Source organism: Pseudoalteromonas sp. MMG013 (genome assembly GCF_018100885.1).
GTDB classification, from domain to species: domain Bacteria; phylum Pseudomonadota; class Gammaproteobacteria; order Enterobacterales; family Alteromonadaceae; genus Pseudoalteromonas; species Pseudoalteromonas aurantia.
The window spans coordinates 1-115343 of sequence record NZ_JAGJEE010000005.1 but is presented as its reverse complement, the minus strand read 5'-3'; the positions used below and the strand labels follow the sequence as shown (position 1 = coordinate 115343).

Here is a 115343-nt window from a genome sequence, read left to right as displayed (position 1 = left end):
ATAATCAGAGGTGCCGACGGGTTACCAACAGGAATATTTATCGATAAAGCAGAGAACTTGGTTAATCAGCACATTCCCGCGACTTTGCCTACGCAAAGAAAGCGCGCCTTAGAAGTGGCTGGTAAACATTTGCTCAGCTTAGGGATCACTTCAGCTCATGACGCCGGTATCGACTACAATACATGGTTGTTATACCAAGACTATGCGAAACAAAAAAAACTGCCTCTGCGTATTTATGCAATGCTTGGCGCAAATGATGACAAGTTAGAAAGCATGTTAAAACAAGGCGTTATAAAAGACACGCAAGACTTTTTGTCTATTCGTAGTGTTAAAATATATGCGGATGGCGCTTTGGGTAGTCGAGGTGCAGCACTTATCAAGGATTACCATGACCGTAAAAACTATCAAGGTTTAATGCTCGAAACTCAACCAAAATTAGAAGCTTTACTTACACAGAGCTTCAAACATGGGTTCAGTGCTCACACCCATGCAATTGGTGATAGAGCAAACCGTATTGTACTAGATGCGTATGAAAACACCTTCAAATCAGTCGGGGGAAAGCTGCTTAGAAACCGCATTGAGCACGCCCAAGTTGTTCACCCGCAAGATATACCACGCTTTAAATCGTTGGCCATTATTCCATCTATGCAGCCCGTTCATGCCACATCGGATATGAATATGGCGCAATTGCGTTTAAGCGATGCACAGCTGCAAGGGGCGTATGCGTGGCAAACATTTATCAAACAAGGCAGTAAAGTAGCATTTGGATCAGACTTCCCCGTTGAGCTAGCCAACCCCTTCCATGGCTTATATGCGGCTATAACAAGAATGTCTCGGGCGCAAAAACCTAAAGGTGGCTGGCGAGTCAATGAGGCAGTAACCAGAGCACAGGCCTTGCGCGCTTTTACACTTGATGCGGCTTATAGTGAATTTAGAGAATATAAAACCGGTAGTTTAGAACAAGGAAAATGGGCAGACTTCATTTTAATTGATAAAGACTTTATGAATATTGACCAGCATGAAATAGATGATATTCAAGTTGAACAAACTTGGATCGCTGGGAAGTTAAAATACCAAGGTTAGTTGCTATATTATTAACTGCACGGTACTAATCAGTACGGTGCAGTTTTATTAAATGATAGCTGTTTACAAGCGCTAATAGTGCATTAGTAAACGCCACAGGCCAGGCTTCTATCATGACTCCATAGATAGCAAAACATATACACCCTGTTAAATTAAACCACCGTAATTTAACGACATTGCTCATCATCAGTGAAATTACCAAAAAAACTGAGGCAATATAGCCTAAATATTCCCAAGTCATTTGTTCTCTCCCATTAGTTGAGTTAGCATAGTCAGCTGTACAAAATTATTGCTGGTGTGATTAAGCCTAGAATAAAAAAACTAACTCACAAACCCCTTATAGAATTAGGACTAAGTAAGCTCTAACACGGGAACGGGGGCATTTGCATTTTAGCAAACCGCTGGTGTGAGTTAGCAAGAAATCAAGGACTTCATGCTATCGTTATTTATCACCAATAAATAGGACAATTGTCCGAAGAGCCATCTAGATGTTTCAATATCATTTTTCCACCGATCTTGTAGAACAATTATTAAAGTTCGCGGGTAACGGATTTGTACATAGTAAAAAAGACGTATTAATTCATCAAGATGAGCCACTAAGCAAGTTAATCTTAGTACGCAGTGGTACTGTATCATTCAGCTATGATGTGGGTAACGGTCGTCGTCTCCTACTCGGACAATTAGATTGTAATAACACCCTCATTGGTGAAATTGAAGCACTCAATCAACACCCTTGTATTTATACAGTCACTTGCCTTAGCGAGGTGAAGTACAACCTGATTGAGTTAAAGCATTGGCGCCAGCTATTGTTAGATCAACCCCAGTTGAGCTTATACACAGCACAGTCTATTGCCGCCAAATTCACCGAAAACCAAAAAATCAACCTAGATAAATTGCTGCTCCCACTCAGCTATAACATTGCTAATGACTGTTTATTGCGTGCCGAAAACAACCATCCAACCATGCTGCGAGCTTACCCAACGGTCAATGCTGAAGCCGAACGTTTTGCGACAACGGAGCGAGCTTATCGACGCGTGGTGTCTGAACTGGTTGAAAAAGGATTAATAGTACGTACCAGTGATGGCTTAAAGCCTGTAGATATCACTTTACTTGAAGAGTTCGTTGACAGCTTCTCCCAAATTTAAGTTCAGTGTACAAAACGGCATGTTTTGTACACCTTTGTCATACTTTATTTAAAAAGGTCCTGAATTTTAGCTAAATCAGATTTGCCCGCAATAATCTCATCTGGGGTTAATCCAGATAATTCATGCGGGAACACCAGCCATTCATCTGACTCATGAATGTAATAGTCTGGCTTCATGGGCACTTTGGTATTTTTCGGCTTATAGTACGGGCACGCAACTCGGATATCTCTTGGTAAGTTTAAGCGCATCAGCTCGCTGAGCTTCTCTTTTAACGCAAATATACTGCGACCTGAGTCAAATACATCGTCAACAATCAGCAATGAATCTCCGGCATCCGCATTTTCTATTATATAGTGTAAGCCGTGCACTTTGATTTCTTTTGACTGCTTACCTATTCCATAATATGACGATGTACGCACAGCGATATGATCTGTTTCAATGCCTTTATAATCATAATACTCTTGCACAGCAATACCAATTGGAGCGCCGCCACGCCAAATACCAATGATGAAATCTGGGCGAAACCCATCTTCATACACTTGTGCTGCAACACGAAAAGAATCTTCTAACAATTGTTGTGCGGTAATATAGCACTTATCTGACATACCAAACCCCGTGGAACTATGCGAATTAATCGCCAATTTAGATAAGCTAGTTTTACAACATTGAAGTTAACACATCACTTCGCTGAGAAAACTGGCATAAGTTATAACCGGTAATTTTAGCGCAGATAAATAAAAAATGCTTTAGCTTCTGATAATCGGTTGAACTATATCAAGAATATAGAAAAATAATGGGAGAAATATCAAGACTTCATTGAACACCGAAGTCTTGATTAATCAAAAGATATTCGTTAGATGCCTTCTACCATTAAACGTGTATCTGGCAAATATGATAGATGAGGAATAGCCAAATCAGGGCGTTCCATACGACTCACAGCATTCAATGCAGCCGCAATTGCCCCCTCTTGCCAACCAGGCAGTGATGACAGCTGATCACCAATAACGAAGAAGTTTGGTGCACTTTTACCTGCAGCTGAATTAATTCCACTCCCTTGCGTCAATGCATTGAAGTGTGTAACAGCCTGTTCACCCACCACATGCCATTGTGCCCAGCCCCCTTTAATATATGGCATATTTTGCCACGCAATGGCTACACCGTGCTCCAAGCCATGCCCAAAGGCATCTCCGAATAGTGTCGCACCAGCCTTTGCTTTGTCCAAGCGCTCTTGAACCGACAAACAACCCCAATCAAATGCAACCTTTGAAAAGTTGTAAGCACCAGTCAACACCCCTTTTTGATCATGATAGGCAGTTGATGGATACCAAATTTGTGTTATTTCATCATTTGTCCATGAAATCCCGCCAAAAATAGGGACCACACCGACTTCAGAGTCGGGTACCGTCAATATATCTTCATTACTAATATTATCGTGACGAACTTCAACACTCGAACCTTGCCATAGCGACCTATCTGCTTGCCACCCTACTTTGGTTGTGCAGGCCAAAAACTTCGCAGTGTACCCTTGGGTTGGCACATTAAATTGTGATTGATAAACCGCATGCAATGCCTGTTTGAAACTTTTATCTAATCCAGTCTCAGTATCTAAACTTTGTAAGTCGTCATCCAATATCTTGCTCAAAAATGGCATGGCCATGTTGCTAAAACAATAATCAGCATAAATGTGCTCAACCGCTTCAGTGCCCATCTTACTTACTGATATATCAAACTGTTGTCGGCTCTCATCCCATTGAATACATTTTACAGGACTATTTAACTGAATATTGCCCCCTAAACGGCTCACTTCTCGTGCAAAAGCATGTTGCACTTGATCCATACCTCCAACAGGCTGAAATAGCGTGTTTTGCCATAAAAAGTCAGCCGGTTGATAAAATTTAGTTTCTGCCCAAAAATTTGATTCAAGCAGCGAGTCAAAACTTAACGGCTCTGCGGTTCGACCGGCCTCGACGCCCGGCAATACTGTATAACCGGCTCGAGAACGCCCATTTTCCATGCCATTCTCTCCTGCCGTTACTTGATACTTGCCTTTATACTCACCAGATGGCACCAACTCCCCAAACGAAATCATCAGATCTTGTAGCTGCCCAGCACGTTCATCCACTTTTTCGGCGGCAACACCACATTCTGTCGCTTTAATTAAACTATGAGCATTTTCATAAACCATCTGGGCCAACCAGCCGCGTGTATTATGATCTAAGCGCCTATATACCAATGGCAAACCTGCAAAACTATCTTTCATCTGTACTAAATTTGATTCACTATTCATTACATACACTTCAACATCGACGCCAAACTCTTTCAAATACGAAAGTAGACGTTTATGGCCTGATGGAATACGGCCTGGACCTGCATTTAAATACGGGCGGCTGTCGCCTTTTGGTTGTTCAAAATGGACCATTTGTGTTTGACCTGGGGTGGAATTAAACAAGTCGCTATTTACATCTTCTGTCAACGTATCGCCAGTACGTAAACTTAAACAGCGTCCACCGGTGCGATTTTGTGCTTCGAGCACCACCACATTCATCCCTGTTTTTTGCGCTAATAACTCATATGCCGTCGTTAGCCCCGATACCCCAGCGCCTATTATCACAGCCGTTTTGCCTTGATACTTATGTGCCGAGAGTTTTACAGGGCCAGGCGTTAATTTTAATTGTAGGTTAGTAGCGTCATCTAACGCAGCATGCGCTTTAGCTTGGGGGTTGTTTTGATGAAATTGTGCTCTAGATTGATGTTCTGCCATTGGTTTGCTCCTTTAAAAACAATGTGGCGAGATGCACCAATGCTGCGGTTGTAACATTGTGCATCCTAGCTATAAAAACGAATCAAATCGTCTTACAAGATAGTTCACAATGCCGACAATGCGTATTACAGAGAATTACAGTCTACTTGCCCTGAATAAAATGTTTCAGTGCGGTTTTTTCTGGATGTTGCCGCGTTGAACTCACAAACAATTATTTTTGCGTATCCATTGCCCAAAGTTTAGGTTATTTAACTAAAAACGGCCCATCACAATAGGCCGTTTTTATAGTCAAATAAATTAAGTGCTATGAGGCTGTCCCGTCATTTTCTGCCTCTAAGCCTCCCTTACTTTCTGATCTAGGGATTTCTATTTCAAATTCATCCACTCGCTGCAAACCTCGAGGCAACTTATTTCCACGTCTTCCGCGTTCACCGTAATAATGCTCTAAATCACTTGGCTTCAATGTCAATTTGCGCTTTCCTGCATGTAAAGTAACTGCACAACCTTCAGGTACACATGCTAAAACCTTCACAAACTCTTCTCGGGCCTGTACTTTTGCACTTGGTATTGAAATGATCTTATTTCCTTTACCTTTGGCCAACTTAGGTAAATCACGTAGCGGGAACAACAACATTCGACCTTCATTTGAAATGGCCATACACATATCAGAAGCAACATCATGCACTTCAATTGGGGCAATTAACTCAGCACCTTTTGGCACACTCACAAGGGCTTTGCCATTTTTATTTTTACTGATCAAATCACTAAACTCAGTAATAAAGCCATAACCACCATCCGTTGCCATCAAGAGCAAGGTGTTTTCTTCGCCCATGAGAACATGTTCAAAATTACATCCTGATGCTAGATTAAAACGGCCTGTCATCGGCTCACCTTGGCTACGCGCAGAGGGTAAACTGTGAGCATCTGTCGCAAATGCGCGACCTGATGTATCTAAAAAAACGGCTGGTTGATTGCTTTTTCCTTTCGCAGCGCCTTTATACGCATCACCAGAACGGTAATTTAGCCCTTGCGCATCAATATCATGACCTTTGGCAACTCGCGCCCACCCTTTTTCAGATAAAACCACTGTCACGGCTTCTGATGGAATTAAATCCTTTTCACTGAGCGCTTTAGATTCTCCACGTTCAATGACTGGAGAACGACGCTCATCTCCATACAATTCAGCAGCCTCTTGAATTTCCTTTTTCATTAAAGTCGACATACGGCGTTCAGAGCCTAACGTCAATTCAAGTTTATCTCGCTCTATAGATAACTCATCTTGCTCACCACGAATCTTTACTTCTTCTAGCTTGGCCAAATGACGTAATTTAAGGTCGAGTATAGCCTCAGCTTGACGATCCGATAACGCAAATCGCGACATCAGTTCTACTTTTGGTTTTTCCTCGGTACGAATGATTTCAATTACTTCATCGATATTCAAAAAGGCGGTCATTAAGCCTTCTAAAATATGTAGTCGAGCTAAAACCTTATCTAATCGGTGCTGTAAACGACGCCTTACCGTATCACGACGGAAAATCAACCACTCAGATAAAATCTGACGTAAGTCCTTTACCTGTGGGCGACCATCAAGCCCAATCATATTCAAGTTAACACGGTAACTTTTCTCAAGATCCGTAGTCGCAAACAAGTGTGCCATTAAGGGTTCAAATTTGATCCTGTTTGAACGGGGTACAATGACGATGCGTGTTGGATTTTCATGATCAGATTCATCACGTAAATCAGCCACCATAGGCAGTTTTTTCGCCGTCATTTGCGCTGCAATTTGCTCTAAAACTTTACCACCCGAACATTGGTGAGGTAATGCAGTAATGACGATTTCACCTTGCTCTTCAGTGTACACTGCACGCATTTTTATCGAGCCACGGCCCGTTGTATAAATCTTTTTGATATCGGCTTTCGGTGTAATAATTTCTGCATCTGTTGGATAATCGGGCGCGTGTACCACATCCAATAATTCATCTAACGTCGTTTTAGGTTTATCTAACAATAAACAACTTGCAGCTGCGAGTTCTTTTACATTATGTGGTGGAATATCTGTTGCCATACCAACCGCGATACCCGTCACCCCATTTAACAAAATATGCGGTAACCGTGCTGGTAGTACCTTAGGCTCATCCATTGTACCGTCAAAGTTTGGTGTCCAATCAACAGTCCCCTGCCCCAGCTCTTTTAATAAAACTTCTGCAAATTTAGAGAGTTTAGCTTCAGTGTAACGCATTGCCGCAAATGATTTAGGATCGTCAGCAGCCCCCCAGTTACCTTGCCCATCTACGAGCGGGTAACGATAAGAAAAAGGTTGCGCCATTAAAACCATGGCTTCATAACATGCACTATCCCCATGAGGGTGATACTTACCCAATACGTCACCAACCGTACGCGCAGACTTTTTATATTTCGCCGACGCCGAAAGGCCAAGCTCGCTCATTGCATAAATAATACGTCGCTGTACAGGTTTCAATCCATCGCCAATATGTGGCAATGCGCGGTCCATGATCACGTACATGGAGTAGTTAAGGTAAGCGTCTTCAGTAAAACGCCCCATAGTCTGTTGTTCAATGCCTTGTAACGACAAGGCTTGAGGATCAGTCATGTAACACCCTATTTATTGTTATAGCGAATACGGTAAATCGCATTCGCATAATCATCCGATACCAACAAAGTACCATCTGCCAATTCAGCAAATGCAACCGGACGACCTAAGGTTTGCTCTTTAGATAAAAAACCACTTACCAGCGGCTCATAAGCGGTGACTTCACCGCCTTTAATTGTCGCCATCATCACACGATAGCCAACTTTTTTGCTACGATTCCACGAACCATGTTCTGCAACAAGCAAAGTGTTATGCCGCTCTTCTGGAAAGTGTGTACCGCGATAAAAGTGCAACCCTAACGGCGCTACATGTGCTTGCAATGCAAGTTTTGGCGCGCTAAAGTGCTGAAAATCCATTAAAGTTTTGTTTTTTGCATACTCAGGATCAAGTACACTGCCACCATGAACAAATGGAAAACCAAAATGCTCTTGTGGCTTACTCACTCGATTGATTTCATCGGGGGGTATATCATCTCCCATCATGTCTCGGCCATTGTCGCTAAACCACAAATTGCCCGTTTTTGGATTTGTATCAAAACCCACTGAATTTCGAACACCTTGAGCAACCGTGGTCAGTTTCTTGGTGGTTAAATTCAGAGAAAAAATTCGACCAAATTTGGGGTTTTCCTCACAAATATTACACGCCACCCCAACCGGAATAAGCAATTCACCATTATTGGCAAAACGAATAAACTTCCAGCCATGGTGCCGTTTGTCTGGCAAATCGTCAAACACCACATCATAATCAAACGACTTCGCTTGACGCTTTAATTGCAGATCAATATCAGAGAAGCGAATAACTCGACTAACCTCAGCCACAAATAAATTGCCATTTTTCATTGCCAATCCAGATGGCATATTTAGCTTTTCAGCTAGAACAATTTTACGATCTGCTATGCCATCTTTGTTATCATCAATTAATGCGTGCACTTTGCCTGCTTTTCTCGAGCCGACATACACGATACCATTGGCCGACACAGCCATTTGCCTAGCGTTATCAACATCTTGTGCAAAGTAACTAATTTCATAACCACTCGGCAGTGACAAATTATCTAATATTTGTGCAGAACTTAAAGGTGCTAAAAGACAGCTTAGCAGTATCAATATGTGTTTCATATAACCACCTTAAGCGTCAAACTCGGCTTTATCGCCATGATTTTCTAACCAAACTTTACGATCCCCTGAGCGTTTTTTAGCCAACAACATATCCATCATTTCCATCGTGTGCTCTGGTTCATCCAGTGTCAATTGCACCAAACGACGGGTATTAGGATCCATGGTTGTTTCTCGTAGTTGAAGCGGGTTCATTTCCCCCAACCCTTTAAATCGCTGAACATTCACTTTGCCGCGTTTTTTCTCTGCCTCAATCCGCGCTAATACGCCTTTTTTCTCATCTTCATCTAATGCATAAAATACATCTTTACCGACATCAATTCGAAATAATGGCGGCATAGCAACGTATACATGCCCTTTATTAACTAGGTTTTGAAAATGACGTACAAACAATGCACATAACAAAGTCGCGATGTGCAATCCATCAGAGTCAGCATCCGCGAGAATACATATTTTGCCATATCGCAGACCAGATAAATCATCTGAGTCAGGGTCTATGCCCAAGGCAACCGAAATATCGTGTACTTCTTGAGATGCCAATATTTGGCCTGACTCTACTTCCCATGTATTTAAAATTTTACCTCGAAGTGGCATTATCGCTTGAAACTCACGATCTCTGGCTTGCTTTGCTGAACCACCAGCAGAGTCACCTTCCACTAAAAATAATTCTGAACGCTCTGTTTCTGTCCCTGAACAATCCGTCAACTTGCCTGGTAGGGCAGGCCCTGACGTAACTTTTTTACGAACCACCTTTTTAGCGGCACGCATACGCTTTTGCGCGTTACTAATACACAATTCAGCAAGTAATTCGGCCGTATCAGTATGCTCATTTAGCCATAAGCTAAACGCGTCTTTCACAATACCCGAAATAAATGTGGCGCAAGAACGTGACGACAGTTTTTCTTTTGTTTGCCCCGCAAATTGTGGATCTTGCATTTTTGCAGACAACACATAGCTACACCTATCCCAAATATCATCAGGTGTTAATTTAACCCCTCTTGGCAACAAGTTTCGAAACTCACAAAACTCGCGCATTGCTTCAAGTAACCCTTGACGCAAACCATTGACATGTGTGCCACCTTGAGCTGTAGGGATCAAGTTCACATAACTCTCTGTGATCGACTCCCCCCCCTCAGGTAACCAATGCAATGCCCATTCGACCCCTTCTGTTGAACCACTAAAATTCCCTATAAAAGGGCTTTTCGGTAAAACTTCAAAGCCTGCGGCACTGTCTTTTAAGTAATCTTCTAGGCCTGCTTCATAGTGCCACTCTTGTGTCTCTTTGGTTTGTTTATTAATAAAACGGATTTTTAAACCTGGACACAATACCGCTTTTGCTTTGAGGATATGATTAAGCTTGGATAACGAGAAATTTGCTGAATCGAAGTAACTGGCGTCGGGCCAAAAGTGCACCGAGGTACCAGTATTACGTTTCCCGACAGTACCTGTCACTTCTAAATCTTGTACTTTGTCACCACTTTCGAATGCCATTTCATGTACTTGACCTTCTCTTTTTACGGTAATTTGTACACGCGTCGATAAAGCATTCACAACGGAAATACCCACGCCATGCAGACCGCCTGAAAACTGGTAGTTTTTATTTGAAAATTTACCACCAGCATGCAATTTGGTTAAAATTAACTCAACCCCAGGTAAGCCTTCTTCTGGATGAATATCAACCGGCATACCACGACCATCATCACACACTTCTAAAGAGTTATCTTCATGTAAAATAACATCTATTTTTGTCGCATGACCAGCAAGAGCTTCATCAACACTGTTATCGATAACCTCCTGTCCCAAATGGTTTGGTCGAGTGGTATCCGTATACATCCCAGGTCGGCGTTTAACTGGCTCTAAACCATTTAAAACCTCAATCGCTTCTGCGTTATAGTTTTGCTCGCTCATAAATGGATTCTTTTTATTAAATTCGTTCAGTTTTATGTGATTTCTAAAAAATTGACTATGGTGTCAAAATAGCGCTGAAAAGCCATAAAACTATGATCTCCAGCAAACTCGATACGTTGTTCACATGCCATAAAATACCGCACAGCTTGCTGATAAGGTAATACTTCATCTCCCATTTGCTGCAACAACATCACCAACTGAGGGTGCACTAACGTTGCGCAATGTAGTTGCTTTAAAGCCTCTACATGGTCTAACGTTAATTCATAATGTATCTTTTGGTAGGGATTATACTGTGCTCCTAAATAATCCGCTAATAAATCAAAAGGTTTAACCGCTGGATTAATCACAACTGCTTTTAAACCATACAATTGTGATAAATATGTCGCATAATATCCGCCTAAAGAACTGCCTATTAGTACCGTATCTGGTTCAATTAATGCAACTAGCTGTGATATGGCTATACGTGGGTCAAAGCTCAACCTAGGTGTTAAATACTCACACGAATACCCTTGCGACGCAAACCACTCACCAAATTGCAGGGCTTTAAATGATAATTCTGAACTATTAAAGCCATGAATGTAGATTACTCGTCGAGCCATATCACCTCAGAATCAAACCCATTGATACCAAAATTAATAATACGTAACGCAGGGCCTCGGTCTTGCTGCTGCCACTGAGATGTGCCTTTGTTAAACTGTATTGACGTCGCAGGGGTTGCCAAAACATGCATTGTTCGATAGGTGCTCTGGTAATCATTATGAACATGTCCATGCACAAGTCTTACCGCTTTATTACTATTGACGAGACAATTAAGTAACGCCGGACCATTTTCCAAAATATGCTTATCTAAATAGCCATTAATAGGCACAGGGTGATGATGACTAAATGCTAAAACTTGTTCTGAACTGCACAATAACATCTGATGCAACTCAAATAGATGCTGCTGTTCACACCATCCAGCCGGTGTCTCACCTTTTGAGTTAATTAAAAAAATATCCGCACCATTTAGCCTGAGGTGTTTATTTGAATGAATTTGACCAAGGCTAATTTGCTCTAACTCAGTTAATTCATCATGGTTGCCTGGCAGCCAGAATACGGGGCAATCTAATTCAGAAACTCGCACTAGCTCAGCAAACAATTGGTAAGATTCAACACTATGATCTTGGGTCAAATCACCACCAAAAATTACGGCATCAAGGTGGCATGTGGCCATATATGACAACGTACGCTTAAAATTATCGGCAGTATTAACCGTAAAATACGTCCCCATTTCATCACAGAACAAATGACTATCTGTGATATGTGCCAACTTTATACTCGATTTATCAAAGTGATACGGGTGCCTAAACCATGCCATTGTTTACATCCCAGTTTAATGGCACTCTGCCACTTTCCAAACAAGCCATCAACCAATCAGCCAAAAAAGCATTCAGTTGATACTTCTCATCTTTTTGATGCATGCTCGGGTTAGGGTAACCATAAGATGGTTTAATACGTTGATGAAAATCATGATGAATAACTTCAGCAACCTTCGCATCATGATACAAACGCACTGATAACTGAAACTCAGGCAAGAAGTCACTGATACTAACCGTTTGTCGAATAGTAATGTCTGTGGTGTATTTGGCGCACCCGTCCACAACTATGTCATAGTGCGCATTTGCAAGTTCAATCGTACGTTGAGCACCGGGTTCCTCCGGTGGTAGTACTTTCAAAACACGCAAGTAATTACGCTCACATAATGTAATATATTTAGGTAAGGATTGAATATATCCTTGCCTAGTTGCTACTTCACTCAAAGTCAAACCTCAACTTTTTACCGCTACTTCACTTAAGACTTTCGCCCTATTTAATGCTAACCATTGTAGACTAATCACTGTTGCAGCGTTATCAATTTCGCCAGTATTTAATCTGGCAAGTGCATCGTCATAAGGAAGTACATGAGTTTTAATGTCTTCCCCTTCACTTTCTAATCCATAGATACCACCAGCTTGTGATAAATCCGTTTCAGCTAGATATAAATAAATCCGTTCTGTCGTGCCCCCAGGGCTTGATAAATAAGAAGTCATAAAGTGCAACTTGTCTAAAGTTAACCCCGCTTCCTCTTGAGCTTCCTTACGCGCAACATGTTTGTAATCTGTTAACCCCTCAGCCATACCAGCAATGCATTCCAATAACCAAGGTGAAGACTTCGTGGCCATTGCGCCAATACGTATTTGCTCAATTAAAAGCACAGTGTCAGTTTTTGGATCATAAGGCAGAACCGCAACCGCATGTCCTCGCTCTAAAATCTCGCGCCGAACGGTCTTTGAAACCCCACCAACAAATAAGGCATGTTTAAAATAATACGCCTGAATTTTAAAAAAACCTTCATAAACACTATGGATTGACTCCACTTCTACATGCTGGTTATCAAATTCATTAATAGAATTCATTTTATTTCCTGTTTAATTCAAATTTGGGGTTTAAAAATTAACCATAAGGCCCAATATGCTAAAACTATCGTGCGAGGCTTAGTAAACCAATTTGAGCCTTATATATTCTGTTACACTTGTTGGCTTTGATTTACGTATTAAGTTTATCGTTTCTAAAAAAAACAGGGTAACATGCTTCCAGTATAAAAAATTGTCTAAGGACTGAGCGAAAATGAAAAAAAGCTTACTATCTCTTTTTGTTGGTTTATCTTGTGCATTAACCAGCAACCTAACGTACGCAGAAGATTTATTGCAAGTATACGACATTGCGACTGCAAATGATCCAATCGTACTTAAAGCTAAAGCACAAGCTGATGCACAAAAGTTTGCACAAGACAGTGCATTAGGTGCTTTGTTACCACAACTAGGTTTTGAAGCTGGATATCAGCAAGTCGACTCTGATGGGTACGGTCAGCAAAATGATCTGAGCGGATATACTCTAGGTAGTGGCTTTACTGATACTTTTAGCAGAACTCTATCACTACAACAAACAATTTTTGATATGTCCATCTGGGAATCTCTGAGCATCGCTGAAAAACAAGCTATGCAAGCGAGTACCCAATACGAACTAGCTCAACAAGATTTGGTTGTCCGCATAGCACAAGGTTATTTTGATGTTTTAAGTGCACTCGATAATTTGGAGTTTGTACAAGCCGAAAAGCGGGCTATTGAGCGTCAATTAGAGCAAACAAAGCAACGCTATGAAGTTGGTTTAACAGCAATTACCGACGTGCACGAGGCACAAGCACAGTTTGACAGAGCAGTCGCAAATGAAATTGTCGCAAAAAATGATGTTGAAACTGCCCGAGAATCACTGCGTACCATTACGGGTAAATACCACAGTAAACTTGATTCCCTCAATACCGACACATTTTCAACTGTATCTCCGAGTAGAAAAGCAACTGACTTTGTTAATATAGCAAAAGATAAAAACCTATCTCTTGCAATATCTAAAGCAAGTTTGGAAATAGCTGAAGATCAGATTAAACAAGCTCAAGCAGGACACTACCCGACACTCTCACTCAATGCGAGTTACGGTGATTCTCTGGCTGACAGCAATGGCGCATTACATAAACCTCGTGAAGATCAAACCACGGTTGGTGTAACATTTAATGTACCTATTTACTCTGGTGGTCGTACTCAAGCTGCAACTGATCAAGCTCGAGCGCTGTATGTTGGCGCAAGTGAAGATCTAGAAGCCAGCATGAGAGAAGTTACCCGTTCTGTGATCACATCATACAACCAAGTGATGTCTAACGTGGCAACATATCGCGCGCTAGAGCAAGCCGTCGTTTCAGCCGAAAGCGCATTACAGGCAACAGAAGCTGGCTTTGAAGTGGGAACTCGTACTATTGTTGATGTTTTAGTGAGCACGCAGAATTTATATAACGCGAAAAAGAACCTGGCTAATTTACGTTATCAATATGTACTTTCATCACTGAAACTAAAGCAAGCTGCCGGAACGCTTTCTCGTACAGATTTAGAAGCAATTAACAAAGGTTTGAAGCAAGGTTAATTTGCAATAGTTTCTAATACATAAATCGTATATTTATTAAGCCGGCCTAGCCGGCTTTTGTATTTTCCGGCACATATAGATAAACTACCCTCATCATATCAGCAAGAGAACATATTTGTGGTCAAAAACCCCGCTTTAAAATTGGCATTCTTTGCGCCTAGATACTGGTTAACATGGTTAGGCGTATGTTTTATGTATGTCATTTCTTGGTTGCCACAATCAACGCAATTTTTACTTGGTAAAGGGTTAGGCCGACTAGTACATCGATTTCTTAAAAAGCGTCGTCATATCGCTGAAGTGAATGTAAAGTTATGCTTTCCTAATTTGTCTGCTGCTCAGCGAGCAACCATGGTCCGTACCAATATGGAAAATACCGGGTTGGCTACTTTGGAAACAGGTATGGCTTGGTGGTGGCCACAGTGGCGTATAAATCGCGTCATTGGCTCTATATCTGGTATAGAACACATTGAAGCAGTACAACGCAGCGGAAAAGGGGTGTTATTACTTGTACCTCATATGCTTCACCTTGAAATGCTTGGGCGCATCTTAGGTGTAAAACAACAAGGTATTGGATTTTATCGCCCTCATAATAATGCGCTCATGGAGTTCTTTATGACCAAAGGGCGATTACGGTCAAATGAGTTTTTAATTGGCAAGCGAGATGTAAAGGGCCTGCTACAAGCTTTGAAAAACAAAAAGCTCTGTTATTACTTACCTGATCAAGATTATGGGCGCAACCGCTGTGAATTTGCCCCTTTTTTTAAGGTTGCTGATGCAGCAAACACCACAGGAACCTTGCTTTTTGCTAGCAGTAAACATTGTGAAACGCTCAGCTTAAGTGGCACTAGGGATGCTAAAGGAAAATATCATTTAACTATTCTCCCAGCGCTTGAGCACTTTCCAAGTGATAACGCTAATGACGATATCATCAGGGTTAACACTCGAATGGAAGAAGCAATTATGCATGCCCCAGAACAATACATGTGGTTACACCGACGTTTTAAAACGCGTGCTGACAAAGACGCACCATCATATTACTAAATGTTGAGCATTTGAAATCATGGCAAAAAAAAATAAAACACTTTCATCCGTTCTTTTTTGGGTAAAGCACCTATCGCTTGCCATTATCTTGATTTGGGCTGCATATTATTTTTTATACGGTGCATTACCAAAAATGGACATGAGGCAATCCACCAATGCCGCTGCTCAAGGGTTATCACAGTTTTATGAAAGCTTTAAGAATCGGGTTAATGAGCGAGATACTGAACGAGAGCAGTTTGTGATCGAAATTGGTAAACCTACTTTTCCACTTGATGACGCACTGGCTCAGCGTGGTTTAGTCGTAAAGCCTTCAAACCAACGTTGGACTGGCGAAGTTGCACCACGTCGATTTGAGATGGGAAACACACTCAAAGGTGCACTTGCTGCCTATGCAAAAAAAGAAGACATTGAATTATTTTGGTATCTCGAACGTGACTATGTAGTAAAGCAGAACTTTAGAGTCGATACCAACTTTGTATCAACACTCTACCAAGTTGGACGAGCCATTAATGATGACTTTGAATACGAGGTGTATACTTTTTTTTGCCACCGTCAACGAGCTGCAGTGATCACTAAAAAACCCTCTCAATTTGTGAGAGAGAACTGCCGCAAACTCACCAATTAATCTTAATAAGCCCATAAACTAACTTATGGGCTGAGTACCATTTCAACCATCAATTAAGGGATCTGACAGTTGGAACAGAGTGGGATCCACACGCGCTCTTCACGACAAGAACCCGGTACTTTTTGACGCACTGCATCTTGACGAGTCTGATGTGATTGAGATTCTAAATTAAGCCACACTGATGTAAATGTTGGGGTCATTTTACATACTCTCACATACTTTTGGTTTGGATAAACACCTTGATATTCCCAATTACATGTCTCTTTATCGACCCACTGAGAGCTATTTATACTACTACTACAAGAAACATGACCATTGAGAATGCTAGAACTTCTAAAGTACTTCTGACTCTCCCAGCCCCCGTAACTACAAGATGTAAAGTCTACATCTTTGTACACTGTTTCGTAATCACAAACAGTTTTATATTCCCAGTACCCTCGGGCCTCTGCCGCTGTACTCATAATACCCAACGCAACCCCTAATACTAACGCTGCTTTTTTTATCATTGTATTTCCCTTAATTATTTTATTTTTATGGAATTAATTTGAACCATTTACCACATAAAATGAAGTGGTTTGCATCTATGCCCGTTCTCTACAAACAAAAGTTTGAGTGATATGTACCTTTTTCAACTCGTCATTATTTACATGAACTCACCACGGTCACTGTATGTTGTAAAGTATCAGTATGTTTACTGACACCGTTACTGTTTCGCCACATGCTTTATTTATATTCCTTTAAAATTCGTTAATTCATCCATGACCATATCAGTCTGGGCTTAAGTGAACTTTAAGGGATTAAGGGGGAATCAAACAACTTATGAATACTTATAAATTATTCATAACAAAAAAGGGTAAATCACTGTTTTAAAATAATTTATTATGAAAACAACAAAAAACAATCACTCTCTACAAGCTGATTTATACGAAATATCTCAATTTTCAGCCAAACTCGTTTAACTTTTTATTGTTATAAAAACAATAGACATTCAAGAATATCATTCACCAATATGTGAAGAGTAACAGGCTGGATTTAGTATGGGCGGTATACTGTGGTAAAGGTACAATGCGACAGGACATCTAGGGACTGTTGTTTTTTATCATTGGGCAACTCAGCTTAAGAGGTATCCATAGTGAATACCCTACAGCGCTTCAGCCAAGTGTGTTTGAACTTCAGTCACTGCAAGAAAGGTAGCATAAGTGCTGTAAAAACTCCTATGCTATGACGATATAAGAACCCAGATAAGCTTTTAGTACAGTTTCAACGATCAATAACAATACCTTACATCTTATTTTATAAACACTTTTCAAATATGCCGCGTACACCATTTGCAAGCAGCTTGAAGGTATTATTCATTTCAATACATCGTCCTTGCTGGTCTAAACTTTGCTGATGATAACTGTCTCGATATAAACAATACGCATCTATTAATAACTGCTTTTCCTCTTGGCAGAGAATACCGTCTCGTTCTGCACATTCAAAAATACGAATATTATCAGTGTAACGTGTTAGTTCAGGTGACTGATGAGCATAATTTAGCACTAAGTATTGCGCAACAAACTCAATATCAGTCATACCTCCATGACCTTGCTTTAAGTCAAATTGAGACTCTGAATCTTGAGACAAATGCCGACGCATTTTCTCTCGCATTTGCGACACATCTTGTTGTAATTTTTCCTTATCACGACGTTGCCTCAAAATACTATTTCTTATTTCATTAAAGCGCTGTAGCATGCTTGCCTCTGCGAGTACCATTCTTGCACGTACAAGCGCCTGATGCTCCCACGTCCACGCCTGCGTTTGTTGATAATTAAAATAACTCTCTAAATTGATAGCCAGTAACCCTGAATTCCCTTCTGGGCGAAGACGTGTGTCTAACTCATACAAAATACCTGATGCTGTTTTAGTATTAAATAAATGCATTAATCGCTGTGCCAATTTTAAGTAAAATTGCCGTGCTGAAATGGACTTTATACCATCCGTATGACTGTCTCCATCTCGATTATGTACAAATACTAAATCTAAATCTGAATCATATCCCAGCTCGTACCCGCCCGCTTTTCCGTAGGCGATTACTGCGAATCCTTTTTCTCCCTCCGATGCACCACAGGGTATACCATAGCGTACTTTCATTTGCTGCCATGCCAACTCAACGGCTTGTGTTATTATCGACTCAGCCAGCGCAGTAAGATGATCACTCACTTTCGTTACACTAATCACGCCGGTCGCATCTGCCGCAGCAATTCGTAGTTGCTGGGTCTGCTTAAATTGACGCAGCGCTTCCATTTGTAACTCTAAATCTTCAGGCTCGATACGTAAAAACTGGTGTCTAATCTCATCTTTATAAGCTGATAATGGTAACGGCTTATAAAGCGCCGCAGGGTCAAGTAACTCATCCAATAAGATAGGATATTTTGCAATATGCTCAGCAATCCAGCGGCTATGGGCACACAACTTTACTAATTGCTTTAAAGCCCCTTGGTTTTCGTAAAGCAGCTCTAAATAAGTTGTTCGCGAGACAACGGTGATCACCACCTTCAGTACATCACTAAATACCTCAAAAGAAACGTGTTGTGTGATTAATTGCTCCAGCAAGTGAGGCATCAATTTATCGAGTATATCCCGGCCTCGCGCGCCCATTTGACGCTTAAGCAAGCTCACTTTAAAATCATCCAGTCTCAACTTCCATTTTTGCGCTTGGGTGTCTATTAGCTGTTGCGAAAAGCCTGAAAAATCGCTTTCCAGCCAAGCAAAACCATACACTTCCTCACAGGGGTTTTGTTCTTGTGGTTCCTCGCCAATAACTTGCGCAAACTCTTCTCTTACGGAAGTCATTCTATGACTAATAGCAGCCAAGCTTGCATCAAAGTCTGCCGTTTTTAATAAGGTATTTAAGCGTGCAATATCAACGTTATTCTCAGGTAATGTTTGCGTTTGCTGATCATCAAATGCTTGTAAATATTGCTCAACTCTTCTTAAAAACAAATAACTATCAATCAATAATTGCGCGGTATCAGGAGGTAGCACATCCAACTTTTTTAATTCTTCAAGCGCAATGAGTAGTGAGGGGGTTTGCAATGTAACATCACGCCCACCTCTTACCATCTGCAAGGCTTGAATAATAAACTCCACCTCACGAATCCCCCCAGCACCCAGTTTAATATTATTGATAAGGCCTTTACGTCTCACCTCTTGTGCAATCATATACTTCATTTTTCTTAATGATTCGATCACTGAAAAGTCGATATAACGGCGATACACAAACGGTCTTAATAGTTGCTTAAACTCTTCATTATATTTGCTGTGATGGCCTAGCAGTCGCGCTTTAAGCATTGCATATCGCTCCCACTCACGCCCTTGATCTTGGTAATAGTCTTCCATGGCAGCAAAACTCATTACCAAAGGTCCACTTTCCCCAAAAGGACGCAATCGCATATCCACTCGAAAAACTTGTCCATCAACAGTCACTTGGTTTAATGCCGCAATCAGCTTTTGCGCCACCTTGGTATAAAACACTTGAGCTTCAAAAGGTTTTCGCCCACCAGTTGTAGAGACATTTTTTGGATAAGTGAAAATCAAATCAATATCAGAAGAAAAATTAAGCTCCGCCCCCCCGAGCTTTCCCATACCGAGCACTAACATAGGAAGCGCCTGCCCCGCCTCATCGAGTGGAGTACCACACTGTTTTACCGTATGTGCAAATGCCCAACGATTCGCAGCATCAATCAAACATTCAGATAAATTTGAAATGTACGCAATGCTGTCTGATATATCGTTCTCTTTGACCAAATCTAGCCACATAACTTTTAACCAATACCTCTGTCGATATTGTCTTAGCAGTTGAAAACACTCCAGCTCAGTGACGCTGAGTAAATCCGCAGGTAAAGGCTCAAGAACTTCGCGTGTGTTCATTTGCGCGGTATCTAATAACCACCAAGCTAATTCAGGCTGCTTTTGCAGCACTCGAAATGCAAAATCGCTCAATGCCAACAAATTGGCCAAAGGCTTTACCACTGTATGCTCTGGATATAAACCATGCCAACGCGCTAAAGCCAATGACTGTAAAATAGGTGGCAATTCAATATCCGACATGAAAAAACTCCATTGCTTGGTGGCTCAATAAGTTGGGAGTCGTTATAGTAATAATATTCGTAACCAAAAGTACACTGCCCATGAGTTATTTGTCTCTCGCCAATATCAATTTTTTTGCGATTATTAGTAGTTTTTTAATTATTTGCTTGGTGGTTACTGCACTGCGTTTAATCATTCAATATAAAGCAAAGCAAATACTGCATGAAGAAGTGGCAAAAAGAGACAATTTTGCGTTAGGTATTAATTACGCCTGCCAAATTGCAGTTATCTGCATTAGTATTGCCTATCTATTTGATGATATCAGTATGGCCGCTGCGCAAAAGCAACCACTGCGGGCTGCGGTATTGTTGATACTTATTTTGGCGTACATTTCTGCGGGTCAATATATCCACCGGAAATGGATTTTATATAAGTTCAACGAAGAACAAGCCATTTTAAAGCAAAATATTTGTGCCGCTTTAGTAGACTCAGGCATGCTGATCGCTAATTGTATTTTGGTTTTGGCGTTATATCACTGGGTGCACCCACGTGGCATCAGTGATTTACTGGTGGTCACACTTGGTTTTATTTTACTGCAAGGTATTTTTGCTTTAGACAGTAAGTTACGCGAAAGTCGATTTGCGAAAGTTAACCAAGGGGCGTCTTTACAACAAAACTTTAATTTAGCAAATACTTCCATTGGAATACGCTACGCTGGCAAAACTATTGGACTCGCATTAGCCATATATGCAGGCCTACACAGTGCGCCTTACCATGGCGCTACTGTGGTTGAAAACCTCTTTTCCGTCGTTTTACACTGTGGTGCAATGTGGGTGCTACTTTATGTAGCAAGCACTATTTTGCTCCAACTTTCGTTACCAAAAGTTGACATTGGACTTGAAGTTGACCACCAAGATAATATCGGTGTTGCTTGTTTAGAGTTTGCTGTTTTCGCCGCAATAGGCTATTTACTTATAAATATGTTTTCTGTGTAGTCTGCAATTGGATAAGACTTCACAAGGTGGATTTATGCCCATTAACCTCGACAATTTTTTGTTGGTAGATAGTAATTCAGAATTTAGCCGAGAGCTTGCAGAGCATCTCAAAGCAAACGATCAAGCTGAGAACCTCATTGTTGCGGGCGATAATACTCGCCACTTAGTTAAAATGATGTTTGATAACTTGATAAGCGATTATTGCTATTGCGACTTTGCCAACGAAATTAGCGTCTCTGAACTGGCGACCTATTTACATGACCACCATAAAATCCAAGGTGTGCTCATTTCATCTTTAGATTATAAGCTTGCCAATGAAGCACAGCTTTTTATCCTAGATTCGTTGCATCCTAAACGATATTTAGTTGAACAGCTTACTGATGGATATCAATACCAGTTAATATCATCAAATAGCCACAATAATCACTTATCTTGTCAATTTAGCGAGAGTGAAGACATTACTTAACCAATGCCGCTTATTCCTAACAGAGAATAACTAGACGATCGCGTCACTAACGCTTAGTATTGCTCTATTCCCCCGTTATTACAGGACTACTATGCGCGTTCCACACATCTTTCAACCCTCTAATTTTGAATTAAACACCCCTATTTCACTTGATGATGACGCAGCAGGTCATATCGCGAGAGTGTTGCGTATGCAAGTTGGTGAGCATGTGTCTTTGTTTAATAACCTTGGTGGTGAATATTTATCTGAAATAACAGAAATTAGTAAAAAGAAAGTGATTGTGACGCCAATTGAGTTCAATGATCGTGACTGTGAGTCGCCAGTAAAAATTCACTTGGGCCAAGGGATCTCCCGCGGTGATAAAATGGATTTTACCATTCAAAAAGCGGTGGAACTGGGTATAACAGAAATTACCCCTTTGTTTACTTCCCGTTGTGGGGTCAAGTTATCTGGTGAACGATTACAAAAAAAACACCTTCAATGGCAAAAAATAGCCATTGCCGCTGCGGAACAATCAGGTCGAAACACCATTACCACCATCCATCCTCCTGTTGATATCAATGACTGGTTATCTCAACCATGCGATGCTCTTAAATTAACCTTACACCCAAGAGCACAACACAGTATAAAAACATTGCCAGAACCCCGCTCTGGGATCCGCTTTATTGTCGGTCCAGAAGGCGGGTTCACTGATCAAGAAATGACAACAACGTCTGAACAAGGGTTTATTGATGTTCGTTTAGGACCAAGAGTACTGCGCACTGAAACGGCGGCACTTACTGTGCTTAGTGCACTGCAATTACAATTTGGTGATTTAGCTCTTTAATTCTGACTAACGACCCCCATATCAGAATAAAATAATTCTAAGCTAATATAGGTATCAACATGGCAAAAAAATTAGGGATCATCTCGGATCCAATTAGTGGTTTCAACATTAAAAAAGACACTGGTTTTGCCATGATGATGGCGGCGCAATCTCGTGGTTACGAGCTCTTTTATATGGAAATGGATGATCTTTATTTATATCAAGGTAATGCTATGGCTACCGCAGCTAAAGCCACTGTATTTGATGACGCAAAAAACTGGTACCAACTAGAAGAGAAACAAGATATTTCGCTCAGTGATTTAGACGTTATTCTGATGCGTAAAGATCCGCCATTTGATACTGAATATATATACGCTACTTACATGCTCGAACGTGCTGAAGAAGCGGGCACATTAGTTGTCAATAAACCACAAAGCCTGCGCGATGCTAATGAAAAGCTATTCACAGCTTGGTTTAGCGAGCACACGCCGGATACGCTTGTGACGCGCTCACAAGCGCAAATTAGAACGTTTTTAGACAAACATCAAGATATCATTCTAAAACCACTTGACGGTATGGGTGGGGCGTCTATTTTTAGAGTTAAGCATGACGACCCTAACATTGGTGTTATTTGTGAAACATTAACGGAGCATGGTAGCCGCTTTGCCATGGCTCAACAATATATTCCAGCCATCAAACAAGGTGATAAACGCGTCCTCGTGGTTGATGGCGAAGTCATGCCATATTGCCTAGCTCGTATCCCACAAGGCGGTGAGACTCGTGGTAATTTAGCCGCAGGAGGCCGTGGAGAAGCTCGCCCAATTAACGATGATGATAAAAAAATTGCCGAGGCTGTTGCACCAACCCTTAAAGAAAAAGGGCTTATTTTTGTAGGGTTAGATATTATCGGCGACAAATTGACAGAAATTAACGTCACAGCACCTACCTGTGTTAAAGAAATTGAAGCTGCATACGATATATCAATTATGGACAAGCTTTTTGATGCGATTGAACGAAAACTAAACCATACTCATTAAAATACTTAGAGGGTCAGCTTATGCAATCATTAGAAAATCATTTTTTAATCGCAATGCCAAACTTACAAGACCCTTTTTTCAAACAAACCGTCACTTATATTTGTGAACACAATGAAGAGGGGGCGATGGGCTTAGTCGTCAATCACCCTATTGATGTTACCGTTGGCGAGTTGCTTGATAAAATTGAAATTGATAATGACAAATCTAATTCAGCAGCAGATCAACAAGTGTTTGCTGGCGGACCCGTCCATACTGACAGAGGTTTTGTATTGCATACACCCACCCCTGGATACGCGTCTAGCCAAGAGCTTAGTTCAGATATCATGATCACCACATCGAAAGATGTACTTGCCTCTCTCACATCACATAATTGTCCTGATTCTTTTTTAATTACTTTAGGCTATGCAGGTTGGGAAAGGGGGCAGCTGGAGCTTGAATTACTCGAAAACTCTTGGTTAGTGATTGAAGCAGAATCAGGTATTATTTTTAACACACCACCAGAAAAAAGATGGGAAAAAGCAGTTCAAATGCTTGGTATTGATATTGCGCAACTCAGTTCGCAAGCCGGGCATGCTTAATAAACATGACAAAAAAAGAATCAACACCGCAAGGTCAGCGTACAATTATGGGTTTTGACTTTGGCACGACCAGTATTGGCATTGCTATTGGACAAGAAGTAACGGGGACTGCTAGCAGTATTGGCGCTGTAAAAGCACGTGATGGGATCCCTAATTGGGATGACATTGCCAAACATATAGAACAATGGAGACCTGATTTATTAGTCGTAGGTCTACCTCTCAATATGGATGGTACCAACCAACATGTGACGTTTGCAGCGAAAAAATTTGGGAATCGCTTAAACAATCATTTCAAAATTGCCGTCGAAACTCAAGATGAGCGATTAACCACCGCAGATGCCAAAGCCCGGTTATTTGAACAAGGTGGTTATAAAAACCTTGGTAAAGGTAATGTCGATGGTATGTCTGCTGTTATTATTTTAGAGAGTTACTTTGAAAGTGTATGGCAGTAAATAAAGCGGTAACCATAAACGCGTCTCACTCATTGAACTTCTGAGGCGTTTAAAATTTTAAATTTCGTCAGATCTGGAGTAAAGCCTGCTTGTAAGTAGGCTTTTTTTATTGCTCCTTGCTGCCTTAAAAGTGCGAGTCCTATTTGTAATGCCTTAAATGCCCGCTCTCCGTCAACATGATGGCGAGAGACCACAAAGTGACGGCTTCCTAGCAACAGGACAATCCATTTTTTATGTGCAATTAAATGGATACCCTCTAACTTATATTCATTGCCCTTACTCGGCATCAGCGGCATCAACATGAAGTCTACCCATTTTCTGCTGACCATATGCGCCTGTGCTACCCACTCATGCTCGACGGCTAAGCGCTGAAGTGGTAATAAGCTCAATGTTTGCCAATCCGTGCGCCAACGTGGTGTACTGACCGCCGAAAGGTCTTTTAGATCGTTGATTTGTTCTATTTTCTCTACTGATGCATTATTGGGCGCATAATAAATCCCTGCAAAATACTCGCCTTCTTCAATGACCGCATCGCTTATAAACACATCTTTTTTTTCGGCCTGTGCATCCGCCAACCAATAACTATCAAAACTCAGTAATAATTTACCTTGACGTAGCAAAGAAGTATTTCTGAAATTTACATTGCCGGTCTGGTATATAAATGATTTATTGAAACCACCGAGTAGTAGTGCCTGTTGAACCAAAATCATGTCAACCACATCTCGGCGAATATACCCCCCTCGAAAATCGGTAATTTCTAAAGGGGATCGACCATCTAAAAAACGCACATAGTCATTATATACATCGTCTCGAATATACATTTGCACATGCTTGTCACTATTACCATATGCATTAGGAAATAGTGACAATAGGACGAGTATAAACGTATAGCTAGCTTTTTGTATCCAAGCCATCTACTGTCACACCTTGCAAAAATCCTGCGCCTTGCTGTTCATTATTTTGTAACTTAATCATCAAACGTAAATCATTCGGTGAATCCGCATGATGAAGCGCATCAGCGTAATTAACGCGTTGCTGCTTGTACAGCTCAAACAAAGCCTGATCAAAGGTTTGCATACCAATATCACGCGATTTGCTCATTGCTTCTTTAATACCCCCAATATCCCCCTTTTTGATCAATTCAGCCACCAAAGGCGAATTAAGTAACACTTCAATAGCTGCTTCTCGCCCATCCCCTTTTGACGAAGGTACCAGTTGCTGCGCCACAATCGCACGTAAATTCAGGGCTAAATCATACTTTAATTTGTCGTGTTTCTCTTTTGGAACCAAGTGCATGATTCGATCTATTGCTTGGTTTGCATTATTCGCATGCAAGGTAGCGACACATAAATGCCCAGTTTCAGCAAAGCTTAACGCATACTCCATGGTTTCCTGTGAGCGAATTTCCCCTATCAAAATAACGTCTGGAGCTTGGCGCAAAGAGCTTTTTAGCGCCGCCTCAAAGCTTTCAGTATCTAGACCAACTTCTCTTTGCGTTATAATGCTTTTAGCGTGTTCATGAACAAACTCAATTGGATCTTCAATGGTTAGAATATGTCCACGCTGATTACGATTTCGATACCCAATTAATGCCGCTAATGACGTTGATTTACCTGTGCCAGTTCCACCAACAAACAGTAATAATCCTCGCTTTGCCATGATCACATCGGTCAGTGTTGAAGGTAAGCCTAAGTCATTTACATCTGGAATTTGTGTGACAATACGCCGTAATACCATGCCCGCACAATCTCGTTGCCAAAATGCAGAAACACGAAAGCGCCCCTGTTCAGTTGCAATTGCAAAGTTGCATTCTTTTTCAGTATGAAATTGTACTTTTTGTTTCTCGCTCATTGCTGATTCAACTAGCGAAAGTGATGTTTCTGCATCTAGTACTTGATCATCAAATGCCCTGAGTTCTCCATCTACTTTAGCACTCACAGCCAAACCGCTGGAAACAAATAAATCAGAGGCTTGTTGCTCTACCATCATTTGCAAATAGTTACTTAACATTATGGATTAACCTCTTAATATCCTGTTCCAAATTGTTTTTTATCTTGTGCTTTTTGCTGCGCATCTTGTTGCGTGATCAGGCCCCGATTAATCAAATTCGTTAAGCATTGATCCATTGTTTGCATACCATGAACTGCGCCGGTTTGAATCGCCGAATACATCTGCGCAATTTTGTCCTCACGGATCAAGTTACGAATTGCAGGAATACCTAACATGATCTCATGAGCGGCTACACGCCCTCCCCCCACTTTTTTAACCAAAGTTTGTGATATCACCGCTTGTAATGATTCAGACAGCATAGATCGCACCATATCTTTTTCTTCACCAGGAAATACATCGACGATACGGTCAATGGTTTTTGGCGCTGAAGTGGTGTGGAGTGTACCAAAAACCAAGTGGCCAGTTTCAGCAGCAGTCATGGCTAAACGAATTGTTTCTAAATCCCTCAACTCACCCACTAAGATCACATCTGGATCCTCGCGTAAAGCGCTGCGCAGTGCCGCATTGAAACTGTGCGTATCTCTATGAACTTCTCGTTGATTGATCAAACTCAATTGATTTTGGTGAACAAATTCGATTGGATCTTCAATCGTTAAAATATGATGGTGTTTAATCGCATTTATGTAATCAACCATGGCGGCCAACGTCGTAGATTTACCTGACCCTGTAGGTCCTGTAACCAATACTAACCCCCTTGGATTTTCAGCTATATCTCTAAAAATATCAGGCGCGCCTAACTCATCAAGTGTTAGCACTTTTGCTGGGATGGTACGAAATACCGCTGCAGGACCACGACTGGTGTTAAACGCATTCACACGAAAACGTGCTAAATTAGGAACCTCAAAAGAAAAGTCAACTTCAAGATTTTGCTCATAGTCTTTGCGTTGATTATCATTCATAATATCATAAACTAGCGAGTTAACATCTTTGGCCTCTAAGGTAGGAATGTTGACTCGGCGAACATCGCCATCAACTCTTATCATTGGCGAAACGCCTGATGATAAATGTAAATCCGAGGCTTTATGTTGAACACTAAAGGCCAATAATTCAGTAATATCCATGTATGACTCCACAACGAGCTGATAATTAATATGGTTACAATAGCAGAACGACTCACGTCCGCCTATTCTCGGGTCGAAATAGCCCAGCAAAACTGTCAACTTGATCACCCTGTGACAATATTAGCAGTATCTAAGACCAAACCCTTAGAAATGATCGAAAATGCGTATTTTGCAGGTCATCGTCAGTTTGGCGAATCATACGTGCAAGAAGCCGTAGAAAAAGTTCATGCATTGAAGCATCATCGTGACATTGAGTGGCACTTTATCGGTCCGATTCAATCAAATAAATCTCGCTTAGTGGCAGAGAATTTTAGTTGGGTGCAAAGTGTTGACCGGGAGAAACTTGCAAGGCGACTCAATGAGCAACGCCCCAATAACCTAATGCCACTTAACATTCTGATCCAAGTGAATATCAGTCATGATGACAATAAATCCGGCTGTACTATCAACGAAATAGAGCCCTTAGCAGCGCTTATCAATAACAGCAGACAGTTAAACTTACGCGGATTAATGACGATTACCAAAAATACCCCAGATAAAGCCAAACAATTAGAATATTTCCAGCAAATGCGTGCTTGCTTTGATAGACTAAAGGACCAATATCCTCAAGTAGATACTTTATCAATGGGTATGAGTGGCGACTTGGAATCGGCAATCACTGCTGGCACCACCATGGTACGCATTGGCACTGACATATTTGGAAAAAGACAATAAGGTAAGCAAGGCAATGTCCAACAAAAAAATTGCATTTATCGGTACTGGTAACATGAGCTACGCGATAATTGGCGGCATGATTCAAAGCGGCTTTGCACCGCAAAGTATTATCGCGACCAACCGTAATGAAGAGAAGCTAGCCAAAGTCGCTGCAGATTTTAAGGTAAAAACAACCACAGACAATATAGCAGCACTACAAGATGCTGATGTCATTGTATTGTCAGTCAAACCTCAGATGATGGCGCAGCTTTGCGAAACGCTGCAAACTGCAGACATCGATTTAAGCACTAAACTATTTGTATCCGTTGCTGCTGGTATCACCGTTGCTAGATTGCAAGAGATGCTCGGCCAGCCGGTTAAAATGGTTCGCTGTATGCCAAATACACCAAGTTTACTCGGCTTAGGCGTATCTGGGTTATTCGCCCAAGGACTCACCAGTGATGAGCACACATTTATAGAGCAAGTATTTTCAAGCACCGGTATTGCAACCTGGGTAGAAACAGAATCACAAATAAATGATATTATTGCGGTGACGGGATCTTCTCCCGCTTATTTTTTCCTGTTTATGGAAGCGATAGAAGAAAAAGCGCGAGCATTGGGGTTCAGTGCTGAGCAAGCGCGTGCTCTTGTGCAACAAACAGCTCTTGGGGCTGCACAAATGGCTGTGTCTCAGCCAGAGATAAGTATTTCCCAGTTGCGTGCGAATGTCACATCAAAAGGGGGAACCACTCATGCTGCAGTTGAACACTTAAAATCATGTAACTTACATACAACTGTTGCTGATGCTATGGACTCGTGCATCACACGTGCTCAACAAATGGAACAAGAATTATAAGGGTTTACTATGAACGCAATGCAATTTTTAATCGGGATCATTTTTGATCTTTTTCTCATGGTGGTTTTGTTGAGATTTTGGCTACAACTAGCGAAGGCTGATTTTTATAATCCATTAAGTCAAACCGTTGTAAAAGCAACCTCGTTTGCGGTTAACCCCCTGCGTAAGATAATTCCTGGCGCTGGCGGGTTAGATTTAGCATCTTTAGTCTTAGCTTTTTTAATTGGTTTTGCCAAAGTATCCCTATTAATGGTGCTATTTTATGGCGGTTGGAATGGCATAGGCGCGGCCATATCGGGCGTTATGACAGTGTTTAAAGAAGCTTTCAGCTTAGTATTTTGGATCCTGATAATTCGTGCTGTTTTGAGTTGGGTTTCACAAGGTTATAATCCAACTGCCGCTGTTTTTGAACAACTTACAGAACCTATGTTGCGCCCTATCCGTAAAGTCATTCCCCCGCTAGGTGGCTTAGACTTATCGATTCTAGTTCTTATTATTGGTATGCAGTTTTTACAAATTTTAGTAACCGATTTGTTGCGCTAATTTAATTTGGGCACTGATTAGTGCCCTTCAGGAAGACCAGTGAAAAAATTATTTCTATTACTCGTTACCTTAGCTTTTAGCTTATCTTGTTATGCAAATTCAACACAAGGGGGGCAATTTAAAAACTTAGGCCCATGGCAAGTGCATTACATCGCATTTCCATCAACGTTTATTCAGCCCAATATTGCCAAAGCCTATGGCCTTGAACGCAGTAATTACAAAGGCATAATTAATATTTCAGTATTAGCAAAGAAACAGGGCAACCCCGCGTTAAAAGCAAATTTAACAGGCGAAGCTCGCAACTTGCTTGGCAGTAAACAAATCTTGGAATTTAAGGAGGTAGTAGACGGCGATGCTATATACTACCTTGCCCAAGTCGATTTTCGAAATGAAGAGGTTTATCGCTTTAAAGTCAATATTTCGCAAGGGAATAACCATCAAGTATTAAGCTTCCAACAAAAATTTTATGTGGATTAATTAAATATGAGTCAACAAGTTGTTCTCGCAACGGGTAATCAAGGCAAAGTAAAAGAACTCGCTGCAATGCTCGCCTCACTCCATATTGACGTGTTACCCCAAAGTCAATTTAACGTCGGTGAAATTGCCGAAACAGGGACCACTTTCGTAGAGAATGCCATAATTAAAGCGCGTCATGCTGCAAAAATAACTGGTCTACCGGCAATAGCCGATGACTCAGGCATTGAAGTCGATGCGCTAAAAGGCGCGCCTGGCGTTTACTCAGCACGCTTTGCAGGACCCGATGCAAGCGATCAAGACAATATCAATAAATTACTGCTAGAATTAACCAATATAGAGCAAAGAACCGCACGTTTTTGGTGTGTACTGGTTTACATGCGCCACGAACACGACCCAACGCCAATCATCTGCCAAGCCAGTTGGGAAGGGGAAATTACCCTAACACAACAAGGCCGTGAAGGGTTTGGATACGATCCCGTATTTTATGTACCAAGTGAAGGATGTACATCAGCGCAATTAACGAAGGAGCAAAAAAATGCAATTAGCCATCGTGGTCAAGCATTGCAGATGCTACTTGCGCAGTTTAAGGCGATTATGTGAAGTTACCTCCGTTAAGTTTATATGTGCACGTACCTTGGTGCGTGCAAAAGTGTCCTTATTGCGACTTCAACAGCCATAGTAAAAAAGGCACCATTCCCGAAAAAGAGTATGTCCAACACCTTATTGACGACCTAAAAGCGGATTTGTCACTCGTGCAAGGTAGAAAGCTCCACAGTATATTTATTGGTGGCGGCACACCAAGTTTATTATCAGCAGACGCCTATGTCCGACTACTTTCTGAAGTGGAGCGCTTAATTGGATTTGAGGATGGTATTGAAATTACTTTAGAGGCTAACCCAGGAACGGTAGAAACCGACCGCTTTAAGCGGTATGCCGACGCAGGCATTAATCGTATCTCTATTGGCGTACAAAGCTTACAAACAGATAAACTAAAAGCGCTTGGTAGGATCCATGGGGAACAAGAAGCCATTAACGCAGCTTATGAAGCTCAATCTGCCGGCCTCCGATCATTTAATATGGACTTGATGCATGGCCTACCAGGGCAAAACATTGATGACGCACTCAGCGATTTAAAGCGTGTAATAGAGCTTGAGCCACCTCATATATCTTGGTATCAATTAACGATTGAGCCCAACACGCAATTTGCCTCAAAGCCCCCAACCCTTCCTGAAGATGAAACGCTTTGGGATATACAAGAGCAAGGCCAAGCTATGTTAGCTGAGGCTGGGTATCAACACTACGAAATATCGGGATATGCTAAACCCCAGTTTCAGTGTCGCCATAACCTCAATTATTGGCAGTTCGGCGATTATCTTGGTATTGGTTGTGGTGCTCATGGCAAAATTACACAGCCTGAAAAAAACCATATTTTACGAACTGAAAAAGTAAAACACCCTCGCGGGTATATGGACTTATCTAAACCCTACGTATATAAAAGTTGGCAAGTCGATAAATCCGATCGAGCATTTGAATTTTTTATGAATTGCTTTCGATTACAAGCCCCTTGTGATAAACAAGCATTTATTGATTTTACTGGGCTTTCATTAGCTGATGTACATGCTCCGATAGAGCAAGCATTGGCCCAAGGACTACTTTCAGATAACGATTTGTCATGGTTGGTTACAAATAAGGGCCACAGATATTTAAATGACCTGCTAGAATTATTTGTCTAGGTTGGCGACTTACCCGCCAATGAACCAATACTAAATGACAAATTACCGCCATATGGCACATAAATAAAAAAGGGTATAATGATGCGTAAACTGACCTTTATTGCTGCTGCAATTAGCGTAGCTTTATTAGGTGGTTGTCAGCAAACAGCTGATAAACCTGCTCCTGCACCACAAGTTCAAGTTGAACAGAGTGAAATCACCAAAGCCAATGAGTTTTTCGAAGAAGTATTCACAAGCAGTGTAATGCGCAGCCCCATATACCAAACATATATGGGGATCAAACAAGACTACGATAAGTGGGATGATGATACTGAAGAAAATACGCTTAAAGAACTTGCGATCACGAAAAAGAATCTTGTCACACTTAACAGTATTGACCGTAACAAACTCGATGAAGCGACTCAGGTTAGTTACGACTTAATGCAACAAAGTTTAGAAAATGACATTGCCGACTTTAAATGGCGTCATCATAACTACCCAGTAAACCAGATGTTTGGTACACATTCGATGATACCGGCATTTTTAATCAATCAGCACCAAATTGGTAATGTAAAAGAAGCAAAAGATTACATTGCTCGATTAAATGGTGTACCAGTGGTTTTTGACCAATTGATTGATGGTTTAGAAATTCGTATGAATAAAGGCATTATTGCGCCAAAGTTTGTGTTCCCACACGTCATTGAATCAAGTAAAAACATCATTGTTGGTGCACCTTTTGAAAAAGGTGATGACTCAACTCTGCTAGCTGACTTTAAACGTAAAGTTGCCAAGCTAGAAATTAAAGAGAGTGAAAAATCTGCACTTATCGATGACGCCACTCAAGCATTAAAAGTGGCGGTTAAGCCTGCTTACAGCAAGCTAATTAACTACTTAGCCAAGCTAGAGAAAAAAGCAGATAGCCGTGATGGTGCATGGAAATTTCCAAACGGTGAGCAATTCTTTAACAATGCACTAGCGCGTACCACAACAACTGATTTAACAGCCAAAGAAATTCATAATATCGGCCTTTCTGAAGTTGCACGTATTCATGACGAAATGCGTGAAATAAAAGAAAAAGTAGGCTTTAAAGGCGACTTAGCAGCATTTATGGAGTTCATGAAAACTGACAAACAGTTTTACCTACCGAACACCGAAGAAGGTAAAGAGAAGTACCTTAAAGATGCAACTGCGATGATAGATAACATGAAGTCTCGTCTTGATGAACTGTTTATTATCAAACCAAAAGCAGACATGACTGTTAAACGTGTTGAAGCATTTAGAGAAAAAGCAGCGGGTAAAGCCTTCTATCAGCAACCTGCGCCAGATGGCTCTCGTCCAGGTGTTTATTACGCAAACCTGTATGACATGGAAGCAATGCCCACTTACCAAATGGAAGCATTGGCTTACCATGAAGGTATTCCTGGCCACCACATGCAAATTGCCATCGCACAAGAACTTGAGGGTGTCCCTAAGTTCCGTAAGTTCGGTCGCTATACAGCGTACACTGAAGGTTGGGGACTATATTCAGAGTTAGTTCCAAAAGAAATGGGATTATATGAAGACCCTTATTCTGATTTTGGTCGTCTAGCAATGGAATTATGGCGTGCATGTCGTCTCGTTGTTGATACTGGTATTCATGCGATGAAGTGGACTCGCCAAGAAGGTATTGATTATTATGTAAACAACACACCGAATGCAAAATCTGATGCGGTTAAAATGGTAGAGCGTCATATTGTTATGCCTTCGCAAGCAACGGCATATAAAATTGGTATGTTAAAGATAGTAGAGCTTCGCGAAGCGGCTAAGAAAGAACTAGGTGAAAAGTTTGATATCCGCCAATTTCATGATGTTGTTCTTAAGAGTGGTCCATTACCACTAAACGTATTAGAAAAGTTCGTTGATGAATGGGTTGCGAGTAAAAAAGCGTAAGCACACTCATCCATATTGAACAAACAGTTTAAATAAAGGCTCATTATTAGAATGAGCCTTTTTATTTTTTCAAGTGCAAATTATTTGGTCCGGCTTAAAAATGACATAAAAAAAAAGCTCACACTAATGTGTGAGCTTTTTTCTTAATGAGTGAGTCAGCCTATAAGCCGGGTTCTGTAATAGATAATCATTCGTCTAGGCCTAGGATCGCTCCTCGGCTCAAGCAACCTACCCGGTTCCAACGTGGGCCACGCCATAAGGAACCCTATTTGGTCTTGCTCCGGGTGGAGTTTACCTTGCAACCAACTGTTACCAGTGGTCCGGTGCGCTCTTACCGCACCCTTTCACCCTTACCAACTCGAAAGTTGGCGGTCTTCTCTCTGCTGCACTTGTCGTAGGCTTTCGCCTCCCAGCCGTTAGCTGGCACCCTGCCCTGTGGAGCCCGGACTTTCCTCCCCCTGATCATTTTCGTCACAGGCAGCGATTATCCGGCTGACTCGCGGCGGATTATACGGTAAACCGAGGAAAAGCTCACGCTTTTACTGTTCTTTTTCTGCAATTGCCGCTTTATATAGTGCATTCTTTTTTAAACCAAAGTACTCAGCCACCACACCACATGCTTTTTTCAATGGCATTTCAGGTTCTAGTAACGATAGCATCCGCTTTGCATCGGCTGGAATTTCATCTTGCTGCTTTGGCTTACCAGGTAACATCAAGACTAATTCACCCCGTTGCTTTTCCGGTTCTTCGGTTAAAAACTCAATCAGGTCTGTAACCGTGCCACTGAAAAATGTTTCATAGGTTTTCGTCAGCTCTTTGGCAAAAACCACCTGTTGCTGCGAACCCAATGCCGCTTTCAAGTCATCTAAACTGGCCATGATCCGGTGCGTACTTTCGTACATGATGCTGGTAATGTGGCTCTCGTAAGCATCGATAAAAAACTGCTGCCGTGCTTGGCTTTTCGCAGGTGTGAATCCCACGAACTGAAACCTGTCTGTCGGTAGCCCTGAACAACTGACTGCCGTTATCGCCGCACATGCTCCCGGCACAGGTGTGACATTCGCACCTTGTGCTCGACATAAGTTTACAACCGAATAACCAGGGTCACTAATCAGAGGCGTGCCTGCATCTGATACTAACGCAATATCCAAGCCTTCATTTAGCCAATCAAGCACCTGCTGTGCTTTTTGCTTTTCATTGTGGTCATGTAGCGCAAATGTTTTTGCTTTAATATTAAAATGACTAAGTAATTTACCTGTATGGCGTGTATCTTCAGCCGCGATTAAGTCAACGTCAGATAATGTTGCTAAAGCGCGTTCGCTGATGTCGCCTAAATTACCAATTGGCGTTGCAACCACGTAGAGGGTGCCTATTTTATCTGTGTTGTGTGCTTTAATCATTGAGCTCTCCAGTTTCAATCAGTAAGATAGGCCTTAATAGAGAACTTCATCAAGGGTCCATAGTGCGACTGAAAGTAATTAGTCTTGTAATTGGTATATTGTCAGGCTTATCCGCCTGTAGCACAACCGAAAAAGCAACAAACGTGACAGTTACGGAAGATAATCAACAACAACGTATACCTGATGTACTAAATGCATCTGGCCTTTTCAATAAAGCGATTTCCAAACAAGGCATTCATAAAATTCAGTTACTCTATAGTGCGCGAGAAGCCGCTATCATCGAACAAGATTGGCAGACACTAGAACAAGCCTGTTTAGCGCTGGAAAGTAAAAACAGTGTCGACCATGTACAAAATAAGCTGTACATCGCACTCGCTCGTAAAGAAATGGCGAATTACACGGATGCATTATCCATTTTAAGAACCCTTTCAGAGCAACTCAAACTTCCCGAGCATCAAGGCTGGCATCAGTATTTAATGGGCAGCATATATGCCTCTCAGCAATTGCCCAAAAAAGCACTGGTTCATTACTTCAAAGCTTCGGATATTGCATTTCAAAACAACTTAACCTTTGCGAGCTTAAACGACGAAACTTGGCGGGCATTGCAACAGCTTTCTTCCTACGCGTTGGAGCGCTTTGATACTGGCTCGGTTGTGCAACAAGGCTGGACAAAACTAGCCAAGTACCAACAGATTTACCTCGGTACTGGTGTTGAACTTCACCAAGCGATGAACAATTGGCAACGCCGCTTTATCAACCACCCTGCTAGCTATATTCTGCCCAAAGAGGTCACACAAGCGGTATTATTGTCACCATATGAAACTAAAAAGCTGGCGATACTTTTACCTCAGTCAGGGCCAAGCGAGCGACTAGGTGCCGCATTAAAAAATGGCTTTTTAGCCGCCAGTGATAATTGGCCCGATAGCGAAATTTTTTTTATTGATGAAATGCAAACGAATACAGAAATAGAAGCACAGTTAGCGCAAAACCAGGCTGACTTTGTGATTGGTCCACTATTAAAAAGCAATATTGAAAAACTCAGTGATAGCAGCACACTGCATGTATTACCCACAATCCACCTCAATACAAAAAGTTCACAGAGCCAGAAAAACCCAAATCATTACTACTTTGCACTAAACCCTGAGCATGAAGTAGAGCAGGCTTTAGTTCACTTTTTGGCAAAGAAATACCAAAAACCCATGTTACTCGCGCCTGACTCTAGCTCTGGAAAAAGACTCGTGGAACACTTTAGCGAACAATGGCGGTTGTACAGTGAAGCAGCGCCTGAAGTTGGCTTATATACCGACAGTAAGAACATGGCCAAAGTTATCGCCAACTTATTAGAAGTAGAGAACTCTAAACAGCGCATAAAAACGATTGAAAGTTTATATCGTAAAACGGATATAGAAAGTGAAACACGTTCTCGTAGAGACATTGATGTGATTTATATACTTGGGAACGCTTCAGAGACACGTCTGTTGAAACCCTATTTAGACGTCAATGTCAGTACATTCGCTCCTAAGATCCCTTTATATGCAAGCTCTCGTAGCTATAGCCGACGTATCGATACCACCGATAAAAGCGATCTAGAAGGCTTATACTTTACGGAACAGCCGTGGATGTTGCCCAATACAACAGATAACCGAGCGCTGAGACATCAATATATGCAACTGTGGCCGGAACAAGCTGATATAGAACAACGTTTATTTGCAATGGCATTTGATGCCGTTGCACTTATAGGTGAAATAAAGCAACTGGCAAAAATACCAGGTAAAGAGTTTATTGGTTTAACTGGGCAATTGAGTATTAAATCCAATAATACTATTCACAGAAGGTTGAAATGGGCTCAGTATTACAAACAACAGATCCGCACAATCAATTTAAACGAGCAAGCACCGTTACCTTTATTTATGCAAAGTGCCGCAGCTGAAAATAGGATCTTGAAGAAATAATTATACCGTTAAGGAAGACATATGCTAAAAGGACTATTTAGCAACTCACGAGATAAAGGTTCGTATTACGAACGTCTCGCCGAATCATACTTACAGCAACATGGGTTGATTCCAGAAACAAACAATTATTATTGCCGGTATGGTGAAATTGATTTAATTATGCGAGATAACAATACTTTGGTTTTTATTGAAGTAAAATATCGCAAAAATACACAATTTGGTGGAGCTTTATCGGCTTTATCATATAAAAAACAACAAAGATTAAAGCGCAGTATTTATCAGTATTTGACAGAGCAACAGTTGCATAATACTCAAGTACGCGTAGACTTTGTAGCAATCGAGGGTGAGAATCCTCCAAATATACAATGGATTAAGAGCGTTTTTTGATATGCAAGAATCTATTAAAACGATTTTTACAGAAAGTATTCAAGCACAAATTGCAGCTGGTGAAGTACTCCCCAGTTCCCTAGAAGCTGCAGCACTGACAATTGTGCAAAGTTTAATTAATGGTAATAAAGTGGTGTGTTGTGGCGTGCCCAGTTGCCATATGTTGGCCACTCATATGGCTGGGTTATTAGTCAACTTCTACGAAACCGAAAGACCTTGCTTACCTGCGATTGCCTTAACGCAGAACAGCATACACCTTGGCAGTACGGGCTCCGACGATGATATGGAGCATTATGCCCGTCAAGTAAGAGCCTTTGGCCAACAAGGTGATTTACTGCTCGTCATCGGTGTAAATGGGAATGAGAAGAGTGTGGTGAGCGCAGCGGAAGCTGCATTAACTAAAGATATGAAAGTCATTGCATTAATTGGTGATGATGGTGGCGAACTGACCGGGCTACTTGGCCCAACCGATGTTGAAATCAGAGTACCGAGTAAGCGTCCAAGTCGTATTGTTGAGTCCCATTTATTTTCCATACACTGCTTAAGTCAGCTCATTGATGACACCTTATTCCCACAGGAAGAACACTAAATGCGTATAAAACCGATTGCGTTATTACTCAGCCTTACTCTCTTACAAGGCTGTGCCGCAGCCGTTGTAGCAGGTACAGCCAGCGCAATGTCGGCTGCGAATGATCGTCGTACCATTGGTACACAAATTGATGACAATAATATCGAAATAAAAGGAACGCTTGCCATAAAAAGCATTGACCGCCTATCTAAACATGCCAATATTAGTCTGGTCAGTGTTAATGGTATTGTACTTATGGTTGGGCAAGTGAGTAATATTGAAATGCAGGCTGAAGCTGAGAATGCATTAAAAACGATACCAGCAATACGTAGCGTTCATAATCAACTACGAATTGGAACAAACATCGGGCTAACAACACAAACACACGATACATGGCTTACCTCTAAAGTAAAAACCAGACTCTTAGCCGACGAAAATGTCAGTGGTAACAATATAAAAGTTGTGACCGAGAACTCAGAGGTTTTCTTAATGGGCTTAGTTGCGCCAGCTGAAGCAGAACAAGCTGTTGAGATTGCCAGAAATATCAGTGGTGTGGAGCGCGTTATTAAGGCATTCGAATACCTCTAATAGTGAACCTAATTTTCCCAATTCAATAACGACCAAAGTACGCATAAAAAAACCCGCTGAATGCGGGTTTTTTACTGACTAAATAGTCGCTATTTGACCACTCTTAGATGAGAACCTTTCTTTTTCTCAGGTTTTTCAACAGGATCAGGCGATACTGTTTCTTCACTTTCTACGGGCTCTAGCGTCTCTTCAAGCTCAGCATCATCAAATGCATCTTGAGTAAAGACAGTACCTTCACCATTTTCTCGAGCGTAGATAGCCAATACTGCACCTAAAGGTACATAGACCTGCATAGGTTGACCACCAAATCGCGCATTAAAACTAAGTTGCTCATTATCCAAAGAAAATGCAGTAACTGCTGAAGGACTGATATTCAAAACTATTTGCCCATCCTGAACAAATTGCGTTGGTACTTGTACCTCAGGATAATCAGCATTTACCACTAAATGAGGGGTGCATTCATTATCAACAATCCAGTCGAAAAATGCTCTCAATAAGTATGGGCGATTTGGCGTCATTATGATCTGATCTCGCGTTCTGCTTCAGTTAATGATGCCTGGAACGAATCACGCTCGAATAAACGTAGCATGTAATCTTTCATCTCTTTTGCACCTGCGCCATTAAGCTCAATACCCAGTTCTGGTAAGCGCCACAGTAACGGTGCTAAATAACAATCAACTAAGCTAAACTCTTCACTCATAAAATACGGTGCTTCAGTAAAGATTGCCGCAACCGCTAATAGCGCTTCAGTTAAATCTCTACGTGCAATCGCAGCATCAGAACCACCTTCTGAGATTTTTGCTGCTAGGCTATACCAGTCATTTTCAATACGGTGCATCATTAAACGACTGCGACCACGCATAACTGGATATACAGGCATTAGTGGAGGGTGTGGAAAACGCTCATCAAGATATTCCATGATGATGTCTGCACGGTAAAGACCAAGCTCACGATCAATTAAAGTTGGTACAGTGCCATAAGGGTTTATCTCATGAAGAGCTTCTGGCAGATTGTCCTTTTCTGCTAGGTGGATATCAACACTTACGCCTTTCTCTGCAAGTACAATACGTACTTGGTGACTGTACATACAGTTCGCACCAGAGAAAAGTGTCATTACAGGGCGCTTATTGGCAGCAACGGCCATGCCTACCTCCATTAATAATTACAAAAGTAATAAATCACTTTAAACAGCAATAGGGGCTACTGCCCCTATTACAAAATCACCTTAGATTTGTTCGCTTTAGTGAACATCTCTCCAGTATTCTTTCTTCAAGAAGAATGCAAGGATAAATAGAATTAATAAAAACCCTAATACCTTAATACCAATTGACTCAGACTCTAGGCGAGATGGCTCACCAACATAAGCTAAGAAATTAGTAATGTCACGTGCAGCATGGTCATATTCATCAGTGCTCATTTCACCTGAGCCATCTGTTTTTAAACCAACTACTTTAGTAACCGTTTTACCATGCTCTTCTACTTCTTCAGTAATAGGCAATGGTAAACCTTGCAATTCTTGTAGTACATGTGGCATACCCACTAATGGGAATACAATATTATTCACACCAAATGGACGCGACTCATCTTTGTAAAACGATTTTAAATACGTATAGATGTAGTCTGGTGATTTAACACGTGAAATCAAAGTTAAATCTGGTGGCGCTGCACCAAACCATTTAGCGGCATCATCTTGATCCATTGCATTCAAAATGTGGCTACCCACTTTTGAACCATCAAAAATTAGCTGCTCCTGGCCAATGTCTGTTGGAATACCAATGTCACGGAACGTACGTTCATAACGTTGGTACTGCATTTGGTGACAACCAAGGCAGTAATTCATGAATAACTGAGCACCACGTTGTAGTGACGCCTTGTCAGTTAAATCATTATTAGCTTCCATCAAAGGTACTGATGGTCCTGCTGCCATAACAAATGTTGGCAACAATGCGAACAAACCGATAACTAGTTTTTTCATCATTTGGTTACCCTCGTAGGCAATGGCTTAGTCGTCTCGTTCTTTGAATACACAAATAGTAACACGAAGAACATAAAGTAAGTCACAGTCGTAATTTGCGATAAGATTGTCTTAAAGTCTGTTTGTGGTGTAGCACCAACCCAACCAAGAATAACAAACGTTACAACAAATTGAGCTATATTCCACTTGTGTAGTGCACAACGATAACGAATAGAGCGCACTGAACCACGGTCAAGCCAAGGTAACAATGCCAATACCACGATTGAGGCACCCATTGCCGCAACACCCATTAACTTATCAGGGATGGCACGTAATATCGCATAAAATGGTGTGAAATACCAAACAGGGAAAATATGCTCTGGTGTTTTTAGTGGATTTGCAGCTTCAAAGTTTGGCGCTTCTAAGAAGAAACCACCCATCTCTGGAGAGAAAAAGACAACCCAACAAAATAAAATTAAGAAACCTGCTACACCTAAAATGTCTTTCACTGTGTAGTAAGGGTGGAAAGGAATTGCGTCAACAATATCTTTCTTATCAGTATAATACTCGTGAAACTTAAACTTAGGCTTTTCATCTTCTGAAATAGTGCCTTTTTTATGTTTAATTTCAATACCATCTGGGTTATTTGAACCAACTTCATGTAATGCTACGATGTGAAGGAATACTAAAATAACCAAGACTAAAGGTAATGCAATAACATGTAATGCAAAGAAGCGGTTAAGCGTTGCACCAGAAATAACATAATCACCACGGATCCACTGAGTTAAGTCTTCACCAATCACTGGAATTGCACCAAATAGCGAGATAATTACCTGAGCTCCCCAAAAAGACATTTGTCCCCAAGGTAGTAAGTAACCCATGAATGCTTCAGCCATTAGCGCTAAGAAAATAAACATACCAAATAACCACAACAACTCTCGTGGCTTTTGATAAGAACCGTAAATCATGCCACGGAACATGTGTAAGTACACAACAACAAAAAACGCAGATGCGCCTGTTGAGTGCAGATATCGCAGTAACCAACCATACTCTACATCACGCATGATGTACTCCACTGAAGCAAATGCGCCCTCAGCAGATGGAACATAGTTCATGGTTAACCAAATACCCGTTAGGATTTGGTTTACTAGCACAAGAATCGCTAATGAACCGAATAAGTACCAAAAGTTAAAATTCTTTGGTGCAGGATATTGAGCAATGTGCATATTCCAGACGCGAGTCATTGGAATACGGTCATCGATCCAGTTAATGACGTTACCTACAACGCCTGAAGCTGCTTTAGAGTTTTCAGCCATTACGCTACCCCTTCTTCTTCACCAACGATAATCGTGGTGTCATCAATAAAGGTGTATGGAGGGATCTCAAGGTTTAACGGTGCAGGAACCGCTTGGAATACTCGACCAGCCATATCAAATTTAGAACCATGACATGGGCAGAAGAAACCATCCTCTGTACCTTCAACTTTTTCACCAAAGCCACCTTGTAGGAAGCTAGGTGAACAGCCTAGGTGTGTACAAATACCGACCGCAACAAAAATCTCCGGACGCTTAGAGCGATATGGATTTTTAGCTGAATCGAGTTGTTGAGGTTCTTCAGAAGCAGGATCACGAAGTTGCCCTTCATGAGCTTTCATCTCTTCTAACATTTTTGGGGTACGAGAAATAACCCAAACAGGCTTACCTCGCCACTCAACACGAATTAATTGTCCAGGCTCAAGTTTGCTGATATCCACTTCTACAGGCGCACCTGCAGATTTAGCTCGCTCACTTGGATTCCAAGACGCAATAAAGGGAACAGCAGCCCCAGCCGCACCAACACCACCTACAACAGAGGTAGCTATGGTTAAAAAGCGACGTCGGCCATTGTCTACAGGCGCATTGCTCATCCACTTATCTCCACTATGAATCTCAACACTTGCTATATTGAGAACATCGTTACAGCAGGTTAATTTTAAGAAACTACAAAATAGACGCGATCATAAATAAATCCCTTGATTAAAACAAGGTTATTCAAACCTAATGATCCGATAAACCAAACAACACAGTCTAAGTTAACCAGAGCAAAAAGCTAATCTCTTATGATATCGCTTCAATAACAACAATTTACTGACCAAGATCAACCTCTGTATGAAAAAATGCCCTCTACAGAATTCCCGTTGAAACTCACTCACTTTACTTGCCCTGCAATTGTAGCAAAAAAAAGCGCTGAGTTATCGACAGATTTGCACTAAATGTAATAAATATTGAACTTTTTTTGTCAATAAAAACGGGATATTAGTATATTGAGGATAATTTAAACGACAGACCGTCGTATAAAAAGGCAACTTTAGGTGAGCAGGGTTAATCAGTAAAAACAAAAAACCCAGCACAAGCTGGGTTTTTGAATTCTTGAAACGTAAAAAATTAACGCTTTGAGAACTGAGGACGCTTACGCGCTTTGTGTAGACCCACTTTCTTACGCTCAACTTTACGAGCATCGCGAGTAACAAAGCCAGCTTTACGAAGTGTAGGACGTAGTGACTCGTCAAACTCCATAAGTGCACGAGTAATACCGTGACGGATTGCGCCAGCTTGACCTGTTGTACCACCACCTTCAACAGTGATGTAAAGGTCAAACTTTTCAGTCATGTCTACAAGCTCAAGAGCTTGACGAACAACCATACGAGCTGTTTCACGACCAAAGTACTCATCTAGTGAGCGCTTATTGATTACGATGTTGCCAGTGCCTGGGCGTAAGAATACGCGAGCACTTGAACTTTTACGACGACCTGTACCGTAGTATTGATTTGCCATGATGTGCTCCTTAAATGTCTAGAACCTGCGGCTGTTGTGCCGCGTGGTTGTGCTCATTACCAACGTAAACTTTAAGCTTACGGTACATTTCACGACCTAGAGGGCCGCGAGGTAACATGCCTTTAACCGCTTTCTCAATAATCATTTCAGGCTTAGCAGCTTGAAGCTTATCGAAAGTTACAGACTTAAGTCCACCTGGGAAACCAGAGTGTGCGTAGTACACTTTGTTTTTGAATTTGTTACCAGTTACAGTAACTTTTTCAGCGTTGATAACGATGATATAATCACCAGTATCTACGTGTGGAGTGTATTCAGCTTTATGCTTTCCGCGTAGGCGACTAGCGATTTCAGTAGCGATACGACCTAAAGTTTTACCTTCAGCGTCAACTACGTACCAGTCACGTTTTACTGTATCTGGTTTAGCAACAAACGTTTTCATCTAAAAAATCCAATGTTTTCAATTAAAACCACAGATAACCAAAATGGTTATCGCTTTACTATATAGTGCTTTAACCCCTTCGAGTTGAAGACTTTTTGCCGCTCAAGTCAGTGGCTAAGCCGACGAGGGCAATAGAACGCAACGTGGCAGGCCGCGGATTATAGCAACTCATAAGGAGATTGACTAGCGCGCGATTGTTTTTTCCACAAAAAAATTGCTTTTCGTTGGTTTCACCCATTACGATGGCTTGATCATTTAACTAGGCGAGATGTTCACGCGCCAAATAATCAAGCGATTGCATTTCTTGTAAACGGCTGATACACCGTTTGAACTCAAACTCCAGTGTGCCCGTAGAATACAACTCTGTGATAGGTGCTTGTGCCGATATGATAAGCGTTACATTTCGCTCATAAAACTCATCCACTAACGCAATAAAACGCCGAGCGGCATCGTCATTCTGTTGGCTCAATTGCTTTACATTGGATAAAATCACGGTGTTATATAGACGACTAATTTCCATATAATCCACTTGTGAGCGCGCAGTTTCACACAACTGTGTAAAATCAAACATGACAATACAGTCTGACACTTTGCGTGTGTTGATTAAGCGTCCTTCAATTTCAATAGCCTCATCCACTCGCCCAGGCTCTGGAGATAACTTATCAAAATAAGCAAATAAATTATCATCCGCTTTTTTGTCTAAGGGACTATGAAATATTTCAGCTTGTTCAAGTGTACGTAATCGGTAATCAATACCAGAGTCTACATTCACGACTTCAGTATTGGCGTTAACAAGCTCTATTGCGGGTAAAAATCGCGCGCGTTGCAGGCCATTTCGATATAAATCATCGGGTACAATGTTTGAGGTGGCCACCAAAACTATATCACGAGCAAAAAGCGCCTGCATCAAGCCTCCTAGTAACATCGCATCGGTGATATCTTGCACAAAAAACTCATCAAAACATATAATATCGGTTTCTTTTTTAAAAATATCAGCAACGACTTCAAGTGGATTTTTAACATCTTGAAGTTTTTTTAATTCATCGTGAACACGATGCATAAAACGGTGAAAATGCACACGCATTTTCCTCTCGCTGGGCAATGCTTCAAAAAACGTATCAACTAAATATGTTTTCCCTCGGCCAACACCTCCCCAAAAATACAATCCTTTAATTTTTTTTGGCTCTGGTTTCTTAGCAAAAATACGAGATAGAAAACTGCCCGAAGGGGCGACTGGTTGGGCGCATAAATCATCATACAAACGTTGCAAATGCTTAACCGCATTTTCTTGTGCACTGTCATACTGGAAATCTTCCGTTTGTAGGTCTTGTTGATATTTTTGCCAAGGAGTCATCATTTTTTACACTGTTAACCGTTTTTATTTGTTCTCTATATTAACACGCAACCAATCTACGCGTATATTGAACAACTAGGTAGATTTTATTCTTATCGCAAATATACGGTTCTAATTTTTTAACTGAGACTGCGATAATTCATAGGAGAGAAATATGACAACCATCGTTTGGTTAGGACTTTTGATTATTACAGGTGTTGTTAGTTTTTTTATTGGTGCTCAAGTCACTAGAAAACAATTGAAACAAACGGAATTAGAACAGCAAGCTATTCAAGCAAAAAGTGAATTAGAACAATATCGTCAAGATGTCTCTGATCACTTAGCCAGTACAAAAAAACTGATGAGCAAGATGCAAGAAAGCTACACGCAACTATTTAGCCATGTAGAACAAACAGATCAAGTGCTATTAACTGAAAAGCCAACTCACCCAAGTGAGCCATTCTTTTCCAAAGAAACAACAGAGCAGCTTCATGCTTCTCTAAAAAGCCGGCCTGAACGCAGAAGAGCAAGTAATCGCTCTGATGACTCAGCACAACCCGTTGACTATGTAGAAGGCGAATCGGGTATTTTTTCTGGTGAAAGTTTAGAAAATGAGCAAACAAAAGTATCTTGATGAACTTTTTTTTGACCCCATAGTCAGTAAGTACAGATAACCAAATAGCGAATTGACGTTGGTCCGATAATTATGTTCCAATGTCTTTTCAATAACTAACTGCTTTTTTCGGAGTACTTATTGACTATGAAATTGAAATTCTCGTTATTATCAGCGGCACTTTTATCTTCAACTTTCTTATTAAATCCCAGTGTCTCTTTCGCTAAATTGCCTGTTGCTGTTAATGGCCAAACCTTACCGACCCTAGCTCCTATGCTAGAGCGTGTTACCCCAGGGGTCGTTAGCATCCAAGTTTCTGGCGCAAAAGAAGTGCGTCGCCGCGTTGACCCATTTGACTATTTTTTTGGCCAACCTCAACCTCGCAGCCAAAAGCGTCAATTCAGTGGATTAGGTTCAGGTGTCATCATTGATGCAAGTGAAGGTTATGTCGTCACCAATAACCATGTGATTGCTGATGCTGAAAAAATCATTGTTACTTTAGAAGATGGTAGAGAATTTGATGCTAAATTAGTTGGCACTGACAAAGAATCTGACATTGCATTATTAGAGATTGAATCAGAAGAACTTACAGAAGTAAAACTCGCGAACTCCGATGTGCTACGAGTTGGGGATTTTGCGGTAGCAATAGGTAACCCTTTCGGACTGAGCCATACGGTTACATCAGGGATTGTAAGTGCGCTTGGTCGAAGTGGTTTAAACATTGAAGGGTATGAAGACTTTATACAAACCGATGCAGCAATTAACCAAGGAAACTCTGGTGGTGCTTTAGTTAACTTAAAAGGCGAACTAATTGGTATTAATACTGCGATTTTAGGAGCATCTGGTGGTAATGTGGGCATTGGTTTTGCTATCCCTTCCAATATGATGAAGAACTTAGTTGACCAAATAGTGGAGTTTGGTCAGGTTAGGCGTGGCTCTCTCGGTATTCAAGGTAGGACATTAGATGCAGGTATTGCTAAAGCACAAGGCTTTGATGTAAAACAAGGGGCTTATGTTGCACAAGTTGTCAATGATTCTGCAGCCAGTGAAGCTGGGATATTAGCAAATGACGTTATTGTGTCAGTCAATGGTGACGATATTCAAAGTTTCGCCGAATTGGCAAGTAAAATTGCAACCATCGGAGAGGGACGTACCGTCAAAGTGGGAGTCTACCGCGATGGGAAAACCCGTTCGATTAACGTCACGCTCAAAGGACAAGGTGAACTACAAGCCCAAGCCGATAAAGTCCATCCTATGTTGCGCGGCGCAGTGCTTGAAAGCGGAGAACGTGAGGGGAATAAAGGCGTGATAGTTTCATCAGTGGAAGCTCGCTCTCCCGCTGCACGCGTTGGATTAGAAGAAGGCGATGTAATTATGCAAGTGAATCGACAACGGATTGACAGCATCCGAGAAATGGGCAGCTTAATTGAGGACATCCAAGGAAATATCGTCCTCGGCATTAAAAGAGGTCGCGACTCGGTATTTCTTTTAATTCAATAATCACTTTTTCAATAAAAAAACACAGTGGTTCTTGCCGCTGTGTTTTTATTTGTGCCATCATAAACAATAAATAAATATAAATAGATTACGACTGTGCTTAAACTACTTCGCTTTATTATGCCGCCATTGCTAGCAGGCCTCGGCATTGCTTTTTTAATCATTTGGTTCACGCCAAACTTACGCAGCGCAGTGCTGCCTAAAATTGATGTATCAAGCCGATATAGTAATACTCATATGAGCTTTGCAGATGCGGTTGAAAAAGCCTCCCCCGCTGTAGTCACTATTTTTTCTGAAGGGATCACCTCTGTCCCTAGGTTTAAGCGTGCAAATACCACACAAGAGCTCGGATCTGGCGTCATCATGTCAAACGACGGTTACATATTAACAAACTACCACGTGGTCAATAATGCAGATCAAATCATGGTCATTTTAACTGACGGACGTATTTTCAATGAAGTTCAAGTGATTGGTTTTGATACAGTAACTGACTTAGCCTTATTAAAAATTGATGAGCAACACCTTCCCGTTATTCCAATGGATGACACTTTCAATCCTCGAGTTGGTGATGTTGTCTTAGCGATTGGTAATCCACTAAATTTGGGTCAAACTATTACTCAAGGTGTGATCAGCGCAACGGGGAAGAAACTGACGCCGGACAATTCTTATAGCAGCCTATTACAAATGGATGCGGCCGTGAATGTCGGCAACTCAGGCGGCGCATTAATAAATTCAAATGGCACATTGGTCGGGCTCACTTCAGCCCAATTTAGAACTCGCTATAATATCGACATTCAAGGGATTTCCTTTGCGATTCCCTACTCACTTGCTAAAGAAGTCATGGAGAAATTAAAACGTGATGGCAGAGTGGTTCGCGGATACCTTGGATTCACCGGAAATGCGGTCGATAGCACGGGTAAAGTCGTTACTGACTTATACACCAAAGTGGTTGGGCTCAGAGTTAATAACATAGACCCCTTAGGGCCTGCATGGCAATCAGGTATGCAAGATAATGACATCATTGTCAAAGTTGCAGGTAATGCTGTCACCAACCCGCAGCAAACACTTAAATTTATTGGTAACACTCGCCCTGGCACCATATTAGAGTTCGAAGCATACCGAAATACCGAGCTATTAACTTTTCAAGTCACAGTTGCAAAACTTGAAAGCAGAACCCAGTAGCGGTTTATATATAATAACCCAAGAAAAAAGCGAGCTTAAGCTCGCTTTTTTCTTAATCACTCAGAAAGTGTTAATTGTGCTTTCTTTTAATATTAGCACCAAGCTTACTTAGCTTATCTTCGATTCTTTGATAGCCGCGGTCAACATGATAGATGCGATCAACCACTGTTTCACCGCTAGCTACTATCCCTGTCAATATCAAGCTTGCAGAAGCTCGCAGGTCTGTTGCCATGACTTGCGCACCACTTAGTTTATCGGTTTCACCACAGATCGCTGTATTGCCCTCTAAACGAATATTTGCGCCCATTCTTTGCAGCTCAGGCACATGCATAAAACGGTTCTCAAAAATAGTTTCAGTGATAGTTGCACTACCCTGCGCAACAACATTCAATGCGGTAAATTGTGCTTGCATATCCGTCGGGAACCCTGGGTGTGGCATTGTCTTAATGTTTACAGCCTGCAACGCACGCTGTCGCATATCAACATAAATACTGTCTGCAGTCACTTCCACCAATGCATTCGCAGCTCTAAGCTTTTCTAACACAGGCTCTAAACTCGTGTGATCCGTGCTCTTACACAAGACTTCGCCCTTCGCCATCGCCGCGGCAACTAAGAAGGTCCCCGTTTCAATTCGATCTGGTAGGATTCTATGTTCGCACCCTAAGAGCTGCTCGACACCCTGCACCTCAATGCGACTAGTACCAGCCCCTTTGATATTCGCCCCCATAGCAATCAAGCACTCAGCTAAATTGACTATTTCAGGCTCTTGAGCTGCATTTTCTAAAACCGTTACGCCGTCAGCCAATGTTGCCGCCATCAACAGGTTTTCTGTCGCCCCAACACTCACCATTTCCATATATATTTCAGCGCCCTGTAAGCGCCCGCTCGACTTAGCATTGATATAACCATTTTCAACAGTTATTTCGGCCCCCATACGCTCTAAGCCTTTAATATGAATATCAACAGGCCTAGCACCGATTGCACAGCCTCCAGGTAAAGACACCTGAGCTTCACCGAAACGAGCCAGTAAAGGTCCCAAAGCAAGTACTGATGCACGCATTTGCTTTACAAGCTCATAGGGAGCAAGCACTTTATCAACACGACTACCATCTACTTCAAGTACACTTCCTTGCCAAGCAACACCAGCACCTAGTGTCTTCAGAAGCGCTTCCGTTGTGCCTATATCACGTAATTGAGGGACATTGCTAAAACGGCTTTTACCATTTGCTAGTAATGCAGCAAATAAAATGGGCAATGCAGCGTTTTTTGCACCTGATATTGTGACTTCACCTGCTAAAGTAGTGCCACCTTGGATAATAAACTGATCCATCGAGGCCTCTTATTGTGGAAGGATAAACTTACGTTCTCTTTGCCACTCCGTTGGCGTAAATGCTTTAATACTTACAGCATGAATCGTCCCATCTGAAATCGTATCCATCAGTGGTCCATATACTAACTGCTGTTTTTTAACGCGGCTAAGCCCATCAAAACATGCTCCAACGGCAATCACTTCATAATGACTTCCATTCGCTTTAACTACCACTTCATCAAGCGACAGCGCCTCTTTTAATAATGTTTCGACTTCGTTTATTTCCATTATATTCACTCAAATAAGGTTGAAACCTGACCCAATGCCATCAAATTGCGCAATTGTTCAGGTATATTCTTAAGCTCAAGACGTTTATCTTGTTGCTGCAATTTACCTAAAGAGTGAATTAACCAAGCTAAGCCCGCTGTGTCAACCCTTGATACGTTAGAAAGGTCAAAATAGAGGGTTGATTGGGCACTTTCTAACTGTCGGTTAAGAAGTCGTTCATCTGTTAAGCTATTTCTTGTCAATTCACCATTGACATAAATGATGCCATCACTTTGTGATTTAAAGTGAACGTTAGTTGCTGCCATCATCCCCCCTAAATTGTACCGGAAGTCGACTTTTCTTATCGAGCAACTGAATCACATGCTCAATACCCTGCTGACGTAAAATACCGTGCAGTTCTGTTTGCTTAGCATCCAACAAACTAATACCTTCCGCCATCATGTCATAAGCTCGCCATTCATTATTTTTCCCTTTACGCACTTTAAAGTCGATACGAATATCAGGTTTACCTGCTTCAATTATCTTCGTTTTAACGATTGCGACATCATCTTTTGAAAAGTCTTTTACGGCCCCAAATTCTACTTTCTGATCTGTGTATTGAGTAAATACGCCAGCATACGTTGCGACTAAGTAACGTTGAAAAACATCAATAAAAGTACGCACATGTTTAATTGCTTGTGCTTTATCTTCTTTATTTTCCATTGTACGAATTTTTTGTATGTAGCTTCCCAACACTCGATAAGCGGCATATTTATAATCAATATACGGCATCAGCTCCTCTTGCACGATCACCCGTAGGTGCTCTTTATTTTTTTGCACCTTTTCTTGATCTCGCGCCACGCGCTTAAATGTGTTATCAGCAACTTGTTGCACCATGCTATAAGGGTCACTTAAATCAACTTTAGCAAGGCTTTGCATACTAACCATTGCCAATAACCCTGCAAATACGCAAATCCACTTACGAAGCATCATCATTATTCACTACCTTGGTTAAATAAGAATTGACCGATTAACTCTTCCAATACCAGTGCTGATTTTGTATCTGTGATTAAATCTCCGTTTCTCAGAGCTTTACTTTCAACTCCAAATAAGTCTTCTAGCTCATCAGAAGCATCATCATGCGCAACCTCATACCCAAAACAAGACTGACGAGCCGACTCTGAAGCAATCACCGGAGAAATGCCTAAATACTGCTCACCTAAAATCCCCGATGTTAAAATTGACACTGAGGTTGTATCTGAAAACTGACACTCATAATTTGCATCTATCGTCATATTGACCACAGGCACAAACTCTTGAGGGTGAATGCTAATACCTTCAACTCGACCAATAACAACCCCACCGACTTTAATTGGTGCTCTGGCTTTTAAGGAGCCGATATTTTCAAATTTAGCGTTTAATGTGTATGTTTCACCACTACCGCTAATACCTGAATTCGCCACTTTCAGTGCAAGTACCGCAAATGCCAGCACGCCTAAAGCAACAAACAATCCAACTAAAATTTCTATTTTCCGTGTATTCATGACGATTTAAAACCTTTTAACCTGAAAACATGACAGCAGTGAGTAAGAAATCAAACCCAAGCACTGCCAATGAAGAATGTACAACCGTTTCTGTTGTTGCTTTACTGATCCCTTCTGATGTGGGGATACAGTCATAGCCTTTATAAAGTGCGATCCAAGTCACTACCAATGCAAAAACAAAACTCTTAATAATACCATTGAGAATATCTTTTTCGAACGACACTTGTGCTTGCATGATCGACCAGAAACTACCAGAATCAACGCCTAACCAATCAACACCAACCAAATGCGCACCTAAAATGGCCACTGCGGAAAATATCAAAGCAAGCAATGGCATACTAATAAATCCAGCCCAAAACCGAGGAGCGATAACACGCTTTAATGGGTCAATAGCCATCATCTCTAAACTAGAAAGTTGCTCTGTTGCTTTCATCAAACCGATTTCAGCCGTTAAAGCACTGCCCGCTCTTCCGGCAAAAAGCAATGCCGTTACTACCGGACCCAGTTCTCGTAATAAACTCAATGCGACCAAAGGTCCTAAGCTATCCTCCGCACCATAGCCAACCAACACAGTATAGCCTTGTAACGCCAAAACCATGCCAATGAAGAGCCCTGAAACCATGATAATTAAAAGTGACTGGTGACCAATCATATAAAGCTGGCGGATAAGCAGCGGGGTGCCCTTTCTTATATTTGGCATGTTAACCAATGCGCCAAATAACATGCTAGTCGAGCGTCCTAACGATGCAAATCGACTCAGTGTTTTATGACCTAACTTCTGAAAAAAGTTAATCACACAGCACCTCCGTTCAATAGCTCTTGATCATAAGGGTTTGCAGGTTGGTGAAATGGCACCGGTCCGTCAGATAAACCTTGTAAGAATTGCTGAACTAGCGGAGAACGATGAGCAAGCATTTCTTGCGCTGTACCACTTCCAATAACCCCTTGTTCCGCAATAATAATTACGTGTTCGGCAATACTTAATACCTCAGTTACATCATGAGTCACGATAAGTGACGACAATCCGAGCACTTCGTTTAAGGATTTAATTAACTTGACCAAGACCCCCATTGAAATAGGATCTTGTCCAGCAAAAGGTTCATCATACATAATTAATTCAGGGTCCAATGCAATCGCTCTCGCAAGTGCAACACGACGTGCCATCCCTCCGGACAACTCTGATGGCATTAAGTCACGAGCCCCACGTAATCCGACGGCTTGCAATTTCATTAATACAACTAAGCGGATCAATTCTTCATTTAATGTAGTATGTTCACGCAACGGAAAAGCGATATTGTCAAAAACAGACATATCTGTAAAAAGTGCGCCACTTTGAAAAAGCATACTCATATTCTTGCGTGCATCATACAATGCAGCACGTGTCATACTGGGAATGCTCTTGCCTTCAAATAAAATATCCCCACTATCAGGCTTGAGTTGACCACCAATCAAACGTAGCATCGTTGTCTTACCAATACCACTGGGGCCCATAATCGCCGTAATTTTCCCTTTTGGTACCGAGAAGCTCATATTCTTATAGATGGTCTTTTCACCACGTGAAAATGTCACATCCTTGATCTCAACTATTGCTTGCGACAAGTCGCTCTCCACATCTAGTTTGACTAATTATGTCATAATACGATTTTTTGCCGCCCGAGGGAAAATACATTTCGTAAAATTTTGTAATATAACATGCCTCTTTCAATGTTACAGAGCCCCCTTGCTATCAATATGAACAACCTCCTTTTATTTATACTTTTTTTGTCGCATTTGTTACTATTTGCATCAATGACACTTTATCACTTGGCATAATTTTAATGGTTCTATCTTTTATTGTCCTCATTCTTGGTTTTGCAGCTCTAGTCTGGAGTGCTGATCGTTTTGTTTTTGGCGCGGCTGCACTCGCTCGTAACTTTGGAGTACCAACATTGATAGTCGGCCTAACAGTCGTCGCAATGGGCTCATCAGCACCTGAAATGATGGTAGCAGGTCAAGCGGCTTTGGCTAATAAAACGGATACAGCTGTTGGCAACGCGATAGGCTCAAATATCGCAAACATTTTACTCGTATTAGGGATCACTGCGTTATTACGTCCTTTATCTGTTAGTTCAGGGATCCTCAAGCGTGAAATGCCGTTACTTGTCATTGTCTCATTAGCAGCATGGTTCATCATAAGCGATAATTACTTCAGTTTGATTGAAGGTTCTCTACTATTAGTCGGCTTTGTACTATTTTTACTGACGTTAATCATCATCACAAAACAAACAGGCAATCAAAACGACCCCCTAGTTAATGAAGCTTGTGACGAAGTACCTGAAAATATCCCTACGAAGAAAGCAGTGTTTTGGTTAGTCGTTGGTATGGTATTGTTACCCGTCAGTTCACACTACCTTGTCGGTTCAGCTGTAGATATCGCAAAATTTTTTGGCATGAGCGACTTATTAATTGGGCTAACAATCATAGCGATCGGAACCAGTTTGCCTGAACTTGCTGCATGTATTGCTGGCGTATTAAAAAAAGAAGACGACCTCGCTCTTGGTAACATTATCGGCTCTAATATCTTTAACATACTCGCGGTTTTATCCATTGCTGGCATTTTAAACCCAGCTTCTCTAGATTTGAATATTGCACAGCGAGACATCTATATCATGTTAGCAGCCACTGTCGCGCTTATTCTTATGAGCCTAAGTTTCACAGGATCTCGACAAATAAATCGTATAGAAGGAGGGCTATTATTAGCCGCTTTCATTAGCTATATGTATTACATTATTTCATTCTAGGAAGTCACTGATGAGCCAAATAAATTTTTCTAAGACTGCACGACAAGTGATCAAAATTGAGCGCCAAGCTATAGATGAAATCACGCAGTATATCGATGAGAGCTTTGAAGCTGGCTGTGAAACTATCTTTAATTGTATCGGTAGAACGATAGTCATTGGCATGGGAAAATCAGGTCACATTGGGAATAAGATTGCAGCCACATTTGCCAGTACTGGTACCCCCGCTTTTTTTGTTCACCCTGGAGAAGCCAGTCATGGTGATTTAGGCATGATCACCAAAGAAGATGTTGTCCTGCTGATCTCTAATTCAGGTGAAACGAGCGAAATATTGAGTATCATACCTGTGATTAAGCGCATTGGCGCAAAAACGATCGCGATGACCGGTAATTCGCACTCAACCATTGCTAAGTTAGCCGATGTACATTTATGTATTGCCGTATCGAAAGAAGCCTGCCCATTAGGACTTGCTCCAACAGCTAGTACAACAGCAACATTGGTAATGGGTGATGCACTCGCCGTCGCTTTGCTAGAGGCTAGAGGCTTTACAGCCGATGATTTTGCACTTTCTCACCCTGGTGGTGCATTAGGGAAAAGACTATTACTGACCATCGATGACATCATGCACAAAGGCGCCGAAGTACCCGTAGTGACTGTTCAAGACACGGTAAAAGCTGCGCTTTTCGAGATGTCAGCCAAAGGATTAGGAATGACAGCCGTAATTAACTCTGAATCTCGCTTATGTGGTATTTTTACAGATGGGGATTTAAGGCGAATCATTGAACAAAGAATTGATTTACATAACGCACTCATTAGCGAGGTAATGACTAAAAGCTGTGCAACCGTACCTGCAAATATTCTTGCAGCTGAAGCATTGAATATAATGGAAACGAAACGAATTAATGGTTTAATTGTCATAGATGATAACCACTACCCGGTCGGTGCTTTAAATACGCAAGATTTACTACGAGCAGGAGTTTTATAATGCAATTCTCAGACTTATATCAACCTATCAGTGATGTTGCGTACAGCAAGGCTGCTAATATTAAGCTACTGATATGTGATATTGATGGCGTTTTTTCTGACGGTCGGATTTACCTTGGCAACAACGGTGAAGAATTAAAAGCATTTAATACAAAAGATGGGTTTGGCATCAAAGCTCTAATCAATAGTGGCGTGCAAGTTGCCGTTATTACTGGCCGGCATTCACAGATTGTTCAGCAAAGAATGACTAGCTTAAACGTACAGCATATTTATCAAGGCCAAGAAAATAAACTGCAGGCATATGACACACTAAAGCAAGCATTAGATTTACAAGATGAAGACATCGCTTATATCGGAGATGATGGCCCTGATTTGCCCGTCATGCAATTAGTGGGCTTTTCAGTTGCAGTTAACGATGCCCACCCTCTTATAAAGCGCGTTGCGCATTATACAACCATGTTACCTGGAGGGTTTGGTGCTGTACGTGAATTAACCGATTTGATTATGCTAGCACAAGGTCACTCGTTAGGTACCACTGGAACAAGCACATGACCATAAATCGAATTGCATTATTGATTATCTTTTCAATGATTATGGGATGGTTGTGGTACCCTTACTTCACCCACCCCCCCTCATCAGAAAACGGTACCAGTGATGTCATTGCTAAGCCAGATTATATAGCAACACAATTACAACAAACAATTTATGATGAAACGGGTATTCGTAGCCATACAGTAACTGCGGATAAAATGGAATTATATCAAGAGCTTGGCTTTAGCCATTTTGAAGCACCTATTTTTACTTTATATAACGGGCCTAAAAACTGGAAAATCACAGCAACTGAAGCCACATTATACGAAAATAACATACTCATTTTGGAAGGTAATGTTGTGGCGCAAAATCTAACAGATAAAGCCATGATTACACATATCAACGCGGACCATATTCGAGTTGAAATTATCAATAAACTAATGCAATCGGAGCAACCGGTAGAAATCACAGGTCCAGACTTACTCATCACAGGTAAAGGTCTGCACGCCGATTTAAATACCGATGTTATAGAGCTAATTAACCATACTAGAACCATATATTATGACCAATAGATTAATAGTCACCGTAGCCTTTATTGGGCTTACATTCAGCAGCGCGCTTGCGGCCAACAATAATGACTTTGCATCACAAGTATCAATTAAAGCAGGCAAGCAAACCGCACAATTAAAAACCAACATTGGTATTTTTGAACAAAATGTTGAAATTATACATGGTAATAGACAAATTAACGCTGATCGCCTAGAAGTGCATAGACGGGCTGAATTAGGAGAAAATAAACAACTGCTTGTCGCTACAGGTAATCCAGCGCGTTTTACCGAGACACAAGCTGATGGCACCGTATTAAGTGCCACGGCGAGTGAGGTTCGATATGATGTAGCGAATAAAAAGCTGACAATCAAAGGTGATGCAGAAATTAACCAAGCAGGCCAAATCATAAAAGCACAATCCATAATTTACGATATGGATAAACAATTAATAAATGCTGAAAAAGGTAATGAAAATACTGGCCGAGTACACACTATTCTTGTCCCAGAAAAAAAATCGAATAAAGAACAAGGCAAATAATAAATGAGTACTTTGACTGCAACCGCTTTGGCTAAAAGCTACAAAGGACGACAAGTCGTAAAAAATGTCAGCCTTGCCGTCGAGGCAGGCAGTATTGTTGGCTTGCTAGGCCCCAACGGGGCAGGTAAAACGACCAGTTTTTATATGATTGTTGGATTAGTGCCAAGCGATAACGGTACCGTAACAATTGATGACCACGATATCACCCTGTTACCGATGCACAGTCGAGCAAGGCTAGGCATCGGTTATTTACCGCAAGAATCTTCCATCTTTCGAAAGTTAACCGTTTACCAGAACTTAATGGCTATTTTAGAAACTCGTAATGAACTGAGTAAACCTGATCGAGAGCAAATTCTTAATGAATTATTAGATGAATTCAACATCCAACATATACGTACAAGTCAAGGTATGGCATTGTCAGGAGGTGAACGTCGAAGAGTCGAAATTGCTCGCGCTTTAGCCGCAAACCCAAAATTTATCCTGTTAGATGAGCCTTTTGCTGGTGTTGACCCAATTTCGGTGTTAGATATAAAGAAAATTATCGAACATTTAAAAAAACGCGGTATAGGTGTTCTGATCACAGATCATAATGTACGAGAAACACTTGATGTGTGCGAAAAAGCATACATAGTTTCACATGGTGAATTAATTGCATCAGGTACTCCAGAACACGTGCTTGCCGATCAAACTGTTCGAGATGTCTACCTAGGTGAACAATTCAGGCTATAGTTATAGTATCTAGGTAATTTTAATAATTGATTAATAGAAAGGATTGTTAGAGATACATGAGGCAATCGTTACAGCTGCGCATGGGTCAGCAATTAACCATGACACCCCAATTACAACAGGCTATCCGCTTGTTGCAATTGAGCACGCTAGATCTCCAACAAGAAATCCAAGAAGCCTTGGACAGCAACCCATTACTGGAAGTTGAAGAATCAGAGCATGAAAACGACAACGAAAATATAGAAAAAGAACATAAAGAGCTCTCGAAAGAAGAATCTAATTCAGACAGTATTGAAGAAGCTCCAGTCAGTGACTATGAGCTTGATGCAGACGCGGCTATGAGTAAAGACACTGTTAGCGAAGAACTTGCGATGGATGTCACATGGGATGAATACATGAGTGCTGCACCAGCAACAAGCAGCGGCCCTATGCCTGAAGACGAAAACATGTACCAAGGCGCAACCACCGAATCGCTCCATGAATACTTAATGTGGCAACTAGAACTGACCCCGTTTAGTGATACTGATAGAGGGATCGCTGTCGCCATTGTGGAAGCCGTGGATGATGGTGGTTTATTAACCTTATCGACCGATGAAATCTTAGAAAGCCTTAATGACGAGAGTTCAGAAGATGCCATTGAACTTGATGAAATTGAGGCTGTCCTGAAACGCATTCAATTATTTGACCCCGTCGGCATTGCTGCTCGTAGCTTGCAAGAATGTTTATGTATCCAGCTTAATCAGTTTGATAAAAGTACACCTTGGCTGGAACATACTAAACATGTGCTCACCGAACATATCGACTTACTTGCAAGTCGAGACTATCGAACGCTAATGAAAAAGACTAAGCTGAAAGAGTCCGATTTAAAAGAAGTCATGACTCTAATACACAGCTTAAATCCAAAACCTGCGGCCAGTATCATCCGTGAAGAGTCTGAATATGTCATACCAGATGTCTCTGTGAAAAAAGTGAAAGGCCGATGGTTAGTTGAATTAAACCCTGATTCAATGCCGAAAATTAGAGTCAATGATCACTATGCGGCGATGTCTCGCTCAATGAAATCAAGCACTGATAGTCAATTTATTCGCTCGCATTTACAAGAAGCTAAATGGTTTATTAAAAGCTTAGAAAGCCGCAATGATACGTTAATGAAAGTAACTAATTGCATTGTGCAGCAACAACAGGCATTCTTTGAACATGGCCCTGAAGCAATGAAACCTATGGTGCTAAATGATGTGGCTGAAATGGTAGAGATGCATGAATCCACTATTTCACGTGTCACAACACAAAAATATATGCACACACCTAGGGGCATTTTTGAGTTGAAATATTTCTTCTCGAGCCATGTGAGTACCGAAAACGGAGGTGAATGCTCTTCCACAGCGATTAGAGCATTGATCAAAAAGCTCATTGCCGCCGAAAATACTGCTAAGCCATTAAGTGATAGCAAAATTGCGGATATATTGGCAGAGCAAGGAATCAAAGTGGCCCGACGTACGATAGCAAAATATCGGGAGTCGTTAGCCATTCCACCGTCGAATCAGCGTAAAAGCTTGATATAAGACGTAATACCAAAGAAGGAAAATGCTTATGCAACTAAATTTAACTGGTCGTCACGTAGAAGTAACTGAATCACTAAGAGACTATGTCAACACCAAGTTTGCGAAGCTAGAAAGGCACTTTGATCATATCAATAATGTGCATGTGATTTTAGATGTTGAAAAACTCGTACAAAAAGCCGAAGCGACCTTACACTTAAGCGGAGCAGAAGTATTTGCCTCTACCGAGCATCAAGATATGTATGCTGCTATTGATGGTTTGGTTGACAAGCTAGACAGACAAGTAATCAAACACAAAGAAAAGCTTACTCGACATTAACCATGAAACTTAGCTCAATAATCAACAAGGACTGCAGTAAAGCTGCGGTCCTTTTTAATAGCAAAAAACGTATTCTCGAATACGTTAGCGAACTTACACATGAACAGTTACCCCACCTAGAACAGCATGATGTTTTATCTGCGCTCATGTCACGAGAGAAGCTAGGCAGTACTGGAATTGGTAAAGGCATCGCTATTCCACATGGCAGAATGCAAGGTATCGAACAAGTTTTTGCGATGATATTAGTTAGTAAAAAATCAGTTCCATTCGATGCCATAGACAATCGTCCAGTCGATATTTTTGTTGCACTCATTGTACCTGAAGGTGATAATCAACAGCATCTGAAAACACTCGCTGCAATTGCTGAAAGCTTAAAAGATAAAGAGTTCTGTAAGCAATTGAGACATGCCAGCAATGATACCGAGCTCTATAGTATTATTAAGGCTCAAGATTAGTAAATAGGGGATAATTGTGGAATTAATCATTATTAGTGGTCGCTCTGGTTCTGGGAAGTCCGTTGCATTAAGAGTGTTAGAAGATTTAGGCTACTATTGTGTTGACAATATTCCTGTCAATTTACTTCCGTCTTTGGTTAGAAGCGTGTCTGAGAGCTATGACAAAATTGCAGTCAGTATTGATGTGCGTAACTTGCCAAAACAACAGCAAGAGTTCAACGATATTCTTGAGTATTTACCAGGGTTTGCTAATCCGATATTATTTTACTTGGACAGTGATGATCAAACATTGATCAAACGCTTTTCTGAAACTCGCAGGCTACACCCACTCTCTATAAATAACTTACCGTTAGATCTAGCCATTAAAGAAGAAAAGCAGCTATTGGATGTACTGATCACCAGTGCCGATGTATTTATTGATACAACCGACCTCAGTGTCCACCAGTTAGCTGAATCTATCCGTGAGCGGATTTTAGGTAAAAAAGATAAACAACTAATTATTACCTTTTTATCTTTTGGCTTTAAACACGGCATGCCAAAAGATGCTGATTATGTGTTTGATGCACGCTTCCTGCCTAACCCTCATTGGGAACCAGAACTAAAACCACTAACGGGCTTAGATCAACCCGTTCAAGAGTATTTAGCTGGGCATAGCATCGTACAAAAATTCACTTGGCAAATTCAAACCTTTGTACAAACGTGGTTACCCCATCTTGAACGTAATAACCGCAGCTATCTTACCATCGCTATCGGCTGTACAGGCGGGCAACATCGCTCTGTGTATTTAGCGCAAACAATTGGGGAGAGTTTTCAACGATCTCATCCAAATGTTCAGATCCGTCATCGTGAGCAAAACAATTAATACAATGTATTATGAGGGTACTTTCTTAATTCAGAATAAGTGTGGTCTGCATGCCAGAGCCGCAACAGTACTGGCACAACTGGCCATCAAGTTCGACGCAAAAATTACCTTATACCAAGATGACAAAGAAGCTGCTGGCGACAGTGTTTTGGCATTACTTTTGTTAGAAAGTAGCCAAGGAAAATACGTAAGGATCAAGTGCGAAGGGCCTGATGCTCAATCTGCCTTAAACGCGATTGGCACCTTGATAGAACAAAAATTTCACGAGCAAGAATAACTTTCCAAGCACAAGAAGTTAATATTATTACCTCTTTCTCACATGGCAACACACTCTAAAGTACGTTAAACTCTCAAGCCAAAGGCTGCGTACCTCTGCATCACTCAATTTCTTATTATATAGTATAAAATCACCTGGGTACGCGTAAAGATACTAACAAAACAACATCATTAGGACGCCTATGCCTGAAGCGCTTGAACAAGATTATACGCTACAACAACTCCAGCAAGTCACGCTTGCGCTTAATAGTGGACAATTTGTTCAAGTCAGGCGAATTTTAGCAGAAACAGCTCCATGTGATACGGCCCTATTACTTGAATCTTCACCGCACAAAGTCCGTACCCAGCTTTGGAAGCTGGTCGACCCTGATATACAAGGTGACGTACTGGAAGAACTGTCTGAAGATGTGCGTCTTGGCATTATCGCAAAAATGGACCCTGAGCTTATTGCCGCCGCTACGGAAGATATGGGTGATGATGACTTAGGAGAAGTACTACGGGGCTTACCTGATACCATCTACCTCGACGTTGTCGGTAGTATGGACACACAGGATCGTGAACGTGCCACTCAAGCGCTATCGTATCAAGAGCGCTCTGCTGGCGCACTGATGAACAGCGATACAGTCACAATCCGAGCTGATGTGTCATTAGATGTTGTATTACGCTACTTGCGGTTGAAAGGCGAGCTACCAGACGGCACTGATGATTTATATGTAGTAGATAAAGACAACTGCTTTATCGGTGCTATGCCATTGAGTACACTGTTAACCAACCCGCCGGATAAACTGGTTCATGACCTCATGGACGAAGATAAAGAATCGATCCCTATTTCAATGGATGAAACCGAAGTCGCACAACTATTTGAGCGCCATAATTGGATTTCTGCAGCTGTTGTCGATGATAATAACCACCTACTAGGGCGAATTACAATTGATGACATCGTCGATGTTATTCGAGAGGATGCAGAACATAGTCTCCTCAGTATGGCGGGTTTAGATGACGAAGAAGACACCTTTGCGCCTGTTTTACAAAGTAGTCGCCGCCGTTCGATTTGGTTAGGGATCAACCTATTAACCGCGCTTCTAGCTGCTTTTGTTGCAAGCTTTTTCGAGAATACACTCGATATTTTACCCGTTCTTGCAGTCCTAAACGGGATAGTTCCTAGCATGGGTGGAGTGGCTGGTAGCCAAACTCTAACACTTGTTATTCGAGGGATTGCACTTGGCCATATTAATCAAACTAATCAACGATTTATTCTCGGAAAAGAGTTAGCCATTGGCGCTTTAAATGGTTTACTTTGGTCATTATTGATAGCTGGTGTTGTTGCGCTGTGGAAATGGGATTTCACACTCGGTGCTGTTATCGCCTTTGCGATGTTTATGAACTTACTTGCCGCTGGTATCGCTGGTGCGAGTATCCCAATAATTCTTAAAAGAATGAAAATAGACCCTGCTTTAGCGGGGAGCGTAGTACTTACAACCGTAACTGATATTGTCGGTATATTTGCTTTTCTAGGCACGGCGACTTGGTTTTTAACTTAAAGCTCAAGGTTTAAAGGCACTCAACCGGCCTTTAAACCTTGCCCAACTGGCTTACTCCCCTGCCACTTGCATCGATTCAATAAGCACTGAGCCTGTTTGCACACTCCCTCGCACTTCAACATCGCCTCCTATAGCTTGAACACCTTTAAACATATCTTTTAGATTACCAGCGATGGTGATTTCACTTACGGGGTATTGAATTTGACCATTTTCAACCCAAAAACCAGCTGCTCCACGAGAATAATCACCAGTCACCGTGTTAACTCCTTGACCCATTAATTCAGTTACCAATAAACCTGTACCCATTGTTTTTAAGACAGCACATAAGTCATCATGTGTCCGTTGTACTAACCAATTATGGATCCCCCCCGCATGTCCTGTCGCCGTCATGCCTAACTTACGAGCCGCGTAGCTAGCCATTAAATAGGTCTGCAATTCACCACCATGAATAATATCGCGATCTTGAGTTATCACCCCTTCGCTATCAAAAGGGCTTGATGCTAACCCTTTTAATAAATGGGGGCGTTCCTTAATTGAAACACACGAATTAAAGATCTGAGTATGCAAACTGTCGAGCAAGAAGGTTGATTTTCGGTATAAAGCGCCACCGCCAATGGCTGACACTAAGTGCCCAAATAAGCTATTAGCAATGTCAGCGCGAAATACGACAGGCGTTTTCATCGTTTTTATTTTTCGGCTATTTAATTTAGCAAGCGTAGATTCAGCAGCTTCAATACCCACTGATTCTGCCACTTTTAATCCACTTTTCTCTCGAGAAATTGTATATGCAGAATCCCGCTGCATCTGCTCACCATCTTGTCCGATAACCATCGTACTTAATGTGTGACGAGTACGAGGAAAACCTGCCACCAACCCATGACTGTTACCATAAACTCGTAAACCTTGATGGCTAGCAAAACTTGCACCATCAGAATTGACTATGCGCTTATCAAATTCTAACGCTGCTTTTTCAGCGTCTAAGCAAAACTCAATACCTTCTTCTGGCGATACATCCCACGGGTGATACAAATCTAGATCTGGTGGTGACATTTCTAATAACGCTTTGTCTGCCACACCATTGCAAGGGTCGTCTGAGGTGAACTTGGCAATATCAACCGCTTTTTCTACCACTGAACGCAATGCTTTGGGGCTCAAATCGGCAGTTGATGCACTCCCTTTATGATTACCAACATAAACACTTATCCCCAAGCCTCCATCTTGATTAAACTCAATCGTATCAACTTCGCCCATGCGAGTACTTACTGATAAACCGGAGGTACTTGACATTGCAGCTTCAGCAGCCGTCGCACCTAACTTTTTCGCATGTGTAAGGGCTTCTGACACAGCCTGCTTTACGTCATCAATTTGTTGATAAATGGGATCTTGTTGGGTTTTGCTCATGGGCATTTTCTCTGATAAGTTATTGCTTTATATTAATGCTAACACACATCACGATTATCGCCCCATTCAAGCAAAGCTTTTCCAACTTATAATTGGTATACTTAGCACAAATAGATTCCGACTAGTTTGAACCATGGCTAAGAAAAAGAAACCCGAAATTGAAGAAGAAATTATTTACGTTTCCAAAAGTGAACTGAAACGTGATGCCCAACAGTATCAGCAACTTGCTCTCGACTTAGCCAGCATGGCAAAAAAGCAACGTGATAAACTTCCCCTAACAGAAGACTTGCTGCAGGCAATGGTTGTCGCTGATAAGATTAGAGCGAAAAGTGAAGCTTATCGTAGGCATATGAACTACATCACTAAAACGCTAAGAACGACTGAAAACATCGCAGAAATAGAAGCTGCGATTGATTTAATGCTGAATAAAAATAATCAAGCAGATGTGCTTCTCAATAAGATTGAACTTGTTAGAGATGAGTTAATCCAACAAGGTGACTCAAAAATTAACGAGCTACTCGTCGAATTCCCCAGTTTAGAACGCCAAAAAATGCGCCAACTCGTTCGTCAGGCCAAAAAAGAGTCCGATGCTGAAAAGCCAGCAAAAGGATTTAAAGAACTATTCCAATACTTAAAAGAAACCATGATGCCTTAGTTCGTATCTTTAAGCATAAAAAAACCAGCCGATGCTGGTTTTTTATGCTCAATATCAAACTAAATTACGCCGTTCCACCCACCGTAATTTCATCAATTTTTAAACTTGGCTGGCCAACCCCCACGGGTACACTTTGACCATCTTTACCACACACCCCAACACCTCTATCGAGTTGTAAATCATTACCAACCATTGAAACTTTGTGCATCACATCAGGTCCATTACCTATCAAGGTTGCACCTTTAATCGGTCGCGTTATTTTTCCATTCTCAATCAAATACGCTTCAGAGGCAGAAAATACAAATTTACCAGATGTAATATCAACTTGCCCGCCGCCAAAATTAGACGCAAAGATTCCCTTTTTAACACTACTAATTATATCTGCTGGCGTATCCTCACCAGGTAACATATACGTGTTGGTCATTCTTGGCATTGGCAAATGTGCATAAGACTCCCTGCGTCCGTTGCCCGTTGGCGCAACGCCCATTAAACGTGCATTCAGCTTATCTTGCATGTATCCCTTTAAGATACCTTTTTCAATTAAAACATTATATGCAGCAGGCGTTCCCTCATCGTCCACATTTAAAGATCCTCGACGGTCTGCGAGGGTACCATCATCTACAACAGTACACAGTTCTGAAGCCACCTGTTGACCTACTTTGCCACTAAATGCAGATGCCTCTTTTCGGTTAAAGTCGCCCTCTAAGCCATGCCCAACGGCTTCATGTAATAATACTCCTGGCCAGCCAGCACCCAATACCACTGGCATAGCTCCTGCTGGGGCATCTACAGCCTCCAAGTTAACACGCGCCATACGCACCGCTTCTTCTGCATACTCTAGCCAACGTGGCTTCCCGTCCACTAACTCTTTAAAATAACCGTAGTCTAATCGAGCTCCACCACCGGCACCACCACGTTCTCGACGACCATTTTTTTCCAGTAATACAGAACAATTAAGTCGAATTAATGGACGAATGTCGGTTGCAAAAGTTCCATCACTCGCTGCTATAAGTACTTCTTCATATACCGCTGAAATTGAACTAACAACTTGCTGGGCATCAGGGGCTATGTCTCTAATATGTGCTTCAATTTCACGTAACAGTGCAACTTTATCAGCATCCGCCATCTTAGTGATTGGCTGTACAGCTGCAAATTGCTGCTTTACCGCTATATCGCTAAATACCTGAATTTTTTTAGATTCACCCGATTGTGCAATGCTGCGCGCGGCCATCGCAGCTTTACTTAAAGCATCAAAGTTAATCGCATCTGAATATGAGAAACCCGTTTTCTCTCCTGATAATGCCCTAACTCCTACGCCCCTCTCAATGTTATAGCTACCGTCTTTAACGATGCCATCTTCTAAGACCCAAGTTTCGTTATAACTCGATTGAAAATATAAGTCTGCATAATCCACTTGATGTTGGTGAATGTAATTTAGCGTTTGTTCAAGCTGCTCTCTGGTCAATTGACTATCAGCTAACAAATGTTGTTCAACATTATTCATAAAATTCACTCTTAAATCGATTATGTGCCAATACTGGCATTTTAGTTCTGATTTGCATGAGTTCTACCAAATCAATATCAGATTGGATCACTTTAGGTGCTTTTCCTGCATCGGCAAGTACCGTACCCCATGGTGATAATATTAGGCTATGTCCGAAGGTTTTGCGGCCATTTTCGTGTACCCCTGTTTGCGCAGCAGCAATAACATAACACTGAGTTTCAATTGCACGAGCTTGTAATAATGGTTGCCAATGCGCAACTCCTGTTACCACGGTGAATGCACTTGGGACCAATAAAAGCTGCGCTCCTTGCTCCACCATCGTATGGTAAAGACCAGCAAAGCGCACATCATAACATACACTTAAACCTATTTTTCCAAACGGGCTATCAACCACAACAACATCTCGACCTGCCACTGTGTGTGTTGATTCTCTATACCCTGTCGAACCATCATCAACGTCTACATCAAATAAATGTATTTTATTGTACTGGGCTACAATATTTCCCTTGTCGTTCAGCAATATACTTGCAGCATAATACTGTCCATCTTTATAAGGTAACGCGATTGTGCCAGCTGCAAGCCAAATTCCGTGATGTTGGCAAAGCAATTTAAGTTTTTCAATCCATTGCCAATTAGACTGACTCAATGCCAAAGTATCACTGCTTGTATGACTAAATGCCAGCCAACTTTCAGGCAAACACACCAATGTTGGAGAAGATATTTCGAGTAATTCTAATTGCTTTGATAGATAAGCAAAATTCACTTCGGGATCGACACCCGAGCACATTTGTATTGCCACAACTTGCGGAACCGTTCGCATTTTATACGCCTTTCTCTGAACGATTGATATAAAGCACTTTATCAACCTCTTTGCGTTGCAATACTGCTGCGTCGCTTTGCGATGATTGAGGAGGCGTATTTTGGGCTGCCTGGGGCAATTCCACTTCTCGGCTTTTTCGATTAATCTCAGTAACCACGGGCTCATCCATTGTCCCTGTTACCTTAAATTTAATTTCAGAAATGACCCGTGCCGAATGAATCACTTTATCTAGTGCCAGCGCAGCCAACCCTGTAACAGGGTTCACCATCCAAGCAACTATGACGGGCAAACTTGATGTAACTTGTGGCGCTACGGCGAGATCATAATTAATTTCTTGCGTATTTAAGTTTGCATATCCTTGAATACTCAAATCTGCAGGCACACCATCCATTCTGGTATCTTTGGTATATGCAATCCCTTGTTCTAATTGTACTGTTCCCTGCATTTTATTGTAGAAAAAGCCTTTAGAAAATACATCTCTAAAATCTAATTTTAACTTACGTACCAATGAGTCTAAGCTCAATAAAGAAAAAACCCGAGCACCTTGATCACTTACTTCAGTCAAGTGCCCATCACCGAGCTCCCAGTTTATTTCTCCGCCTAAACTAGCAGTATGTAAATCAAACGGTGCTCCCGACCAATGCAGTTGATACCCGATATTCGCTTTTGAATCCTTTATGGTTGACGTTAAGTCAAATTCATCAAATAGCTCACCAATATCTTTACTATTCATGATCCCATCAACACGGGTAATGCCATCGAACCATTGCCCTTGACCTCGTAATACATGATCTCCTTTATCAATAACCAACTCTGGTACAACTAGTTTATTGCCGTCACCAAATAACGAGATTGAAACAGCATCCAGTTGATAATTATCAATTCGGCAATCTGAACAGTTAAAAGCAATAGCTGGTAAACGCGCTAACCAACTCAGGTCTTCGGGAGGGTTAGATAGCAAAATCTCAGTTTGATCTTCTGTTTGTTTATTTTTAGGTAAGTTTAACCTGAGATAATCCGTATCAATAGTAATTGGACGACTTGAACCTCCTGACGGCAACAGTACTTGGGCACGTAATTCTTTTGCATTGAGACGCATTGTCATCCCATCGATACTCGGCTCTAAGCGCATTTCGAAATCATTAAACGAAACGCCCTCCATATCAACTTTACCTATTTCAGCCCTAATTGCACTTAATGGAGGTAATAATGGAGTTTGGCTCGCTGGCTTATCCCTTAAGTCAATCAAACGATCAATGAACGGGATCCAAGGTTTAAGCAATAATTCAGGTTGAGTTATTGATACTCTAAAATCTTGCTGCGCCAGCCCCTTATCATGCGCTCCTGAAATGATATGCGCATTACTCAAGGCACCTGTTTCATTATCCAAAATTGCGTTGAAAAATAAAGAATTATCAATATTTGCAGTAATTAAATTTGATATATCATCGCCTTGAACTATGCCTTTTAATGGCGTAACGCTGTCTATTTCTTTTCGATACGGTAACGGAAAGTTACTCGTCATACCGACTAAATCTGATGAAAACACCGCCGTGTAGTTAAATGATTGCTCATTAAAAACTAAACTAATATCTGTCATTAAATCGGTTTCACCTAATAGATAACCATCGAGTAAACCTTCACTATAGGGTAACAACTTGTCGCTTTGCGCTAACAAGCTGGTCGAGATATCAACTTGGTATTTTGTCTCATTACCATCGCCACTAACACTAAATTCTAACGGCATACCCAGCCAAGTCGCTGTCGCATCTGAAATAGAAATCACATCATCAGAAAACTTTAAAACTGTATTAACGTGTTCAAGTTGCAGCCCAGGTTTTGACAAATAAATTGGCAGATCACGCAACGTGACCTCCCCTGATGCCAGTACATTTAAATCATGTAAATCAATTTTTAGTCCAATATTACCTGTCACCCCCCCGTGTCCTTGGACGATATTCAAGACTTCAACTAATGGATCTTTCAATGGTGTTGCAGTAAAAAAAGTCTGTAACGTTTGCGCAGCTGTCGTATGGTTAATATCAACCACAAGTTCATTTGCTTCATCTAAGTTGGCAATACTCACCACAACCGAATTATCAATCTGCTGATTGATTAACTGCCCCGTATGGGCATAAATATCCATTCTCTCATTAGCAAAATGCAATGTAACATCTGCATTTTTTATTGCTGGCCACTGTGGCGCAAATGCAAATTCGGCATTATCAATCTTGGACACAACATCAAATTGACCTTGGCCATTACTAAAAGGGAAATCCGTTAATCGCCCAGAAAATAGCACTTGAGACTCACGATGAAATCCGCCCAAAATAGCATCATTCAAGTACTTTATTAAACTCTGCTTCATCAGCGTCTGAGGAAAGTAATGACCAGCCACTTCAGCACTGCCGCCGAGCACCTCAACATATAAATCCAATTCAGGCTGCTCAGTAAGATTTAAATGCATTTCTCCTGCAATGGTTAAATCATCATTATCAAACCATAATGAATCACTCAGTACATGCCAATTGTTATTGTCTTTAAAAAACTGCAACTCCAGATTGAGTTGGTTGTAACTCAAAGACTTATCAAATAGACCTGAGGTCTGAAATTGTGCATTTTCAGAAAATATCGAAACGGCGCCTTTATCTTGGTTAACGGTTAACTCAAGTCGTATGTTATCAGCACCGGGAATCCCCCCAACTTGCCGCCAAGCAATATCTCGTCCACCTAGCCATAATGCAAAATTTTGCTCTGTATTTGACTCAAACCTTCCCTCAACCATACCATGAGGCTTATGCCTAGCAATTCGCTCAGTGAAGTCAAAATTAGTGAGAGCACCTAAATCAGATAAAAGCTCTAAGCTGACGTTAGTAAACCAAACTTGTTGTTGCTTAGCGTTAAATTCACCTTGAATTTGAGTCTTCAAGTACGGCTCATCATTATAAAGCAATTGTAATGGCGTGGTATTTAGCTCCCAAGCCAATGCTTGCTTAGAGGGTGCCAACAACACTTGCCCTGACGCTAACTCAATCCGTTCACTTTGCCCGTTATCTAACCATTTGATGTAACTTGGTAGCCAGTTAACATGTACATCGTCAAGCTCACCTTCTTTCATCGAGAGCCATAGTTCACCATTGAGTTCTGTATGGATCCCTACCTTGGCTTTATTTAAATATTGCGTAAGCCAATCAGTTACATCCACTTTTGAAGCACGCAAGTAAACTTGTCCACTTAATTCTCTCAGTCTCTCACCGGTAAAAGACAGCCTTGCTGAGTAATGGCCTTGTGAAAAACCAGGAATACTTACTTCCCCCACACCTTGATGGGCTGTGGGACTATTTTGCCACGTAATATCTTCAAGCAATAATGTGTGCCTACGCCCTAAGTCAGTGACTAAATTCAATTGGCTTTTTTGAATTGAAAAGTGTCCAGTTTCACCTAAGAATAAACTTTCAATTAATGATTGTTGTTCAAACTCACTATCGTCATTTGATTTTAACTTATTGAGCTCTTGTAAGTTCACATCGGCAACAAAGCCATTAAGTACGAAGTAATCTGAACGCAATTGCCAGTTTTTAAGTGACTCGACCACATTCAGTTGCAAACTGGTCTTTGCAATACTTAAAGCAATCGGTGCATTTTGATTATCTTCAAACGTAAGGTTTTCTAGCACCAGTGCAGGGCCTGTACCTTGCCAACTAGCGCTAATAGCACCAATGGCTAAGTCAACACCAAATTGTTTATTAATGAGTGTTTCAATGTCATGTTTATAATCATTTGCGTACGGTAAAGTATATTTTAATAGCGATACCAACACAGCCATAACGACCAGTGCTACAGCAAATATTTGCCACACTTTTCTGAAACAAAAAAAGCAAATCTTTTTAGCTTGCATTTAACCCCGTGCCGCCTTACATCATGACAACATCAAATTGTTCTTGACTGTATAAACTCTCTATTTGAATACTGACTGGTTTTCCAATGAATAGTTCCAATTCAGCCAAGTTATGATACTCATCATTTGTCAGTGCTTCACTCACAGCGGGTGAAGCATATACCATGAATTTATCTGAATCATATGCTCTATTTACCCGAACAATTTCACGCAAGATCTCATAACAAACCGTTTCAACTGTTTTTAATGATCCTCTACCAGAGCATGCTGGACACACCCCACACAGAATATGCTCTAAACTTTCACGCGTACGTTTACGTGTCATTTCAACTAAGCCAAGTGCTGACAATCCATTTATATTTGCCTTTGCTCGATCTTTTGCGAGTGCGGTTTCCAAAGAATGCAAAACTCGACGCTTATGCTCGTCTGATATCATATCTATAAAATCGATAATAATAATGCCGCCCAGATTTCTTAACCTAAGCTGACGAGCGATCGCAGAGGTAGCCTCAACATTTGTGTTAAAAATGGTTTCTTCTAAATTCCTATGCCCTACAAACGCTCCGGTATTCACATCAACCGTAGTCATTGCCTCAGTTTGATCAATGATCAAATAACCACCTGACTTCAAATCAACTTTTCGATGCAAAGCCTTTTGAATCTCACTTTCGACATCAAACAAATCAAAGATTGGCCGCTCACCAGGATAATATTCAAGCACTTGCGCAAGCAATGGGACAAATTCTTCGGTAAATTCTTTTAGCTCTTGATAAGTCAGCTTAGAATCAACACGAATACGCTCCATGTCTTCACCAACATAATCCCGTAGCGTTCGAAAAGCGAGTGTCAAATCTTCATGTAGAATACTGGCTTTACTAGCTTTTTTTCTTCGACTCACTATTTTTTGCCACAGTTTTTTTAGAAACTGTGCATCATGTTGTAGTTCCGCTTCAGTAGCACCCTCTGCCGCGGTGCGAACAATAAAACCACCATTTTCATCATTATAGTGCGAGACAATCTTTTTTAATCGACTGCGTTCTTCTTCTGTTTCTATTCGCTGACTCACGCCTACATGAGTCGCATCTGGCATAAAGACCAAATAACGAGAAGGAATTGTTATATCTGTTGTTAATCTCGCTCCTTTGGTGCCAAGTGGGTCTTTCACCACTTGTACCATAATAAATTGGCCTTGCTTAACCAACTCTCGTATATCTTGAACTTTTTTTACTGGCTGATCATCCACCCCTTCTTCAAAAGAAGCACTATTGACGATATCTGAAGCATGTAAAAATGCTGCTTTTTCCAAACCAATGTCCACAAATGCAGCTTGCATACCCGGTAAAACGCGGCTTACTTTGCCAAAATAAATATTACCAACAATACCTAAATTGCCTATACGCTCAACTTGAACTTCTTGGAGAACACCATTTTCAATTAGTGCAACACGACTCTCACTCGGCGTAACATTAATCAGTAATTCACTACTCATGTTATCTCCACTATAAATTGTTGGACTAATGCCTCGGTCTCATATAAAGGTAAGCCGACAACGGCAAAATAGCTACCTGATATATTGGTTACAAAACGCCCACCTAGACCTTGAATACCATAACCACCCGCTTTATCTTGAGGCTCATTACTTAACCAATAATCACTCATTTCCAATTCACTTAGTGTTTTAAAGGTTACATCTGTACTCACAACTGAGCTAATCACCCGCTCCTCTGTTGCCAATGCAATAGCGGTCAATACTTGGTGGGTACGGCCAGATAAACGCTGCATTGTCGCCATAAAGTTATCTTTATCAATAGGCTTGCCCAGTGCATCACCATCGATGACAACAACCGTGTCACTGCCTAAAACTGGCCGGTCAATATACCCCATAGCGACGCCCGATTGGGCTTTTAGTATTGCCAGTCGTTCGACATATTCTAACGCTGATTCATATGGCAACTGCGTTTCATCTGCATCAACACTAAACTGTTCAAATTCATAGCCCAATTGAGTAAGTAATTGCTTTCGTCTTGCTGAAGCTGACGCTAAATATAAAGGGATCATTAACGAATCCTAAATTGGCGTCGATATTTACGGAGCAGTAAAAAAATCCAGGGCCAACATAACATGCCCGTAAAGGCTGGCCATAAATAGTGTGGACTGAAATAAATATCGAGCAGAAAGTGATTTAGCCAAAACTGCAATAAATGATATAAGGTCAAAAACAACCCGATCAAAACTGCTTGTTGCCAAATTGAGAAATTGCGGATTTTTTGGAAATTACTCACGGTAATATAAATACATACAGAATATGTTAAAGAATTTACACCCAGTGGTGACCCCATAGCCAAATCTATAACTAAACCCGTTATCCAGGCCCAGCCTATATTGACGCGATGTGGCACCGCAAGAGACCAATACATCAATACTAATAATACCCAATCAGGTCGAAACGGTTCAGCCGAAATTGGTAATGGCATTAATGCCATTACCAAAGCAAAAAAGATACTTAAAGCAACTAAAAAATAACTACGTTTAATCATTACTTAATGTCTCTTGTGCTGACTTTCCTAATACAACCAATAAACGAATTCGATCTAGCTGTGCCACTGGTTCCGCATACACTTGTGCAAACGGCAAACCTTCATCTCTGTTGATATTTGTCACCACAGCAACAGGGTACCCTTCAGGAAAAACCCCTCCAAGCCCCGAGGTAACCAATACATCTCCGATACGTACATCTAAACTATGTGGTACATGAGATAATTTGAGGCTATTTATTTTACCAATACCTTCAATCACCGTCCGCACGTCATTACGCAAAATTCGCACTGGGGTTGCATGAGTGATATCTGTCATCAACAGAACTCTAGAGGTCGTTGTACCAACTTGTGCAAGCTGACCCACCACTCCCATCTCATCAATAACAGCTTGGCCTTCCGTAATACCATCAATTGTTCCCCTGTTAACCACCACTTGATGGCTATAAGGGTTTGAATGTACTGAGAGAACTTGAGCGATAAGCCGAGTATTACTCTGACGAGCTGATGCATTCAATAAGGCTCGAAGTTCTTGATTTTCTTTTTTCAAAAATGCCAGCTGTTGAAGTTGCTCGCTTTGTAACAGCTGCTTTTCTTTCAAGAGATTATTTTCTTGTCTGAGTTGATCCCGTGTGTGCAAGCTTTTAGCACCAATATCAAAAATCTCGTAAGGAACATTTGCGAAATACAATAACGGACTCACTAAAGTGTGTAAGCTCGTTCTCACGAGTGTGCCACCTTGAGTATAACGATCCCCAAAGATTAATAGCACACTCAGCACAACTGCGACAGACAGTCGCAGTTGTAATGAAATAGTACGCCCAAAGAGTAAATTCATTAGTCGTAGCTAAATACGTCACCACCATGCATATCTATCATTTCTAGTGCTTTACCACCCCCTCTAGCAACACAAGTCAGAGGATCATCAGCAACAACAACAGGTATGCCTGTTTCTTCCATAAGTAGACGATCGAGATCTTTAAGTAACGCACCACCTCCAGTTAATACCATTCCATGAGCCGATATATCTGATGCCAGTTCTGGTGGAGATTGTTCAAGCGCAACCATAACAGCGCTCACAATCCCCATTAAAGGTTCTTGCAAAGCCTCTAATATTTCATGAGAATTCAAAGTAAATGAGCGTGGCACTCCTTCAGCAAGATTACGACCACGAACTTCAAGTTCAATCGGCTCTTCACTTTTAAATGCCGATCCTATTTCATGTTTTATATGTTCAGCAGTCGCTTCACCAATTAAGCTCCCGAAGTTACGACGAACATAGTTGATAATACCTTCATCAAACTTATCGCCACCAATGCGAACTGATGATGAATAAACCACACCATTTAAAGAAATGATAGCAACCTCGGTCGTGCCTCCACCAATATCAACAACCATTGATCCTGTTGCTTCTGAGACGGGAAGACCTGCACCAATTGCCGCGGCCATTGGCTCTTCAATTAAATAAACTTCACGTGCCCCCGCCCCCATTGCAGATTCACGAATAGCACGTTTTTCCACTTGTGTTGCTCCGCATGGAACACAAATCAATACTCTCGGACTCGGACGCATAAAGTTATTGTTATGCACCTGTTTAATAAAGTGCTGCAACATTTTTTCCGTAACATAGAAATCAGCAATAACACCATCTTTCATAGGCCTAATTGCTTTAATATTACCAGGTGTTCTACCTAACATTTGTTTCGCTGCAGTACCTACAGATGCAACACTTTTAGGACCACCAGCACGTTCTTGGCGTATCGCGACAACGGAAGGTTCATTCAATACAATGCCTTCCTCTTTTACATATATCAAAGTATTGGCCGTACCTAAATCAATAGATAGGTCATTAGAAAATAATCCACGTAATTTTTTAAACATGAGGCTGGGTAACCTTACAGAAATACTTTTAAGTCAAGTGGCAAATAATTCTGCCACCCATCGTAATTGTTATTTATCGCTCTCGAACTAATCGAAAACCAATATAATTTGCTCTAAAGTCAGCAGCTAGTGCTAACCGAGTCGACACTCGAGCCAAGCTAGGTGCAAAGTTCCAAGCACCACCTCTGACTGTGACATCATCTTGTGACGCGCGCTTTTGAGTCCATTCCCACACATTCCCAACAGTGTCATACAAACCATAGTTGTTTGGTGGAAACTCACCAACAGGGGCTGCACTCTTATTCGAATACTCACTACCACACCAACCACAATTTGCTAAATTTTTACCAATTTCATTGCCCCATGGGTATTCTGATGCTGTACTTGCTCTCGCTGCATACTCCCACTCAACTTCATTGGGCAAGCGAAACTGTTGTCCTTTTTCTCCCGATAACCAATTCGCATACGCTTTTGCATCTTCATACGACACGCATACCACAGGGAAATTATCTGCTTGTTTAAAGCCTGGGTTATTCCAGTTGTAATCAAGTTCCCATATTGGCTCACCATTTTTATAATAAGCACAACCTTTGCCTTTTTCAGCTTCAGTTTGGTAACCCGTACTGGTGATGAACGACCTAAATTGTGCAACGGTGACTTCCGTATTTTGCATAGCATATGAATTGCTCAGCACCTTCTCAACTACAGGTCTCTCATTTGCCAAACCATTACCAGTCAAATCTCCCATCTTAAAAGTACCTGCTGGAATAATCACAATCCCATTGTTACTTGCAGATGTAACTGTCGACGTTGCTAATTTGATAGGTTTGGTATTTTGCTCACTTTTCGGTGTCGGTGCAGCAATCGACTCAGGCTTTTTTGATAGCCGAGCATTTATCGTTTGCGCTTTGCGAATATTAACTTGCGCTTTATATGGCTGATATCCTAACTTTCTGACTTCAATATCGTGAATGCCTTTAGGGACTTTTACGGTTAACTTTGTTGAACCATAGCTCACACCATTTATAAAAACTTCATCGTCATATACATTTGAGCGTAACGTTACCGAAACTGAGTTAACTTCAGGAGATGGTGTTGATTTCGTATTTGCAACTCGAGGTGTATTGACTTCTATAATAGGCTGTTGTTGAACCTTAGCAACTTCAACTTGCCCTATGTTATCTGTTGAATCTTTAAACGTTAACTGCGTGTCACTGAATGTTGTGGGATAGCTTGCTTGATATCCCATAGACAATGGGGTGCCATATTCAGAACAAAAACGATTATCTAAATTTAACAGGCTACAAAGACGACTATTATTCATGTCTCCACGCATGGTCACACTTAGATTAACACTATAATTCCCCTGTCCACTAAAGGCACTACCTACCACATGGCTATTTACCACTTGAACCTGTGCCCCCGCAATATTGCGTTTTGGTTCAACAATGCGTTGCTCTGTCAAATTAGCAAACACCTGATCAATAAAGCGCTTAGTTGCTTTTTGTAGTCCGAGCTGTTGCCCACGTTGCTCGCACGCTGCCAATGTTTCAGTACGCTTACAATTAATGGTATGTTCTACCTCAAGTGTACCTTCACGGGTAAATTCATTTCGCAACCGCTCAACTCGCGCCGTGCTTAACTGGTCTTTCAAGCTTTCGAGTGTATTGACTAATGTGTGCTTAGTAATTCTGATTTGTTCGATATCTTTACGATGTGATGCAATCGCCGCCAACTGCATCGAAATATCATCTTTATTCTGCTTATGTGTTGCCACAGCTTGTTGATAACGAGTTTGCGCGGCTGTGATGTCAATTGAAGGATCATCAATTAAGCGTCTGTACAATTCATTCATTGCATCTAACGCCTGGTTTTTTTCTTTGTCTAACTCAGATGAACGTGTACGCAACAAAGCTAACTGTGACTGTAACCGAGCTTCTTCACTAATATGCTTATTTAATATTTGCGTATAGTTATCTAACTCAGTTTGCTTTACAGCTAACTCTGACTCAACGGCATTAACGGTAGCTGTATCCTGCGCAAAAACACCGGCAGCCATCAAAGTGGCAGTGACAAAAAAAGATAAAGGAGCAATTCGCATATATTCCATTCCCAAAAGCGGCAATTATTTGGTCGTTGTTATTTTTTATAATTAAGGCTTTATGCTATGTACTTACAAGGTAAAACACAAGCTTTGAGCAATTAATATCTCAGTTTACCCCTATTGCCTAGTTCGTTGCCAGTATTCTATTGAGATTTTCATTCTATATAGGAGGTTTGTTACACTTATCACACTTAAAATCAGAGATATGTCTATGCGCCCTCTTCAATTTGATTGGCCTGAGTCACCAATACAGCAGGTAACCTCACCCATCATACAAAAACAGCAGATCACATTAAACATTAAACGTGATGACTTGTTACACCCAACAATTAGTGGCAACAAATGGCGCAAACTTAAATACAACCTAAAAGAAATGCAAAAAAACAATAAAAACGCATTTTTAACGTTTTCAGGACCATTTTCTAATCATCTATATGCCGCAGGAATGGCTGCTAGACTATATAACATTCAAGGGAATATTATTATCCGAGGACCCAATATTGATGAATTAAACCCAACTATCAAAATGGCTCGAGCCTGTAAATTGCATTTATATCCGGTAAATAGACTTACGTATCGACAACGTAACGAACCCGCCTATCAAAACGAATTACGTAATACATTCCCGCATTGTCACTTAATCCCAGAAGGTGGGAGTAATCATGCCGCACTTGAGGGGGTCAAAGAGCTCGCAGGTAGTCTCAATAATACAGATTATATTGTCTGTGCTACAGGCAGTGGTGGAACTCTTGCCGGACTCATTAGTGGTACTCCTGAAAGCACACAGCTAATCGGAATCGCTGTTTTAAAAAACGCCGAATACCTTCGACAAGACATCATTAAGTTAAATCCCAACGCTGCCATTCAACATAATTGGCAATTATTATGTGATCATCACGATGGTGGCTATGGTAAGTTCTCCAAAACGCTATGGCTCTTTTGTAAAAAGATGAAACACGTATATAACCTTCCATTGGAGCCTATTTACACAGGAAAAGCATTTTACGCGCTATGGAACCTCATTGAACAAGGGTATTTCCCTGCCCATAGTCATATCACATTTATACACACTGGCGGACTACAAGGTCTAGACGGGCTCAGGTATCGAGATATGATCTAAACTGACAATAAAGCATTAACTCACAGAATAAAAATCACGAGTTACCTTTCACTTTAGTAACCGACTAATTCAATTTGTTGAAGTAATTCAGCAAAATAATACCCCTGAGCACCTTGTACACCTAGCTGCTGAAGGCAATTAAGCTCGGCCTGGGTCTCAACGCCCACGGCATAAACAGGTATGCCAACCCTTTCGGCTTGTCGTACTATTTGACGAACACTACGTTGCTGCAATTGATTTGTATCAATATGGTGCACCACTTCAAAAGACAATTTTATGGCTTCCATCGCAGGTATTGCACGCAGTGTTTTACCAGGCAAAACATCGGTTACATGATCCAGCAACACACCCGTTCCCAGTTTTGATAGCTGACTAAAAGCAGATAATAACGCGCGGTGATGATGATAATAGTCATAAGCCGACACTTCGAATTGTACTCGAGAAGCTACGCCACTGTCTGTGATTTTTTTTACTAGCCAACTAACAAATGCTTCATCACACCAGTTGATATAGTGTAAGTTAATACTTACCTTTGTTTTATTGGCTTCTTTCTGTAACACTTTCAACGTATGCGTCACGATAGTCTTATCTAAGGTGTTAATATGCTCACTACTGTGAATTTGTGGAATAAACTGTTTAGCTGAAATTAAACCCAGTTGACTGTGTCTTACTCTAAGCAATGCTTCACTTTGTTTAATATCTTGTTGCTTGAAACAAAACAAAGGCTGAAAAAATAAAACAAACTGCCCTTTATGGATATACGCTATAAAATCATCTTCACTACTTTGCATGGTCGTTGCATGTGTTTTGTTTAACGGTACCATATGCACATGCTGCCACACATTGTTCACAGCAACAGCGAGCGCTGAGCGGGCTAACTGGTATACCTGCGTTTGATCTGCTCTTGCTTGATAATAACAGGCACCGATTTTAACCGTTTTACGAGACAAATCTGGACGCATAATTAAAAGCGCCTGAAAAACAACTTCATGTAATCGCTTCTCTATTTGGCTTACATCACCAAAAGGAATGCGCTCAAATGTCACAGCGAGCGCTCCCGAATTAAGGTACTTCACCGAGCACTTAGTATAATTAGAAAAATGCTTTGCTAAAATAACGGAAAAGTGCTGCTGAGGGTCTATTTTTGAATCAATGACATACCGCCATTTAACTAACGCAAACACATTAAAAAGTGAGTCGTCCGACTTTCTTGGCTCAATTGCAGCGGGCAGTGCCACACTACTCGAAGTACTCACTTGCCTATTTTGCGAATAAAAGGTTTTTGGCCTCACTCGATAAACTAGCCACCAACGATAACAGAAAACTAAAAAACCAATAAATAACACATTAAAAAAGAGTAACACAGCTGCGTACTGCTCGATTATGGTGGGGTGTGATAAGGTTAATTTCAGTCCATCAAATACAAATACTTCATGTTCTAATGATCCGCCAACTTCCTCTGATAAGACCGAATCAAAACCATATTGCTGTGCAATTTCTGAAATTTGCTCATTTGTTCTATGCTGTGTCGCTAATTGATGTACCTCTTTTACAATCTCAACTCCCTTTTGATGTGTTTTCAAGTGTAATAAATGAACCAATAAAGCATTCAATATCAAAATAGTTGCAACCGAAAATGCGACAACATACAGCCGTACAACGCGGGAGTTTAACTGCTCTATAAATTGCTTCATTGCATCGCTTAACTTCGCTTTCAGTAGCTTAAGTGTTGTCTAGAAGTATATAAAACTCAAGGTTAGGCTCGATAAAAAGCACAACCCTATAATGTCTAATTAATGACAGGAAAACCCCGATTCACCACATGATATATGTAACGTAACTAAGAATTGAAGGCCTCTTTTGATATTTGTTCAATGTCTAATACGAACACGTTTTACATCTGCGACTTACCATCAGAATCAGTAACCCTCATATAACAACAATTTCCTTAAACACAATCCCTCGACTACACAGTAATTATTGATAAGGGTGTACATTGGATATAATATAAACACAAACTTTTAACAGTTGTACCTCATATGGAATATGTTCGCACATGGCTACGTTAACCACGGACCTAGATATCAAAACAACTTTTCGTTCAGACTATTACAAACTACTTAATAAAATTGGTGAAGGAGGATTTGGGCTCGTTTATAAGGCAAAGCAAGTAAGTACAGGGCAAATTGTCGCAATAAAATTTCTCTCACTGCCACATGAACTGGTTCAAGATAAAAGACGTCGCTATATCGAGCGCTTTCACCGGGAAGTTGATTTAATTGGTCGCTTGAATCACCCCAATATCGTGCAATTAATCGATAAAGGTCAACAACAAGATTCTCTACTTTACGCCGTGTATGAATACATTGATGGGCAATCACTTCGCGACAAATTAATTAACTCAGGTCCTTTTGAACCCTCAGACGCTGCCCATATCATGGCGAGTGTATTAGATGCCCTTGCCCATGCACATGACAAAGGTGTTATTCATAGAGACATAAAACCAGCAAACATAATGCTCTACCGTGTAGGTGCAAATACACACGTTAAAGTACTTGATTTTGGCATAGGGGCATTAAGACACGAAGCACGTCAGCTTGATTACAAAAGTATTACATTGACGCAAGAAACCTTGGGTACTCCATCTTATAGCGCACCAGAGCAGCTCAGAGGAGAACCACCAATACCTCAAACTGACATTTATGTTTGGGGACTTGTGTTTTTAGAGTGTCTTACTGGCCAACCTGCCATTTCAGGTAGTAGCTTAGCTGCTATTTTTCATCAACAGTTAAGTCCCTCCAATGTACCTTTAGGGCTTTTAGCGGGCCATGAGTCCGCAAATCTATTACGTCGTGTATTAAGCAAGAAATCCCAAGAACGCCCAGCAAGTACAACCGAACTTTATCACCATTTTAAAAAGCTGAATTTCTCTAATTTAGTTGGTTCTCTTTCTTTTCAAACCAATCGTGATAATAGAGGAATTGTACAATCCAACGATGACGATGAAACACAATACTACGATGCTCGCTTATCATATACTCGATTAACTGAGCGAAAACAAGTCTCTGTGCTTTGTGTCATTATTAGCACGGTTCAAGAAGCTACAATCGGCAATGAAGAACAAGACATTCTTGACACGCTCCATGCTGATCAAATGCAGCAATGTATCGATATTGCTGTGAGGTATGGTGCCTACCATGTTGGAAACTTAGGCGATACATTGCTGTTCTATTTTGGCTACCCGCAAGTCACCGACAACGATAGTCGTTTATGCAGTCGCACAGCTCTTGAAATTGCCAGCAATTTACATAAAAAAAATGCGTTACTCAAAAAAACACAAGGTGTGACATGTTATGCCCACATGGGCATACAAGTAGGGATGATGGTGAGCCTAGCGAATAACATGCCGGAAGGAAAAACCGCACATGAAGCGATGAACCTGTGTCGACAAGCCCCGCCAAATCAAATTCTTTGCTCTGAAAACGTAAAACATTTGCTAGATGGCTATTTACATTTTGATATGTGCAATCAAGTAAATCTTACTCGTAGTCAAAATGACCCAATATTCATTTTACATGGAGAGCGTCAATTAGAGGCTTTTGGGTTTCTTAGAGGCACCAGAAAAAATTCCATTTTTGTTGGTCGCCAGCCAGAACTGAGAACATTACACACCCTACTTACTAGTCAATTAAACCCCGACCGACCTAGGTGTGTACATATTCAAGGTGAAGCAGGTATTGGCAAATCACGTCTAGTTTTTGAGCTGCGCACTCAGAGTAAAGCGTTGCGTCACCTAGTTGCACAATGTTTACCGGAATATAGAAACAATGCGCTGTTCCCTATCATCACGTTGTTAAAATTTAAATATTCGCTTGATGCCCTCACTGATACCCAAGCATTAGGTGTCCTCAAACAGGCAATACAAAGAACATTTTTGACTCAAGAAAAGCAAGAACAAGGGCTGTTAATTTTATCCGCGTGGTTAAATCTTCCATTGCCAGAGCATAATAACGCCTCGAGTTTATCTCCAGAAATACAAAAACAAAGACTATTCGATATTTTAGTGCACCTGTTATGCCAGCCCTCTGAGCTTTACCACAATGGAGCAGCCGTTGTCAGGCATTTGTTTATTTTTGAAGATATGCACTGGGCAGATCCAACCAGCCTGGAATTCATTGGGTACTTTGTTTCAACCAGTGTATTTCGAGAAGGTGCTCACAGCTGGCTAACAACTTCAAGAGAGTCTCAGCCTGCGTCAGTTGACCCTCATTTATTCACTCAGCTATGTGTGCCAAAGCTAAACAAAGAAGATACAACTTCGTTTATCACTTATTTGTTTGACCACCAGCCTCTCGCATCAGGTCTGCTTCAAGTGCTTCAAGAGCGCACTGATGGTATTCCATTGTTTATTGAAGAACTGGCATCATCATTACAAAAACAAAAACTGGTCCATAAAATAAACGGGCAATTTGACTTCGTGAGTGAAGATAAAAAAGCCCTTGTACCCATGACGTTACGAGATTCATTACAGCAAAAGCTTGATCAGCTGCAATCAGGCAAAGACACTGCACAACTGGCGGCAGCAATTGGTCGCGAATTTGATTACGCGCTACTTGTCTCTGCTTCTGATAAAGATGAAGCACAAATACAAAATGATTTACAAGCGTTAATCAATACGGAGCTTGTTTTCCAACAACGGCAAGTGGATGGCGATAATTATATTTTTAAACATGCCTTAGTAAGAGATGCCGCTTATGAAGCGATGTCTCTTCAACAAAAAGAACAAATTCACTTACAAGTAGCTAAGTCTTTAGAGAAGTCGTTGGAATATAATGCCGATTTGTCTATGTCTTTAATTGCTAGGCACTTCTTTTTAGCGAAACAATACCGCGAGGCAACCGAATACGGTTTAAAAGGTGTTCAACAACAAGTCACTTATTCAGCAAACGTCGAGGCACTTGAGGCTACCAAAGAGGTTTTAGACTGGTGTCAACATATTAAAACTCCCACAGTTGCTATGGAGCTAGAAATACAAATCCTCGGTGCTCAAATAGCCCCTGTTTTATCACTAGACGGATATGGAGGAGATAGAGTAGCCCATATAACCCAGCAGATCCCTGCACTTGTAAAACAACTAAATGAGTTAGCGCCGACAGGTAATACACACCTTCGAAAATTAACCAAAGATAAAAGCGACTGGGTATTATTCCTGAATTTATTCTACGAATCGCAACGCGAAAAAGCGGGGATCTTAGGCCGAGAAATGATGGCCGATGCTATTGCGCATAATGACACTCAAAGACACATGATGGTTGCGATGATGTTAGCCGAAGTCTACTTTTTTGATAGTGATATAGACAACGCGTTGGTTTTGCACGAAAAGGCGATATCACTTTGGGACCCTGAGCGCGATAAAAATTGTTACCGCGATTACGGTATACATCCTCATGTACAGAATCTCGCGATGGGTGGGATGTACTACTTGCATAGCGGTGATATTTCCACAGCAGCAATTAGGCTCGCCCAAGCCGAAGCATTAATTACTGATGACTTAGATGACATATCTAGAGTCTTTGTCTACTTATTTCAGGCAATTAATGCAATTCACTTAAATGACAACCAACAAATCAAAGACAGTATGCACGCTTATGATCGTCAATATGGTAAAGGAACCTCCGTGGTACATCATACTGTATATCTGAGTGCGCTTTATGCCTTTGCAACGGACGATTTTGAATTAGGCAACTTAAAAACAAATATTATTAGGCAATCTGAGCAAAATATTTCCACCGCTAGATGGTGTACTTTTCTAGCCAAACTGTACATGAAACATCATCACTTTGATGAAGCAATCAAACGCTTTAGAGATAGCTTTGCCATTGCACAGCGGAATAACACATTTATATGGTTTCCATATATCAAAACAACGTTAGCGAAATGCCTATTTTTAAAAGGTTATCATGAAGGAGTAAGCAACCCTGTGAGTAATGAAATCAAGCAACTCTTACATGATTCAATACAATTAGCGTGGCAAAAAAACTCTAGGTGGTCTGCCCTCGAAGCACTGCACTGTTTAAAGGCAATTGCGCCTGAGCTGATGACAAGTGATTACAATCACAAGCTTAAAGAGTTAACCATGTACATGAACGAACGTGGGCTACAAAACGTCACGTATAAACCTGATTTTATATACTAAGCGGTACCTAAGTGCGTTAAGTGCAATCGCATAACCCTAAAAGCAAGAAGGAACGAATAATGAGCAATACGTCTTCAAATATAAATAATATTGTCGTTACTGACAGACTCGTACTGAACCATATATGGCCGAACGTGCTCGCAAGATACTGGCAACGTTGTGATGAAGGAGATTATGTAAGATGCCTATATACCATCCTAAAAGATGATCTAAACATCCAAAATGTTACAGAAGTATACCGCGATAAACAAGGTAATGTAGTTCCGTCGCCTGCTGGTACGTATGATCCAACATCAGCACATATTGTCAGTACCGTTGGTGAAGAAGTATTAGTGACACTGCAAGCTATTGATAACGACATCACATACAACACCGGCGATTTATTTAAGCCTGTCAATGGGTATGAGCATCTTTTCGGTAAGCTACACGTCAAAATCCCCCCTGTAAATTCGCTTTATCATATGTTTAATGCTGAAAACACCGCAAATAACAACCAAAGCCAAGCTGATATTATTGCTAACTTTCAATTACTTGGTTTTTACTTCCCATTAAGCCAGCTGTTTGATGACTATGATACAAAAAACCGCCCTGCTACTCCCTCATTTTGTAATGAAAACGCAGGCAAGACAGATCCCGAGCTCGCTCAAAACTGTGCCACTAACATCATTGACAGCTTGTCTTGCGCAATTATTTCCTGGTACCTCTTTACATATGACACGAGTAATAATGAGGCATTCATTAAAGGTTTAAAAGCCGAACTATTGAACCTGCTTAGCGCACAGCATAAAAAAGCGGGAGAGCAACCCAATAGTGTTGGGCAATTATTCGACCGTGGTGGGGCTTTCGCCTTCACAGAAGACGCCAACTGGGAATACTTTGTACCTAGGATGGTTGCCTATAATTGGAACAGTCGATGGCAAAAAGCGACGATTCGTTTTTCAAATAGCTTAACGGGTGAAAAGACTTTTAAAACCATTAAAGCGACATTACAAGACTCTAAAACAATTGTTGAGGCACAAGAAAAGATCCGCAGTGAACTTAAACAAGGTTTTTCTAAAGAGCATATCTATCGGGAATTTGTGCATCATTTCCCTCAGCTACAAACCGATATAGCAGACACATTAAAGGCCGCTGGCTTAGAAAAAATTATTAATGAGAATTTTAAAAACACCATCAACTGTGGAGATCAATTATCTAGCTACCCAGAAATGTTAGAAACTCTAGGATATACCATCCCTCCAGGATTGAAGATTTACATACACTATGCCACTGAGTTGCCAAAAAGCGGCGAAAGGTGGCACCCAGCTGAGTACGCAAGTGAACTTGAAGTCGTACTACCGTCACCACCAGAAATACTCGATGTTGGGGCTTCTGCAATAGCCGATTTTACTGCATTACGCGCCAGCCAGCCATTCACTGTAGGCTAAGAAGTATATTGTAAAAAGCTGATATATGAGTACATTACATTGCTAAATCACTCTGTAGTGTACTTACTACCGATTCCATTTTGAACGATACTTGCATGAAGTCTAAAATAGATAACGCACATAATACGAATTATGAACTGGATGGATTCTCTCTGCATCCTCATAGTATTAACCCTGCCGTGGTTGCTGATGCATTAACAGGTACTCAGCAAGTACTCGTAGGCCGTTATGATACTGGTATTGCGCCTTGGAGCACCCCTGATGTAGGCAATGATAATCAAGTGCAAAGAGTTCAACAAATTCACCTTGCTAATTACGCAATAAAAGCATTATTAACTTCCCCTGTAATTGGTCAACTCGCAGCACAAATCACTGGCGCAAGTTGCGTTCAAATTGTACTCAGTCAACTATATTACAAACCGCCAAACAGTGGTCAAGGAGGTGAAGTTGGTTTTCATCGTGATAACGACTATATTTCAGCGTTTACCTCTGGCGTAATAAATGCTTGGTTGCCTCTGGTTGATATGTGTGCAGCCATGGCGCCTCTCACTTATGTAAATCAATCACATTGTTGGCCAAAAAAATCTCGTTACTCTGGCATAGCACAACACAATCTTCACCAACAGCGACAACTGCTAAAAATTGATTCTCTCCCCCATCCTTGGATCGAAACGCCTTCGATAACAAATGCAGGAGATATTGCCTTTCATCACCCAAAAACTTTGCATGGCAGTGCCGAAAACACCACTGACACAGGGCGATATGCCGTTAGTATGTGTTTAATAACAGATAAAGTGACGTTCAATACCAATGAAACACGCGCTAGAGAAATGCTAAAAGACAACACGACATACCCAATAATTTATGAAAAATAGTGCCAGCAATCTCATTCATAAAATTGAAATGACACCGTAACATCATTATAAAGGACAACCCAGATGTATGACTCAGACCGCCATGTTGTAGAGCCTTTCGCTATGTGGCAGCAATATGTTGAAAGTACTATTTTCCAAAAATACCCACTTACCTGTGTATACGACACGCCCGCCAAAAAGCGTGAGCGTATTTTAAAGTTTGGACCTCAGGGTGGCATTGATCTTCCCCCTATATTCACAATTGGTGATATTCCTATCATCAATAATTGGCATGACACAGAGCAACTTGCCAGCGCTTATTTGAATACCGACAGTATTGAACAACGTGAGCAAGCAATGTCGGGGGAGCAACAACTTGATTCCATGCAGCAAAGTAATATTGATGTAGCGTGTTTATTCCCTACTTTCGCTACTTTTATCGTCAACCATCAACAGCTACCCGCTGAGGTATCTCTTGCTTATGCTGATGCGTATAATCGTTGGCTTCACAATTATTGCCAACATGCACCAAATCAGTTAAAAGCAGTGGGCCTGATCAGTCGCCATAAGCCAAGCTCTTTACTTAGACAATTAGAACAAATAATAAGCTATGGTTGGTCTAGTATTGTATTACGTCCAGAAGTCATCGCAAATCGAGACTTAGGTCACCCTGATTACGAATCTTTTTGGCAAGCATGTGAGTTTAACAATATCGCGGTTGCATTTCATGGCGGCTCTTGCCTGCATGGCTCAACCACCGGAAACCAACGCTTTAGTGCGAGATTCTCATTGCACGCATGCTCTCATCCAATGGAAGCACAAATGGCGTTTGTGGCTTTACTAGAAAGTGGCGTACTAGAACGATACCCAAAATTGAAATTCGCTTTTTTAGAAGCTGGGGCATCTTGGTTACCTTCTTGGTTATGGCGTTTGGATAACATTTGCTTCCCTGAATTTCCAAGCCTAGTAGAAAGTAATATAAAAATGCTACCTTCCGAGTATTTTAAACGCCAATGCTGGGTAGGTATTGAGTTGGGCGAACCTTGTTTACGCGAAGTCATCAATATTATTGGCCATAAAAAGTTATTATATGGCACAGACTTTCCACACCCAGACCATTTGCATTTCACGACTGAGAATATAACTGAACAGTTGAGCGAGTTAAGCGAGACTGAATGCATTGATATCACTATTAATAATGGTCGAGAGTTTTATGAGTTAAAAATCGATGAACACGGGTCCAGTGCGACCAATCTATCTACTGAATCACATCATATCGTTGCAGCTTCACACATAGAGATGGCAGATTAAACAGTGGCAGTATTTAATGAGCACTATCAGTGGCACCCAAAATTCTTTGTGGCTCCCTATCGGGATACCCACTACCGATTATTGGCAGAGTGCGATACCCACCTGATTGAAATAGAGCAGATGGACGCATTACATTCGATTTTAACGCAAGGTAAAAGTTTAACTGAAATAAGTTCGCTCTGTTCCAGTAAGGTCATTGTGAGCCTTAGAACACTTTTGCCAGTACTTGTACAAGCAGGCTTCATTTTACCACGCCAAAGTCTTGCTCAAATCAGTCATTACTATGTGCCCCAATATACTTTGCCTCCCAAAATAAACAATAATAGTCGCTGGAAAGAAATCGTCTGGTTATCTAAACCTGATTTACCCTTTGATTTTGAAAGTGTCTCCCTCCCTGACGCTATATTGGAGCAAACAAGCCTCGTAATCGCAGACGATTACTTAGATCCGCGACTATCTGCGATTAATCAAGCATATCGTGACAATCAAGTTCAATGGTTAATCATTAAAGTGACGGGGGAGCGCGCGTTTGTCGGACCTTTGTTTAACCCCTTAGCTGAAAGTGCATGCTGGCAATGCTTGCAGCACCGTATGCTAATTCATAGTGCTTTACGTTGGTTCACTGATAGTCAAGACAGTGCTTCCATAGAGCCTTCAGTCCAAGCCTTAGCGCCAATTCCGATTCATTATGATACACATCGTATGCAGCAGTTTAAATCACAGGCCGAAAGAGTCATTCCTGAATTAATGAGTGATCACCACCTCAATACGCTTTATGAAATAAATGACACCACGATGACAATCCATCCGGTCATTAAACGCCCTCAATGCCAAAGCTGCGGAGATCCCCATTTATTCAAACACAATACTAAGCCTATTAAGCTAAGCCCTAGCAAAAAGTTAACCCATCACGATGGTGGCTATAGAACGGTACCAGTAAGTGAGACCCATGATAAACTTCAAAAATTAGTCAGCCCCATTAGTGGCCTACTGACTCACTGCCATACCGAATCAAGCTCCGAAAAGGGGGTCAATCAAATATACCGCAGTGGGTTCTTTCAAGTACCACGTCGACCGCTCTCTTTTGACTCAAAAACTCCGTTGCCTGTTTTTTGGTATAGCTCTATGGGCAAAGGGATTACTCCCATGCAATCTAAAGTTAGCGCATTGAGTGAAGGAATTGAACGTTTAGCATCTCAATATCAGGGCGACGAACCCACACACTTAGCAACTCCACCTAAAAACTCTGATAAATACATACTACCACAGCAGTTATCCCCTTTTTCAGACGCTCAGTATCAACATTTTTCATCCAAAAGTAATGCCCAACATAATTTGTATTCTACACAACCATACGATGGAGATACGCCATTACACTGGAGCCCTGTTTGGTCTTTAGTTACTCACAAACAGTGCTTTGTGCCAACCAGCTTCTGTTATGATCACTGTCCTTTTGAAGATCAAAAATACAGTCGTTTTTACCACAATGGGGGCGCAGCCGGAAATACCTTAGAAGAAGCCCTTTTACAGGGGTTCCTTGAAATCATTGAGCGAGATGCTATTGCCATTTGGTGGTATAACCAAGTACCTAGAAATAGCGTTTGCTTAAAAGGGATCAATAACGAGTTATCACTTCAGCTATCAAATACGCTGGAGCAACATTGCGATTATTGGGTCTTGAATATTACCACCGATTTTAACGTCCCTGTATTTGCAGCAGTCGCACATAACAAAATCACTGAACAATTTAGTTTAGGTTTTGGTTGCCACATTGATCCCACTATCGCGATACACAGAGCGTTAACTGAATTATGCCAAATTTTCGAAATACGACACAATCATACAGCCCCTTTTGATTTTGATGAGATAACCAACAAAGATTTTCTATTTCCTCTTCAATATTCCGCAGAGAGTACTAATGAAATTAGGTGGCCCTATAACTCAGATATCTGTGACGATATACAATACTTACTAAATTGCGCAAAAAGCTTAACACTTGATGTACTCGTACTGAATTACACTCGTCCAGATATGTGTTTACATACAGCAAAAGTAATCATCCCAGGTACATGTCACTTATTCCCTTACTTTGCATCAGAGCGCCTTTATTCTGTGCCTGTTTCTATGCAGCTACAAGCCAAGAGAAAATTAGAATCACAACTGAACCAACATGCACTGTTAATTTAACCCAGCTCAATAAGTACCCATGTACTTACCGGCTACTTGTATTAAGGCTATTCCAATGAAAGACAAATACACAAAAGATGGGTTTGTTGTGTTAGAACAAGACAGAAACTGGCAAGCACTAAAAAATGAGATCTGTTATCAGTTTACTCGGATCTTTACAAACTCAGCCGCCAATAAAATCCCTGCGGCGCTGTGTTGGAATATCGGAGAACCGAACAAAATTCAAAAAATCGACACAGTGCATATGCTCAGTCATTCTGTATATCGATTAATTTTTTCACCGTCACTTATTCAGTATATTATCAACCTCACAGGTGCTCACAAAATTCAATTGAACTCATCTCATTTATTTTTTAAACCAGCCCATAGCGGTAACTCTGGCAACGTTGGCTGGCACACTGACTATAAAAATAGTCGATGTAATAAATTAAACATCATTGTTGCATGTATCCCTTTAAACCCGATCAGTAAACACAGCGGCAATATGAAGTTTGTAAAGGGTTCACATTTGTGGTCCGGCAATACTGAACATGATTTCAATGATGGCGCGCCATGTGATCTTGAATTGCAAACCCAGAAGCTTGTTGACATAACACCTGACAATGTGGGCTATCAAGAAGTCTATGCGTACTCAAATAATAATGAATTCTCTATCCATAACGGTAATACTTGGCACTGTAGTGGACCTAATAGTTCCGATGTTTTCAGGCTGAGCCTGTCAATTTCACTGCATATACAAACCGACGCTTTTGGCTATTGTTTGCCCGACAATGTTCGTAACCCAATAATTTATAATAAAAGTTATTTATAATGAATACTAATCAATTGATCTGGCACCCTAAGTTTCTCCCCTATCGCTTTGAACGCATAGGCGTGTTACTTATTGCTGAACACGAATTTTTTTGGCTCAGTGAACGCGATTACCCTGCTGTAACGACGATTAATGATACTCTTGCACAACCGCTTCAAAACGCATCAACAATTGCACACTCAACGGTACACTGCGCCACATTTTTATATCGCGCCAATCAGCTAGTCAAACATAAAATCTTATGTAATAACTCTGACCCCATGACAATTAAGTACCGCCAACCATCTCCCCAACTATGCTCACAACTTTACGTCAGCGATAACTTTGAGATCAAAAGTATATCCTCAGCAGCCTCTGACTTCTTAAAGCTATGGAGCATGAAACTTCAAACCGTACTCAAGTCAAAAGAAAAAAACCGTGCAGATAAGTTACATATATTACTCGTTGATGATTTACTCGATAAACAACTCTTGCCTCTAACCAAAAAACTCGATAAATACTGCGTTATCAAAGTTACCGGAAATATACTGCAATTCACGCCTATTTTTAGCAAAAAACGTAACACGTCACCGCAAAGTTTAACCACTAAAAAAGCCAGCTTGCGATATCTTCAAGATCTACTTCGGCAAAACCGTCCCGTAAACCACTTTATTGCCTGTCAAAACGAGGGGCGAGTAGCGTTTGCACCATACGAGTTGCGTCATGAATTTTTAGAGCCTCAATGGCAAGATATACAAAGATTACTAAAGCAGCAAATGGAGAGTCATCATTGTGAGCTACTACAATATGATATAGGTAATGATCAGACATCAACTCACCTAATTCCAGAAGATAGGCGCGTACTTACACTACAAAAGACATTATTTGGCCAACCTATTTTATTACAAAGCAGCCCGATTACATACAATACAGATGGTGGTTCTCGGACTTTAACACCAGAACAAACCATATTAAAAATCATGCCCTTTGTAGATCCTGTAACGGGCTTTATCAGCCACCTGAAACCACTTGAAACAAAATATGAAGGGCCAATAAAAATTTATCAAACAGCTTTTTTTAAAACGCCTTTGGGAAAACATATTAACCGCTTAGATAATAATAGTTTCGTACAAAGTTGTTTAGGTAAAGGAGTTAGCCACGCACAATCGCAAGCAAGTGCATTGTGTGAGGCAATAGAAAGGCGTAATGCGCAGTACCAAGGGAATGAACCCTTTCACATTTCAACGGCTCACTCATTGAACGAGCGACACATGAGCTTTCATCAGCTGGCCCCCTTTAGTGAGAAGCAGTACGCAATGTTTTGTGACATTAATAATCCAGAATCTCAGCGTAGCCAAGCTGTCAGACGGTATCACAGTGACTCCATACATTGGTTTGCGAGTTGGTCATTATCCAATAACGAAAAAGTGTACCTTCCTCTAAGTATATGCTTTGCTAATATTCCTTTTACTGACGACTCTTTTGGCCGCTGGCATTCAAATGGTGCCGCTGCCGGTAATTCATTGGAAGAAGCGATACTGCAAGGGCTATTTGAACTGATAGAGCGTGATGCAACGGCCATCTGGTGGTATAACCAAATACACAGGCCTGCATTTGAGCTTTCTCGTATTGCCTTAGATTACTTTACTCCTTTGAACGACACACTCAAAGTCAGCCACAATTTTTGGGTGCTCGACTTAACCCATGATTTTGGTATTCCGGTTATGGCGGCTGTGGGAGAACATCTGCATAATGGCGGTCTCATTTTTGGTTTTGGTTGCCATTTAGAGCCTGAAATGGCTGCCCAAAGAGCACTCACGGAACTCTGTCAATTAATTCCGGTTAGAGACCAAAAGAATGCACCATTTGACTTTGATGCCATAACTAAGCGCCCTTTTCTCTATCCGCAAAATGTACCGGTTGAAAGTGTTAAATTGGTAACTGACAAAGATATTAAAAATAATATTCAGGCTGTGGTTGCAGCACTTGAAGATCAGAACATTGAAGTGTTAGTTGTGGACTATACCCGAGATGAGTTACCCATAAATACGGCAAAAGTCTTTGCACCTGGTTTGTGTCATATATGGCCACAACTGGCTAATCAACGCCTGTATCAAGTGCCTGTCGATTTAGGTTGGGTGAAACAGGCAAAAAATGAATCAACCATTAATCAGCAAGGACTCTACGTTTAAAGCGCTAAATATATTTAATATGACGATATCTTCGAGACTCCTTTATTCACAAGGCTTTATCTCGAAGGTACTATCTCTAAAATGTATTCAAGTACAATACAACCTAAACATCACATCAATACCTCTGGTAGCAAGTAGCAAGCATATGGGCTTTATGATGAGTCAATAATAATGGCTTATTTGATAGCGATAATTAGATGTAATATTCATGTAATAGACATACATATACACCTTGCTAGTCTAAAGTTGAATATATAGCAAGGACTTAATAAAAGGACATTACGCATGGCAGAGTTAAAAATTAATGCATCACAAGAGCTAGTTTACCTTTCAAAATATCATTTAATAGGTCGTAAAGAAGATGCTGTCAATACTCATATTAATCACCCCAATGTATCTCGTATACATATGCTGATAGAGTGGAGTGATAATAGTTGGCATGTGAAAGATATGAGTAGAAATGGTGTCTGGCTAAATAACAAACAGCTGGATGTAGATCTTGAATACCCTCTATCAATAGGCGACACGATATCTCTCAATGCAACAGCCGATTATACATTCACAGTTACCAACCTAGATAAACCACTCGATGCATTAGTGCCTGACACAAAACAAACTGTTCACCGTAATCAGTTACCCAAAGCCATTTTCCTTGACGAGTTAAACTTACTGCCCAATGAAACAGCGCCTGAAATTGTGTTGTCATATAACACCGAAGAAAAACGCTGGGTATGTGAAAATGCTGAAGATATGACATCCCACCCAGTTTCTGAAGGAGAAAAAATCTATTTTGCAAACACGCAGTGGAAACTTGTCACTGGATCTGACGAAAATGATATCGCAACAGTGGCACTTAATCAGCAAGAAGAGGTTGAGCTAAAGTATATATTTCGTATCAGTCAAGATGAAGAGCACACTGGGTTGAAAGTAAAACATAACAAAACAATGATTGATATGGATGTACGTTGTCATCATTATTTAACCGCCTTACTCGCCCGATATAAAACAGATATGCTAAAACAAGAAGCTGATGACGGGTGGGTCTCAATTAAAAAGTTGTCAAAAGACTTAGGGCTCAGTGAGTGCCACATTAATATTCAAATACACAGAGCTAGAAAGCAATTAATAGAACAGTTTAAACGTATTGGGCTTGTCGCGCCGTCACTAATTGAACGCCGTACTGGCTATGTACGCTTTACCTCTAATAATTTCAATATCTTTAAAGGCAGTGCACTAGAGTATTGAGACAACTCTCTCGTCAATACATTAGGCCACCTATCACCTACTCAGCACGCAAGATGAGTAACATGATCACACTAATTTAAGGTATTTATCAGTAAAAACTAACAATGCAGCCAACAATATAAATTCGTTTGCAATCTATAATAAACAAAAACCCAGCAATGATGCTGGGTTTCAATGATATTCAGCACCTAAATTGACACTTTATATCATTTAGAACGGAATATCGTCGTCAAAATCAATTGGCGGTTCCATTGGATTTGATGCGCCACCAGCAGGAGCTGGCTTAGGTGCAAATCCGCCTTGTTGCTGTGGTGCACTTTGTTGAGGTTGTGCAGGCGCAGCTTGTTGCGGTGCAAATCCACCCGCTTGTTGAGTGTTACTCTGTTGTGGCGCACTCTGGTTTTGAGGCGCAAAGCCACCTTGTTGGTTCTGGGCTGGCTGAGAGTAGCCCCCTTGCTGTTGTGGTGCTTGATTATATTGTGATGGAGCTTGTGGTTGTGAATAACCACCTTGTTGTTGGCCTCCACCTTGATACTGACCACCGCCCTGTTGATCACCACGACCACCTAACATTTGCATTTGACCACTAAAGCCATCAACAACAATTTCAGTTGTATACTTTTCTTGACCACTTTGATCAGTCCATTTACGTGTTTGAAGTTTACCTTCGACGTAAATTTGAGACCCTTTACGGCAGTACTCACCAACAATTTCAGCTAGCTTTCCAAAAAAGACTACACGATGCCATTCAGTCTTATCGATCATTTGGCCCGTGTTTTTATCTTTGTAACTATCAGATGTTGCTAAAGTAATGTTTGCAACGCCATTGCCATTCGGCATATAACGTACTTCAGGATCTTGACCCAAATTACCAACCAAAATAACTTTATTTACACCACGTGCCATGACACCTTCTCCTCACTCTATTGCAAACCAAGCACTTGCTTAGCTTGATTTAAATCAAAAATTTTATCGTCTATTTTCAAGTAGCTACGGCTTTCTTCTGGTACCACCGTTGCTTCAATAACACCAGGTAACGTGATCAGTTTATCTGCAATATCTTCCGCTTTTTCGCCTTCAGACAAGCTGACTAATAAACTAATTATTTTACTCTTTGGTGGGATCTGCATTCGCCATGCAATTACCAGCCATATTACCCCAACACAGGCCACCGCGGCAAACACTCCATGCGGATTACCTTGCTGCGCAATATAACCCCCTAATATTCCACCAAGAAATGCACCAAAAAATTGTCCAGACGAAAATACTCCCATTGCTGAACCTTTTTGATTCGCTGGTGACAGCCTTGCGACGAGTGCTGGCATTGTCGCTTCTAAAAAATTAAAGGCAATAAAATAAAGTAACATACATACAGCAATACCAATAACAGAATCAATCACCAATACTAAAGTTAATGAGCTTGCGATTAGTAATCCAATACAACCCAGAAAAGCTTCTTTCTCTTTTTGCTTTTTCATTGCAATGATCATCACCGGTGCCATTAATATAAAAGCAAGTAATAAAACAGGAATATACAATTGCCAATGTTGTGGAGCCGCCAGTCCCCCTGTAATTAATTGCCCCGGCAATACCACAAATAACGTCGTTAAAGTAAGGTGCAGCAGCATAACTCCGAGATCTAAACGTAATAATTGTGGGTGTTTAATTAAACGACGAATATCGACAAATGTAGCTACCGTATCGCCCTTTGGCGCCCGTTGAACAGCACTCGGTACCAAAAATAAAATAATCAATATTCCCAAAATGGCCAGTATTGCAGTGAGCCAAAACACCCCTGATATACCGAATGCAGAGGCGACCATTGGGCCTAATAGCATGGCCACGGCAAAACTCAAGCCAATGCACATACCTATCACGGCCATGACTTTAGGACGTTGTTCATCGCGACTTAAATCCGAAGCGAGGGCAAGCAGGGCACTGGCAATTGCGCCCATACCTTGCAGAGCACGTCCTGCTGTCACCCAATAAATTGAATCAGCTGTTGCGGCAACAACAGAGCCCAATGCAAATACAATGAGCCCCATAATAATAATCGGCTTGCGACCAAATTTATCTGAAAGCCACCCCATCGGAATTTGTAACAATGCTTGCGTTAACCCATAAACTCCGATAGCCAGCCCAATCCACATGGGGGACACATGCTCTAACGACTGCCCATAAATGGCCAGCACTGGCATGAGCATAAATAAACCCAGCATGCGAAATGCAAATACGCTTGCCAAGGAGACCGCAGCACGTTTTTCTAATCGATTTAAAGAGTGAATGGACATGTTTCTCATTTTTGTCAGCCAGCTTTAACGCGCGACAGTCTAACAAAAAAACTCAGTCTAACTTATATTTTTTTAAGATCTGAGCTAATTTTCCAGAGTTTTTGATAGCAATAAAGGCTGCTTGTAACTTCTCACGCTGCTCCTTTGAAATCGTTTGCTTGCTAAATGCATAATAAACAGGGTCTTCATTCACCACTAATGGACTAATGGTGATGGCCACAAAGTCAGGATTATTCCTTTTTTGATACAAAATATTGTATTTTTCTTCTAAAAAGCCAGAAATGCGCCCATGTCTTAATAAATTCAGCTTAAGTTGATTATCTGGTACATAGATAAAGTGACTATCCACGTCGAGCTCTTGCACCATACGTTTATCGAATGCTTCTCCATAATACGCATCTCGTTGTATTGCCACCGGAGAAGGAAGTGTAAACAACGATTCAACTGTAGGTACGTCAAACACTCTGTTGGTGTTCATTGCAAAAACAATGGTTTCCATTCTCTGCGGTCCAATAAAGTACGCGTATTGCATTCTCAGCGCTGTTTTAGATACGCTGAGCATCATATCAATCTCTCCTATTTCAAGCATTTTCAATGCTCGTCCCCAAGGCACACTGACGAACCGATAGGTACAATGTGCTTCATCTAACAGAGCTTTGGCAAAGTCGACATCTAGCCCATGCCAATTTAACGACTTGTCTAATTTTGATTGTGCACCATAATCTTCAAAACGCACTACATATTCGCACGCACTTGTGCCAAATGTGAGTATCATCAACAGACCTATTACACCATATCGGACAACATTCAAAATAACGACTCGATAATTGATCCCAGTGATTAGTTTAGTTCGTTTAGCAAAGATACGTTAATTTCACGCAAATTATGCGATACTGTTTCGCTATCACCACCGCCATTAAACTTTGTAGTTAGGTCAGCATGGATAAAATAGAAGTCAGAGGCGCTCGCACGCACAATTTAAAAGATATTTCCCTTACCATTCCTCGCGATAAATTGATCGTGATCACCGGCCTGTCAGGTTCAGGTAAATCATCTTTAGCATTTGATACATTATATGCAGAAGGTCAGCGTCGATACGTTGAATCTTTATCTGCCTATGCTCGCCAGTTTTTATCCTTGATGGAAAAACCGGATGTTGATCATATCGAAGGGCTATCACCCGCTATTTCAATTGAACAAAAATCAACATCGCATAACCCGCGTTCAACGGTTGGAACCATCACCGAAATATATGACTACCTAAGACTTTTATTTGCGCGTGTCGGGGAGCCCCGATGCCCTACACACAATCAACCGCTTGCAGCACAAACCATTAGCCAAATGGTAGATACCGCGCTCGAACATCCTGAGGGCAGCAAAATGATGTTGCTCGCTCCGGTGGTTAAAAACCGCAAAGGTGAACACGTAAAGTTATTAGAACAATTGGCCAGTCAAGGTTATATTAGAGCAAGAATCGATGGCGAAGTCTGCGATTTATCTGATCCTCCCACTCTCGAGTTACACAAAAAACATACCATAGAGGTGGTTGTAGATCGCTTCAAAGTCAAAGAAGGCCTGCAACAACGTTTAGCTGAATCGTTTGAAACTGCATTAGAATTATCTGGAGGCATCGCAGTTGTTACCAGTATGGACGACACTGCCTTCCAAGAACTGATTTTTTCGGCTAACTTTGCGTGCCCGAGCTGTGGTTATGCCATGATGGAACTTGAGCCTCGCTTATTTTCATTTAATAATCCAGCAGGTGCTTGCCAAAGCTGTGATGGCTTAGGTGTAAGGCAATACTTTGATCCTCAACGTGTCGTACAAAACAAAGAGCTAAGCCTAAGTGGGGGGGCGATTAAAGGCTGGGATAAACGCAGTTTCTATTACTTCCAAATGTTGCAATCCGTTGCCGAACATTATGAATTTGATTTAGAAGTTCCTTTTAACGAATTAAGTAAAGACCATCAAAAAATTGTACTTGAAGGATCTGGTCAAACTAAGATCTCTTTTAACTATAGAAATGATCGCGGTGATTTAATCACTCGAAATCATGAGTTCGAGGGGGTTCTAAATAACATGAACCGCCGCTATCGCGAAACCGAATCTAGCTCAGTCCGCGAAGAGCTTGCTAAATATCAAACCAGTCAAGCTTGCCCAAGCTGTAATGGTTCTCGCTTACGCGAAGAAGCACGAAATGTATTTATCGGCCACACCACACTCCCTGTTATTACCAACATGAGTATTGGTGAGTCCATGGATTTCTTCCAATCATTAACATTAACTGGTCAAAGAGCACAAATTGCTGAAAAAATCTTAAAAGAGATCCGCGATCGGCTCTCATTTTTGATCAATGTTGGGTTAAATTATCTTTCTCTTGATCGCAGTGCTGATACATTATCAGGCGGAGAAGCACAAAGAATACGCCTTGCCAGTCAAATTGGTGCTGGCCTTGTTGGTGTGATGTATGTGCTAGATGAGCCATCAATTGGATTACATCAGCGAGATAATGATCGTTTACTCAGTACGCTCACGCACTTACGCGATTTAGGTAATACCGTGATCGTCGTTGAACACGACGAAGATGCTATTCGCGCCGCTGACCATATCATTGATATTGGTCCAGGAGCCGGTGTGCATGGTGGTTATGTTATAGCCCAAGGTGATCGTGATGCCATCGTTAACAATCCAGACTCAATTACTGGACAATACCTCAGCGGCAAAAAGTGTATTGCCGTACCAGAGCAGCGCCACCCCACCAATGACAAGTGGTTAGCGTTGTTTGGTGCCAAAGGCAACAATTTAAAAAATGTTGATTTAGAGATCCCATTTGGCTTGATGACCTGTATTACAGGCGTCTCAGGTTCTGGTAAATCAACGCTTATTAACGACACACTATTTAAACTAGCTCATACTGAACTCAACGGCGCCACAACAGCAGAACCTGCAGCACATGAATCAATCAGTGGTTTAGAGCACTTTGATAAAGTCATTGATATTGACCAAAGTCCAATCGGCCGTACCCCTCGTTCGAATCCAGCGACTTATACCGGGATCTTTACAGCCATACGAGAACTATTTGCAGGCACCCAAGAAGCGCGTTCTCGAGGCTACAAAGTGGGTCGTTTCAGCTTTAATGTCAAAGGGGGTCGATGTGAGGCTTGCCAAGGCGATGGGGTGATTAAAGTCGAAATGCACTTTTTACCTGACGTATATGTTCCTTGCGATGTGTGTACGGGTAAACGTTATAACCGTGAAACACTTGAAGTGCTTTATAAAGATAAAAATATTCATCAAGTGCTCGAAATGACGGTCGAAGATGCCCATCGCTTCTTTGAAAAAATCCCAGCTATTAACCGTAAATTGCAAACTTTAATGGATGTGGGGTTATCATATATTCGATTAGGGCAAGCCGCGACTACCTTATCTGGTGGCGAAGCACAACGAGTTAAATTGGCCCGAGAACTTTCAAAAAGAGACACAGGTAAAACGCTCTATATATTAGACGAGCCGACCACAGGCCTACATTTTCACGATATTCAACAACTGCTCGTGGTGTTACACAGACTGCGTGACCACGGCAACACTGTCGTCGTTATTGAGCATAACTTGGATGTGATTAAGACTGCTGATTGGATTGTTGACTTAGGACCTGAAGGCGGCGCTGGGGGCGGGCAAATATTGATTGCAGGCACGCCAGAACAAGTCGCCCAATGTCATGAATCTCACACAGGTAAATACTTGAAGCCTTTACTGTAAGCACCTATCATTGGCGCATAACAATAATTACAGGTACGTTATGCGCCAACTTCCTTCATTCAACTCTTTTTCTATTGCCTCAATCATTGGTTCATATAAAGAACGTTTTCATGCATTTTGGCATAGCCTCACGTTTGCCCAACGTAGCTACCTATTGGCATGTTGCGCCAATATTGGTTTTCTGATCACAGGCGTCGATGCCGACACTGGCTTAGCACTTTTTGCCGTTTCAGCACTCGTACTCGCGGCATTGATATATGAATTTTGGCCCAAATTTTTGTATGTCTGGGATAGCTTACCCGGAAAATCCCTGATTTTTCTATTCTACGCATTTATTGCTAACTTCGCTTTAGTACAAGCCGCTGGTCACGTCAATGATATTACCGGAGTCAGCTCTGATCACTTTCCTTACACACATAACTTAAGTGTCTTACTATCACTACCAACTTGGTTTATCACCACCAGCGTTGCAGCCTTATTATTGTTACAATTATTAATGCCTATATACCTCATATTTTTACTGCTCATCAAACCTTTTGGCTTAGCCAAATTATGGCATGCACCAGAATATCGCTTTCCCATTATTACAGGGGTTGTTCGCTTTGCATTAAGCTCAATTTTGACCATTCATATGGCATTATTTTTAAGTAGCTCTGGGTTAGCACACGGTGTTAACTTGGTTGTCTCTGATTTAATGAAAGCGTTATCAGATAAACCCGTCACCATAAATATTGCAGGGACCGTCGGGCGCGTTGAGATGTCAAACATAACGAAACAAGCCACAGGCAGTGACATTACCATCACTGATGACGAGGAAGATGTTGAAGCAGAGGAAATACTCTCTCAACTAGAAGATAATATCGCACGCTCTGAGCGCTTTTTTCTTTGGCGTAAACAAGTACTGGCCAATTTTATTTATGACCAAGAAGCCGATAGTAAATCACGGTGTCAATTAACCCCCGCGAGTCGTGTCATTGAACTCAATGATTATGAAATATTAGAGATAATTAAGCATACCAATGATACTGGGGTTGAGTACTCTTTCACTGTTAAACCTTGTATTTCTGCGGCGATTGGACATGAATTTATCACACCTAAGCAATAAGCAGCGCGTCAAATTCATTCTAGCAATGACTTAAAGGTACATTGTTAATGCACTTCGTTCATTATCGCTTAGGGTTTGTGCTGATTTTTTTGAAAAATCATAGCGTACCATTACTGTTCTTCCTTCAGCGCAGCATTCATCATGCTGCCAAGCTTGCTGTAAGATAACAAATGAACTATTACCAACTTTTTCTATTTTTGTTTTTATTTCAACAGCTTGACCATAGAACAATTCTCCTTTAAATGTCACTTCCACTTTCGCGACAATTAATTTCCAATCGAGAGGATTTAGATCAGGTGTAAATATTTTAAAAATTGGCACTCGTGCGGCTTCAAACCACACTGGGAGTACGGTATTGTTGATATGTCCTAAGACATCGGTTTCACTAAACCGAGGCATTAATACTTCTGACAACATAATAATTCCAATAACATGTAGGTACAGTCATGACAGATTTTATACGCGTTTATGAAAACGCGCTAAGCACTGAGTTTTGTGATCAATTTATCAATACATTTGAGCAAAGCCCACACTTAAAACAAGGGACCACATCGGGTGGTGTCGACCTTAGCAAAAAAATGAGTCAAGATCTGTATTTAAATTCTCACCCTGAATACGCACAAAACCTTGAACATATACAACAAGTAACAGCTCAACACGTATTCAAGTATATCGAAGAACACTTTTTCATGCTGATCGGTGCTTTTGGACTCAAGGTATACCACCCAAAAACAGGCCAACCAGTAGACCTGACCATTGATAACTTTGAAGAGGTTGGCAAACCACAAATACACCTACTAACCCAGCAAATTTTTCGCTTAGGCTCTATCCAAGCACAAAAATATGACATCAACAAAGGAGGCTATCCCTATTGGCATAGCGAAGTTTATCCTCAACTTGGGCATAACGAAGCGCTACACAGAGTCTTACTCTTTATGTTTTACTTAAATGATGTTGAAGAAGGGGGAGAGACTGAATTTGTTTATCAGAATAAAAAGATTGCCCCTGTGAAAGGGAGTATGGTGATAGCACCAGGTTACTTTACTCATACCCACCGAGGGAATAAACCGATTTCTAACGACAAATATATTTTAACTTCTTGGGTACTGTTCAATCGAGCTGAGCAAATATATGGTCAGCCCGAATCATGAATTTTCGTTCAAATTATTGCAGGTTACTTGCCTGCAATAAATGCCTGCCATGCCATTAATAACGCCACAAAGTCTTCAAATCCACACCCTGCAACTAATCCATGATCATCAAGTTCTAATGCATCATCTGCATATTGGCTAATATCATCACCCTCTTGAAATAATGCATGTGCTTCAAATAATGCTTCATCGGCATTCAACGTAAAGCGAATTTCATTACCCAGTCTCACCCAAGCAGGCTGCCCTTTCGTCATCATATGACACCGAGTCACGAGTTCTGCGACTTCACTTTTATCGAGTTCTTCGTTTAACCAACGGGCTATAAGAGCTTGTTCGTCACTTATTCTAACTTTTAACCCTGCAATCGGGTCTCGGATAAATTGATACTCCAAAATTGAACCTTAATTAACGATTAAGCATGCTATTATACTGTGCAATAGCTTGTTCTGTACAACAAGAGCACGGATAATACCCTCTTTATTCGAACGATTGCCATTTATGCAGCCTTTAAGTGTTTTATTTCCTTTAGTTTTTGTCGCACTGATAGGGTTTATCTGCGCCAGATTCAACCTTTTTTCTAATGAACACTTTGTCGGACTTCGTCAATTTTTTTTCAATCTGGCGATACCCACATTACTCTTTATTAGCATGTATCAAGCTGACCTATCTCGGGTGTTATCTGCAACTGTTATGATCAGTTTTTACGGTCCAGTACTCACTGTCTACATCCTGTGTACATCCTTATTAAAAATAATAAAAAAGACACCGCTGGCTGATTCCGCCATATTCGCTCTAGGCTGCACTTACTCAAATACTGTTTTAGTTGGACTGCCAATTATCATCACCAGTTTAGGCGCACAATATGGCGCCTTAGTATTTATCATTATTACTTTTCATAGCGCCATGCTCTTCGCCCTCACATTCTTCTGTGCTACAGAGCACAAAAACAATCTAGTTAAACTACTTAAACCTTTGTTTATTAATCCAATCGTACTCAGTATTAGTTGTGGAATTTTAGCAAATCTACTCAATATAGCTCTCCCACAGCCAGTCCAATCAGCATTACTCTTGTTAGCGGAACCAGCAATTGCCGGAGCACTTTTTGTATTAGGGGCTAGTTTGGTGAACTATTCAATTAAACACGCTTGGCAACCCGCACTATTAATTAGCCTGATAAAATTAATCATCTTGCCGCTGGCTGTTTATATAACTGCGAGGTGGGGGTTTAAACTTGATACAACGCTGATAAGCGTTGTGACCTTAATGAGTGCATCACCTTTAGGTGTAAATGCCTATTTAGTTGCCCGTCAATTAAATACTCAGCAGGCTGTAATGGCCAGCAGTGTCGCACTTTCTACACTGCTTAGCATTGTGACACTCAGCCTTTGGTTAACGGCGCTCGTACCCTGAATCACTACTGTATTTTGCAGCATCAATGATTGACCATAAATGCGCGATTGCACCAATAACAGGAGGAATAATTAAGAACCATAATGCATATCCACCAACCACGATAATCGCAAAAATAAGCGCGGATAAAATACGCCCTTGTACTAACTGGCCTAAGCCAGGGAAGAAAATGTTACATATTGCGGCGATTACATTACCGCCTGAGCCTTGACCTGCCATAGCAACCTCTTTTAATAAAAATAATTAACTTACATGAGCAATACAGTTTTTATGCCATATTTATATCTAATAAATATCAACAACTTAAATATACAGCCCCGAGTTCTATTAATTCCAAATTAGTGTATTACACTAACTTTTAGTGAAATAATTAGTTATGATAAAACAAAAATTACTTGGATGTTCACGCTATGCTCTATCGGATCACACGCCCTTTAACCCATTTAGTTGAGCGCTATCTACCTGACCCATATGTCTTTGTACTAATCCTAACCCTTATCGTACTGACTTTAGCAAGCACCGTCACCCCTTTTACACCCATTGATGCTATCAACGCATGGGGCCAAGGTTTTTGGACGTTACTCACTTTCTCAATGCAAATGCTATTAATACTCGTATCCGGTTATATGTTAGCCAGTACCCCCATTTGTATCGCAGTCTTAGATAAGTTAGCTCAGCAAGCGAAAACACCTGCCTTAGCTATTACTCTGATCTCATTAGTATCAATGCTGGCCAGCTGGATTAATTGGGGCTTTGGCCTCGTTATTGGGGCATTATTTGCTAAAGCCCTCGCCAAACGCATTGACGTAGATTACCGAGTACTCGTTGCCAGTGCCTACTCAGGGTTTATTGTATGGCATGGTGGGCTATCTGGCTCAGTGCCCCTCACAATTGCAACCCCAAATCATTTTGCCACGCAAACCATTGGTTTAATTAGCACCACTGACACGCTCTTTGCGCCATTTAACCTCATTTTACTCGGGGCTATGTTAATAATTTTACCTGTTGTGAATGTTTTGCTGCTCCCACCAAACTCAAAGCATGTGCTGATTGACAAAGCAAAACTTCAAGAAAGTGATAAACCTCTGCCTAACACATTGCTAAACACCCCTGCGCAAAAGCTGGAGCAAAATACTTGGCTGGGTATCTCAATTGGTTTACTTGGCTGCATTTATTTAGTTTCTTATTTTTTCATCCAAAATAAGGGTTTAAACCTAAACAGTGTGATCAGTGTATTTTTATTTCTGGCTATTTTACTCCATAAAACACCCGCAAACTTACTCAATAGCTTACAAAATGCCATACAAGGCGGGGCCGGCATTATTATTCAATTTCCATTTTACGCGGGGATCATGGCCATTATGATTGATTCAGGGTTGGCACAGCAAATCTCATCTGCTTTTGTAAAAATCAGTACTGCTGAATCACTGCCTTTTTGGAGCTTTATAAGTGCGGGTCTAGTAAATATTTTTATTCCATCGGGTGGTGGACAGTGGGCAATCCAAGCCCCGGTTGTACTTCCGGCAGCCATGGAGCTCGGCGCCGATTTACCGAGAGTCGCGATGGCAGTCGCATGGGGCGATGCGTGGACCAATTTGATCCAACCCTTTTGGGCCCTGCCTGTACTGGCGATTGCAGGATTAAAAGCAAAAGACATTATGGGCTTTTGTTTTATTCAGTTACTTGTGTCGGGCTGTATCATTGCCGCCATACTTACTTGGCTATAATGACCACTATAATTGCACTAACTCGATAGAATTTTCATGGGCAGACTCAAAATGGCATTTTCTGAGTCTGCGAAGTGCATCATCACAGCCACATGCCCTGCAACCACAACACTGTACATTACCGCAGAGAAAACTTGCCCATATCTATCTAAAGGGATTAAATGTGATTGCTTACGCCCTCGCCATTCAAAGACAATTTCTAGTGTGCCAATGAATAGGAAAAATACCAACAGCATCAAACCAAATGTGTAACTGACCCACAATCCAAATAAAACGCCACCAAGACACACCAATAAGCCGACCCATGAGCGCATCGAAAAACTAATGCTTTTCAGTACATGCCCACCATCTAATGGCAACATAGGTAGCAAATTAAATAAATTCAAAAGTGCACTTAAAACAGCAACACCTGCAAATATTTCCAGTTCAGTGGCATAATATAATACCACCCCTAATACAGAGGTAATTAAGCCAAATGCCGGACCCATCAACGAGATCACAACATCTTGCCAGCGTGTCGTTATCTTATCATCACTGACAGCTAACCCCCCAACAAAAGGAATTAAATAAAACCCTTTGGTTTTGATCTTAAAATACTGCATGGCCCGCACATGGCCATACTCATGTATGACCAAACACACAATCAACATAATTGCGAACTGCCAAGAAAATAACCAGGCATACCCTGCAACCGAAGCGCCAGCCAATGCAGCTTTTACAACTTTTGCACTTTTAAACAGCTTAAATACTAAAGCCGTGATCCCCATAAAACTAAACTTACTAGCCTCTGTTTGATTGGGTAATTCCATCCACTGCCAAGGTTGCCCATTAATGGCAACGGCCACTAAACCCTCAGATAGCTTCTCTATACTAAACTGAAATTGATGATCATGTACTTCACCGTGATAGATATTGTCACTGATACGTTCCAATACCATCGCTTGCTGTTCACAAAATACTTGGACTATTTCATCTGCTGAGGTGTGGACTGCAAAGTGCAGCTCTGCAAGGGTAAACTCTACTTTTGTCATATCTATTTTACGATTAGCTTTTTAGCCATTATCCCAACAAATCCAGACGCATACAAACCTACTTTTACAACTAATTTCATTTAAATTTTCCAATGCTGTACTAAACTCGTATAAGCAATGTTTTCAAAGGATATGCAGATGGCGGTCACAATAAATAAAATAATGGTAGTCGATGACTCTCAAGCTATTTTAATGGTTATGCAAGCTATTTTAACTGAATTAGGCATTGCAGATATCACTTGTTGTAACAACGCCAAGCAAGCATTACAAAACGTTCAGCAGGCCCCTTTCCAATATGATGCCATATTCACTGATTTGAATATGCCAGACATGGACGGGATGGAGTTAATTCGCCAATTGGGGGAATTAAAGTTTTCTGGCGGCGTGGCTATCATTTCCGAAATGGATAACAAAGTGATCGACTTGGCTGCCAATTTAGCGAGACAATGTAACGCACATTTAATTGGCAATATCACTAAGCCTGTACAACTTAGTGAGGTCGATAGGCTCATCCACAAGCTTGAGTCATTTATCGCCCCTGCAAGTCATGTAAATAAACCCCTTACAGAAAGTGAGCTACTGAATGCAATTAGTCATAATCAAATTACGCCCTTTTATCAGCCTAAAGTAAATCGCGCAAACAAACGGGTGCCCAGCATCGAAGTCTTAGCCAGAATCGTCAATGATGATCAAAGTGATATATTGTTGCCTCACCGCTTTATTGGCCCAGCAGAAGATTTAGATTTAATAAACCTCATTACATTTCAATTATTTGAAAAAGCCACAGAAGAGCTCAAAAGTATTCGAACTGAATTACGACAACAAGTCCGTTTGGCTTTTAATCTATCACCAACACAACTCAACGACCCCAGCTGTCCTGACAAACTTGCCCTAATTTTGGAATTGAATCGCTTAACGCCTCAAGACATCATTCTCGAAATAACCGAGCACTTACCCTTGGATAACAACACGCAATTAGAAACGATGAATCGACTCAGGATCCGTGGATTTGAAATTTCTTTAGATGATTTCGGTACCGGCTTTACTAACTTACACCAACTCAAATCTTTACCTTTTACAGAAATAAAAATAGACCGTTCATTGATCACCCATGTCGAATCAGATCGCTTTTCTCAAGTGATCATAGATAGCCTTGTTGATATCGCACAAAATGAGCAACTCAGCATCGTTGCTGAAGGGGTAGAAAGAATCGAAGAACTACAGTATTTAGATAGATATAAACATAATCTACTCATGCAAGGCTTTTTAATTTGTAAGCCTAAGCCTAAGCAAGAGCTTATCCGTTGGATACACTCTTGGCTTAGAATGACTAATTCAAATTCTTAGTTTTTTTAGCTAACAACTCTTCATCAGCTTCAATCAGGTGTGAGTGGTTATCCACTCTATCGCGCCATTTTTTCTTTGCCGCTTGTTGCATATTAGATGATTGGTCACGTTCATCAACAATATCCATTCCCATTAATGACTCGAGCATATCTTCAAGTGTTACAATGCCCTGAATATCTCCATATTCATCAATAACAAGTGCAATATGTATGCGCTTTTCTAATAAGGTTTGAAATAATTCTGGCGCTGCTAATGTTTCTGGTACAGTGTATAAATCAATCGCCAATTTACCAATTTTATAATCATTACCTAAACGATGATAAGCCAGCATAATATCGTTTTTATGTACAAAACCAATAATGTCATCGGTGTTTTTGTCATAAATTAATACCCGTGAAAATGACACAGTCCCATGTTCCGATAAATACTCATGCACCGTCATATCTTTATGTACTTTAAATAGTACCGTACGTGGTGTCATCACCTTTTCTAATTTCGCATGACGAAACCTTAAGAGACTGCGAATGGTTTGTGTTTCATCTTCATCTAAAGCACCTGCTTCAGAGCCCATTTCCGCCATAGCTTCAATTTCTTGACGAATATATTGAGCTTCGTTTTCTTTACTGCCCATTAATTTTGTCAATTGATCTGAGAGCCAAACAAACGGTTTTAAAATTCTGATAAGCCATACTAAACATAGTGAAACGATGGGAGTGAGTGTTCGCCAATAAGTTGCACCTAATGTCTTCGGAATGATTTCAGATAACACCAAAACCAATAATGTCATAACGGCTGATGCAATCCCCACAGCAGCATCGGAAAATACCACAGCAGCTTGAGCTCCCACTCCCGCCGCACCTGCGGTATGTGCTACTGTATTCAATGTTAAAATAGCCGCTAACGGCTTATCGATATTATTTTTTAACGCTTGCACTCGCAGTGCCAACGTTAAACGTGTTTTCTTCAAAATAGCAATATGGCTTGGCGTAATGCTTAAAAGCACAGCCTCCATCACAGAGCATAAAAATGAAATGGTGATGGCAATTAGCATATAACTAACTAATAGAAACAACAGGTAACTCCTTACAATTGGGCTAACGACAGTTAATCGCATGACCGCTTATTAATAACTATATCTATGATATATTGGGCCGATATTATTACCTACAATAGGCTCAACTATGATTTTCCGTACCGCGGTTACATTATTACTCTCAGCTGCCGCAACACAACTAGCTGCAGCTCCTCTCGATGAGAGTAAAATACAGTTTATCGGTCCATTAGGTACACAAAGTACCATAAAACCACATCATACACCGCATCAAAAAAGCATAATCAATAACTTGTTGCCTCAGCTGCAAAAGCCTAGTCAAAAACTGGAAGTGTTTGGTCAAACACATTCATGGCAAAATCTTCAGCAAATGAGCGCTCTCACAGTGAATGGTATGCAGGCACTGCGCTTCAATTTTAGCACAACACGTTTTGTAGCAGGCACCCTCACACTTTCTGGGATCGAAAAGGCCCATGTGTTTCTCAATGGTGAACTATTAACAGGAAAAAATGAATTCCCTCTTCACGCAGTCACGGGCGACCATCAAGTTATTATTATCACTGAACAGGTTGATGACTGGAAAAAAGTGGCAATCGATTACACACCAAAGGCGGCGCATGATGAAATCGTTTTAACACATAAAACGACCACGGCACTTTCAGCAAAGCAACTTTATGATGCCCCAACAATCAGTGCTATCTCACTTTCACCTAATGGTCAGTTTTACGTGGCGACCGAACGTCACTATCAAAAAAATCGTGAAAATGCAGCGGTTATAAATACAAGCCTTAAAAACATCAACGGTGATGTGTTATATCGCTTTCCAGATGTTTCGGCATCACAAGTATCATGGTCACCAGACTCAAATACCATTGTGTTTACGCAAGATAAACGAGTCTCTATACTCGATATTAATGACTTCAGTCTAAAGACCGTTGCAGAACAGCTTAAAGGCGCATCAGGTTATCAATTTTTCGATGAAGATACGCTTATTTTCTCTTGGTCGAATACACCCGATGACAAACACACTCTGGTAAAGCATTATTCAGGCCTTGAAGACCGTTGGTCATATGCCCGTTCAATTAGCCAGCCTTTCTTACTCGATATAAAATCTCGATTGGTAAGTTCCATCTCTGAAAGTAAAATCAGCACCCGCATAGTTGACTTCGATAGTGAGCGTAATACAGTACTAGTAACGCGTAACCCAGTTGATTACGCTGCGCCTCCACATATGTTAACCCAATTAGTGGAAATTGACTTATCGAACCATACAGAAAAAATGCTTGGCCAATATAGAACATTTAACCAAGCTAAATACACGAACAAAGGTATTTACGTTATAGCGGGGCCCGACTTTAGCCAAGGCCTTGGCAGAAACCTGCCAAAAGATATGCTAGCCAATAATTACGATGGTCAGCTTTATCTGTTAAATAATGACGGTGCAAAACCGCAAGCTCTAAGCAAAAAATTCGCCCCTGCGATTGGGGGTCTACGCGTGCTCAATAATGGCGATGCAGTGCTGAATGTTACTGACAAAGATACAAAACAGTTATATCTCTATGATGAAAGTAAGCGTCGCTTCAAAAAGCTCAATACTGGTTTTGATGTTGTACAAAGTTATAGTGTGTCTAAGACAAGTAAAGACCAAATCCTTGTCACTGGAAGCCAAGCCTCATCACCACAAGCATTGAATTTAGTTACCGTAAAACGCAACAAAACAAAAACACTATGGGACTCTAAATCTGTCGCTTATGATAATAGCGAAATTGCCTCTTTGGAGGAGTTTAACTTCACCAATGAGTCTGGCACGCAGATCAGTGGCCGAGTTTACTTACCACACAACCTAGATACTTCTAAGAAACATCCAGCGTTAATTTACTACTATGGCGGTACATCACCGGTTTCTAGAGGCTTTACAGGTCGCTATCCATTTAACCTGTGGGCAGCACAAGGCTATGTGGTTTACGTGGTACAACCAACAGGCGCTACTGGTTTTGGCCAAGAATTTTCAGCGAAGCATGTCAATGCATGGGGCGAGCATACAGCAGACGATATTATTCAAGGTACCAACGAGTTTTTAAAAGCTTACCCATTTGTCGATAAGAATCGCTTAGGTAATTTAGGTGCATCTTATGGTGGCTTTATGACTATGTTGCTCGCAACCAAAACAGACTTATTCAGTGCGTCCATTGCACATGCAGGTATTTCCAATATTACCTCATATTGGGGCCAAGGCTGGTGGGGCTATTTATATTCTGGCGAAGCGTCTAAAAACAGCTTTCCATGGAATAACCCCTCACTTTACTCACAACAAAGTCCAGTTTTTCATGCTGATAAAGTTACAACCCCTTTATTATTAATTCATGGCGATGCAGATACCAATGTGCCACCAGGTGAAAGTCACAATATGTACACTGCACTTAAATTATTAGGTAAAGATGTAGAACTTATTGAATATAAAGGCGCGGACCACCAAATCATTGTACGCGACCGACGCTTTCATTGGTGGGACACTATGCTCGCTTACTTTGATATGCACTTAAAAGATCAACCGCAGTGGTGGCAACATATTTACAGTAAATAAGGTGTGTATAAAAAACAGATAGGCTTTTTCGCCACTCTTTGACATAGACAGGGGTATGTACAAAACGTCCCCCTCTCATTTGTACACATTTTATCAACAATAAATATCATTCATTGCTGGTTCATTTTAAGTTTTCACGCTTTTTTATCATAAAATAATCGCCTTACACTTCTCAGCTGACTTTTGACAATGCTAATATAGAGGTAATTATTGATTAGATAGCGACACTATGAGCATTCACGTATTATTAGTAGAAGACGATGAACTTTTAGCCAAGCGAATTTTAAACCACTTTGCTAACACCGAGTTTTCGATCGACGTCGATAATACCGGTGCAACCGCACTTGATCGTGTTCAAAGTAGTCAACAAGATAACAATAAAATAACTTTGGCTATTGTTGATATCGTTTTACCAGCAACTGATGGTCTCGAGTTGGCTAAAGAGCTCAATACTTTAACCGATATTGGTGTCATTATGCTGTCTAGCAGAGACTCTCAAGCTGACAGAATAGCAGGGTTAGCTCAAGGGGCTGATGACTACATTTGTAAACCTGTAGACTTACTTGAACTTGAGTTGAGAATGCGTGCCTTGTGTAAACGTCTAACTATTGTTGGCGACCAAGATGAATCAGAAGAGTTTATTGAATATGCTGACTTTAAACTACATCCAGATAATCGCACACTGATTAATGGCCAAAATGAAGAGTCACGATTAACTGAAGCGGAACATAAAGTACTCATTTGTTTAATAGCTAACGCAGGTAAAGCGACATCAAGAGAAAAAATATCCGAAGATATAGGGCAACCTGATTGGAGCCCTAGTGACCGAACGGTTGATGTACTGATTGGTCGACTAAGAAAGAAACTTGGAGATGAAAAAGAGCAAAAGCGCATCGTCACAGTGCGTGGCAAAGGATATATGCTTTCTACTTAGTTTTTGTGTAGTCCTAATACCGAGTTAATTGCGTTAATAAGCGTTCTAATGCTCGGTAACTTAACGATTCTTTAAGATCTGCCAGAGCAATACTTTCCCGACCAGCCATGTCTGCAATTGTCCTAGCGACCTTCAATACTCGATGGTAGGAGCGCGGTGATAAGCATAACTTATCAGTCGCCGTACCTAAGAACTGAGATTCATATTCACCCAATTGACAATGTTGCATCAATTCTTTCGTTCCTAACAACGCATTACAAACCCCCTGCCGATTCACTGCTATCGTATGTGCCGCATTTACTCGGGCTCTAATGCAATCACTCGACTCAGCGACCTCTGCACTTTGCAGCTCACCTGTTGTCAACCTCGGAAGCTCGATTTGTAAATCAATACGGTCTAAAAAGGGGCCGGAGATCTTTGCTAAGTATCTAAGCACTTGGTCCACCGTCGCTCGTTTGTCGGTATAAGAGCCTGTTGGGCTCGGGTTTAATGCAGCGATTAGTTGAAATCTGGCTGGAAAGTCTACTTGCCTAGCTGCTCTTGATATCGTGACTTTGCCAGTTTCCATTGGCTCTCGCAGTGAATCTAGTACCTTACGCTCAAACTCTGGTAACTCATCAAGAAACAATACACCATTATGCGCGAGTGAAATCTCACCTGGTTTTGGGTTTGATGATCCGCCCACGAGTGCAACAGCTGAACAAGTATGGTGCGGGCTACGAAATGGTCTAGCTCGCCAATTTTCTAAATTGATAGAATGCCCTATTAAAGAATAAACTGCCGCAGTTTCTAAGGCTTCATTATCTTGTAAATCAGGCATGATTGTTGGCATCCGTTGTGCCAGCATCGACTTTCCAGTACCTGGCGGTCCTAAAAATAAAGTGTTATGGCCTCCAGCTGCTGCAATTTCTAATACACGCTTTGCTGCACTTTGACCTTTGACTTCACTCATGTCTAAATGTGAGCTAGCTGAATGTGTTTTTACCGTAGGGTACTGCATGTTTAATGGTAGAGTGTCTTGACCTTGTAAATCTAACCATAGTGATTGTAGAGAGCTTACCGCCTTTCGATTACAATGTTGAGCTAGACTGGCTACCTGATCGTTGCCTTGTGGAATGTAGCAACACCTCTGCACTTTCTCTGCCGCAAGTACTGCTGGTAAAATGGCATGGACCGAATGTACCTCACCACTTAATGTCAGCTCGCCATAAAATTCGTAGTGGTGTGACTGAAATGCCTGTAACTGGTTGGAAGCCACTAAAATACCCACTGCAATCGCCAGATCATAGCGTCCGCCCTCTTTCGGTAAATCAGCGGGGGCCAAGTTAACGGTGATCCGTTGCTCAGGGAACAAAAACTTTGAATTGGTTAACGCAGAGCGCACCCGCTCTCGGGCTTCTTTTACCGAGGTCTCAGGTAACCCGACAATATGAAATGCTGGTAGCCCATTGCTTAAATGTACTTCAACGGTGACTTCCGGTGCAGAGATCCCAACTTGGGCACGTGTATAAACTTTAGCAAGTGACATATCCTTGTCCCTTTGATTACTTAGCTATTCTGGGTATTTAAATATATGGATCACCCATTTATGATGCATTGCCAACAAGCGCAGCCCAAGGGTTGCAGACATAGCACAGACCATAATGACTTCAACAGGTAACGCCCAGTGTGATAATTGAGTATATACTATCCCACCGAATATACACGTGATGGCATATAGCTCACCCTTTAATAAAAGGGGCATATCCCCCGCTAGCACATCTCGAATAACCCCACCAAAGCACCCGGTCATCACCCCCATTATGATGGCTGTTGTATCAGGCATTCCAATAGATAGCGCTTTTTGCACCCCCATTACGGCAAAAAATGCCAGTCCAAACGCATCCGCTATTTGTAACATCTGCTGTGGAA

General features: G+C 41.1%; 107 protein-coding genes and 1 other RNA gene (1 of these 108 running past the window's edge). 55 read left to right on the top strand and 53 right to left on the bottom strand.

All coding sequences use genetic code 11. The features are described 5' to 3' along the window. Nucleotides 1–1083: the 3' portion of an amidohydrolase gene (locus J8L98_RS07215; RefSeq protein ID WP_210995868.1), read on the top strand. Its footprint begins 564 nt before the window's first position; 1083 of the gene's 1647 nt are visible here — the last part of the coding sequence; its start codon lies off the left edge, out of view; the stop codon is at nucleotides 1081–1083. A 25-nt stretch (nucleotides 1084–1108) separates the two neighbouring features. Here J8L98_RS07215 and J8L98_RS07210 read toward each other — a convergent pair whose 3' ends face one another. Beyond that, a complete protein-coding gene (locus J8L98_RS07210) occupies nucleotides 1109–1324 on the bottom strand; it encodes a YgjV family protein (protein ID WP_192506366.1) in 216 nt (71 codons plus the stop codon). A gap of 247 nt (nucleotides 1325–1571) precedes the next feature. Between J8L98_RS07210 and J8L98_RS07205 the strand changes: the two genes are divergently transcribed. Continuing rightward, nucleotides 1572–2228 carry a cyclic nucleotide-binding domain-containing protein gene (locus tag J8L98_RS07205; protein ID WP_210995867.1) on the top strand — a complete coding sequence of 219 codons (657 nt, stop codon included), beginning with the start codon at nucleotides 1572–1574 and terminating at the stop codon, nucleotides 2226–2228. Between the two features lie 44 nt (nucleotides 2229–2272). On the opposite strand, the gene J8L98_RS07200 is transcribed toward J8L98_RS07205, so the two are convergent. From J8L98_RS07200 to J8L98_RS07160, 9 genes are all read right to left on the bottom strand, one after another. Continuing rightward, complete coding sequence (locus tag J8L98_RS07200) at nucleotides 2273–2833, bottom strand: phosphoribosyltransferase family protein (protein ID WP_192506364.1); 561 nt, start codon at nucleotides 2831–2833, stop codon at nucleotides 2273–2275. A 248-nt stretch (nucleotides 2834–3081) separates the two neighbouring features. Then, nucleotides 3082–4989 (bottom strand): FAD-dependent oxidoreductase, encoded by a 1908-nt coding sequence (locus tag J8L98_RS07195; protein WP_210995866.1) that lies wholly within the window; start codon nucleotides 4987–4989, stop codon nucleotides 3082–3084. A 304-nt stretch (nucleotides 4990–5293) separates the two neighbouring features. Then, a complete protein-coding gene (parC, locus tag J8L98_RS07190; protein ID WP_210995865.1) occupies nucleotides 5294–7600 on the bottom strand; it encodes a DNA topoisomerase IV subunit A in 2307 nt (768 codons plus the stop codon). A gap of 8 nt (nucleotides 7601–7608) precedes the next feature. After that, nucleotides 7609–8715, bottom strand: coding sequence for a PQQ-dependent sugar dehydrogenase (locus J8L98_RS07185; RefSeq protein ID WP_210995864.1), 1107 nt, complete (start codon nucleotides 8713–8715; stop codon nucleotides 7609–7611). A 9-nt stretch (nucleotides 8716–8724) separates the two neighbouring features. Continuing rightward, nucleotides 8725–10620 carry a DNA topoisomerase IV subunit B gene (gene parE, locus J8L98_RS07180; protein WP_192506360.1) on the bottom strand — a complete coding sequence of 632 codons (1896 nt, stop codon included), beginning with the start codon at nucleotides 10618–10620 and terminating at the stop codon, nucleotides 8725–8727. Between the two features lie 32 nt (nucleotides 10621–10652). Next, nucleotides 10653–11219, bottom strand: a complete 567-nt coding sequence (locus tag J8L98_RS07175; RefSeq protein ID WP_210995863.1) for a YqiA/YcfP family alpha/beta fold hydrolase — start codon at nucleotides 11217–11219, stop codon at nucleotides 10653–10655. Beyond that, nucleotides 11204–11977: a metallophosphoesterase gene (locus J8L98_RS07170; protein ID WP_192506358.1), complete on the bottom strand. Its 774-nt coding sequence runs from the start codon at nucleotides 11975–11977 to the stop codon at nucleotides 11204–11206. The genes J8L98_RS07175 and J8L98_RS07170 overlap by 16 nt, the downstream gene beginning before the upstream one ends. Next, nucleotides 11964–12419, bottom strand: coding sequence for a DUF1249 domain-containing protein (locus J8L98_RS07165; protein WP_192506357.1), 456 nt, complete (start codon nucleotides 12417–12419; stop codon nucleotides 11964–11966). Before J8L98_RS07165 ends, J8L98_RS07170 begins: the two co-directional genes overlap by 14 nt. Nucleotides 12420–12428: 9 nt before the next feature. Beyond that, nucleotides 12429–13055: an NUDIX domain-containing protein gene (locus J8L98_RS07160; protein ID WP_210995862.1), complete on the bottom strand. Its 627-nt coding sequence runs from the start codon at nucleotides 13053–13055 to the stop codon at nucleotides 12429–12431. A gap of 211 nt (nucleotides 13056–13266) precedes the next feature. Here J8L98_RS07160 and tolC point away from each other — a divergent pair, with 211 nt between their 5' ends. From tolC to J8L98_RS07145, 3 genes are all read left to right on the top strand, one after another. Then, a complete protein-coding gene (gene tolC / locus J8L98_RS07155) occupies nucleotides 13267–14610 on the top strand; it encodes an outer membrane channel protein TolC (protein WP_210995861.1) in 1344 nt (447 codons plus the stop codon). A 117-nt stretch (nucleotides 14611–14727) separates the two neighbouring features. Further along, nucleotides 14728–15651, top strand: a complete 924-nt coding sequence (lpxL, locus tag J8L98_RS07150; protein WP_210995860.1) for an LpxL/LpxP family Kdo(2)-lipid IV(A) lauroyl/palmitoleoyl acyltransferase — start codon at nucleotides 14728–14730, stop codon at nucleotides 15649–15651. Nucleotides 15652–15670: 19 nt separating this feature from the next. Next, nucleotides 15671–16276 carry a TcpQ domain-containing protein gene (locus J8L98_RS07145; protein ID WP_192506353.1) on the top strand — a complete coding sequence of 202 codons (606 nt, stop codon included), beginning with the start codon at nucleotides 15671–15673 and terminating at the stop codon, nucleotides 16274–16276. A gap of 53 nt (nucleotides 16277–16329) precedes the next feature. On the opposite strand, the gene J8L98_RS07140 is transcribed toward J8L98_RS07145, so the two are convergent. Together J8L98_RS07140 and glnE are read right to left on the bottom strand one after the other, a co-directional pair. Continuing rightward, nucleotides 16330–16782: a hypothetical protein gene (locus tag J8L98_RS07140; protein WP_192506352.1), complete on the bottom strand. Its 453-nt coding sequence runs from the start codon at nucleotides 16780–16782 to the stop codon at nucleotides 16330–16332. A gap of 787 nt (nucleotides 16783–17569) precedes the next feature. Beyond that, complete coding sequence (gene glnE / locus J8L98_RS07135) at nucleotides 17570–20368, bottom strand: bifunctional [glutamate--ammonia ligase]-adenylyl-L-tyrosine phosphorylase/[glutamate--ammonia-ligase] adenylyltransferase (RefSeq protein ID WP_210995859.1); 2799 nt, start codon at nucleotides 20366–20368, stop codon at nucleotides 17570–17572. An 80-nt stretch (nucleotides 20369–20448) separates the two neighbouring features. Here glnE and J8L98_RS07130 point away from each other — a divergent pair, with 80 nt between their 5' ends. The 6 genes from J8L98_RS07130 to ruvX all read left to right on the top strand — a co-directional run bounded on the left by J8L98_RS07130 (nucleotide 20449) and on the right by ruvX (nucleotide 24680). Continuing rightward, the gene (locus J8L98_RS07130; protein ID WP_192506350.1) at nucleotides 20449–21342 is read left to right on the top strand and encodes a hypothetical protein; all 894 of its coding nucleotides are present in this window, start codon (nucleotides 20449–20451) and stop codon (nucleotides 21340–21342) included. A gap of 34 nt (nucleotides 21343–21376) precedes the next feature. Then, on the top strand, nucleotides 21377–21808 hold the full coding sequence (locus J8L98_RS07125; RefSeq protein ID WP_192506349.1) for a hypothetical protein: 432 nt from the start codon (nucleotides 21377–21379) through the stop codon (nucleotides 21806–21808). Nucleotides 21809–21899: 91 nt separating this feature from the next. After that, a complete protein-coding gene (gene rsmE, locus J8L98_RS07120) occupies nucleotides 21900–22634 on the top strand; it encodes a 16S rRNA (uracil(1498)-N(3))-methyltransferase (protein ID WP_192506348.1) in 735 nt (244 codons plus the stop codon). Between the two features lie 59 nt (nucleotides 22635–22693). Next, nucleotides 22694–23650 (top strand): glutathione synthase, encoded by a 957-nt coding sequence (gshB, locus tag J8L98_RS07115; RefSeq protein ID WP_210995858.1) that lies wholly within the window; start codon nucleotides 22694–22696, stop codon nucleotides 23648–23650. Nucleotides 23651–23670: 20 nt separating this feature from the next. Next, nucleotides 23671–24228, top strand: coding sequence for a YqgE/AlgH family protein (locus tag J8L98_RS07110; RefSeq protein WP_192506346.1), 558 nt, complete (start codon nucleotides 23671–23673; stop codon nucleotides 24226–24228). Between the two features lie 5 nt (nucleotides 24229–24233). Next, a complete protein-coding gene (ruvX, locus tag J8L98_RS07105; protein WP_210995857.1) occupies nucleotides 24234–24680 on the top strand; it encodes a Holliday junction resolvase RuvX in 447 nt (148 codons plus the stop codon). Between the two features lie 29 nt (nucleotides 24681–24709). Here ruvX and J8L98_RS07100 read toward each other — a convergent pair whose 3' ends face one another. From J8L98_RS07100 to J8L98_RS07090, 3 genes are read right to left on the bottom strand one after another with little or no spacing between them, the layout of a single operon-like run. Further along, the gene (locus J8L98_RS07100) at nucleotides 24710–25594 is read right to left on the bottom strand and encodes a hypothetical protein (RefSeq protein WP_210995856.1); all 885 of its coding nucleotides are present in this window, start codon (nucleotides 25592–25594) and stop codon (nucleotides 24710–24712) included. Continuing rightward, nucleotides 25572–26690 (bottom strand): PilT/PilU family type 4a pilus ATPase, encoded by a 1119-nt coding sequence (locus J8L98_RS07095; RefSeq protein ID WP_192506343.1) that lies wholly within the window; start codon nucleotides 26688–26690, stop codon nucleotides 25572–25574. Before J8L98_RS07095 ends, J8L98_RS07100 begins: the two co-directional genes overlap by 23 nt. A gap of 14 nt (nucleotides 26691–26704) precedes the next feature. Then, nucleotides 26705–27751: a type IV pilus twitching motility protein PilT gene (locus J8L98_RS07090; RefSeq protein ID WP_210995855.1), complete on the bottom strand. Its 1047-nt coding sequence runs from the start codon at nucleotides 27749–27751 to the stop codon at nucleotides 26705–26707. A 30-nt stretch (nucleotides 27752–27781) separates the two neighbouring features. Here J8L98_RS07090 and J8L98_RS07085 point away from each other — a divergent pair, with 30 nt between their 5' ends. The 7 genes from J8L98_RS07085 to J8L98_RS07055 all read left to right on the top strand — a co-directional run bounded on the left by J8L98_RS07085 (nucleotide 27782) and on the right by J8L98_RS07055 (nucleotide 33961). Continuing rightward, on the top strand, nucleotides 27782–28465 hold the full coding sequence (locus J8L98_RS07085) for a YggS family pyridoxal phosphate-dependent enzyme (RefSeq protein ID WP_210995854.1): 684 nt from the start codon (nucleotides 27782–27784) through the stop codon (nucleotides 28463–28465). A gap of 13 nt (nucleotides 28466–28478) precedes the next feature. After that, entirely contained in the window at nucleotides 28479–29300 is an 822-nt protein-coding gene (gene proC / locus J8L98_RS07080) for a pyrroline-5-carboxylate reductase (protein WP_210995853.1), read from the top strand. 9 nt (nucleotides 29301–29309) lie between these two features. Next, nucleotides 29310–29843: a YggT family protein gene (locus tag J8L98_RS07075; RefSeq protein WP_192506340.1), complete on the top strand. Its 534-nt coding sequence runs from the start codon at nucleotides 29310–29312 to the stop codon at nucleotides 29841–29843. Between the two features lie 39 nt (nucleotides 29844–29882). Next, nucleotides 29883–30320, top strand: coding sequence for a DUF4426 domain-containing protein (locus tag J8L98_RS07070; RefSeq protein WP_210995852.1), 438 nt, complete (start codon nucleotides 29883–29885; stop codon nucleotides 30318–30320). A 6-nt stretch (nucleotides 30321–30326) separates the two neighbouring features. Then, complete coding sequence (locus J8L98_RS07065; protein ID WP_210995851.1) at nucleotides 30327–30920, top strand: XTP/dITP diphosphatase; 594 nt, start codon at nucleotides 30327–30329, stop codon at nucleotides 30918–30920. Beyond that, nucleotides 30917–32053, top strand: a complete 1137-nt coding sequence (hemW, locus tag J8L98_RS07060) for a radical SAM family heme chaperone HemW (protein ID WP_210995850.1) — start codon at nucleotides 30917–30919, stop codon at nucleotides 32051–32053. The genes J8L98_RS07065 and hemW overlap by 4 nt, the downstream gene beginning before the upstream one ends. Nucleotides 32054–32134: 81 nt before the next feature. Continuing rightward, nucleotides 32135–33961 carry a DUF885 domain-containing protein gene (locus J8L98_RS07055; protein ID WP_210995989.1) on the top strand — a complete coding sequence of 609 codons (1827 nt, stop codon included), beginning with the start codon at nucleotides 32135–32137 and terminating at the stop codon, nucleotides 33959–33961. Between the two features lie 147 nt (nucleotides 33962–34108). On the opposite strand, the gene rnpB is transcribed toward J8L98_RS07055, so the two are convergent. Continuing rightward, an RNA gene (gene rnpB / locus J8L98_RS07050) (RNase P RNA component class A) lies at nucleotides 34109–34461 on the bottom strand. Nucleotides 34462–34500: 39 nt separating this feature from the next. Beyond that, nucleotides 34501–35361 (bottom strand): 16S rRNA (cytidine(1402)-2'-O)-methyltransferase, encoded by an 861-nt coding sequence (gene rsmI, locus J8L98_RS07045; protein ID WP_210995849.1) that lies wholly within the window; start codon nucleotides 35359–35361, stop codon nucleotides 34501–34503. 62 nt (nucleotides 35362–35423) lie between these two features. Between rsmI and J8L98_RS07040 the strand changes: the two genes are divergently transcribed. From J8L98_RS07040 to dolP, 4 genes are read left to right on the top strand one after another with little or no spacing between them, the layout of a single operon-like run. Beyond that, nucleotides 35424–37313 (top strand): penicillin-binding protein activator, encoded by a 1890-nt coding sequence (locus J8L98_RS07040; protein ID WP_210995848.1) that lies wholly within the window; start codon nucleotides 35424–35426, stop codon nucleotides 37311–37313. 21 nt (nucleotides 37314–37334) lie between these two features. After that, on the top strand, nucleotides 37335–37700 hold the full coding sequence (locus J8L98_RS07035; protein ID WP_210995847.1) for a YraN family protein: 366 nt from the start codon (nucleotides 37335–37337) through the stop codon (nucleotides 37698–37700). Nucleotide 37701: 1 nt separating this feature from the next. Beyond that, nucleotides 37702–38289: an SIS domain-containing protein gene (locus tag J8L98_RS07030; RefSeq protein WP_210995846.1), complete on the top strand. Its 588-nt coding sequence runs from the start codon at nucleotides 37702–37704 to the stop codon at nucleotides 38287–38289. After that, the gene (gene dolP / locus J8L98_RS07025; protein ID WP_192506332.1) at nucleotides 38290–38856 is read left to right on the top strand and encodes a division/outer membrane stress-associated lipid-binding lipoprotein; all 567 of its coding nucleotides are present in this window, start codon (nucleotides 38290–38292) and stop codon (nucleotides 38854–38856) included. Nucleotides 38857–38945: 89 nt separating this feature from the next. On the opposite strand, the gene J8L98_RS07020 is transcribed toward dolP, so the two are convergent. The 8 genes from J8L98_RS07020 to zapE form a co-directional block, all read right to left on the bottom strand. Further along, nucleotides 38946–39374, bottom strand: coding sequence for a ClpXP protease specificity-enhancing factor (locus J8L98_RS07020; RefSeq protein ID WP_210995845.1), 429 nt, complete (start codon nucleotides 39372–39374; stop codon nucleotides 38946–38948). Continuing rightward, the gene (gene sspA / locus J8L98_RS07015) at nucleotides 39374–40000 is read right to left on the bottom strand and encodes a stringent starvation protein SspA (RefSeq protein ID WP_119860958.1); all 627 of its coding nucleotides are present in this window, start codon (nucleotides 39998–40000) and stop codon (nucleotides 39374–39376) included. Before sspA ends, J8L98_RS07020 begins: the two co-directional genes overlap by 1 nt. A gap of 96 nt (nucleotides 40001–40096) precedes the next feature. After that, complete coding sequence (locus J8L98_RS07010) at nucleotides 40097–40834, bottom strand: cytochrome c1 (RefSeq protein ID WP_192506329.1); 738 nt, start codon at nucleotides 40832–40834, stop codon at nucleotides 40097–40099. Next, nucleotides 40831–42126: a cytochrome b N-terminal domain-containing protein gene (locus J8L98_RS07005; RefSeq protein WP_192506328.1), complete on the bottom strand. Its 1296-nt coding sequence runs from the start codon at nucleotides 42124–42126 to the stop codon at nucleotides 40831–40833. Before J8L98_RS07005 ends, J8L98_RS07010 begins: the two co-directional genes overlap by 4 nt. After that, complete coding sequence (petA, locus tag J8L98_RS07000; RefSeq protein WP_119860956.1) at nucleotides 42126–42716, bottom strand: ubiquinol-cytochrome c reductase iron-sulfur subunit; 591 nt, start codon at nucleotides 42714–42716, stop codon at nucleotides 42126–42128. Before petA ends, J8L98_RS07005 begins: the two co-directional genes overlap by 1 nt. 517 nt (nucleotides 42717–43233) lie before the next feature. Then, entirely contained in the window at nucleotides 43234–43626 is a 393-nt protein-coding gene (gene rpsI, locus J8L98_RS06995; RefSeq protein WP_171041054.1) for a 30S ribosomal protein S9, read from the bottom strand. A gap of 7 nt (nucleotides 43627–43633) precedes the next feature. Further along, nucleotides 43634–44062 carry a 50S ribosomal protein L13 gene (gene rplM, locus J8L98_RS06990; RefSeq protein WP_010361380.1) on the bottom strand — a complete coding sequence of 143 codons (429 nt, stop codon included), beginning with the start codon at nucleotides 44060–44062 and terminating at the stop codon, nucleotides 43634–43636. Nucleotides 44063–44321: 259 nt separating this feature from the next. Further along, a complete protein-coding gene (gene zapE / locus J8L98_RS06985) occupies nucleotides 44322–45416 on the bottom strand; it encodes a cell division protein ZapE (RefSeq protein ID WP_192506545.1) in 1095 nt (364 codons plus the stop codon). A gap of 154 nt (nucleotides 45417–45570) precedes the next feature. On the opposite strand from zapE, the gene J8L98_RS06980 reads away from it, so the two are divergent. The 3 genes from J8L98_RS06980 (at nucleotide 45571) to J8L98_RS06970 (ending at nucleotide 48687) form a co-directional block, all read left to right on the top strand. Continuing rightward, nucleotides 45571–46029: a YhcB family protein gene (locus J8L98_RS06980; RefSeq protein WP_210995844.1), complete on the top strand. Its 459-nt coding sequence runs from the start codon at nucleotides 45571–45573 to the stop codon at nucleotides 46027–46029. Between the two features lie 126 nt (nucleotides 46030–46155). Beyond that, a complete protein-coding gene (locus J8L98_RS06975; protein WP_210995843.1) occupies nucleotides 46156–47508 on the top strand; it encodes a DegQ family serine endoprotease in 1353 nt (450 codons plus the stop codon). 93 nt (nucleotides 47509–47601) lie between these two features. After that, nucleotides 47602–48687 carry a trypsin-like peptidase domain-containing protein gene (locus J8L98_RS06970; RefSeq protein WP_192506325.1) on the top strand — a complete coding sequence of 362 codons (1086 nt, stop codon included), beginning with the start codon at nucleotides 47602–47604 and terminating at the stop codon, nucleotides 48685–48687. Nucleotides 48688–48757: 70 nt separating this feature from the next. Here the strand turns inward: J8L98_RS06970 and murA are convergent, their stop codons facing one another. From murA to J8L98_RS06935, 7 genes are read right to left on the bottom strand one after another with little or no spacing between them, the layout of a single operon-like run. Next, nucleotides 48758–50017 carry a UDP-N-acetylglucosamine 1-carboxyvinyltransferase gene (gene murA, locus J8L98_RS06965; protein WP_192506324.1) on the bottom strand — a complete coding sequence of 420 codons (1260 nt, stop codon included), beginning with the start codon at nucleotides 50015–50017 and terminating at the stop codon, nucleotides 48758–48760. 9 nt (nucleotides 50018–50026) lie between these two features. Continuing rightward, nucleotides 50027–50284 (bottom strand): BolA family iron metabolism protein IbaG, encoded by a 258-nt coding sequence (gene ibaG, locus J8L98_RS06960; RefSeq protein WP_192506323.1) that lies wholly within the window; start codon nucleotides 50282–50284, stop codon nucleotides 50027–50029. Between the two features lie 5 nt (nucleotides 50285–50289). Then, complete coding sequence (locus tag J8L98_RS06955; protein WP_192506322.1) at nucleotides 50290–50589, bottom strand: STAS domain-containing protein; 300 nt, start codon at nucleotides 50587–50589, stop codon at nucleotides 50290–50292. Beyond that, nucleotides 50576–51253: an ABC transporter substrate-binding protein gene (locus J8L98_RS06950; protein ID WP_210995988.1), complete on the bottom strand. Its 678-nt coding sequence runs from the start codon at nucleotides 51251–51253 to the stop codon at nucleotides 50576–50578. Before J8L98_RS06950 ends, J8L98_RS06955 begins: the two co-directional genes overlap by 14 nt. A 5-nt stretch (nucleotides 51254–51258) precedes the next feature. Next, the gene (mlaD, locus tag J8L98_RS06945; protein ID WP_192506321.1) at nucleotides 51259–51807 is read right to left on the bottom strand and encodes an outer membrane lipid asymmetry maintenance protein MlaD; all 549 of its coding nucleotides are present in this window, start codon (nucleotides 51805–51807) and stop codon (nucleotides 51259–51261) included. A 16-nt stretch (nucleotides 51808–51823) separates the two neighbouring features. Further along, the gene (mlaE, locus tag J8L98_RS06940) at nucleotides 51824–52603 is read right to left on the bottom strand and encodes a lipid asymmetry maintenance ABC transporter permease subunit MlaE (protein WP_192506320.1); all 780 of its coding nucleotides are present in this window, start codon (nucleotides 52601–52603) and stop codon (nucleotides 51824–51826) included. Next, the gene (locus tag J8L98_RS06935; protein ID WP_210995842.1) at nucleotides 52600–53406 is read right to left on the bottom strand and encodes an ATP-binding cassette domain-containing protein; all 807 of its coding nucleotides are present in this window, start codon (nucleotides 53404–53406) and stop codon (nucleotides 52600–52602) included. The genes mlaE and J8L98_RS06935 overlap by 4 nt, the downstream gene beginning before the upstream one ends. 218 nt (nucleotides 53407–53624) lie before the next feature. Between J8L98_RS06935 and J8L98_RS06930 the strand changes: the two genes are divergently transcribed. From J8L98_RS06930 to mgtE, 12 genes are all read left to right on the top strand, one after another. Beyond that, complete coding sequence (locus tag J8L98_RS06930) at nucleotides 53625–54587, top strand: calcium/sodium antiporter (RefSeq protein ID WP_210995841.1); 963 nt, start codon at nucleotides 53625–53627, stop codon at nucleotides 54585–54587. 10 nt (nucleotides 54588–54597) lie between these two features. Further along, the gene (locus tag J8L98_RS06925) at nucleotides 54598–55569 is read left to right on the top strand and encodes a KpsF/GutQ family sugar-phosphate isomerase (protein WP_210995840.1); all 972 of its coding nucleotides are present in this window, start codon (nucleotides 54598–54600) and stop codon (nucleotides 55567–55569) included. After that, nucleotides 55569–56120 carry a 3-deoxy-manno-octulosonate-8-phosphatase KdsC gene (gene kdsC, locus J8L98_RS06920; RefSeq protein ID WP_210995839.1) on the top strand — a complete coding sequence of 184 codons (552 nt, stop codon included), beginning with the start codon at nucleotides 55569–55571 and terminating at the stop codon, nucleotides 56118–56120. The genes J8L98_RS06925 and kdsC overlap by 1 nt, the downstream gene beginning before the upstream one ends. Continuing rightward, the gene (lptC, locus tag J8L98_RS06915; protein ID WP_192506315.1) at nucleotides 56117–56671 is read left to right on the top strand and encodes an LPS export ABC transporter periplasmic protein LptC; all 555 of its coding nucleotides are present in this window, start codon (nucleotides 56117–56119) and stop codon (nucleotides 56669–56671) included. Before kdsC ends, lptC begins: the two co-directional genes overlap by 4 nt. Then, complete coding sequence (gene lptA / locus J8L98_RS06910; RefSeq protein WP_210995838.1) at nucleotides 56661–57185, top strand: lipopolysaccharide transport periplasmic protein LptA; 525 nt, start codon at nucleotides 56661–56663, stop codon at nucleotides 57183–57185. The genes lptC and lptA overlap by 11 nt, the downstream gene beginning before the upstream one ends. Nucleotides 57186–57188: 3 nt before the next feature. Further along, nucleotides 57189–57914, top strand: coding sequence for an LPS export ABC transporter ATP-binding protein (gene lptB, locus J8L98_RS06905; RefSeq protein ID WP_192506313.1), 726 nt, complete (start codon nucleotides 57189–57191; stop codon nucleotides 57912–57914). Between the two features lie 56 nt (nucleotides 57915–57970). Beyond that, on the top strand, nucleotides 57971–59473 hold the full coding sequence (locus J8L98_RS06900; RefSeq protein ID WP_192506312.1) for an RNA polymerase factor sigma-54: 1503 nt from the start codon (nucleotides 57971–57973) through the stop codon (nucleotides 59471–59473). A 28-nt stretch (nucleotides 59474–59501) separates the two neighbouring features. Next, complete coding sequence (gene hpf / locus J8L98_RS06895) at nucleotides 59502–59789, top strand: ribosome hibernation promoting factor (RefSeq protein ID WP_010361359.1); 288 nt, start codon at nucleotides 59502–59504, stop codon at nucleotides 59787–59789. A 2-nt stretch (nucleotides 59790–59791) separates the two neighbouring features. After that, entirely contained in the window at nucleotides 59792–60244 is a 453-nt protein-coding gene (locus tag J8L98_RS06890; RefSeq protein ID WP_192506311.1) for a PTS sugar transporter subunit IIA, read from the top strand. A 16-nt stretch (nucleotides 60245–60260) separates the two neighbouring features. Next, a complete protein-coding gene (gene rapZ, locus J8L98_RS06885; protein WP_192506310.1) occupies nucleotides 60261–61106 on the top strand; it encodes an RNase adapter RapZ in 846 nt (281 codons plus the stop codon). 4 nt (nucleotides 61107–61110) lie between these two features. Continuing rightward, nucleotides 61111–61383 (top strand): HPr family phosphocarrier protein, encoded by a 273-nt coding sequence (locus tag J8L98_RS06880; RefSeq protein WP_210995987.1) that lies wholly within the window; start codon nucleotides 61111–61113, stop codon nucleotides 61381–61383. A gap of 181 nt (nucleotides 61384–61564) precedes the next feature. Beyond that, on the top strand, nucleotides 61565–62923 hold the full coding sequence (mgtE, locus tag J8L98_RS06875; RefSeq protein ID WP_192506309.1) for a magnesium transporter: 1359 nt from the start codon (nucleotides 61565–61567) through the stop codon (nucleotides 62921–62923). A 51-nt stretch (nucleotides 62924–62974) separates the two neighbouring features. Here mgtE and pmbA read toward each other — a convergent pair whose 3' ends face one another. Continuing rightward, nucleotides 62975–64324 (bottom strand): metalloprotease PmbA, encoded by a 1350-nt coding sequence (gene pmbA, locus J8L98_RS06870; protein ID WP_210995837.1) that lies wholly within the window; start codon nucleotides 64322–64324, stop codon nucleotides 62975–62977. Nucleotides 64325–64457: 133 nt separating this feature from the next. Between pmbA and yjgA the strand changes: the two genes are divergently transcribed. Further along, nucleotides 64458–64979: a ribosome biogenesis factor YjgA gene (gene yjgA / locus J8L98_RS06865; RefSeq protein ID WP_192506307.1), complete on the top strand. Its 522-nt coding sequence runs from the start codon at nucleotides 64458–64460 to the stop codon at nucleotides 64977–64979. 64 nt (nucleotides 64980–65043) lie between these two features. On the opposite strand, the gene tldD is transcribed toward yjgA, so the two are convergent. The 9 genes from tldD to J8L98_RS06820 form a co-directional block, all read right to left on the bottom strand. After that, nucleotides 65044–66483: a metalloprotease TldD gene (gene tldD, locus J8L98_RS06860; protein WP_210995836.1), complete on the bottom strand. Its 1440-nt coding sequence runs from the start codon at nucleotides 66481–66483 to the stop codon at nucleotides 65044–65046. Continuing rightward, complete coding sequence (locus J8L98_RS06855) at nucleotides 66476–67303, bottom strand: carbon-nitrogen hydrolase family protein (protein WP_210995835.1); 828 nt, start codon at nucleotides 67301–67303, stop codon at nucleotides 66476–66478. Before J8L98_RS06855 ends, tldD begins: the two co-directional genes overlap by 8 nt. 1 nt (nucleotide 67304) lies before the next feature. Beyond that, on the bottom strand, nucleotides 67305–71201 hold the full coding sequence (locus J8L98_RS06850; RefSeq protein WP_210995834.1) for a YhdP family protein: 3897 nt from the start codon (nucleotides 71199–71201) through the stop codon (nucleotides 67305–67307). Between the two features lie 16 nt (nucleotides 71202–71217). Continuing rightward, on the bottom strand, nucleotides 71218–72690 hold the full coding sequence (gene rng / locus J8L98_RS06845) for a ribonuclease G (RefSeq protein WP_192506303.1): 1473 nt from the start codon (nucleotides 72688–72690) through the stop codon (nucleotides 71218–71220). Further along, entirely contained in the window at nucleotides 72687–73259 is a 573-nt protein-coding gene (locus J8L98_RS06840; RefSeq protein WP_210995833.1) for a nucleoside triphosphate pyrophosphatase, read from the bottom strand. Before J8L98_RS06840 ends, rng begins: the two co-directional genes overlap by 4 nt. Next, nucleotides 73259–73738: a rod shape-determining protein MreD gene (gene mreD, locus J8L98_RS06835; protein ID WP_192506301.1), complete on the bottom strand. Its 480-nt coding sequence runs from the start codon at nucleotides 73736–73738 to the stop codon at nucleotides 73259–73261. Before mreD ends, J8L98_RS06840 begins: the two co-directional genes overlap by 1 nt. Then, the gene (gene mreC / locus J8L98_RS06830) at nucleotides 73731–74573 is read right to left on the bottom strand and encodes a rod shape-determining protein MreC (protein WP_192506300.1); all 843 of its coding nucleotides are present in this window, start codon (nucleotides 74571–74573) and stop codon (nucleotides 73731–73733) included. Before mreC ends, mreD begins: the two co-directional genes overlap by 8 nt. After that, the gene (locus tag J8L98_RS06825; protein ID WP_192506299.1) at nucleotides 74573–75616 is read right to left on the bottom strand and encodes a rod shape-determining protein; all 1044 of its coding nucleotides are present in this window, start codon (nucleotides 75614–75616) and stop codon (nucleotides 74573–74575) included. The genes mreC and J8L98_RS06825 overlap by 1 nt, the downstream gene beginning before the upstream one ends. 73 nt (nucleotides 75617–75689) lie before the next feature. Next, on the bottom strand, nucleotides 75690–77717 hold the full coding sequence (locus tag J8L98_RS06820) for a formylglycine-generating enzyme family protein (protein ID WP_210995832.1): 2028 nt from the start codon (nucleotides 77715–77717) through the stop codon (nucleotides 75690–75692). Between the two features lie 214 nt (nucleotides 77718–77931). On the opposite strand from J8L98_RS06820, the gene J8L98_RS06815 reads away from it, so the two are divergent. Further along, a complete protein-coding gene (locus J8L98_RS06815; protein WP_210995831.1) occupies nucleotides 77932–78840 on the top strand; it encodes a pyridoxal-phosphate dependent enzyme in 909 nt (302 codons plus the stop codon). A gap of 53 nt (nucleotides 78841–78893) precedes the next feature. On the opposite strand, the gene J8L98_RS06810 is transcribed toward J8L98_RS06815, so the two are convergent. Continuing rightward, nucleotides 78894–80534, bottom strand: coding sequence for an EAL domain-containing protein (locus tag J8L98_RS06810; protein WP_210995830.1), 1641 nt, complete (start codon nucleotides 80532–80534; stop codon nucleotides 78894–78896). Nucleotides 80535–80896: 362 nt separating this feature from the next. Between J8L98_RS06810 and J8L98_RS06805 the strand changes: the two genes are divergently transcribed. The 8 genes from J8L98_RS06805 to J8L98_RS06770 all read left to right on the top strand — a co-directional run bounded on the left by J8L98_RS06805 (nucleotide 80897) and on the right by J8L98_RS06770 (nucleotide 95042). After that, nucleotides 80897–85036, top strand: coding sequence for a TOMM system kinase/cyclase fusion protein (locus J8L98_RS06805; RefSeq protein WP_210995829.1), 4140 nt, complete (start codon nucleotides 80897–80899; stop codon nucleotides 85034–85036). 59 nt (nucleotides 85037–85095) lie between these two features. Continuing rightward, complete coding sequence (locus tag J8L98_RS06800) at nucleotides 85096–86463, top strand: hypothetical protein (protein ID WP_210995828.1); 1368 nt, start codon at nucleotides 85096–85098, stop codon at nucleotides 86461–86463. Nucleotides 86464–86558: 95 nt separating this feature from the next. After that, a complete protein-coding gene (locus J8L98_RS06795) occupies nucleotides 86559–87338 on the top strand; it encodes a phytanoyl-CoA dioxygenase family protein (RefSeq protein WP_210995827.1) in 780 nt (259 codons plus the stop codon). 63 nt (nucleotides 87339–87401) lie between these two features. Further along, nucleotides 87402–88628, top strand: coding sequence for an amidohydrolase family protein (locus J8L98_RS06790; RefSeq protein WP_210995826.1), 1227 nt, complete (start codon nucleotides 87402–87404; stop codon nucleotides 88626–88628). A 3-nt stretch (nucleotides 88629–88631) separates the two neighbouring features. Continuing rightward, complete coding sequence (locus J8L98_RS06785) at nucleotides 88632–90815, top strand: TOMM precursor leader peptide-binding protein (RefSeq protein ID WP_210995825.1); 2184 nt, start codon at nucleotides 88632–88634, stop codon at nucleotides 90813–90815. A gap of 55 nt (nucleotides 90816–90870) precedes the next feature. Next, on the top strand, nucleotides 90871–91626 hold the full coding sequence (locus J8L98_RS06780) for a phytanoyl-CoA dioxygenase family protein (protein ID WP_210995824.1): 756 nt from the start codon (nucleotides 90871–90873) through the stop codon (nucleotides 91624–91626). Beyond that, a complete protein-coding gene (locus tag J8L98_RS06775) occupies nucleotides 91626–93797 on the top strand; it encodes a YcaO-like family protein (RefSeq protein WP_210995823.1) in 2172 nt (723 codons plus the stop codon). Before J8L98_RS06780 ends, J8L98_RS06775 begins: the two co-directional genes overlap by 1 nt. A gap of 285 nt (nucleotides 93798–94082) precedes the next feature. Further along, complete coding sequence (locus J8L98_RS06770; protein WP_192506289.1) at nucleotides 94083–95042, top strand: FHA domain-containing protein; 960 nt, start codon at nucleotides 94083–94085, stop codon at nucleotides 95040–95042. Between the two features lie 210 nt (nucleotides 95043–95252). On the opposite strand, the gene ssb is transcribed toward J8L98_RS06770, so the two are convergent. The 3 genes from ssb to J8L98_RS06755 are packed head-to-tail and all read right to left on the bottom strand — an operon-like array spanning nucleotide 95253 to nucleotide 98108. Continuing rightward, on the bottom strand, nucleotides 95253–95948 hold the full coding sequence (gene ssb / locus J8L98_RS06765; protein ID WP_210995822.1) for a single-stranded DNA-binding protein: 696 nt from the start codon (nucleotides 95946–95948) through the stop codon (nucleotides 95253–95255). Between the two features lie 17 nt (nucleotides 95949–95965). Next, nucleotides 95966–97333: an MFS transporter gene (locus J8L98_RS06760; protein WP_210995821.1), complete on the bottom strand. Its 1368-nt coding sequence runs from the start codon at nucleotides 97331–97333 to the stop codon at nucleotides 95966–95968. A gap of 52 nt (nucleotides 97334–97385) precedes the next feature. Then, entirely contained in the window at nucleotides 97386–98108 is a 723-nt protein-coding gene (locus tag J8L98_RS06755) for a transporter substrate-binding domain-containing protein (protein ID WP_192506286.1), read from the bottom strand. Between the two features lie 164 nt (nucleotides 98109–98272). Between J8L98_RS06755 and uvrA the strand changes: the two genes are divergently transcribed. Together uvrA and J8L98_RS06745 are read left to right on the top strand one after the other, a co-directional pair. Then, nucleotides 98273–101092 carry an excinuclease ABC subunit UvrA gene (uvrA, locus tag J8L98_RS06750; protein WP_210995820.1) on the top strand — a complete coding sequence of 940 codons (2820 nt, stop codon included), beginning with the start codon at nucleotides 98273–98275 and terminating at the stop codon, nucleotides 101090–101092. A gap of 40 nt (nucleotides 101093–101132) precedes the next feature. Next, nucleotides 101133–102197: a hypothetical protein gene (locus tag J8L98_RS06745; protein ID WP_210995819.1), complete on the top strand. Its 1065-nt coding sequence runs from the start codon at nucleotides 101133–101135 to the stop codon at nucleotides 102195–102197. A 30-nt stretch (nucleotides 102198–102227) separates the two neighbouring features. On the opposite strand, the gene J8L98_RS06740 is transcribed toward J8L98_RS06745, so the two are convergent. Next, nucleotides 102228–102614 carry a thioesterase family protein gene (locus J8L98_RS06740; RefSeq protein ID WP_210995818.1) on the bottom strand — a complete coding sequence of 129 codons (387 nt, stop codon included), beginning with the start codon at nucleotides 102612–102614 and terminating at the stop codon, nucleotides 102228–102230. 29 nt (nucleotides 102615–102643) lie between these two features. Here J8L98_RS06740 and J8L98_RS06735 point away from each other — a divergent pair, with 29 nt between their 5' ends. After that, the gene (locus tag J8L98_RS06735; protein WP_192506282.1) at nucleotides 102644–103348 is read left to right on the top strand and encodes a 2OG-Fe(II) oxygenase; all 705 of its coding nucleotides are present in this window, start codon (nucleotides 102644–102646) and stop codon (nucleotides 103346–103348) included. Between the two features lie 23 nt (nucleotides 103349–103371). Here J8L98_RS06735 and J8L98_RS06730 read toward each other — a convergent pair whose 3' ends face one another. After that, nucleotides 103372–103740: a YacL family protein gene (locus tag J8L98_RS06730; RefSeq protein ID WP_210995817.1), complete on the bottom strand. Its 369-nt coding sequence runs from the start codon at nucleotides 103738–103740 to the stop codon at nucleotides 103372–103374. A 106-nt stretch (nucleotides 103741–103846) separates the two neighbouring features. Between J8L98_RS06730 and J8L98_RS06725 the strand changes: the two genes are divergently transcribed. Continuing rightward, nucleotides 103847–104758, top strand: coding sequence for an AEC family transporter (locus J8L98_RS06725; RefSeq protein ID WP_210995816.1), 912 nt, complete (start codon nucleotides 103847–103849; stop codon nucleotides 104756–104758). On the opposite strand, the gene J8L98_RS06720 is transcribed toward J8L98_RS06725, so the two are convergent. After that, a complete protein-coding gene (locus tag J8L98_RS06720; RefSeq protein ID WP_210995815.1) occupies nucleotides 104738–104977 on the bottom strand; it encodes a hypothetical protein in 240 nt (79 codons plus the stop codon). The genes J8L98_RS06725 and J8L98_RS06720 overlap by 21 nt on opposite strands. A 191-nt stretch (nucleotides 104978–105168) precedes the next feature. Between J8L98_RS06720 and J8L98_RS06715 the strand changes: the two genes are divergently transcribed. Then, entirely contained in the window at nucleotides 105169–106485 is a 1317-nt protein-coding gene (locus tag J8L98_RS06715) for a TIGR00366 family protein (protein WP_210995814.1), read from the top strand. A gap of 17 nt (nucleotides 106486–106502) precedes the next feature. Here the strand turns inward: J8L98_RS06715 and J8L98_RS06710 are convergent, their stop codons facing one another. After that, entirely contained in the window at nucleotides 106503–107516 is a 1014-nt protein-coding gene (locus J8L98_RS06710; protein WP_210995813.1) for a site-2 protease family protein, read from the bottom strand. Nucleotides 107517–107654: 138 nt separating this feature from the next. On the opposite strand from J8L98_RS06710, the gene J8L98_RS06705 reads away from it, so the two are divergent. After that, nucleotides 107655–108863, top strand: a complete 1209-nt coding sequence (locus J8L98_RS06705; protein WP_192506276.1) for an EAL domain-containing response regulator — start codon at nucleotides 107655–107657, stop codon at nucleotides 108861–108863. Here the strand turns inward: J8L98_RS06705 and J8L98_RS06700 are convergent. Continuing rightward, nucleotides 108847–109935: a hemolysin family protein gene (locus J8L98_RS06700; protein WP_210995812.1), complete on the bottom strand. Its 1089-nt coding sequence runs from the start codon at nucleotides 109933–109935 to the stop codon at nucleotides 108847–108849. The genes J8L98_RS06705 and J8L98_RS06700 overlap by 17 nt on opposite strands. A 109-nt stretch (nucleotides 109936–110044) precedes the next feature. On the opposite strand from J8L98_RS06700, the gene J8L98_RS06695 reads away from it, so the two are divergent. Together J8L98_RS06695 and J8L98_RS06690 are read left to right on the top strand one after the other, a co-directional pair. Next, complete coding sequence (locus tag J8L98_RS06695) at nucleotides 110045–112498, top strand: prolyl oligopeptidase family serine peptidase (RefSeq protein WP_210995811.1); 2454 nt, start codon at nucleotides 110045–110047, stop codon at nucleotides 112496–112498. A 229-nt stretch (nucleotides 112499–112727) separates the two neighbouring features. Further along, nucleotides 112728–113432, top strand: a complete 705-nt coding sequence (locus tag J8L98_RS06690; protein ID WP_192506273.1) for a response regulator transcription factor — start codon at nucleotides 112728–112730, stop codon at nucleotides 113430–113432. Between the two features lie 13 nt (nucleotides 113433–113445). Here the strand turns inward: J8L98_RS06690 and J8L98_RS06685 are convergent, their stop codons facing one another. Continuing rightward, nucleotides 113446–114960 (bottom strand): YifB family Mg chelatase-like AAA ATPase, encoded by a 1515-nt coding sequence (locus J8L98_RS06685; protein ID WP_210995810.1) that lies wholly within the window; start codon nucleotides 114958–114960, stop codon nucleotides 113446–113448. Between the two features lie 24 nt (nucleotides 114961–114984). Then, nucleotides 114985–115343, bottom strand: a 359-nt coding sequence (locus J8L98_RS06680; RefSeq protein ID WP_210995809.1) for a TRIC cation channel family protein, incomplete at its 5' end; no start/stop codon positions are given.

What these genes read in the sequence shown, in the direction of transcription:
- J8L98_RS07210 (WP_192506366.1), bottom strand. Translation starts at nt 1,324, where the DNA reads ATGACTTGGGAATATTTAGGCTATATTGCCTCAGTTTTTTTGGTAATT.
- J8L98_RS07205 (WP_210995867.1), top strand. Translation starts at nt 1,572, where the DNA reads ATGTTTCAATATCATTTTTCCACCGATCTTGTAGAACAATTATTAAAG.
- J8L98_RS07200 (WP_192506364.1), bottom strand. Translation starts at nt 2,833, where the DNA reads ATGTCAGATAAGTGCTATATTACCGCACAACAATTGTTAGAAGATTCT.
- J8L98_RS07195 (WP_210995866.1), bottom strand. Translation starts at nt 4,989, where the DNA reads ATGGCAGAACATCAATCTAGAGCACAATTTCATCAAAACAACCCCCAA.
- parC (WP_210995865.1), bottom strand. Translation starts at nt 7,600, where the DNA reads ATGACTGATCCTCAAGCCTTGTCGTTACAAGGCATTGAACAACAGACT.
- J8L98_RS07185 (WP_210995864.1), bottom strand. Translation starts at nt 8,715, where the DNA reads ATGAAACACATATTGATACTGCTAAGCTGTCTTTTAGCACCTTTAAGT.
- parE (WP_192506360.1), bottom strand. Translation starts at nt 10,620, where the DNA reads ATGAGCGAGCAAAACTATAACGCAGAAGCGATTGAGGTTTTAAATGGT.
- J8L98_RS07175 (WP_210995863.1), bottom strand. Translation starts at nt 11,219, where the DNA reads ATGGCTCGACGAGTAATCTACATTCATGGCTTTAATAGTTCAGAATTA.
- J8L98_RS07170 (WP_192506358.1), bottom strand. Translation starts at nt 11,977, where the DNA reads ATGGCATGGTTTAGGCACCCGTATCACTTTGATAAATCGAGTATAAAG.
- J8L98_RS07160 (WP_210995862.1), bottom strand. Translation starts at nt 13,055, where the DNA reads ATGAATTCTATTAATGAATTTGATAACCAGCATGTAGAAGTGGAGTCA.
- tolC (WP_210995861.1), top strand. Translation starts at nt 13,267, where the DNA reads ATGAAAAAAAGCTTACTATCTCTTTTTGTTGGTTTATCTTGTGCATTA.
- J8L98_RS07145 (WP_192506353.1), top strand. Translation starts at nt 15,671, where the DNA reads ATGGCAAAAAAAAATAAAACACTTTCATCCGTTCTTTTTTGGGTAAAG.
- J8L98_RS07140 (WP_192506352.1), bottom strand. Translation starts at nt 16,782, where the DNA reads ATGATAAAAAAAGCAGCGTTAGTATTAGGGGTTGCGTTGGGTATTATG.
- glnE (WP_210995859.1), bottom strand. Translation starts at nt 20,368, where the DNA reads ATGTCGGATATTGAATTGCCACCTATTTTACAGTCATTGGCTTTAGCG.
- J8L98_RS07130 (WP_192506350.1), top strand. Translation starts at nt 20,449, where the DNA reads ATGAGTTATTTGTCTCTCGCCAATATCAATTTTTTTGCGATTATTAGT.
- J8L98_RS07125 (WP_192506349.1), top strand. Translation starts at nt 21,377, where the DNA reads ATGCCCATTAACCTCGACAATTTTTTGTTGGTAGATAGTAATTCAGAA.
- rsmE (WP_192506348.1), top strand. Translation starts at nt 21,900, where the DNA reads ATGCGCGTTCCACACATCTTTCAACCCTCTAATTTTGAATTAAACACC.
- gshB (WP_210995858.1), top strand. Translation starts at nt 22,694, where the DNA reads ATGGCAAAAAAATTAGGGATCATCTCGGATCCAATTAGTGGTTTCAAC.
- J8L98_RS07110 (WP_192506346.1), top strand. Translation starts at nt 23,671, where the DNA reads ATGCAATCATTAGAAAATCATTTTTTAATCGCAATGCCAAACTTACAA.
- ruvX (WP_210995857.1), top strand. Translation starts at nt 24,234, where the DNA reads ATGACAAAAAAAGAATCAACACCGCAAGGTCAGCGTACAATTATGGGT.
- J8L98_RS07100 (WP_210995856.1), bottom strand. Translation starts at nt 25,594, where the DNA reads ATGGCTTGGATACAAAAAGCTAGCTATACGTTTATACTCGTCCTATTG.
- J8L98_RS07095 (WP_192506343.1), bottom strand. Translation starts at nt 26,690, where the DNA reads ATGTTAAGTAACTATTTGCAAATGATGGTAGAGCAACAAGCCTCTGAT.
- J8L98_RS07090 (WP_210995855.1), bottom strand. Translation starts at nt 27,751, where the DNA reads ATGGATATTACTGAATTATTGGCCTTTAGTGTTCAACATAAAGCCTCG.
- J8L98_RS07085 (WP_210995854.1), top strand. Translation starts at nt 27,782, where the DNA reads ATGGTTACAATAGCAGAACGACTCACGTCCGCCTATTCTCGGGTCGAA.
- proC (WP_210995853.1), top strand. Translation starts at nt 28,479, where the DNA reads ATGTCCAACAAAAAAATTGCATTTATCGGTACTGGTAACATGAGCTAC.
- J8L98_RS07075 (WP_192506340.1), top strand. Translation starts at nt 29,310, where the DNA reads ATGAACGCAATGCAATTTTTAATCGGGATCATTTTTGATCTTTTTCTC.
- J8L98_RS07065 (WP_210995851.1), top strand. Translation starts at nt 30,327, where the DNA reads ATGAGTCAACAAGTTGTTCTCGCAACGGGTAATCAAGGCAAAGTAAAA.
- J8L98_RS07055 (WP_210995989.1), top strand. Translation starts at nt 32,135, where the DNA reads ATGCGTAAACTGACCTTTATTGCTGCTGCAATTAGCGTAGCTTTATTA.
- rsmI (WP_210995849.1), bottom strand. Translation starts at nt 35,361, where the DNA reads ATGATTAAAGCACACAACACAGATAAAATAGGCACCCTCTACGTGGTT.
- J8L98_RS07035 (WP_210995847.1), top strand. Translation starts at nt 37,335, where the DNA reads ATGCTAAAAGGACTATTTAGCAACTCACGAGATAAAGGTTCGTATTAC.
- J8L98_RS07030 (WP_210995846.1), top strand. Translation starts at nt 37,702, where the DNA reads ATGCAAGAATCTATTAAAACGATTTTTACAGAAAGTATTCAAGCACAA.
- dolP (WP_192506332.1), top strand. Translation starts at nt 38,290, where the DNA reads ATGCGTATAAAACCGATTGCGTTATTACTCAGCCTTACTCTCTTACAA.
- J8L98_RS07020 (WP_210995845.1), bottom strand. Translation starts at nt 39,374, where the DNA reads ATGACGCCAAATCGCCCATACTTATTGAGAGCATTTTTCGACTGGATT.
- sspA (WP_119860958.1), bottom strand. Translation starts at nt 40,000, where the DNA reads ATGGCCGTTGCTGCCAATAAGCGCCCTGTAATGACACTTTTCTCTGGT.
- J8L98_RS07010 (WP_192506329.1), bottom strand. Translation starts at nt 40,834, where the DNA reads ATGATGAAAAAACTAGTTATCGGTTTGTTCGCATTGTTGCCAACATTT.
- J8L98_RS07005 (WP_192506328.1), bottom strand. Translation starts at nt 42,126, where the DNA reads ATGGCTGAAAACTCTAAAGCAGCTTCAGGCGTTGTAGGTAACGTCATT.
- petA (WP_119860956.1), bottom strand. Translation starts at nt 42,716, where the DNA reads ATGAGCAATGCGCCTGTAGACAATGGCCGACGTCGCTTTTTAACCATA.
- rplM (WP_010361380.1), bottom strand. Translation starts at nt 44,062, where the DNA reads ATGAAAACGTTTGTTGCTAAACCAGATACAGTAAAACGTGACTGGTAC.
- zapE (WP_192506545.1), bottom strand. Translation starts at nt 45,416, where the DNA reads ATGACTCCTTGGCAAAAATATCAACAAGACCTACAAACGGAAGATTTC.
- J8L98_RS06980 (WP_210995844.1), top strand. Translation starts at nt 45,571, where the DNA reads ATGACAACCATCGTTTGGTTAGGACTTTTGATTATTACAGGTGTTGTT.
- J8L98_RS06975 (WP_210995843.1), top strand. Translation starts at nt 46,156, where the DNA reads ATGAAATTGAAATTCTCGTTATTATCAGCGGCACTTTTATCTTCAACT.
- murA (WP_192506324.1), bottom strand. Translation starts at nt 50,017, where the DNA reads ATGGATCAGTTTATTATCCAAGGTGGCACTACTTTAGCAGGTGAAGTC.
- ibaG (WP_192506323.1), bottom strand. Translation starts at nt 50,284, where the DNA reads ATGGAAATAAACGAAGTCGAAACATTATTAAAAGAGGCGCTGTCGCTT.
- J8L98_RS06955 (WP_192506322.1), bottom strand. Translation starts at nt 50,589, where the DNA reads ATGGCAGCAACTAACGTTCACTTTAAATCACAAAGTGATGGCATCATT.
- J8L98_RS06950 (WP_210995988.1), bottom strand. Translation starts at nt 51,253, where the DNA reads ATGCTTCGTAAGTGGATTTGCGTATTTGCAGGGTTATTGGCAATGGTT.
- mlaD (WP_192506321.1), bottom strand. Translation starts at nt 51,807, where the DNA reads ATGAATACACGGAAAATAGAAATTTTAGTTGGATTGTTTGTTGCTTTA.
- J8L98_RS06930 (WP_210995841.1), top strand. Translation starts at nt 53,625, where the DNA reads ATGGTTCTATCTTTTATTGTCCTCATTCTTGGTTTTGCAGCTCTAGTC.
- J8L98_RS06925 (WP_210995840.1), top strand. Translation starts at nt 54,598, where the DNA reads ATGAGCCAAATAAATTTTTCTAAGACTGCACGACAAGTGATCAAAATT.
- kdsC (WP_210995839.1), top strand. Translation starts at nt 55,569, where the DNA reads ATGCAATTCTCAGACTTATATCAACCTATCAGTGATGTTGCGTACAGC.
- lptC (WP_192506315.1), top strand. Translation starts at nt 56,117, where the DNA reads ATGACCATAAATCGAATTGCATTATTGATTATCTTTTCAATGATTATG.
- lptA (WP_210995838.1), top strand. Translation starts at nt 56,661, where the DNA reads ATGACCAATAGATTAATAGTCACCGTAGCCTTTATTGGGCTTACATTC.
- lptB (WP_192506313.1), top strand. Translation starts at nt 57,189, where the DNA reads ATGAGTACTTTGACTGCAACCGCTTTGGCTAAAAGCTACAAAGGACGA.
- J8L98_RS06900 (WP_192506312.1), top strand. Translation starts at nt 57,971, where the DNA reads ATGAGGCAATCGTTACAGCTGCGCATGGGTCAGCAATTAACCATGACA.
- hpf (WP_010361359.1), top strand. Translation starts at nt 59,502, where the DNA reads ATGCAACTAAATTTAACTGGTCGTCACGTAGAAGTAACTGAATCACTA.
- J8L98_RS06890 (WP_192506311.1), top strand. Translation starts at nt 59,792, where the DNA reads ATGAAACTTAGCTCAATAATCAACAAGGACTGCAGTAAAGCTGCGGTC.
- J8L98_RS06880 (WP_210995987.1), top strand. Translation starts at nt 61,111, where the DNA reads ATGTATTATGAGGGTACTTTCTTAATTCAGAATAAGTGTGGTCTGCAT.
- mgtE (WP_192506309.1), top strand. Translation starts at nt 61,565, where the DNA reads ATGCCTGAAGCGCTTGAACAAGATTATACGCTACAACAACTCCAGCAA.
- pmbA (WP_210995837.1), bottom strand. Translation starts at nt 64,324, where the DNA reads ATGAGCAAAACCCAACAAGATCCCATTTATCAACAAATTGATGACGTA.
- yjgA (WP_192506307.1), top strand. Translation starts at nt 64,458, where the DNA reads ATGGCTAAGAAAAAGAAACCCGAAATTGAAGAAGAAATTATTTACGTT.
- tldD (WP_210995836.1), bottom strand. Translation starts at nt 66,483, where the DNA reads ATGAATAATGTTGAACAACATTTGTTAGCTGATAGTCAATTGACCAGA.
- J8L98_RS06855 (WP_210995835.1), bottom strand. Translation starts at nt 67,303, where the DNA reads ATGCGAACGGTTCCGCAAGTTGTGGCAATACAAATGTGCTCGGGTGTC.
- J8L98_RS06850 (WP_210995834.1), bottom strand. Translation starts at nt 71,201, where the DNA reads ATGCAAGCTAAAAAGATTTGCTTTTTTTGTTTCAGAAAAGTGTGGCAA.
- rng (WP_192506303.1), bottom strand. Translation starts at nt 72,690, where the DNA reads ATGAGTAGTGAATTACTGATTAATGTTACGCCGAGTGAGAGTCGTGTT.
- J8L98_RS06840 (WP_210995833.1), bottom strand. Translation starts at nt 73,259, where the DNA reads ATGATCCCTTTATATTTAGCGTCAGCTTCAGCAAGACGAAAGCAATTA.
- mreD (WP_192506301.1), bottom strand. Translation starts at nt 73,738, where the DNA reads ATGATTAAACGTAGTTATTTTTTAGTTGCTTTAAGTATCTTTTTTGCT.
- mreC (WP_192506300.1), bottom strand. Translation starts at nt 74,573, where the DNA reads ATGAATTTACTCTTTGGGCGTACTATTTCATTACAACTGCGACTGTCT.
- J8L98_RS06825 (WP_192506299.1), bottom strand. Translation starts at nt 75,616, where the DNA reads ATGTTTAAAAAATTACGTGGATTATTTTCTAATGACCTATCTATTGAT.
- J8L98_RS06820 (WP_210995832.1), bottom strand. Translation starts at nt 77,717, where the DNA reads ATGCGAATTGCTCCTTTATCTTTTTTTGTCACTGCCACTTTGATGGCT.
- J8L98_RS06815 (WP_210995831.1), top strand. Translation starts at nt 77,932, where the DNA reads ATGCGCCCTCTTCAATTTGATTGGCCTGAGTCACCAATACAGCAGGTA.
- J8L98_RS06810 (WP_210995830.1), bottom strand. Translation starts at nt 80,534, where the DNA reads ATGAAGCAATTTATAGAGCAGTTAAACTCCCGCGTTGTACGGCTGTAT.
- J8L98_RS06805 (WP_210995829.1), top strand. Translation starts at nt 80,897, where the DNA reads ATGGCTACGTTAACCACGGACCTAGATATCAAAACAACTTTTCGTTCA.
- J8L98_RS06800 (WP_210995828.1), top strand. Translation starts at nt 85,096, where the DNA reads ATGAGCAATACGTCTTCAAATATAAATAATATTGTCGTTACTGACAGA.
- J8L98_RS06795 (WP_210995827.1), top strand. Translation starts at nt 86,559, where the DNA reads ATGAAGTCTAAAATAGATAACGCACATAATACGAATTATGAACTGGAT.
- J8L98_RS06790 (WP_210995826.1), top strand. Translation starts at nt 87,402, where the DNA reads ATGTATGACTCAGACCGCCATGTTGTAGAGCCTTTCGCTATGTGGCAG.
- J8L98_RS06780 (WP_210995824.1), top strand. Translation starts at nt 90,871, where the DNA reads ATGAAAGACAAATACACAAAAGATGGGTTTGTTGTGTTAGAACAAGAC.
- J8L98_RS06775 (WP_210995823.1), top strand. Translation starts at nt 91,626, where the DNA reads ATGAATACTAATCAATTGATCTGGCACCCTAAGTTTCTCCCCTATCGC.
- J8L98_RS06770 (WP_192506289.1), top strand. Translation starts at nt 94,083, where the DNA reads ATGGCAGAGTTAAAAATTAATGCATCACAAGAGCTAGTTTACCTTTCA.
- ssb (WP_210995822.1), bottom strand. Translation starts at nt 95,948, where the DNA reads ATGGCACGTGGTGTAAATAAAGTTATTTTGGTTGGTAATTTGGGTCAA.
- J8L98_RS06760 (WP_210995821.1), bottom strand. Translation starts at nt 97,333, where the DNA reads ATGTCCATTCACTCTTTAAATCGATTAGAAAAACGTGCTGCGGTCTCC.
- J8L98_RS06755 (WP_192506286.1), bottom strand. Translation starts at nt 98,108, where the DNA reads ATGATACTCACATTTGGCACAAGTGCGTGCGAATATGTAGTGCGTTTT.
- uvrA (WP_210995820.1), top strand. Translation starts at nt 98,273, where the DNA reads ATGGATAAAATAGAAGTCAGAGGCGCTCGCACGCACAATTTAAAAGAT.
- J8L98_RS06745 (WP_210995819.1), top strand. Translation starts at nt 101,133, where the DNA reads ATGCGCCAACTTCCTTCATTCAACTCTTTTTCTATTGCCTCAATCATT.
- J8L98_RS06740 (WP_210995818.1), bottom strand. Translation starts at nt 102,614, where the DNA reads ATGTTGTCAGAAGTATTAATGCCTCGGTTTAGTGAAACCGATGTCTTA.
- J8L98_RS06735 (WP_192506282.1), top strand. Translation starts at nt 102,644, where the DNA reads ATGACAGATTTTATACGCGTTTATGAAAACGCGCTAAGCACTGAGTTT.
- J8L98_RS06725 (WP_210995816.1), top strand. Translation starts at nt 103,847, where the DNA reads ATGCAGCCTTTAAGTGTTTTATTTCCTTTAGTTTTTGTCGCACTGATA.
- J8L98_RS06720 (WP_210995815.1), bottom strand. Translation starts at nt 104,977, where the DNA reads ATGGCAGGTCAAGGCTCAGGCGGTAATGTAATCGCCGCAATATGTAAC.
- J8L98_RS06715 (WP_210995814.1), top strand. Translation starts at nt 105,169, where the DNA reads ATGCTCTATCGGATCACACGCCCTTTAACCCATTTAGTTGAGCGCTAT.
- J8L98_RS06710 (WP_210995813.1), bottom strand. Translation starts at nt 107,516, where the DNA reads ATGACAAAAGTAGAGTTTACCCTTGCAGAGCTGCACTTTGCAGTCCAC.
- J8L98_RS06705 (WP_192506276.1), top strand. Translation starts at nt 107,655, where the DNA reads ATGGCGGTCACAATAAATAAAATAATGGTAGTCGATGACTCTCAAGCT.
- J8L98_RS06695 (WP_210995811.1), top strand. Translation starts at nt 110,045, where the DNA reads ATGATTTTCCGTACCGCGGTTACATTATTACTCTCAGCTGCCGCAACA.
- J8L98_RS06690 (WP_192506273.1), top strand. Translation starts at nt 112,728, where the DNA reads ATGAGCATTCACGTATTATTAGTAGAAGACGATGAACTTTTAGCCAAG.
- J8L98_RS06685 (WP_210995810.1), bottom strand. Translation starts at nt 114,960, where the DNA reads ATGTCACTTGCTAAAGTTTATACACGTGCCCAAGTTGGGATCTCTGCA.